Origin of the sequence: Croceitalea dokdonensis DOKDO 023, from assembly GCF_001306415.1 — a bacterium.
Classification (GTDB): Bacteria; Bacteroidota; Bacteroidia; order Flavobacteriales; family Flavobacteriaceae; genus Croceitalea; species Croceitalea dokdonensis.
Map to the genome: position 1 here is coordinate 691,492 of NZ_LDJX01000002.1, position 80,933 is coordinate 772,424.

Annotated in this window: 74 protein-coding genes; 36 read left to right on the forward strand and 38 right to left on the reverse strand. The window is 42.0% G+C overall.

Features of this window, described 5'->3' with window-relative positions; all coding sequences use genetic code 11:
* The first annotated feature begins 19 nt into the window (after positions 1-19).
* A complete protein-coding gene (locus I595_RS06605) occupies positions 20-901 on the forward strand; it encodes an OmpA family protein (protein ID WP_245628238.1) in 882 nt (293 codons plus the stop codon).
* A gap of 27 nt (positions 902-928) precedes the next feature.
* Positions 929-1,483: a hypothetical protein gene (locus tag I595_RS06610; protein ID WP_054558579.1), complete on the forward strand. Its 555-nt coding sequence runs from the start codon at positions 929-931 to the stop codon at positions 1,481-1,483.
* 79 nt (positions 1,484-1,562) lie between these two features.
* Here I595_RS06610 and I595_RS06615 read toward each other — a convergent pair whose 3' ends face one another.
* Both I595_RS06615 and I595_RS06620 read right to left on the reverse strand, forming a co-directional pair.
* Positions 1,563-2,558, reverse strand: coding sequence for an acyl-ACP desaturase (locus tag I595_RS06615; RefSeq protein ID WP_054558580.1), 996 nt, complete (start codon positions 2,556-2,558; stop codon positions 1,563-1,565).
* A 19-nt stretch (positions 2,559-2,577) separates the two neighbouring features.
* Positions 2,578-3,309: a metallophosphoesterase family protein gene (locus I595_RS06620; protein ID WP_054558581.1), complete on the reverse strand. Its 732-nt coding sequence runs from the start codon at positions 3,307-3,309 to the stop codon at positions 2,578-2,580.
* 130 nt (positions 3,310-3,439) lie between these two features.
* Between I595_RS06620 and I595_RS06625 the strand changes: the two genes are divergently transcribed.
* Both I595_RS06625 and I595_RS06630 read left to right on the forward strand, forming a co-directional pair.
* On the forward strand, positions 3,440-4,387 hold the full coding sequence (locus I595_RS06625) for a carbohydrate kinase family protein (protein ID WP_054558582.1): 948 nt from the start codon (positions 3,440-3,442) through the stop codon (positions 4,385-4,387).
* Positions 4,384-6,309, forward strand: coding sequence for an amylosucrase (locus tag I595_RS06630; protein WP_054558583.1), 1,926 nt, complete (start codon positions 4,384-4,386; stop codon positions 6,307-6,309). Before I595_RS06625 ends, I595_RS06630 begins: the two co-directional genes overlap by 4 nt.
* Here I595_RS06630 and I595_RS06635 read toward each other — a convergent pair.
* Genes I595_RS06635 through I595_RS06645 form a run of 3 tightly spaced genes read right to left on the reverse strand, consistent with a single transcriptional unit; the run spans position 6,306 to position 9,077 of the window.
* Positions 6,306-7,442, reverse strand: coding sequence for an ATP-binding protein (locus I595_RS06635; protein ID WP_054558584.1), 1,137 nt, complete (start codon positions 7,440-7,442; stop codon positions 6,306-6,308). The genes I595_RS06630 and I595_RS06635 overlap by 4 nt on opposite strands.
* Positions 7,439-8,194, reverse strand: a complete 756-nt coding sequence (locus tag I595_RS06640) for an SDR family NAD(P)-dependent oxidoreductase (protein WP_054558585.1) — start codon at positions 8,192-8,194, stop codon at positions 7,439-7,441. Before I595_RS06640 ends, I595_RS06635 begins: the two co-directional genes overlap by 4 nt.
* 10 nt (positions 8,195-8,204) lie before the next feature.
* Positions 8,205-9,077 (reverse strand): aldo/keto reductase, encoded by an 873-nt coding sequence (locus tag I595_RS06645; RefSeq protein WP_054558586.1) that lies wholly within the window; start codon positions 9,075-9,077, stop codon positions 8,205-8,207.
* Positions 9,078-9,234: 157 nt separating this feature from the next.
* On the opposite strand from I595_RS06645, the gene I595_RS06650 reads away from it, so the two are divergent.
* The 17 genes from I595_RS06650 to I595_RS06730 all read left to right on the forward strand — a co-directional run bounded on the left by I595_RS06650 (position 9,235) and on the right by I595_RS06730 (position 28,141).
* A complete protein-coding gene (locus I595_RS06650) occupies positions 9,235-10,236 on the forward strand; it encodes an AAA family ATPase (protein ID WP_054558714.1) in 1,002 nt (333 codons plus the stop codon).
* Positions 10,237-10,365: 129 nt separating this feature from the next.
* Positions 10,366-11,232, forward strand: a complete 867-nt coding sequence (locus tag I595_RS06655) for a DUF58 domain-containing protein (RefSeq protein ID WP_054558587.1) — start codon at positions 10,366-10,368, stop codon at positions 11,230-11,232.
* A complete protein-coding gene (locus I595_RS06660) occupies positions 11,232-12,890 on the forward strand; it encodes a BatD family protein (protein WP_245628239.1) in 1,659 nt (552 codons plus the stop codon). Before I595_RS06655 ends, I595_RS06660 begins: the two co-directional genes overlap by 1 nt.
* Positions 12,890-13,888 (forward strand): vWA domain-containing protein, encoded by a 999-nt coding sequence (locus tag I595_RS06665; protein WP_054558589.1) that lies wholly within the window; start codon positions 12,890-12,892, stop codon positions 13,886-13,888. Before I595_RS06660 ends, I595_RS06665 begins: the two co-directional genes overlap by 1 nt.
* Before the next feature lie 4 nt (positions 13,889-13,892).
* Positions 13,893-14,939: a VWA domain-containing protein gene (locus I595_RS06670; RefSeq protein WP_054558590.1), complete on the forward strand. Its 1,047-nt coding sequence runs from the start codon at positions 13,893-13,895 to the stop codon at positions 14,937-14,939.
* Positions 14,920-15,810: a tetratricopeptide repeat protein gene (locus I595_RS06675; RefSeq protein ID WP_054558591.1), complete on the forward strand. Its 891-nt coding sequence runs from the start codon at positions 14,920-14,922 to the stop codon at positions 15,808-15,810. The genes I595_RS06670 and I595_RS06675 overlap by 20 nt, the downstream gene beginning before the upstream one ends.
* The gene (locus tag I595_RS06680) at positions 15,810-17,594 is read left to right on the forward strand and encodes a BatD family protein (RefSeq protein ID WP_054558592.1); all 1,785 of its coding nucleotides are present in this window, start codon (positions 15,810-15,812) and stop codon (positions 17,592-17,594) included. The genes I595_RS06675 and I595_RS06680 overlap by 1 nt, the downstream gene beginning before the upstream one ends.
* Positions 17,591-18,352 carry a tetratricopeptide repeat protein gene (locus I595_RS06685; protein WP_054558593.1) on the forward strand — a complete coding sequence of 254 codons (762 nt, stop codon included), beginning with the start codon at positions 17,591-17,593 and terminating at the stop codon, positions 18,350-18,352. Before I595_RS06680 ends, I595_RS06685 begins: the two co-directional genes overlap by 4 nt.
* A gap of 75 nt (positions 18,353-18,427) precedes the next feature.
* Positions 18,428-19,063 carry a carbonic anhydrase gene (locus I595_RS06690; protein WP_054558715.1) on the forward strand — a complete coding sequence of 212 codons (636 nt, stop codon included), beginning with the start codon at positions 18,428-18,430 and terminating at the stop codon, positions 19,061-19,063.
* Positions 19,064-19,075: 12 nt separating this feature from the next.
* Positions 19,076-20,941, forward strand: coding sequence for a SulP family inorganic anion transporter (locus tag I595_RS06695; protein ID WP_054558594.1), 1,866 nt, complete (start codon positions 19,076-19,078; stop codon positions 20,939-20,941).
* Positions 20,942-21,017: 76 nt separating this feature from the next.
* Positions 21,018-22,037 carry a phenylalanine--tRNA ligase subunit alpha gene (gene pheS / locus I595_RS06700; RefSeq protein WP_054558595.1) on the forward strand — a complete coding sequence of 340 codons (1,020 nt, stop codon included), beginning with the start codon at positions 21,018-21,020 and terminating at the stop codon, positions 22,035-22,037.
* Between the two features lie 206 nt (positions 22,038-22,243).
* On the forward strand, positions 22,244-22,930 hold the full coding sequence (locus tag I595_RS06705; RefSeq protein WP_054558596.1) for a carbonic anhydrase family protein: 687 nt from the start codon (positions 22,244-22,246) through the stop codon (positions 22,928-22,930).
* A gap of 80 nt (positions 22,931-23,010) precedes the next feature.
* Entirely contained in the window at positions 23,011-24,660 is a 1,650-nt protein-coding gene (locus tag I595_RS06710; RefSeq protein ID WP_054558597.1) for a SulP family inorganic anion transporter, read from the forward strand.
* A gap of 20 nt (positions 24,661-24,680) precedes the next feature.
* Positions 24,681-25,076 carry a hypothetical protein gene (locus I595_RS06715; protein WP_054558598.1) on the forward strand — a complete coding sequence of 132 codons (396 nt, stop codon included), beginning with the start codon at positions 24,681-24,683 and terminating at the stop codon, positions 25,074-25,076.
* Between the two features lie 17 nt (positions 25,077-25,093).
* A complete protein-coding gene (locus tag I595_RS06720; RefSeq protein ID WP_054558599.1) occupies positions 25,094-25,546 on the forward strand; it encodes a hypothetical protein in 453 nt (150 codons plus the stop codon).
* Positions 25,547-25,815: 269 nt separating this feature from the next.
* Positions 25,816-27,009 (forward strand): pyridoxal phosphate-dependent aminotransferase, encoded by a 1,194-nt coding sequence (locus I595_RS06725; RefSeq protein ID WP_054558600.1) that lies wholly within the window; start codon positions 25,816-25,818, stop codon positions 27,007-27,009.
* Between the two features lie 58 nt (positions 27,010-27,067).
* Positions 27,068-28,141 (forward strand): AEC family transporter, encoded by a 1,074-nt coding sequence (locus tag I595_RS06730; protein WP_157449665.1) that lies wholly within the window; start codon positions 27,068-27,070, stop codon positions 28,139-28,141.
* 296 nt (positions 28,142-28,437) lie between these two features.
* On the opposite strand, the gene I595_RS06740 is transcribed toward I595_RS06730, so the two are convergent.
* Positions 28,438-28,917: a CYTH domain-containing protein gene (locus I595_RS06740; RefSeq protein WP_054558602.1), complete on the reverse strand. Its 480-nt coding sequence runs from the start codon at positions 28,915-28,917 to the stop codon at positions 28,438-28,440.
* Positions 28,918-28,944: 27 nt separating this feature from the next.
* Here I595_RS06740 and dinB point away from each other — a divergent pair, with 27 nt between their 5' ends.
* Entirely contained in the window at positions 28,945-30,045 is a 1,101-nt protein-coding gene (dinB, locus tag I595_RS06745; RefSeq protein ID WP_054558603.1) for a DNA polymerase IV, read from the forward strand.
* A 2-nt stretch (positions 30,046-30,047) separates the two neighbouring features.
* Here dinB and I595_RS06750 read toward each other — a convergent pair whose 3' ends face one another.
* The gene (locus tag I595_RS06750; protein WP_054558604.1) at positions 30,048-30,500 is read right to left on the reverse strand and encodes a COG2426 family protein; all 453 of its coding nucleotides are present in this window, start codon (positions 30,498-30,500) and stop codon (positions 30,048-30,050) included.
* A 156-nt stretch (positions 30,501-30,656) separates the two neighbouring features.
* Here I595_RS06750 and I595_RS06755 point away from each other — a divergent pair, with 156 nt between their 5' ends.
* Positions 30,657-31,244 (forward strand): TetR/AcrR family transcriptional regulator, encoded by a 588-nt coding sequence (locus I595_RS06755; protein WP_054558605.1) that lies wholly within the window; start codon positions 30,657-30,659, stop codon positions 31,242-31,244.
* A gap of 54 nt (positions 31,245-31,298) precedes the next feature.
* On the opposite strand, the gene I595_RS06760 is transcribed toward I595_RS06755, so the two are convergent.
* The 4 genes from I595_RS06760 to I595_RS06770 form a co-directional block, all read right to left on the reverse strand.
* Positions 31,299-31,706 (reverse strand): plastocyanin/azurin family copper-binding protein, encoded by a 408-nt coding sequence (locus I595_RS06760; RefSeq protein ID WP_054558606.1) that lies wholly within the window; start codon positions 31,704-31,706, stop codon positions 31,299-31,301.
* A 33-nt stretch (positions 31,707-31,739) separates the two neighbouring features.
* Positions 31,740-32,288, reverse strand: coding sequence for a carboxymuconolactone decarboxylase family protein (locus I595_RS06765; protein WP_054558607.1), 549 nt, complete (start codon positions 32,286-32,288; stop codon positions 31,740-31,742).
* Between the two features lie 20 nt (positions 32,289-32,308).
* Complete coding sequence (locus I595_RS17340; protein WP_157449666.1) at positions 32,309-32,467, reverse strand: hypothetical protein; 159 nt, start codon at positions 32,465-32,467, stop codon at positions 32,309-32,311.
* 102 nt (positions 32,468-32,569) lie between these two features.
* Positions 32,570-33,406 carry a helix-turn-helix domain-containing protein gene (locus tag I595_RS06770; RefSeq protein ID WP_054558608.1) on the reverse strand — a complete coding sequence of 279 codons (837 nt, stop codon included), beginning with the start codon at positions 33,404-33,406 and terminating at the stop codon, positions 32,570-32,572.
* Positions 33,407-33,566: 160 nt separating this feature from the next.
* On the opposite strand from I595_RS06770, the gene I595_RS06775 reads away from it, so the two are divergent.
* The gene (locus I595_RS06775; RefSeq protein ID WP_172675913.1) at positions 33,567-34,079 is read left to right on the forward strand and encodes a PAS domain-containing protein; all 513 of its coding nucleotides are present in this window, start codon (positions 33,567-33,569) and stop codon (positions 34,077-34,079) included.
* A 2-nt stretch (positions 34,080-34,081) separates the two neighbouring features.
* Here I595_RS06775 and pyk read toward each other — a convergent pair whose 3' ends face one another.
* The 5 genes from pyk to I595_RS06800 all read right to left on the reverse strand — a co-directional run bounded on the left by pyk (position 34,082) and on the right by I595_RS06800 (position 38,527).
* Positions 34,082-35,524: a pyruvate kinase gene (gene pyk, locus I595_RS06780; protein WP_054558610.1), complete on the reverse strand. Its 1,443-nt coding sequence runs from the start codon at positions 35,522-35,524 to the stop codon at positions 34,082-34,084.
* Between the two features lies 1 nt (position 35,525).
* Positions 35,526-35,987 (reverse strand): IPExxxVDY family protein, encoded by a 462-nt coding sequence (locus I595_RS06785; protein ID WP_054558611.1) that lies wholly within the window; start codon positions 35,985-35,987, stop codon positions 35,526-35,528.
* 112 nt (positions 35,988-36,099) lie between these two features.
* Entirely contained in the window at positions 36,100-36,837 is a 738-nt protein-coding gene (gene rnc / locus I595_RS06790; RefSeq protein ID WP_054558612.1) for a ribonuclease III, read from the reverse strand.
* 12 nt (positions 36,838-36,849) lie between these two features.
* Positions 36,850-38,100, reverse strand: coding sequence for a beta-ketoacyl-ACP synthase II (fabF, locus tag I595_RS06795; protein WP_054558613.1), 1,251 nt, complete (start codon positions 38,098-38,100; stop codon positions 36,850-36,852).
* 193 nt (positions 38,101-38,293) lie between these two features.
* The gene (locus tag I595_RS06800) at positions 38,294-38,527 is read right to left on the reverse strand and encodes an acyl carrier protein (RefSeq protein ID WP_047247024.1); all 234 of its coding nucleotides are present in this window, start codon (positions 38,525-38,527) and stop codon (positions 38,294-38,296) included.
* Positions 38,528-38,684: 157 nt separating this feature from the next.
* Between I595_RS06800 and purN the strand changes: the two genes are divergently transcribed.
* Genes purN through I595_RS06820 form a run of 4 tightly spaced genes read left to right on the forward strand, consistent with a single transcriptional unit; the run spans position 38,685 to position 42,790 of the window.
* Positions 38,685-39,257: a phosphoribosylglycinamide formyltransferase gene (gene purN / locus I595_RS06805; RefSeq protein ID WP_054558614.1), complete on the forward strand. Its 573-nt coding sequence runs from the start codon at positions 38,685-38,687 to the stop codon at positions 39,255-39,257.
* Positions 39,250-39,885, forward strand: coding sequence for a ribonuclease H1 domain-containing protein (locus I595_RS06810; protein ID WP_054558615.1), 636 nt, complete (start codon positions 39,250-39,252; stop codon positions 39,883-39,885). The genes purN and I595_RS06810 overlap by 8 nt, the downstream gene beginning before the upstream one ends.
* 38 nt (positions 39,886-39,923) lie before the next feature.
* On the forward strand, positions 39,924-40,850 hold the full coding sequence (locus I595_RS06815; RefSeq protein WP_054558616.1) for a PfkB family carbohydrate kinase: 927 nt from the start codon (positions 39,924-39,926) through the stop codon (positions 40,848-40,850).
* 41 nt (positions 40,851-40,891) lie between these two features.
* Complete coding sequence (locus I595_RS06820; protein WP_054558617.1) at positions 40,892-42,790, forward strand: amidophosphoribosyltransferase; 1,899 nt, start codon at positions 40,892-40,894, stop codon at positions 42,788-42,790.
* 820 nt (positions 42,791-43,610) lie between these two features.
* On the opposite strand, the gene I595_RS06830 is transcribed toward I595_RS06820, so the two are convergent.
* Positions 43,611-44,219, reverse strand: coding sequence for a superoxide dismutase (locus I595_RS06830; RefSeq protein ID WP_054558619.1), 609 nt, complete (start codon positions 44,217-44,219; stop codon positions 43,611-43,613).
* 114 nt (positions 44,220-44,333) lie between these two features.
* On the opposite strand from I595_RS06830, the gene I595_RS06835 reads away from it, so the two are divergent.
* From I595_RS06835 to I595_RS06850, 4 genes are all read left to right on the forward strand, one after another.
* The gene (locus I595_RS06835) at positions 44,334-47,435 is read left to right on the forward strand and encodes a UvrD-helicase domain-containing protein (protein WP_054558620.1); all 3,102 of its coding nucleotides are present in this window, start codon (positions 44,334-44,336) and stop codon (positions 47,433-47,435) included.
* 2 nt (positions 47,436-47,437) lie between these two features.
* Positions 47,438-48,631 carry a glycine C-acetyltransferase gene (kbl, locus tag I595_RS06840; RefSeq protein ID WP_054558621.1) on the forward strand — a complete coding sequence of 398 codons (1,194 nt, stop codon included), beginning with the start codon at positions 47,438-47,440 and terminating at the stop codon, positions 48,629-48,631.
* A gap of 112 nt (positions 48,632-48,743) precedes the next feature.
* The gene (locus I595_RS06845; protein WP_054558622.1) at positions 48,744-50,102 is read left to right on the forward strand and encodes an OmpA family protein; all 1,359 of its coding nucleotides are present in this window, start codon (positions 48,744-48,746) and stop codon (positions 50,100-50,102) included.
* 61 nt (positions 50,103-50,163) lie between these two features.
* A complete protein-coding gene (locus tag I595_RS06850; RefSeq protein WP_054558623.1) occupies positions 50,164-52,914 on the forward strand; it encodes a PD-(D/E)XK nuclease family protein in 2,751 nt (916 codons plus the stop codon).
* Here the strand turns inward: I595_RS06850 and I595_RS06855 are convergent, their stop codons facing one another.
* Entirely contained in the window at positions 52,915-53,625 is a 711-nt protein-coding gene (locus I595_RS06855) for an SDR family oxidoreductase (RefSeq protein WP_054558717.1), read from the reverse strand.
* A 90-nt stretch (positions 53,626-53,715) separates the two neighbouring features.
* Here I595_RS06855 and I595_RS06860 point away from each other — a divergent pair, with 90 nt between their 5' ends.
* Positions 53,716-54,783: a mevalonate kinase family protein gene (locus I595_RS06860; RefSeq protein WP_054558624.1), complete on the forward strand. Its 1,068-nt coding sequence runs from the start codon at positions 53,716-53,718 to the stop codon at positions 54,781-54,783.
* A gap of 3 nt (positions 54,784-54,786) precedes the next feature.
* The gene (locus tag I595_RS06865) at positions 54,787-55,659 is read left to right on the forward strand and encodes a sugar phosphate nucleotidyltransferase (RefSeq protein WP_054558625.1); all 873 of its coding nucleotides are present in this window, start codon (positions 54,787-54,789) and stop codon (positions 55,657-55,659) included.
* A 121-nt stretch (positions 55,660-55,780) separates the two neighbouring features.
* On the opposite strand, the gene I595_RS06870 is transcribed toward I595_RS06865, so the two are convergent.
* A complete protein-coding gene (locus tag I595_RS06870) occupies positions 55,781-56,551 on the reverse strand; it encodes a hypothetical protein (RefSeq protein ID WP_157449667.1) in 771 nt (256 codons plus the stop codon).
* Positions 56,552-56,678: 127 nt separating this feature from the next.
* Between I595_RS06870 and I595_RS06875 the strand changes: the two genes are divergently transcribed.
* Complete coding sequence (locus I595_RS06875; RefSeq protein ID WP_054558627.1) at positions 56,679-56,978, forward strand: hypothetical protein; 300 nt, start codon at positions 56,679-56,681, stop codon at positions 56,976-56,978.
* A gap of 38 nt (positions 56,979-57,016) precedes the next feature.
* Here I595_RS06875 and I595_RS06880 read toward each other — a convergent pair whose 3' ends face one another.
* From I595_RS06880 to I595_RS06965, 19 genes are all read right to left on the reverse strand, one after another.
* Positions 57,017-58,069 (reverse strand): mandelate racemase/muconate lactonizing enzyme family protein, encoded by a 1,053-nt coding sequence (locus I595_RS06880; protein WP_054558628.1) that lies wholly within the window; start codon positions 58,067-58,069, stop codon positions 57,017-57,019.
* A complete protein-coding gene (locus I595_RS17100) occupies positions 58,069-58,860 on the reverse strand; it encodes a creatininase family protein (RefSeq protein ID WP_083467509.1) in 792 nt (263 codons plus the stop codon). Before I595_RS17100 ends, I595_RS06880 begins: the two co-directional genes overlap by 1 nt.
* Positions 58,844-60,367 (reverse strand): hypothetical protein, encoded by a 1,524-nt coding sequence (locus tag I595_RS06885; protein WP_083467510.1) that lies wholly within the window; start codon positions 60,365-60,367, stop codon positions 58,844-58,846. Before I595_RS06885 ends, I595_RS17100 begins: the two co-directional genes overlap by 17 nt.
* Positions 60,368-61,441, reverse strand: coding sequence for an N-acetyltransferase DgcN family protein (locus I595_RS06890; protein WP_054558629.1), 1,074 nt, complete (start codon positions 61,439-61,441; stop codon positions 60,368-60,370).
* A gap of 91 nt (positions 61,442-61,532) precedes the next feature.
* Positions 61,533-62,594 (reverse strand): pyridoxal-phosphate dependent enzyme, encoded by a 1,062-nt coding sequence (locus I595_RS06895; protein ID WP_054558630.1) that lies wholly within the window; start codon positions 62,592-62,594, stop codon positions 61,533-61,535.
* A gap of 71 nt (positions 62,595-62,665) precedes the next feature.
* Positions 62,666-63,493, reverse strand: coding sequence for a GIN domain-containing protein (locus tag I595_RS06900; protein WP_054558631.1), 828 nt, complete (start codon positions 63,491-63,493; stop codon positions 62,666-62,668).
* Between the two features lie 61 nt (positions 63,494-63,554).
* Positions 63,555-63,728: a hypothetical protein gene (locus tag I595_RS17345; RefSeq protein ID WP_157449668.1), complete on the reverse strand. Its 174-nt coding sequence runs from the start codon at positions 63,726-63,728 to the stop codon at positions 63,555-63,557.
* Entirely contained in the window at positions 63,728-64,366 is a 639-nt protein-coding gene (locus tag I595_RS06905; protein WP_245628240.1) for an RNA polymerase sigma factor, read from the reverse strand. Before I595_RS06905 ends, I595_RS17345 begins: the two co-directional genes overlap by 1 nt.
* A 60-nt stretch (positions 64,367-64,426) precedes the next feature.
* Positions 64,427-64,600 (reverse strand): helix-turn-helix transcriptional regulator, encoded by a 174-nt coding sequence (locus I595_RS06910; protein ID WP_245628241.1) that lies wholly within the window; start codon positions 64,598-64,600, stop codon positions 64,427-64,429.
* A 517-nt stretch (positions 64,601-65,117) separates the two neighbouring features.
* A complete protein-coding gene (locus tag I595_RS06915; protein WP_054558634.1) occupies positions 65,118-66,431 on the reverse strand; it encodes a dicarboxylate/amino acid:cation symporter in 1,314 nt (437 codons plus the stop codon).
* A 92-nt stretch (positions 66,432-66,523) separates the two neighbouring features.
* On the reverse strand, positions 66,524-68,380 hold the full coding sequence (locus I595_RS06920; RefSeq protein ID WP_157449669.1) for a M1 family metallopeptidase: 1,857 nt from the start codon (positions 68,378-68,380) through the stop codon (positions 66,524-66,526).
* Between the two features lie 95 nt (positions 68,381-68,475).
* Complete coding sequence (locus I595_RS06925) at positions 68,476-69,405, reverse strand: M43 family zinc metalloprotease (protein WP_054558636.1); 930 nt, start codon at positions 69,403-69,405, stop codon at positions 68,476-68,478.
* A gap of 2 nt (positions 69,406-69,407) precedes the next feature.
* Positions 69,408-70,262 carry a hypothetical protein gene (locus I595_RS06930; protein ID WP_054558637.1) on the reverse strand — a complete coding sequence of 285 codons (855 nt, stop codon included), beginning with the start codon at positions 70,260-70,262 and terminating at the stop codon, positions 69,408-69,410.
* Position 70,263: 1 nt separating this feature from the next.
* Positions 70,264-71,964, reverse strand: coding sequence for a hypothetical protein (locus I595_RS06935; RefSeq protein ID WP_054558638.1), 1,701 nt, complete (start codon positions 71,962-71,964; stop codon positions 70,264-70,266).
* A 44-nt stretch (positions 71,965-72,008) separates the two neighbouring features.
* A complete protein-coding gene (locus I595_RS06940) occupies positions 72,009-73,184 on the reverse strand; it encodes a CREC-EF hand family protein (protein WP_157449670.1) in 1,176 nt (391 codons plus the stop codon).
* 22 nt (positions 73,185-73,206) lie between these two features.
* Entirely contained in the window at positions 73,207-74,616 is a 1,410-nt protein-coding gene (locus I595_RS06945; RefSeq protein ID WP_054558640.1) for a RagB/SusD family nutrient uptake outer membrane protein, read from the reverse strand.
* A gap of 11 nt (positions 74,617-74,627) precedes the next feature.
* The gene (locus I595_RS06950; RefSeq protein ID WP_083467511.1) at positions 74,628-77,906 is read right to left on the reverse strand and encodes a SusC/RagA family TonB-linked outer membrane protein; all 3,279 of its coding nucleotides are present in this window, start codon (positions 77,904-77,906) and stop codon (positions 74,628-74,630) included.
* Between the two features lie 360 nt (positions 77,907-78,266).
* Positions 78,267-78,695, reverse strand: a complete 429-nt coding sequence (locus I595_RS06960; protein WP_054558643.1) for a RidA family protein — start codon at positions 78,693-78,695, stop codon at positions 78,267-78,269.
* Positions 78,696-79,919, reverse strand: coding sequence for a pyridoxal phosphate-dependent aminotransferase (locus I595_RS06965; RefSeq protein WP_217997184.1), 1,224 nt, complete (start codon positions 79,917-79,919; stop codon positions 78,696-78,698).
* Positions 79,920-80,034: 115 nt separating this feature from the next.
* Between I595_RS06965 and I595_RS06970 the strand changes: the two genes are divergently transcribed.
* Positions 80,035-80,451: an Lrp/AsnC family transcriptional regulator gene (locus I595_RS06970; protein WP_054558644.1), complete on the forward strand. Its 417-nt coding sequence runs from the start codon at positions 80,035-80,037 to the stop codon at positions 80,449-80,451.
* The last annotated feature ends 482 nt before the right edge of the window (positions 80,452-80,933 follow it).

Consider the following 80,933-nt stretch of genomic DNA (forward strand, 5'->3'; position numbering starts at 1 on the left):
CTTTCCATACCTCTTAGGTATGATTATTACGATTGCAACGGGCACTTTTCTTTATTTTTCCCTTTGTAGCGACTGTCAATTGGCCGCTGCGGAACCGGAAAAGGTGATAGAGGAAGACGCAGTGGTGGCAACCCCAGATCCAACTTCTTTTCCGTTTGCGGTAGCGGATGGGGATTTTGAACTTAACGTAAATGACAATTTTAATTTTGACTTGTCTAACTACGGAATTTTGGTGCCTTTAACGGAAAACCTTAAAGGCGGTATCAGCAACTTGGTCAACTTTTTAAAAGAAAACCAAACTAAAGTCATTAACATTACAGGCTTGTACAGGAGCGATGAGGAAAATCCCTCGGCATTTCCAAATCTTGGCCTTGCACGGGCCACAGCAGTTAAAAATTATTTGGTGGAACAAGGCATATCGTCTGCACAAACCAACACCTTTGGTAAATTGATGGAAAATCTGATTCCTGATGGGAATACACTTCGTGGCCCCGTTACTTTTAACCTCTCCGAAGGAGCCAATGTGGAAAACGAGGACCTAAAGGCCTTATACGATGAGATTAAAGCCAACCCGTTGGTGCTTTATTTTAATACCGGTGAGGCGGCCATTAACCTTAGTCTAGAGCAACGCCAGAAAGTGGCCAAAATAGCACGCTATTTGGATAAAGTTCCGGATGCAGGCTGTGACGTTATTGGGCATACGGATAATACGGGAAGCCGTGCCACCAACCTTGCCCTGGGCAAAGAACGAGCAGATTTTGCCAAATCCTACCTGGTTAGAAACGGCATTACAGCAGAGAAAATCAATTCCCTTTCAAAAGGTCCAGATGCCCCAATTGCATCCAATGGCACGGAGGAAGGCCGTTCTAAAAATAGGCGTACCGTCATTACTTTACATTAACAATACTAACTTTTAAAAACAGAAAAAATGAATTTTGATAATATTTGGTGCTGGTTAATTCCACTATTGGTTGGAGCTATTTGTGGGCTTTTGGGATATTTATGGGGCAAAGGTCAACGCAAAGAAGTTGACGTAATTGACAATTCTGCGGAATTAAAAGCATTGTCCGATAAAAACGCAAAATTACAGGCAGATTTAGATGCATGTAATGCCAGTCTTAAAGCAAAACCAGTTGCTGCACCATCAGTTGCCTCCCCACTCGCAGCGGGAGCCGCTGCACTTGCATTTGATGCCAACGCGGCCAAAGCTGTATTTGGCAAGAAAATTAAGCAAGATGATCTTAAAATTGTAGAAGGCATAGGGCCTAAAATAGAACAGCTGTTTAATGCGGAGGGCATCAACACTTGGTTGGAACTGTCCAATACGGCGGTGTCCAAATGTCAAGAAATCTTGGATAAGGGCGGAAAGCGCTATCAGGTACACGATCCAGGTTCTTGGCCCTTACAGGCTAAAATGGCTTACAAGGGAGAATGGAAACAATTGGCAAAGTGGCAAGATGAGCATAAGGGCGGTAAACTTTAAACTACCGTTTAATACCAATTAGTAGCAAAAAAACCCGGTCTATACCGGGTTTTTTCATTAAGAATACCAATAGCTGACACTACATCATCCCGTTGGCCTCTACCCATTTAAATTGATATTGGTCATTACCAAACTGCATCCGCTCAGAAATGCGTTGTAATCTGGCGGGTAACTTCATGAGATAGTCCCTGGCTTTCTCCGCCTGGTCGTTTAGTTGCCTTAGGTTGCCCAAATCCCAATAGGCATTCAACTTTTCCAGAATATCAATATAGTCCTGGGCCGTATATACTCCCAATCTCTGGGCGCAGTTGGAAAACAGCTCAAATGCCGTTCCTATTTCCCCGCCGGACTCCCTTAAAAAATGTGCAGGCATGACAATTTTCTTTTTCATCATATCGGCAAAGGCCAATACCATTCCGTTTGGATCTTGTCCTAAAATGGTCTTTACAAATTCCCTGTAGGCCAAATGGTGGCGCATCTCATCCCCTGCGATAATAGTGCACATTTTGCCCAAAAGCGTATTTCCTTTTTTCTTGGCCATTTGTCCTACCCTTTTATGGGAAATATTGGTAGCTAATTCCTGAAAAGTGGTATACACAAAGTTCTTGTAGGGATCTCTATCCGTACCAATATCAAAGCCATCCGCTATTAAGTGTTGAGTGGTAATCTCTATCTCGCGCATGTTCACCCTTCCAGAAAGGTACAGGTATTTGTTGAGCACATCGCCATGCCTATTTTCCTCCGCGGTCCAGGCACGCACCCATTTAGACCATCCGTTGTCTTGTCCGGAATGTTGATCAATCCCCTCCACATCCATTAACCAACTCTCATAGGTTGGCAATGCTTCTTCCGTAATGGTATCTGCCACCAAGGTGACCCAAAAATCATAGCCCAATTCCTTGGCTTCCTCCCTTAGCTGTGTAATTTCATCAAAAAAACCGTCTCCCTCTGGATTTGGCAAAAAATCCGTAGGCTGCCATATTTTTTCTATGGGCACCAAAAACTCTTCCATGAACCCCTGTACTTTAGGTTCTATGGCCTGCATAACTTCCAATCGTATGTTCTTTATAGACATATACTTATTTTAGATTTTATCAAATTTCATTTCTTCCTTTTTCGCTGGGATAAAAACCTTGTACGGCATCACTTTGCCAGTACGTTTTTGTATCAACGTCCATTAGGGTTATCGGGCCTTTAAAAGCGGCACCGGTATCTACGTTCCAGACATTGGCAGCATTGGCAGGTGCTGCGAACCCTGTTTTGGAAATAGGCGTATGGCCTATAAATATTTCTTTGTAATGTAACAATCTTTTTGGATAATTGGCGTCACCTGGTTTTAACTTAGGGTCTAGTGCCTTTACCAGTTCCCATAGGGTTCTGTCCCAATAGAACATTTTATCAAAATACTCAAACTCAATACCTTTTAGATTGGTGTATCCGGCGTGAAGGTACAACCTATTATCTCCATCAATGTATGTATTCTGTAAGTTGGCGAAAAAATCTAAATGAGGTTGCCACCTCTCCTTCCCAGCATTGAGGTAAGATGTCTTGGTTGCCGCACCACCGTGCATGAGCCAAGTACTGTTGTCTTCTGCGGTTAACATCCAGTTCCTGCAAAGCTCATCATGGTTGCCCCTGATAAAGGTGCATTTGTGTGTTTTGTTCAACGCTACTAAAAAGTCTACCGTTTCAAAGGCATCACTCCAAGAGTCCACATAGTCCCCCAAAAAGATAAGATGGTCCTCAGGAGTTACCTCCGCTCTTTCCAATACCTGTCTTAAGGCTTTTAGACCACTATGCACATCACCGACCACCAATCTTCTCATCTTTTTTTATCCTAAAATTACAGAGAAAAATACCTTTTTAGGACCAAAGCTAGTTTTACAACAGTATTTATGCGGAAAGTTTTTTGATAAGCGTACAAATTGTATTTACCTTGTCTAAAAATAAGTAATCATGACTCGTGTATTTTGCGTTGGGGAGCTTCTTATTGATTTTGTTGCTGAACATCAGGGCAGCGATCTTTCCAAAGCAACAACGTTCACAAAAAAAGCTGGCGGAGCACCTGCCAATGTGGCCTGTGCCGTTGCTAAGCTGGGAGGGAAAAGTAACTTTATTGGCTGTATCGGCAATGATCCATTTGGTACTTTCCTACTGGATGTCTTAAAAAAAGAGGGGGTAGACGTAAGCCTATCGCAACGCGCCAAAACATTTACTACCCTTGCCTTTGTTTCCATTGGAGAAGATGGGGAGCGTGACTTTGTCTTTAGCCGAGGGGCAGATAAAAAACTAAAGTATGACCCTGCCATCAAAAAACTTTTTGACCGAAACATGGTGCATTTTGGGGCTGCCACCGCACTTTTGGGAGGCGGACTGGAAGAAGCCTATAGCCATTACCTTTTTGACGCCCTTACCAAAGAAACCTTTATCAGTTTTGACCCCAATTATAGGGCGGACCTCTGGAGGGAAAACGAAGCAGAGTTTATTAAAAAATGCATGCCATTTATAGAAAAATCCCATCTGTGTAAATTTAGTTTGGAAGAAGCCCAGCTTTTGTCCGGGAAAGAAGATTTAAATGAAGCCTGTGTCTATTTCCATGAAATGGGAGCAAAAATCATTACCGTTACCTTAGGGAAAGAAGGCACCTATGTGAGTACGGAGGGCCTAAGAGCGACTGTGCCCAGTGTAAAGGTGAGCCCAGTGGATACCACGGGAGCCGGAGATGCCTTTATTGGGTGCCTCCTGCATCAAATTTCGGAATTGGCCAATTTCCAATCCGTTTTTGAGGATAGGGAGCTCTTGCGTTCCATGGTGCTAAAAGCAAACAAGGCAGGGGCCATAACCACAACCAAATACGGGGCTATTGTAGCCTTACCAACCCCAGAACAACTGGAAACAGCATGAACCAAGCCGCCCTGCATAAATTAATGGCCAATGCCACAGGAGAAAAGGACCTAAAAGCACTGTTTCAGCAACGTTTGGGCACCAATCTTACCCTAATAAAAGACCTTTTTTTTAACAGCTATCCCCAAACGGGGGAGCAAGGCTTACAACGCCTTTTAGATACGCTACGGCATCTTTTTGAACAACGCCCAGAAGCTTTAAAAAAAGAGGATATAACACGTTTGCAGCAAGGCAATTGGTACCAATCCCAAAATATGGTAGGCATGCAACTCTATGTAGACCATTTTAACAAAAACTTAAAAGGGCTACGGGAAAAACTAGGCTATATGGAAGACCTAGGCGTAAATTTTGTTCACCTTATGCCAATAACCACAAGGCCAAAGGGCGAAAATGATGGTGGGTACGCGGTAAATAGCTATACGGAAATAGACCCTAGATACGGCACCTTAAAAGACCTGAAGGACCTTAGCTCAGCACTAAAGGAAAAGGGGATGTTCCTGATGCTGGATTTTGTGGTGAACCATACCTCAGACGAACACCAATGGGCACAAAAAGCCAAAAAGGGAGAAACCGCTTATCAAGATTATTATTACACGTATGGGGATAGAACCGTCCCCGATGCTTTTGAAAACACCCTGCCAGAGGTATTTCCCAGTACCTCGCCGGGCAACTTTACCTACATTCCAGAAATGGAGAAATGGGTAATGACGGTCTTTAACTCCTATCAGTGGGACTTAAATTATACCAACCTTGAGGTATTTCTGCACATGTTGGGCAATTTAACGGCACTTTCCAATTTGGGGGTAGACGTTATCCGGTTTGATGCCTTGGCATTTTTATGGAAAAAAATGGGGACCATTTCACAAAACCTGCCAGAAGCCCATAACATTATTGCCTTGTTTAGAATGTGCCTGCAGGTAATTGCCCCGGGCACTATTTTATTGGCAGAAGCCATTGTGGCACCAACCGATATTCTTAAATATTTTGGGGAGGGCGCAGTGGAAGGCAATGAATGTGAGGTGGCCTATAACGCCTCCCTAATGGCCTTGTTATGGAATTCCATTGCTACAAAAAAGACCGCACTGTTGTACAAAAGCCTGACCAACGTTCCCACAAAGCCCAAAGATGCCACCTGGATCAATTACATAAGGTGCCATGATGATATTGGGTTGGGACTGGATGACCGTTTTATCCAAGAATTGGGTTGGAACCCGCAGGGGCATCGAAAATTTCTTTTGGATTACTACTGCCAAAGAACAGACTGGTCCCCGTCCAAAGGAATGCTGTTTATGTACAACCCAAAAACAGGGGACGGCAGAATTACCGGCAGCGCCGCGTCTTTGTTAGGTTTGGAAAAAGGCTTGGAAACCCAAGACACAGCACTGATAGACCAATCCATCTCCAAAATTTTACTGTTACATGGCATTATTCTCTCCTATGGTGGAATTCCAATGCTGTATTCTGGGGATGAAATTGGCACCTTAAACGACTATAGCTTTTTAACGGATGCTACCAAAAAAGACGACAACCGTTGGCTCAACCGGCCACATTTGGACTGGGGCATCGTGGCATCACTTCAGAAAAAAAACAGTATTCCCGCCAAAATTTACAACGGGATAAAACACATGATTTCCTTGCGCAAGCAACATCCTATTTTTGCAGACCATAACAACGTAGAGCTGCACCATACAGGAAACGAACATATTTTGGTATTTGAACGCACTGGCCAAGGTAAAAATGGGATATTGGTACTAGGGAATTTTAATGATAGGGCACAGGTCATCAACGGAAGCTGGATTTCCAATTTAGGGTATCTACATCACCAAGCCTACCGTGATATGTTATCGGGAAAAACCATAAAACTAAACAGTGGTTTCTTGGAAATTATGCCGTATCAATTGCTTTGGCTCCAGAAAAGTTAGCTATACCTTACCTTTCTTATGACCCTAAGCGCATCCTTTAAAGCTTGATAGGTAGTGTAAGCCGATGTTTTGAGAATTTTTCTGGCATTTTCCATTTGTGTTTTGGCCTCTTCAAAACCGTTGAGGTAACAAATAAGATAGGAGTCTGGCAAATTATGTAGGTCCATTAACTCAGCAGGTGAAAGGCGGATTCCAAGCTTCAATTTTTGCAATATCGCATTGTTTGCGTTCATGACATGGAAAAGCACCTTTCTGTCATAATTGGGGGGTTCAAAAACCAGTTGGCTATCAATGCTGTAATTTCCATTGTCCGAGAAGCGAATGGTAACCTCTTCCAAAGGATAATAGTGCTCCTGACCACCAAGGCCCAAGTGCACAAACTCCAAAATGGTGAAGGAATCCTCATCAAAACTGAGGGTCACCTCATCCAAGGCGGAATAGAATAACTTCACTTGTTCATTGATAAGTTCTATATCTACCCTGGAGTAATAGGACTGTTGTTTCACTTTCTTTTCCAGGCCCGCCCAACAGAGCACAAATTGTTCTTTGAACACTAGATAATTACTGCTGAGGTCTGGATGGCGGTGGTTTAAAAAATCAATAACACCATCTAAGGTCAATTCTATATTGTTACGGGCATGTTGCTCTATGGTAGCCACTTCGGCAGAGTTAATGTCCTTTAGCACCACATCAAAAGCTTTTGGCAGGCTAATGCTTCCCTCCCTAAAAAACACGGCCCCACCGTAATATTTCCAGATGTTTTTTCTAAGGGAGCACACTTTTCCATTACTGGTAATGGTCACCAAACCTACCACCTTGCCCTCGGGCAAATGGGGAAAGGGAATATTCTCGTAGGTGATTTTGGGCGGGTTGTCCAAATAGGCGTTGACCAGATTTTGAATCTTACTGTCATCAAAAAAGTCCACTCCAACAATGGTGTTGTCCTCATCTTCCACACCGATCACTATATACCCATTATTGTTTGGGTTGCTATTGGCCAGTGCACAAACGTGCTTTAGAAACTTGGCTTTCCCTTCTTTCTCCCCAATGGAAATAAAACGCTTCTTGTCATAAAAACTGTTCTCATCATTATGGGCAAGCAAATTTTTGACCAATAAGCGTTTGTTGATCATAGGTCCTTTTTCACTATGGTGGATGATGCTTGTGCGGTTGACATCACTACCAAGTCCGCTATATTTACATGATAGGGCCTGCTGACCACAAAATGGACAATATCCGCAACATCCTCTGGTTTTAGCGGTTGATAGCCTTGATATACCTTATCTGCCTTATCCGTATCTCCCTTAAACCTAACCTCACTGAACTCCGTTTGCACCAAGCCTGGGTTAATGGCACCTACCCTAATGCCGTGGGCATTAAGATCTATCCTCATTCCCTGGTTAATGGCATCTACCGCAAATTTACTGGCGCAGTATACATTGCCCCTTGGATATACCTCTTTACCCGCGGTGGAGCCTATATTGATGATATGCCCTGTCTTTCTTTCCACCATTTGCGGCAATACCGCTTTGGAAACATATAGTAGTCCTTTTACGTTAATGTCCAGCATGGCGTCCCAATCATCCAAACTGCCGTCCTGAATAAGATCAAGGCCATGGGCATTCCCGGCGTTATTGACCAAAATATCGATGGTTTGGAATTCCTTGGGCAATCCTGCAATCTTTTCTTGTACGGCATCCCTTTCCCGGACGTCAAAATTTAAGGGATGTACCTGGGTAAATTCCCCCAATTCCCTTTGTAAGGCATCCAGACGTTCCTGTCTACGGCCACAGAGGATCAAACGAAATCCGTTACGGCCCAACTTTTGGGCAATTGCTTTTCCTATTCCACTCGTGGCGCCGGTAATCAATACTGTTTTTGACATTCTCTATTATTTAAGGTGCTTCATGGCCTTGACTTGCCTGTAAAAGCAAAAACCAATCTTGTACTTGCAATGTAATGTTCACCGCCTGCAAGGCTGCGGCAATGCGCTTTTTGTTTGTTGTACCGATCACAGGGTGTACCGCTGCCGGATGCTTTAGCACAAAAGCCAATAACAGCTGGTTTTCATCCGCATCATACTTGGGTTTTAGCGTATCCAAAACAGTCTGGATGCGTTGGTTCTGGGTATTGTTTTCCCGAAAAAAACCGCCCAATGGGCTCCAGGCCATTGCCGTTCTATCGTTCTGGATACAATCATCAAAAGTACCGTCGTACATGGGATCACAATGGGTTAGTGAAAATTCTACTTGGTTGGCAGCTATGGACTGTGCTGTTTCTAACATGCCCATTTGTGATGGAGAGACATTGGATACCCCAAACTGTTTAATTTTACCCGCTGCCAATAACCGTTGTGTAGCCTCTGCAATTTCATCTGGGTGCATTAACGGACTAGGCCTGTGCAATAACAAGAGATCAATATAATCCGTTTTTAGCTTTTGAAGCGACTGTTCTGCACACTTTAGAATGTAAGCTGCATCATATTGATAATGCTTTACCCGATTACCGCTCCTGCTGGTCATCTGAATCCCAAATTTGGTGACCAACTGTATGGATTCCCTTGCTATCCCCGTTGCCTTAAATGCCTTACCAAACTCTTGTTCCGTGGTATAATCCCCATAGATATCTGCATGATCAAAGGTGGTAATTCCCTGTTCCAAGGAGAACGTAATAAGGTCTGCCATTTGTGCAGTGGAAAATTGCTTTCCCCATTGGCCCCATGTCATGGTGCCAGCAATAATTTTTGAATATGGGCCAGTGTTTTTCATAAGGGTTGAAAATAGAAAAATAATCCCTTAAAACCTTCACAAAACTGGTGGTTTCAGACTTTTTTTAACCATAAATTAACAGGCAAATTTTAAATTAATTTTCATTTTGCAAGGTGTTAAAAACCTAAACAACAAATACGGTAATTCCATAGCTCTTATGAACGAAAATACTACGGTTGACATTAGTGCGGTAAATGAAAAAATAGCGCAGGAAAGTGCCTTTATAGATTTACTGGTTCTAGAAATGAACAAAGCCATTGTGGGCCAGAACCATATGATAGAACGTTTGTTGATTGGTCTACTGGGCAAGGGACATATACTATTGGAGGGTGTTCCCGGGCTCGCAAAAACACTTGCCATTAACACCTTGGCCAAAGCGGTTAAAGGCAGTTTTAGTAGAATACAATTTACTCCAGACCTACTTCCCGCAGATGTGGTAGGTACCATGATATACAACATCAAGGAAAATGACTTTTCCATAAAGAAGGGTCCCATATTTGCCAATTTTGTCTTGGCAGACGAGATTAACCGTGCCCCCGCCAAGGTGCAGTCCGCCCTACTGGAGGCCATGCAGGAAAAACAGGTGACCATTGGGGACGAAACCTTTCCGTTAAAACCTCCATTTTTGGTGATGGCCACCCAAAACCCGGTGGAACAAGAAGGAACCTACCCCTTGCCAGAGGCACAGGTAGACCGTTTTATGCTCAAGACGGTGATTGACTACCCCAAGCTCAACGAAGAACAACTGATCATTCGCCAAAACCTAAATGGGGGCGGTGCCCCTATAAAAGCCGTGGTATCCGTGAAACAAATCCTTAGTGCGCAAGAAACGGTTAAGGAGGTCTACATGGACGAAAAGATAGAAAAATACATCCTGGACATCATTTTTGCCACCCGCTATCCAGAGAAGTACAATCTGGGAGATTTAAAACCCTTGATAAGTTTTGGGGCATCCCCTAGGGGAAGTATCAATTTGGCCAACGCTTCCAAATGTTTCGCATTCATCAAAAGAAGGGGCTATGTTATCCCCGAAGACGTGAGGGCAGTGGTCCATGATGTGCTTAGGCATCGTATTGGAATTACCTACGAAGCGGAGGCAGAAAACATCACTTCAGAAGATATTATCAATAAAATCATCAACGAGGTAGAAGTGCCTTAATTAAGGATGCCTAAAATGGGAAGTCATGTGCCGGCGGTTCATTTCCCTATCAAACCAAACTATTGTGGAACACCATCAAACCAATAGAAAGAACTAACTGGTTATCCCACTACGGGGGCTAAGTGGCCTATGGATACTAAAGAATTACTGAAGAAAGTACGGAAGATAGAGATCAAGACAAGGCGTTTGTCCGATCATGTCTTTGGTGGTGAATACCATTCTACCTTCAAGGGACGCGGGATGACCTTTAGTGAGGTGAGGCAATACCAATTTGGTGATGACGTCAGGGCCATTGACTGGAACGTTACCGCCAGGTATAATGAACCCTTTGTAAAGGTGTTTGAAGAGGAACGGGAACTAACCATGATGCTCATGGTAGACGTAAGTGGCTCAGAATATTTTGGAACCACCCAGCAATTCAAAAAATCGGTCATCACGGAAATATCGGCCACCTTGGCCTTCTCTGCCATGCAAAACAATGACAAGGTAGGACTAATCCTGTTCTCCAATGAAGTAGAGCTCTTTATCCCTCCTAAAAAAGGCAAAAGCCATGTGTTGCGTATTATCAGGGAGCTTATAGAATTCCAACCTAAAAACCATCAGACCAACATAGCGGAAGCCCTTAAATTCTTGCGTAATGTAATGAAGAAAAAAGCCATCGTCTTTGTGCTGTCGGATTTTATGTGTGACGATTATGACAACACCATACGTGTAGCCGGCAACAAGCACGATGTAACGGGGATTAGGGTCTATGACCCAAAAGAGGAAGAAATTCCCAACCTAGGCATCATTCAAGTAGAGGATAACGAAACAGGAAAGTTACAGCTGGTCAATACCGCCTCTAAAAAGGTGCGCAAGGCGTACAGGAATTATTATATGGACCGGGTCAACTATTTTAAGGATGCCTTTGCAAAATCTGGAAGCGGGGTAATTGATTGCCGCGTGGACGAAAGCTACGTTAAAAAGCTTTTGGGCTATTTTAAACGAAGGGGATGATGGAAAAAGAAGTACGATTGATCGGCCAAAAAACGGGCAAGGCAAAAGCAGTGGCCTTGTTTTTAAGCGTTCTGTGCATAAGCTTCATTGGCTGGTCACAGGAATCCGCGAAGGTTCTGGCCCAGATAGATACCGCTTCCATCAGGATTGGGGAACAGATCAAGTACAAGATAACGGTAGAAACAGATTCCCTTAACATTGTTTATTTCCCAGAGGACCAAACCTTTTCACCGCTAGAGATGGTGGAAGCCCTTAGTATTGACACCACTAAAAACAAAGACCGTATCACCCTGCAACGCATCTATGCGCTCACCCAGTTTGATAGTGGTGCCTACACCATACCACCACAGCGTATTGCCATAAATGAGCAACCATTTTTTACGGATTCCTTCCAAATTAAGGTAGCCAATGTAGTGGTGGATACCACCAAACAAAAAATGTTTGATATAAAGCCTTTGATCCAAGTGGAGCGCAGCAACACCAAACTATGGCAAACGCTGCTTTGGATACTCTTGGGACTTATGGTTATAGGTGGTTTGGTTTGGTGGTTCTTTTTAAGGAAAAAAGAGCTCACCGAGGAGGAAAAAGTGGCCTTACTACCCCCTTACGATCGGGCGTTGTTACAATTAAAGGAACTGGAAAATTCGCGCTATCTCATACAAGATGAGTACAAAGCCTATTATTCAGAGCTTACGGGCATTGTCCGTTCCTATTTAGACGAAGATGTACATATTTCTGCCCTGGAGAGCACCACCGATCAATTGATAGAACGGTTAGAACTGCTCAAGGACGCTGGGGAACTCAACATAGAAGATGATACCATTAGCCAATTTAAACAGGTACTGCAAACGGCAGATTTGGTAAAATTTGCCAAATCCAAACCCCCAACCAACAAAGCGGAACAAGACCGCGCCATCATAGAAAACATTGTTGTAAAGACAAAAGAAGCACTGCCGGAGCCAGATGCGGAAGAACTCCTCCAAAATGAGGCCTACTTGGAAGAGCTAGCCAAAAAGAAACAGCGCAAGCGCATTATAATTGCGGCAGCTTCATTGCTAGGGGTTTTGCTTGTGGCAAGCGCAGCGGCTATTGCCTCTTATGGATTTAAACAAGTAAAGGATACCGTGTTGGGCCACCCTACCAAAGAACTTTTGGAAGGGGAATGGGTAGAGAGCACCTACGGTTTTCCGCCAATTGGCATAGAAACCCCTAAAGTCTTGTTACGCCAAGAAGTGGAACTCCCTGCTGAGATTAAGGAGCAGATTAAGGATATTCATGTTTTTGGGTACCAAAGTACCGTTGGCCTCTTTACCGTATTGGCCACCAGCACCACTTTTGTGGAGGCGGCAGAACCAGATTTTGATAAGCCCATTGAAGAATTACTGCGCAGCTTTGAGCAGCAGGGGGCCAAAAACATCATCACCAAACAGGAGGAATTTAATACCCAGGCCGGGGTCAAAGGAATAAAAACTTTTGGTAGCGGAAAGTTTAAAATCCCATCTTCCGACGAGTTGGTCAAAGGCAAGTATGCGATTTTAAGCTTTGGCGGAAAGGGATTTATGCAACAAATTGTAATTATCTGGCTAGATGATGATACGTATGCGGAACAAATTGTTGAACGTGTATTGGCCTCGGTCGATGTAAAAACCCAAGCCTAATGTTTGATAGTATAGAATTTGCAAATCCGCAATTGTTTTGGCTGTTCCTTTTGCTGCCACTAGCTATCCTATGGTACGTTTTTACCAAACGCAAGGAAATGGCCTCCCTTAAAATGTCCACGGTAAAAGGATTTTCTACGAGCTCTTGGCTTCCCAAGATGAAACCATTGTTGTTTGCCCTGCGTTTACTGGCGCTCTCCGCAATCATCACGGCACTGGCAAGGCCCCAGACCAAAGATGTTTCCACACGTACAAAGACCACAAAGGGGATAGACATTGTCATGGCCATTGATGTCTCTTCCAGTATGCTGGCCCGGGATTTAAAACCCAATAGGCTGGCAGCCTTAAAAGAGGTGGCAGCGGATTTTATCAAAGAGCGGCCCACAGACCGTATTGGGCTTGTGGCCTACGCCGGGGAAAGTTACACCAAAACGCCCATCACCAGCGATAAATCCATTGTCCTTAGCGCACTGCGCGATATCACCTATGGCCAATTGGAAGATGGTACGGCCATTGGCATGGGCCTGGCAACATCCGTAAACCGTTTAAAGGAAAGCAAGGCCATTAGTAAAATTATCATTCTGTTAACGGATGGTGTCAATAATTCTGGGTTTATTGAACCCCAAACCGCTGCAGATTTGGCCATTGAATATGGGATTAAAACCTACACCATTGGGCTTGGCACCAACGGTAACGCGCTAACCCCCATATCCTACAAGCGGGATGGCACCTTTCAGTACGGTATGCGCCAAGTAGAAATTGATGAGAAGCTGTTAAAGAACATCGCGGAGCTTACAGGTGGCCAATATTTTAGGGCCACGGACAATGACAAATTGGAGGAGATCTATGAGGAAATCAATAAGTTGGAGAAAACGGAAATTGAAGAATTTAAATATACCCGCTTTGATGAAAAATTCCGACCGTTGATTTTTTTGGCCTTGGGGCTCTTGGTGCTGGAATGGTTGTTACGAACATTGATATTTAAAAGTTTTATTTAGAAAGATGGTTCAGTTCGATGAAAAAATATACTTCTACCTGCTGGGGATACTTCCTGTGGTCTTGTTGTTTTTTCTCGTATTGCATATCTGGAAAAAGAAAAAACAAAAGGAATTTGCGGAAGCAAATTTATTAAAGCGGTTGGCGCCCAATAAGTCTAATTTTAAATCTACCTTAAAACTGTTGTTCCTGCTCGGAGGTCTAAGCTTCCTTATCCTTGGGTTGGTAAACCCTAAAATTGGAACCAAACTGGAAACCGTTAAACGGGAAGGGGTGGACATTGTTTTTGCCGTGGATGTTTCCAAGAGTATGCTGGCAGAGGACATTGCCCCCAATAGGATAGAAAAAGCAAAACGGCTGGTCTCGGAAATCATCAACCAATTGGCAAGTGACCGGATTGGTATCATTGCCTATGCGGGCCAGGCGTATCCCCAATTGCCCATTACCACGGACTATGGAGCCGCAAAAATGTTTTTGCAGGGCATGAACACCAATATGCTGTCCTCACAAGGTACCGCCATTAATTCCGCCATTGAGTTGGCCACCACCTATTTTAATGATGATGAACAGACCAATAGAGTGCTATTTATCATTTCTGATGGCGAGGACCATTCTGAACAAAACACCTTGGCTGCGGTAGAGGAGGCCATTGAAAACGGCATTAAGGTGTACACTATAGGTGTTGGAAAACCAAAGGGCGCACCAATACCCATAAAACGGAACGGTGTGGTAGAGAGCTTTAAAAAAGATGCGCAAGGCGAAGTAGTCATCACAAAATTAAATGAGGGTATTCTGGCAACCATCGCAGAAGAAGGCAATGGACAATATATCAACGGGTCCAATACAGAAGCTGCAGTAGAATATATTAAGGAAGAGCTAAACAAGATGGACAAAAAGGAATTTGAGGCCAAGCAATTTGCTGAATACAAAGACCAATTTCAATGGTTTTTGGGGATTGGCCTTTTGTTTTTGTTTTTAGATGTTTTTATTTTAGATAGAAAGACCCAGTGGTTGAAGAAGTTAAATCTTTTTAATGAACAAGACCATGCGTAATCTTATTGTACTAGTTTGTTGCCTCATCTTCACAACGGCAAGGGCACAAAAAGATGTGGAAACTGCGGAAAAAATCGCGGAAAAAGCCTTAAAGGAATCCAAAAACCTTACCTATGAGGCCAATGAGGACCTGATGCAGAATGATTTTATACATGCCGAGGGTGAGTACCGTAAGGCCATATCCAAAAGTGGGGCCAATGCCGTAGCCCCTTATAATCTTGGTAGGGCGTACTACAACCGGGAAAGTTACACAGAAGCTTTTGGACGCTTTAAACAGGCTGGTGAAAAAGCGGCAGAAAAGCCCGTAAAGCACAAAGCGTTTCACAATATGGGCAACGTCTTCATGAAAAACAAAGAATACGCCAAAGCCGTTGAAGCATATAAACAATCCTTGAGAAACAATCCCAATGACGATGAGACCCGGTATAACCTGGCCCTTGCAAAGGAGTTGTTAAAAAATGAACAGGACCAACAGCAAAACGACGAAAATAAAGACGATAAGCAAGATCAAGACCAAAAAGACAACAAAGAAAAAAACCAAGACCAAAACCAAGAGGGGGATAACGAAAAAGATAAAGAGGGCGATCAGGACGATAAGGAAAATAAAGACCAGGGTGACCAAGGGGGTGAAGGAAAGGAAAAACCTGAGGAAAACAAGGAAGGAGAGGGAGATGAGAAAAAAGAGCAGAAGAAAAAGCCCAATGAGGGCAATACGGAAGACCAAAAAAAGAAACCTAGACCCAACCAGCTGTCCAAACAACAAATACAGAACCTCTTAGAGGCCATGCAGAATGAAGAAAAGAAGGTTCAGGAAAAGATGGAGGCCAAAAAAGTAAAAGGAGCTAAAATCAAAAATGAAAAAGATTGGTGATGGTTGCTATAAACAGGTTTAATTTTAATTTTCTGCTTCCCTTACTGCTTTGCGGAAGTTGCCTGCTGGCACAAGACGCCCAAGAGGTTACGTTTGAGGTAAAGCTCAGCAAAGAAACCCTTGGGGTGAATGAAAGGCTTAGGGTAGAATTTGCCATGAACAAGGACGGTGACAATTTTAACCCCCCAGATTTTAATGGCTTTCAAGTGGTCATGGGTCCGTCGCAGTCCATTGCTTCTTCTTGGATAAACGGCAAACGCACCTATTCAAAATCCTATAGCTATATCCTAAAGCCAAAATCACAGGGCACTTACACCTTAGGACAGGCCACCATAGAAATAGATGGGAATACGTACAAAACCCTTCAGAAAAAAATAACGGTTACACAAGCGGTAGATAATCCAAATGCGCCCAAGACCGCCGATGATGTCGCCGATGAAAACCTACATTTGGTGGCAGAGGTTTCCAAAGGCAATCCCTACCTTAACGAGGCGGTTACCGTGGTATATAAATTGTACATCAGCCCAGATATTTCCGTGACAAACTTTAGGCCCGTGGACAGTCCTAAGTACAATAATTTCTGGAGCCAAGACATCCCCGTCACCAAATACAATACCGTAAATAGCACCTATCAAGGCAAAGCCTACAGAAGTGTGATATTAAAGCGAGTGGTATTGTACCCCCAAAAATCGGGCAAGCTGGATATTGAGCCGCTGTCCTTGGAAATCTATGTGGATGTCCCCACCAACCGAAGGGATTTCTTTGGGGGCAGGATTTACACCCAGGCCAGCAAAACAGTATCTGCGGGCAGCCGTACCCTGAATGTAAAACCGCTGCCCGAAGCCGGTAAACCTGAGGACTTTGGGGGCGCGGTAGGAGAATTTGATTTTTCCGTGACAACCACCAAAACAGCGCTCAATGCATCAGAATCACTACAAGCAAAGGTTGAAGTTTCCGGTAAGGGAAATTTAAAATTGTTCCAACTACCAGAACCAGAACTGCCCAGCGCACTGGAAGTCTATGAACCAGAATTTGATGAAAAGGTGCGCACTACCTTATCTGGCATGCAGGGTAAAGTGGCCAATAACTATACCATTGTACCATCGTACCGCGGAAAATATCCAATACCAAGTATTTCCTTTAGTTACTTTAACCCTAAGACCCAAAAATACGTCTCCTTAAACTCAGAAGAAATCGTAGTGGACGTGATGGAGGGACCTGAAAGTGAATCCAACGGGGCCAATGTAATTGCAGGCAACCAAAAAATAGCAGTGCCAACGGGCAAACAGTTCCATTTTATAAAGACCAACCCCAACCTGAGCAATAGGGTTGCCAATCATTTCTTTGGGTCCACCAAATTCTACGGTCTGCTATTTAGCCCTTTATTGCTTATACCGTTGATTGTGGTGTACCGCAAAAAACGTCTAAAGGACGATCAAGATGTAGAGGGCATGCGTCTTAAAAAAGCCAATAGACTTGCCAGGAAATACCTTTCCACGGCTAAAAAGGCCCTTGGCAATGAGGACCAATTTTACGTAGCCTTGGAAAAAGCCCTGCACAACTACCTAAAAGCAAAAATAAAGATAGAAACCGCAGATTTTAGCAAGGACAAAATCATTGGGCTGTTACAAGACAAAAAAGTGGAAAGTGCCACAACCGATCAATTTATAGCCTTGTTGAAGAATTGTGAAATGGCACGATACAGTCCGTTCACCAATGTCCAAATGCAACAGGACTACGACAAAGCAAGTGAGGTCATTTCAAAAATGGATAAACAGCTATGAAAACTCTTTATATCCTAGGGTTATTGCTTTTGGCAAACGTGCCGTTGTTTGCACAGAACAACACGCTTTTTGAGCGTGCTACGGAGGCCTATAATGCAGGTGAGTTCAACAAAGCCATAGAATTTTACGATACTATTTTAAGCAATGGACAACACTCTGCCGCACTTTATTTTAACCTTGGCAATGCCTACTATAAACTTGGGGAAATAGGGCCAAGTATTTATTATTATGAAAAGGCACTTTTATTAAACCCATCAGATGCTGAAATAAAAAACAATCTGTCCTATGCCAATAATATGCGCCTTGATGCCATCGAGGCGATGCCAAAAACCGCTTTTGCCCGCTTTTATGAGGCAACGATACAACAACTTTCCTTTGATGGTTGGGCCTACCTTGCCGTGGCCATGATATTTTTGTTTGTGGCATGCTATGTAAGCTATTACCTTATCAATTCTTCCACCTACAAAAGAATAACCTTTATCACCAGTTTATTTGCTATGGGTTTGTGCGCTGCCAGTATTTTATTTGCGTATCTACAATATGAAAAATACCAAGCCAACAACCCCGCTATCATATTCTCTAGGGAGGTTACCATTACCTCTGAACCCAATGGGGATAGTGAACGTATTTTTGCGTTGCACGAAGGCACCAAGGTAAATGTTGAGGAAAGCTTTGAGGATTGGAGAAAAATTAAAATAGCGGATGGCCAAACAGGTTGGTTGCCCGCAGACGCGATTAGGCTTTTGAAGGATTTTTGATTCCTTCCCCATCTTCACTTATGGTACGGCTTGAGATTGGTGGAAACTTTGCTATCTTACGCCAAAGGAAATGCCATGTTGCATTACAGCGAGATTCTTGAAAAAAACCGGAAGTGGGCGGCCGAAAAATTACGGCACAACCCTGCTTATTTTGATGAAATGGCAAAAGGGCAACATCCCCGTATCCTCTGGTTGGGCTGCGCAGATAGCCGCGTACCGGCCTCAGAAATCATTGGGGCAGAACCTGGTGACGTTTTTACCCATAGAAATATCGCCAATATGGCCATCCATACAGACATTAATATGCTGAGTGTGTTGGAGTATGCCGTGAACAACTTACAGGTGCGTCATATCATTGTTTGTGGCCACTATGGATGTGGTGGCGTTAAGGCAGCGATGCAACACAGCACCGTAGGCTTTTTGGGCAAGTGGATAAGACATATCAAAGACATTTATTCTAAATATAAAGACGAGGTCAATGCAATCGAAAACGAGAATGCCCGTTGGGATAGGTTGGTAGAACTAAACGTAGTGGAACAAGTAACAGATTTGGCAAAAACCTCCATTGTACAATCAGCCTGGGAAAACGGACAATTTTTGGAAATCCATGGTTGGGTATATGACATTAAAACAGGGCTTGCCAAAGACCTGGACCTGTGCATGGGCGATAATTCCCAATTGGACGATATCTATCAAATACACCCGGATTAACCACATATTCCTATGTCCCAATTTTTTAGACACTTTCGCGGCGACCTTTTTGGGGGAATAACCGCCGGTATTGTTGCCCTGCCCTTGGCACTTGCCTTTGGAGTAAGTTCTGGACTTGGTCCCAGTGCGGGGCTCTATGGCGCAATCTTCATTAGTATATTTGCTGCGCTCTTTGGTGGGACTCCTACACAAATCTCTGGACCTACCGCACCCATGACGGCGGTAAGCATGGTAGTTATTGCCACTATTCTTGCCTTGCACGATGGAGATGTGCAAAAGGCGCTTCCTTATATTCTAGGTGTCTTTCTATTGGCCGGTCTCATGCAGATTGGTCTCGGTATCCTAAAATTGGGGGTTTATATTAAATATATTCCCTACCCCGTGGTATCCGGTTTTATGACGGCCATTGGCATTATTATTCTGGTTACCCAATTACTTCCAGCGGTAGGCTATTATCCCAAAGAAGATGCTGCCTTTGTACAGCAGTTTATGTTGGAGGCAGAAGAAATTATTTTGGAAAATATTTTACGTGAGGAGGCCGGGGAGGGCATTTTGGTCATCGAGGATTTTGAAGAGACCCTAAAAAGGGCCCATGACATTACAGCGGCAGATAAGCTTAAGGAGGCAGAGGCACTAGCTGCAAAACAGGCTTCTGGCGTATTGGGCACCCTAAAGGTATTACCTAAGGCACTGGGCCAAATTATATGGCTGGAACTTGCCCTTGCCCTTGCCACAATTCTGATTATTTATGGGTTTAAAAAAATCACCACCGCCATTCCCGGTAGTCTGGCTGCACTTATTTTGGTCTCTGGTATGGCTTATCTATTTGGGCTAGATTACAGAACCATAGAAAAAATCCCGGAAGGCTTGCCCGTATTTCAATCTACGATTTTTACGGCATTTGACGTTAATGAGCTTATGCCTTATCTATTCACGGCCTTTACCCTAGCGGTACTTGGTGCCATAGATTCCTTGCTCACCTCTGTAGTGGCAGATAATATGACCCGTACCAAGCATCAACCTAACAAAGAATTGATTGGCCAAGGCATTGGCAACAGCATTGCTGCCCTCTTTGGTGGAATTCCCGGTGCGGGTGCCACCATACGCACGGTAGTAAACATTAAGTCCGGTGGAAAAACAAGATTATCCGGAATCGTTGCTGGGATTTTGCTCCTCATGGTCCTTTTGGCCCTTGGGCCCATAGCGTCCCAAATTCCTGCTGCCGTGCTCGCAGGCATCCTAATTACGGTAGGCATAAATGTGATGGACTATCGGGGTCTCAAAGCTATCCCTTTTTTGCCCAGGGATACCAAAATAGGTCCCTTTAGCATTAGTTCTGAGGTGGTCATTATGTTGGTAGTCGTGACCTTGGCTTCCTTTTGGAATTTGGTCTATGCCGTTGGCATTGGTTTGATCATTGCGTGCATCATGTTTATGAAAATCATTGGGGAATTGACTACCCGAAGGTCTGCGGTTAAAGTATTGGACGACAAATCATGGATGTTAAATACGCCTTTTCCCGTTGCACTTAAACATAAAGTTTTTGTCAAACACTTAAAAGGGCCCTTGTTTTTTGGATCCACCAATGAGTTTCAAAAATTAACGGAACAACTGCCCAACTCTGCCTCCGTTTTGATTATCAGACTAGGTCAAATGCAGTACATGGACCAATCTGGGCTGTACGCCATGGAAGAAGTACTGCTCCAGCTCAAAACCCAAAAAATTACGGTACTGTTGGTCAATGTTTTGGAGCAGCCAAAATATATGATGGCAAAAGCCAGGATTATCCCCAAAACCATCCCTGAGTCCCATATTTTTCCCAATTTTAGTAGTTGCCTGTTTTGGATGGGTAAAAATTTAACCAGTGAAAACCCTTAACTTTAAAACATAAGCTTCCCTGTCACCCATTTCAGGGCAATTCCTTAAATTTGACCGCCTGAAAGCCACCTAAAAAATGATTGATACCTTAAAACAACATCTTGCGGAAGTGGAAGCCTTCACCACAGATTCTAAAGACGCCGTGGAAGCCTTCCGCATCAAATATCTTGGTAAAAAAGGATTGTTGACGGACTTTTTTGCTGAATTCAAAAACATCCCCAACGAGCAGAAGAAGGAGTTTGGACAGGTAATCAACCAACTAAAAAACCTAGCAACGGAAAAAGTCAGTTCATTAAAGGCACAGTTAGAACAACAGACTGCCAAAACAGGTCAGTTTGGAGACATGACCCGCCCCGGGGCTCCTATAGAAATTGGGGTAAGGCATCCTATTTCCATTGTAAAGAACCAAATCATAGATATATTCTCTAGAATAGGATTTAATGTTTCTGAAGGGCCAGAAATTGAGGATGATTGGCATAATTTTACTGCATTGAACTTGCCAGAATACCATCCGGCTCGGGACATGCAGGACACCTTTTTTATCCAAACCAATCCAGATATACTCTTACGTACCCACACCTCTTCCGTGCAAGTAAGGTATATGGAAGAGCACCAACCGCCCATCCGTACCATTTCTCCTGGCAGGGTATACCGCAATGAGGCCATTTCTGCCCGGTCCCATTGCTTCTTTCACCAAGTGGAAGGGCTGTACATAGATAAGGATGTGTCCTTTGCTGACCTAAAGCAAACGCTGCAGTTCTTTACCAATGAGATGTTTGGAAAATCTAAAATTAGGCTTAGGCCTTCCTATTTTCCGTTCACGGAACCCAGTGCAGAAGTTGATGTCTACTGGGGACTGGAAACAGAGACAGATTATAAGATGACCAAGGGCACCGGCTGGTTGGAAATTATGGGATGCGGTATGGTAGACCCTAATGTACTTAAAAACTGCGGTATTGACCCGGAAGAATACTCGGGCTTTGCCTTTGGTATGGGTATAGACCGTATCGCCTTGTTATTGCACCAGATATCTGACATCCGTTTATTGAGCGAAAACGATATCCGGTTTTTGGAGCAGTTTAAAAGTGCACTGTAAGCCATTTTTAGCAAGGAAATCCTGTTTTTCTTGATATCATCACACAAAAACAAAGGTTGTATTCCCTTTTTTTCTTTGGCAACGGTTTCCCTATCAGCTAGATAAGCCAAGATTTAAGACAAATATAACAATTCCGTTCAAGGCTTATTCTTGTTAAACACCTCGGAGTGTTTAACTTTAGACACACTTAATTAAACACTAGACAGATGGAAAAAATAAAAAAAGTCATTATCCTTGATGAAAATGACGCAACAGTAGAAGTAAAGCCCCTTATAGAAACGGTTCTCACCGCAGAGCAGCAGGCGGCATTGACACCGGACAGTGTTATTGAAAGCCTTAAAGCGGGCAATGAACGATATATTTCCAATGATTTGACGGCCAGAGATCACACGGAACAAATCCGAAAAGCGACCAATGGACAATTTCCAAAAGCCGTGGTGCTCTCTTGCTTAGACAGCCGTGTTCCCGTGGAGGATGTTTTTGATAAAGGTATTGGGGATTTATTTGTTGGGCGCGTAGCTGGTAATTTTGTGAATGAAGACATGTTGGGCAGTATGGAATTTGGCTGCAAAGTGGCAGGATCCAAAGTAATTATGGTTTTGGGCCACGAACATTGCGGGGCTGTAAAAGCAGCCGTAGATGATGTAAAACTTGGGAATATTACCGCCATGCTAAGTAAAATTCGCCCTGTGGTGGAGGCAAGTGACTATGAGGGTGACCGCACATCAAAAAACGCTGAGTTTGTGCACCTAGTGTGTATCAACAACGTTTTAAATACTATGGAACAAATCCGTGAACACAGTCCTATCCTTAAAGAAATGGAAGATAATGGCGAGATCAAAATCGTTGGTGGTGTTTATGATATGGATACGGGCAAAGTAGATTTTCTATAAGAAACACCTTAATTTACCTTTGCTTTAAACACTGCGGTTCTTGCACATTAATTTTTAGTAACCAACTAAAACTTGTTTCTATGGCTTTTTATGATACTAAATATTTAAAGGGTGATATCACTGGTGGCCTTGTTGCCGGGGTGGTTGCACTGCCTTTGGCCCTTGCCTTTGGGGTACAATCTGGTTTGGGCGCAATTGCGGGGCTGTATGGCGCCATTGCGGTGGGTATTCTGGCCGCAATTTTTGGTGGCACCACCACACAGGCAAGCGGGCCAACAGGGCCAATGACCGTGGTTTCCGCCGCTTTGGTGGCCAGTGCCATTGAAGTTGCGGGCAGCCTCCAAGATGCCATGGGAATTATTTTATTAAGCTTTTTGCTCGGTGGGGCATTGCAGATAATTTTTGGCCTGATCAATATTGCGGGTTACATCAAATATTTCCCATACCCGGTTATATCTGGCTTTATGAGCGGTGTAGGTCTCATTATCGTCATTTTACAGATTGCCCCTTTCGTAGGGTTAGATTCAGCCAAATCCACCTTAAAAGTAATGGCAGATTTACCTCGTTTATTTACTGATTTTAATTGGCAGGCCTTAGTTTTAGGAGGAATGACGGTATTGATTTATTACCTGTTTCCAAAAATCACCAAAGCGGTCCCCAGTGCGTTGGTGGCACTCATAGCAGTTTCCATATTTGCCTATTTCATAGGATGGAACGTGCCCATCATTGGTGAAATTCCGTCAGGATTGCCCTCTTTACAACTAGAAGGTCTTTTTAGTATTGATAGTAGTGCTTATTTTTTGGTATTGGAATATGGTATGGTATTGGCCGTTCTGGGCTCCATAGATTCTTTGCTCACCTCGGTGATTGCGGATAATATGACCAAGACCAAACACAATAGTAATCGCGAGCTGATCGGGCAAGGTATAGGCAATATGGCTGCGGCGCTTATTGGTGGAATTCCGGGAGCTGGGGCAACAAAGGGTACCGTGGTCAATATCAATTCTGGCGGCCGTACTAGATTGTCAGGGGCGTTGCACGGTACTTTTCTTTTGGCCGTATTGTTGGGACTAAGTAGCTTGGCCGCCTATATTCCGTTGGCCGTTTTAGCGGGAATATTGATTCCTATTGGGTTTAAAATTGTGGATATTAAAGGATTAAAACACTTAAAGGTGGTGCCTAGGGCAGATGCCATTGTATTGATCATTGTATTGCTTTGGACCACCTTTGGAAGTTTGATACAAGCCGTTGGTATAGGTGTTACCTTGGCCGCATTACTCTTTATGAAACGTGCCAGTGATATTGGAGAAAAGGGAATGCAAGTGGGTACCTTGGCCGGTTTTGATGGTGAAAAACCATGGGAAGATGAAACGGAGTTCTATGACAAGTTCAAGGACCAAATCTATATCAAACATTTGTACGGGCCTTTGTTTTTTGGGTTTACCTCACACTTTCAGGAACAGGTAAAGAATGTGGGAAAAGAAATTAAGGTCTTGCTTATAAGAATGGACCGCGTTCCTTATATTGATCAATCGGGAATTTATGCGTTGGAAAATGCTATTTTAGATCTAACGCTTAACGGCATAAAAGTAGTAATTACCGGTTTGCAAGAGCAACCTAAAGATTTATTGGTTGATATTGATATTATCCCTGATCTTGTCCCAGAGTCACAAGTATTTTTATCTGTAGACGAGAGTTTTGATTGGGTATCCAAAGAACTGAAAAGTTAGGTTTTATTAAACCATAGCCTGTGAAAAAGGACATTGATATTCCCATAGCCAAAGAGGTTTATATTGCCATTGTCCAAGAATGGAACAAGGAATACCTGGACAAAAGCTGGAACGCCTATATCATTAACAACAGAACAACGCCCATTGAAATGGCGCTTGTAGTTTCCAAAGGGTATGATGGTGACCGTAAAACCTCAACCATGCGCTATGCATTTGGAGTGGTAAAAGCCAAAGGGTATGAAAAGATTGAAATGGTCACCGAGGATGTCCTTGGTTTAAACAATGAGTTTTTTGTCACTTACTATGCGGACGGTAAGCTCTATGAAAAGCGCTTTACATTCGCCAAAAATACTGTGAATACGGCAAACGCTATAAAAATTCCGTTATTGGAGCTCAACGGTGTTTTTGCCAACTAAATTAATTGCCTAAACTAATGACAAGGCGTTCTCTTTTTGCAGTTATCCTAGTGGTTCTTGGTGCTTGCCAAGATAAAGACGATGCTACGGACTGCGCCCTGGTAGATTGCGCTTTTCAGTCCTTCACGATTAAATTGTTAGGCCCAGAAGGGAATAACCTCATTACCAATGGCACCTATGACCCCAAAGACATTACGGTCACAAAAAATGGGAAGCTCCTTTTTACCGGTTCCTCTTCCATGGACCGCATAACGTTTGAAATTCAGGGCAAAGTAGGACTGAACACTTATGAAATTCAACTTAGTCCAACGGAAACCGATACTTTGGTACTGTCATTATCTGGTGAAAATATAAGAAAAGGGTGCTGCGGTTTTGACTTCCCTATCGATTCCGTTTTATACAATGGTACAACGCCGGAGACCATAACGGAGGGTGATGTTTATTTTATGACCCTTACCGTATTTAAATGAATTTCTGGGGATGGCCCAATCACCACCTTCACCAAGGCTATCTGCCATATGATGCGCAAGTGCGCCATTCCGCTAACAACTGGTAAAACTTCAAAAAACCAAAGAATTATGCTAGGGTTTTAACATTTTAGCTTAGAATACCTTAATAGTGGCCCTTTAAATCTGTTATATTGTTAATTTAACCCTTTGATTTTTATGGCATTACCATAGGATTTTAAAGAGCTCCCCTGTAATTTTAGAACTAATGCTAAATCAAAAAAACAACTCCTATGGAATCGACAAAAATAAACAGAAGGGATTGGCTTAAAAGAGGCCTTCTCACCGCCGGTGGGATGATGGCCGCACCTTACGCCAGTTTTGCAGAAAGTACGGCTGCGCCCGTCATGCTAGATGTTCAAGGTAATGCAGTATACAGTCCTTTTTTTAAAGAGTACCTTATTGACGGGCTCAGGGAATTCCCGGTATTGGCTGCAAAACTGAATGCCAATGAAAACCCCTATGGCCCCTCGCCAATGGCATTAAAAGCGCTAAAAAATTCCGCTTCTGGTGGCAATAGGTATGCTTGGAAAGAACTTTTTGAGCTTGTGGACAAAATAGCGGACTTTGAAGGGGTGGAATCAAAAAATATCATGATGGGGCCAGGCTCCTCAGACCTTTTGGAAAAAACGGCCATGGTGCTATTTATGAACGGCGGAAACGTGGTTTCCGCAGACCCGGCCTATATGTCGCTCATTCGTGTGGCAGAAGCCGCAGGGGGTACATGGAAGCCTGTTCCTTTAAAGAAGGATTGGTCCCATGACCTAGATGCCATGGAACAGGCCATTGATGCCGACACCAAATTGGTCTATATCTGTAATCCCAATAATCCAACAGGAACAATTACGGACAGCAAAAAACTCTTGGATTTTTGTTCACGGGTGTCCGAAAAAGTACCGGTGTTTGTTGATGAAGCCTATCTGTGGTTCTTGGAAGATGGAGCAAAGCATAGTATGGTTTCTTTGGTCAATGAAGGCAAGGATGTCATCATTGCCAGAACATTCTCTAAAATTCATGGCATGGCAGGTCTTAGGGTTGGGTACGCGGTAGCACAGGAAACCACATTGGACAAACTTCAAAAGATTACCCGTGCAGGAATGGGTATCTCTTACCCTTCTGTATTTGCTGCCATAGGTGCCATGGACGATACGGATTTTTTAGAAAGTTCCCGAACAAAAAATGCAGCATGCCGTGAATATGTATATCAAGAATTGACCAAAATGGGCATCCCGTACGTGCCTTCCGCTACCAGCTTTATGATTTTCCCCATTGAAATGGAGGGCAAAGACTTTCTTCAGAAAATGACAGACCAAAAAGTAGGGGTCCGTGCCTTTGAGTTTATGGGCAAAAAATGGTGCCGCGTTAGCATGGGCACCATGGATGAAATGAAGTTGTTCACCGCAGCACTTTCCAAAGTCCTTGCATAAGATGATGGAAATAGGCTTTGAAAAGACGTTGGTTTTTTTGGTTTTCATCCTTCTTGGCATGGTTTTGAAAGTAAAATTCAAATCTCCGCAAGAAGTCAACGGTATCAAAAAAATAATTCTAAACCTTGCCCTTCCAGCGACTATTTTTATCGCCTTATTGGGCATCCAAATAGAAATAAGTCTTTTGCTTTTGCCTCTAATGGCATTGGCATTGAACCTTTTCCTTTTTTTGGTTACCCCATTATTACTCCCGCTGGTGGGTGTAAACAAAAACACCCCTACATACAGAACAGCAAGATTATTAATTCCGTCATTGGCGCCTGGGCTTTCCTGCTTTCCATTTGTACTTGAATTTCTGGGGGAGGCCTACGTGGCCAAAGCAGCCATGGCAGACTTGGGCAATAAGGTTTTTGTGCTCATTGTCCTTTATTTAGTGGCCATGCATTGGTATTATGCCAGAAACCAAGAAAAGCAGACAGGCGGTAGGGCTAAATTAATGTCCTTGCTCAAAACCCTGGTTACGGAGCCGGTGAATATTTTCATTGGTTTGGCCCTGCTTCTCCTACTTTTAGGATTCCATATGGAGTCATTGCCTTTTGTTCTAAGCAATACGTTGTCCAAATTGAGCCTTATGATGACGCCATTGGTACTCTTGTTTATAGGGATGGCCGTAAAAATCAAAAAACATCAATTTGTACAGATACTTTCCTTATTGCTATTGCGTGCAGGTTTCGTATTCTTAATTACAGCTGTTACAGTTTTAATCTCTGGCCTATCCGTACAAAATGACGTTCTACTTCTGCTCTCATTTGGTTTGAGTGCCTGCAGTTTTTGGCCTTTTGCCCACTTATCTTTAGTAGACGGATGGGAACTGGAAAAGAAAGCAAAAACTTTTGACAGCAACTATGCCGTTGCCATTTTAGCGCTCTCCTTGCCACTTTCCACCATTTTGATATTGGCCGTTTTAAATAGTGGTAGCGTACTAAACTCATGGACAACTATTTTAATGGTGGGTTTACTTCTACTATTGCTTGGCACTTTTGTGCCCTTGCTCAAGTTCCTTTCAAAAAAGATTTTAAAAATGGGGCTTTCCACCAACAAAATGGAATCAGCGACAACGGAAAGGGTTTAATTCCATGATGGTGATGGGTACCAACTGTTTATGGATAATTTTACACCCCATTAAGCAACGGAACCAAAGCTTACACTATTTAGATGTAGGTAAGGGAACTCATGATTCTGGTAATATTCAAAAAAGAGGTTTTAGTAATGTTGTCGCCGAAAGCAAAAGTTTAAGCAATTCCCAACCGGAAAAATATGCTGAAAAATGACATGACGACACCGTTCAGTTTTTCAAAAAAAAAAATGAGGAATAAACCTTTTAGATGGGCTTTATTGTTTTAAGCGTAATACTAGAAATTGTTGATTTTAGGGGTTCCATTGGTTAAAAGGTGTTTGGCTTAATTGTGAATTATAATACTTAATTTGTCCGGTCACTTCTGCCCCTAGCCAACTCGGTTTTTCAAAGGGTTCATCCTCATGTTGGAGTTCCACTTCCGCAATCACCAAGCCTTTGTTATCCCCCAAAAATTCGTCCACCTCAAAAACATGCCCTCCAAAGCAAACCGCATAGCGGTATTTTTCCAAAATTCCAGGTTCGCATAGATCCATCAAATGGGTCGCCTCTGCCAAGGAAATCTCTTTCTCCCACTCAAAACGTGTGGTTCCAGAGGCATTCCCCTTTCCTTTAATGGTAAGGTATCCTTTATCAGCCTTTATCCTTACCCGTACGGTACGGTCGGGGTGGGTGTTTAAAAACCCTTGTACAATTCTAGTTTTAGCGGTAGCGTCCAGTTTATAGGCCTCGGACGTCACCAAAAACTTCCGTTCAATTTCTAGATGCTCCATCCATCTAAATATAGCCTAAATTTGAATATGCCTTTTAGTTTTCCACTCAGAAAGATAATTCATGTAGACATGGATGCCTTTTATGCGTCCGTGGAACAACATGACCATCCAGAATTACGGGGCAAGCCTGTGGCCGTTGGGGGAGGCTCAAAAAGAGGGGTAGTTACCGCTGCAAGCTACGAAGCCAGAAAATTTGGGGTACGCAGTGCCATGAGCGGCATTATTGCACAGCGTAATTGCCCAGAGCTTATTTTTGTAAAACCACGATTTGACCGTTACAAGGAAATTTCGCAACAAGTAAGGAACGTTTTTTTTGAGTTTACTGATTTAGTGGAACCCTTATCCCTGGATGAGGCCTATTTAGATGTGACGGAAAACAAAAAAGGAAATCCATCAGCAACGCTCATCGCTCAGGAAATACGCAAAAAAATACTGGTTAAAACGGGACTAACGGCCTCTGCGGGAATATCAATAAATAAATTTATTGCCAAAGTTGCAAGCGATTATAACAAACCCAACGGGCAAAAAACGGTAAACCCAGAAGAGGTCATCCCATTCTTGGAAGCATTGGACATCAGAAAATTTTATGGTGTAGGTAAGGTTACCGCAGAAAAAATGTATCAGTTGGGCATCTTTACGGGGCTAGATCTAAAATCCAAATCCTTGGAATTTTTACAAACCCATTTTGGTAAAAGTGGGCGTTATTATTTTGATGTGGTGAGGGGTATTCATTTGAGCCCTGTAAAACCACATCGAACACCAAAATCTGTGGGTGCGGAACGGACGTTCAGCGAAAACTTAAGCAGTGAGGTCTTTATGTTGGAACGCTTGGAGCATATTGCCCATGAACTGGAACGTAGACTGCTCAAAAATAAGGTGGCAGGCAAAACGATAACTTTAAAGATAAAATACAGTGATTTTACCCTACATACCAGAAGCAAGACCCTACCCTATTTTGTAGCTAGTAAAGAATTGATTTTAGAAACCGCAAAAGAGCTGTTGTACCAGCAAGAACTGGAAAATTCCGTGCGCCTTTTAGGTATTTCCCTTGCCAATCTCAATACGGAGAAAAGAAAAAAATTAGTAGATGACGCCCCTGTTTTGGTGCAGTTAAAATTTGACCTTTAGGACTAAATGGCTTTTAATGACACGGTAACCGTCCAAATGATCAATGATGAGAAAAATATGCCAACCGCATTGGCCATAAAAGCTTTCTTTCTTTCTATCCCAAAAAGGTAGGCCGCTATGCTCCCCGCATAAACACCGGTACCCGGCAAAGGAATCATAACAAAAATGGCCAACCCAAAAAAACCAAATCTTTTAATTTTGTCACCGGTGCCCAGTTTGGCCCTTTTGGCTACCCAAACTGCCGCTTTTTTATAAGGCCTCCATTTAATCAGTCCTTTATTGACATGGTCCAAAAAGAAAAACATGATGGGAAAGACCAAGAGATTTGCCAGAAAACAGGTGATAAAAACCAAATAACTGTTCACCCCTTGCGCTATCCCATAGGGTATGCCCACCTTAGATTCCCCAAATGGGGAAAGGCTCCAAAGAATGGCTGTTATTAAGTCTAATATCACACGAATCTTTTTGCTAAACTACGTTTGAAAACAACGTGGCACAGCCAAGAAAACGCTAAAAGTTCACAAATTATTTTTAATGCCCCAACTATTTTTAAAATAGATGAAAACCATCTTTATCTTTGGCAGACAGACCGGTCTTAACTATATTTGGTTATGGCAAAAACCAAGGTTAAAACACGTATTTTGGACGTAGCGGCCAAGCTCTTTTACACCAATGGATACAATGCTACGGGCATTAATGAAATTATTGCAAAAGCTGAGATCGCCAAAGCTACGCTTTACCATCATTTTAAATCCAAAGAAGCTATTTGCCTTGCCTATTTAGAGCAAAGGCACAGCACCTTTATAAAGGGGCTAAAGGTGTATGTAAAAGAAAGACCCACGGGACGTTTGCAACTACTGGCCATTTTTGACTATTTGCGTGAAATGTATAGAAATGACGAATTTTTTGGATGCTGGGCCATAAAGACATTTTGTGAATTGCCACAGGACAATACTCAAATTGTTGCACTCATTCAAAAACAGAAAAAAGAACTGCTTTTCTTTTTAGGTGAGGTGGTTGGTGAAAATCTAAAAAACCTATCCATTGCAGAAACGGAAAAAATCTCTGGTGGCCTATATATGCTCTATGAAAGTGCCATTACGGAAAGCCATTTACACAAGGATGATTGGCCCATACATTTGGCAAGAAGCATTGCACCTTCCCTGTATGGCAATGCCATTGAAAAAACAAAAACCTGAAAGCAACCCAAAAGGGTGCTTTCAGGCTAATTAAACCTTTAGAACTACTCCTACTTACTTTACGATAAGTAGATTATCGGTACTAGTGGGGTTAAGCGGACAAAAATACACATACTCCCCTTTTGTTAAGGTTGTTGGTTGGGAAGTCTCACTTTTGTCAGTTCCCACTGGTGCCGTGACATAAGCGGTTTTTATGTGGTTTTCTGGCTTGCTTAAATCGTCCCCTTTGCGGACCAAAACAAATCCAACATTATGATCCACCCCGTTATTGGCAACCTCAAAAATATAGGTGCCCGCATTTACCGTGACGGACTTTTGGGTAAACTCCCCGGCAGTTTGTTCCAAGGAAATTATGTTAACCTGGTCAGCGGCAGCCATCATGGCGTCTTTCTTCATCGTTTGTGCATTGGTGTAAAGCACCGTTGTTAATGTCATTGCAATTAATGTGATTACTTTTTTCATGATTTCTGTTGTTATGTATTATTACATTATGGGTTATACAATAGCGTTTTCTAATGGTTGTACTACCGGAAAATCCACGGGTACGTCCGTAGTCCGGTGCAAATAGTTAGAGATGGTCTTATCCCCAACTAGAACAATGGTGTCCACAAGGTTTTCCTTAGTCCATCCTTGGGCAAAGAAATTTTCCAAAACCGCCGCATCGGTTTTACCGCGTTTCTCCGTAATATTCTTTGCAAGTTTGGCCAATGCGTCCAGTTTGCTGTCAAATGAAGCCCCACCAGCTCTTAGCTCCACTATCTGTTGGTCATTAAACCCATTCATCTTGCCTATGGCCGTATGGGCAGATAAACAGTAAATACATTGGTTAACCTCGCTCACGGCCAGGTTGACCACCTCTTTTTGCTTGGCGCTCAACGAGGTTTTGGCATTGGCAAGATTAAGATAATTACCAAGTGCGTTCTCTGAATGTGCATAAGTGGCATATAGGTTAGGTACAAACCCAACGGCATTCTCTAGGGTATCAAAAATTGCTTGGTTGTTGCTGCTTACTTCTTCTCTTTTGGGTACGTTAATTGTGCTCATGTCTTACTTATTTTAATTAATTATGAATTTGTGATAAACGGTTTCTCTGCATCACAATAAAAATCATGATGGTGCTTCTGTTCACAATGTTGTGTTGCGGAGAAGATTTTAAGGTCTGTATGATAAGGACCCCTAAAGATTTCAATAAGGTTGAAAATTGATTTTTCTGCTATGTTCATGTGGTATTGTTTTTAATTACACAGCAAAAATGGCACAATAGTTCTCGCAGGTGTTAGGCCTTACTTCCCGACTACTTGCAGATATTTCCCTAACGTACGTTTTTAAATGGATTCTCGGTACTGGGAGGGTGATTTGGTGGTCATTTTTTTAAAAAAACGACTAAAATGGGCAGGGTCATTAAACCCAAGTTCAAAAGCAATTTCCTGATTTTGCTTATCCGTAAAATGTATGAGGCGTTTGGCCTCAAGTACCAAACGCTCCAATATGATTTTTTGTGGGGATTTTTGATTATAAATGGCAAAAAGATTGGATAAGGTCTTAGGTGATTTAAACAGGAGCTCTGCATAATCAGCCACTTTTCGTTTTTCTTTATAGTGCATATCCACTAAATAATTGAACTTACGTATGACCTCTATTTGGGCATTGTCCAACTTTTTTACCTCTAGCTGCTCTTTGGCCAAACGGGTGGCAAGGATAATAAATCGCTTCAGCAACATTTGTAGCATATCTCCCTGTATGGTATCAGGTGTCCCAAATTCCTCTAAAAAAATATCATACAACAGGTTAAATCTTTGTAAGTTCTTATCCTGTAAGCTTACGACCGGAAGATGCTGGGTGCCAAAAAAAAGGATACCATTACAGGATACCTCACTATCATGGTCAACGATACAATAAAATTCCCTGTTAAATAAAATTGCGGTGATGGGCAAATTTGTGCTTTTAAAAGAAACGTGCTGTAAATAAGTGGTTGTTATAATTTGATTGGGAAGCAAGGAGGCGTGCACGTTGTCAATAACTATGTCCAAGGGGGCCTTGTTCCTGTTCCATAAAAATTTAATTGTGGAATCAACCAAGGGAAAGTGTTCCTCGTCCTCTTTAAAATTATCCGAAATACCAAAAAGCGAACCTAATGTAGCGTCGTAAAACTTGAATCTCATACCCAAAAATATTCCATTTTCCCTGTATTGGTTGGTTTATTCTGTTTATTCTTACAGGAGATAAGTCATGATTTTGTCAAAAACTTTTCAACAGAAATGTTAAGGCTTGTTATAAATTTCAGTACCATGTTTTCTTTTCATAGTATTGAACATGGAAGAAATGAAGCATTACGACAAAGCGGCTAATAAATTTTATGCCAATTTAAATATAACGGAGTTGCCTTTGGCGGGCTGGGACGTATTTTCAAAATTCTTTTCCAAGGTGTGTGAAAGCCTACAAGATATTAATATATTAAAGGGTATTTCACATGAGCAGGCCTGGCAAACAGTGGTTCCCTTTGAAAAGGAAGTGTTAAAAAAGAAGCATATTATTGTAGTGACCGATGCCAAGTTAAATATTGTTCATGCTACCCAAAATATATATGATATGAATGGGTACAGACCAGAGGAAATTGTGGGTCAAAAGCCTAAGATATTCCAAGGTGAAAAAACCTGTAAACACACCGCCCAGAGAATCTCTAAAGCAGTGAGAGAGCTTGAGTCCTTTGAGGCCACGATTTTGAATTACAGAAAGGATGGCTCTACCTATAATTGTTGGATAAAAGGTACTCCTATCTACAATAGAAAGGGTAAGGTAGTCAATTTTATTGCTTTTGAGCGGGAAGTTGCCTAATCTTAAAAATTACAGGTTTCTATTTCCGTTACCCTAAGTGTGTTCACCATTCCCTTCTCTTTTATGGGCATGGCTGCCAAACTAATTAACATATCCCCCACATCAAGAAATCCTTTCTTACAGGCTATTTGGTTTACATCATCTATGGTCTCATCCGTGGAAACGTAGCGATCGTAATAAAAGGCCTTTACCCCCCAAAGTAAGTTTAATTGTGTAAGGATACGTTTGTTTGATGTGAACACCAAGATATGGGCACTAGGCCTCCAAGCAGAAATTTGAAAAGCCGTGTAACCACTGTTGGTTAGGGTGGATATTGCTTTTGCCTGAATTTCATTGGCCATTAAAGCGGCATGATAACAAACGGATTTTGTGATATATCTCTTTGTTTTAATGTGGGGTGGTGTTTGCGGTACGTTAATTAAGGTAGAACCTTCAACACTACTTAGAATACTGGTCATTTTTTCAATCACCTCTACAGGGTAGTTTCCTACGGATGTTTCACCGGAAAGCATCACGGCATCCGCACCATCCATCACGGAGTTGGCCACATCATTTACCTCTGCCCTGGTTGGGGTAAGACTGGTAATCATCGTTTCCATCATTTGGGTTGCGATGATTACGGGTATCCTTGCTTTTTTTGCCCTAAGTACCAGTTGCTTCTGTATCAAGGGAACCTCTTGGGCAGGCACCTCAACACCCAAGTCGCCCCTAGCCACCATTAGTCCATCACAATAGGCAACAATCTTATCAATATTCTCTACGGCCTCCGGTTTCTCAATCTTTGCAATGATGGGAATTTTGTGCTCTGAGTGTTCCTTTATCAGGTTTTGTAGGTCTATTAAGTCTTGGCTAAAACGCACAAAAGACAAGGCAATCCAGTCCACATCCTGACCAATGGCAAAAATGGCATCCTCAATGTCCTTTTCCGTTAAGGCCGGTAAGGAAATATTGGTATTTGGCAGGTTTACCCCTTTTTTTGACTTTAAGGGCCCTCCTTGTATCACCTTGGCCCTGACTTCGTTCTCCCCATTGGTCTCCACAACCTCAAACATTAGCTTTCCATCATCCAATAGAATACGCTCGCCAGCCTTTACATCCCTAGGAAATTGTTCGTAGTTCATGTAAACCCGTTCTGCGCTACCCTCAAAAGGTTTGCCCGTTGCAAAGGTTATTTCATCACCTGGTGCAACTACCACCTCACCACCCATAACACCAACGCGTAATTTAGGTCCTTGAAGATCAGCTAGGATGGCGGTGTTTACATCCAACTCATTGTTGAGTTCACGTATTAACCCAATGCGCTCTGCAACATCATCATAACTGGCATGGGAAAAGTTGATCCTGAATACATCTACCCCGGCCAACATCATTTTTCTTAATACTTCTTTCTTACTTGTGGCCGGCCCTAGGGTGGCTACAATTTTCGTCTTCTTCTTCGTTGGCATATTAGAAAATTAAATTTTTTTTTGACTTTAAACTATTGGCTTCCATCTGCTGTGCGGTAGCTACTTTGTCAATGGAATTTAATGCGGCTACCAAGGTAGGAAGCACACTTTGGTCTTCCGATTCTATCTTTAAAAAATAATCAAAAAGCTTTCTTTCCTTCACCAGATAATGGGTGCGTTCCCCGGAAACTTCTGAAAACAGGTCTGTTGGCTGTAATGTCTGTTCCTTTTTGGCAACATTGGCTACCAGCGCATAGTACCTATCGTACAACGTATCATTCCACTCAAAAATTGGGAAATCCAACCCATTGAACGATAAATCCATTTCCGCCCTTGTTAACCGCAAGCCTGCCGCTTTATTTATATGGTATGCCAAGCTATAACCCTTGAGATTACAACGAATTGCCACAAGCATGAAATCATGGTCGTAAAGCGATACGGCTATTTTATGCGTTGTTACCATCAAATTTTGCGAATTGTAAATATAATTGTAATCCCCAAATTAGCCTAGCTAATTACTTGGATTAGCGTTTTTATCCTTCACGAAAACGTTGTAGTTTTTCCTCAACCCTGATTTAAGAGTCTTCCATGTGGCGTTGCAATGCAAAATAGGCTCGTTTGGAAGCCTTTTCTTCCGCTTTCTTCTTGGACGTTGCCCGTGCCTTTGCCAAGATACGCTCACCAATAGTCAGCTTTACCGCAAAGTGTTTTAGGGCATCGTTGCCGGTGTCTTCATAAACATCATAGCAAAAGGTCTTTTTTTGCTTTTGGCACCACTCTATGACCAAGCTTTTGTAACTGATTACCTTACCTTCCAACTGTTCAATATCCACGTATGGCTCTATTACTTTTTCATGGATAAATTTTTCGCAATACTTATAACCCCTATCCAGATAAATGGCACCGACCAAAGCTTCAAAAACATTGCCGTGGATGTTTTCGCCAAAATGGGATTTAGGAATTCTGCTTTCTACATGTTTTAGCAAATCTAAGTCTTTACCAAGGGCGTTTAGATGCTTTCTGCTTACAATTTTAGAACGCATTTTGGTTAGGTAGCCCTCATCCCCCGCTGGTACCGCTTTGTAAAGATGCTTTGAGATGATGGTACCCAACATGGCGTCACCCAGGAACTCTAAGCGCTCATAATTCATGGGATTGCCCTCCGTATCCCGCTTATTGACGGAACGGTGCAAGAATGCCTTTTTATACACTTTAAGGTCTTTTGGCTTAAACCCCAAAATTGATTTCATTCCCAAAAAAAAATCCCCATCCGATTTCGGATGGGAATTAAATATTTTAGGAGAGAATTTCATTTACGCCCGTTTCTAGTTTATTTTTTTAAAGACTACACAGGCATTATGTCCGCCAAACCCAAAGGTATTACTCATCGCTACATTGACCTCTCTTGCTTGGGCCTTGTTCAAGGTAAGGTTCAATGACGGATCAATGTTTTCATCTACCGTGGTATGGTTAATAGTTGGCGGAACCAGACTGTGCTGCATGGCCAAAATAGAGGCTATGGCCTCTATGGCACCAGCTGCGCCCAATAAATGGCCGGTCATTGATTTTGTTGAATTGATATTGATATTGGGGGCGTGGTCCCCAAAAACCTTGGAGATGGCCTTTAATTCCGCAACATCTCCCAGGGGGGTAGACGTTCCATGGGTATTGATCGCATCTACGTCTTCCGGTTTTAATCCTGCATTTTCCAAGCAGTTTTCCATCACCTTAACCACACCGATGCCTTCCGGGTGTGGTGCCGTCATGTGATAGGCGTCACTGGAGAGACCGCCACCAACCACTTCTGCATATATCTTTGCGCCCCTGGCCTTTGCATGATCATACTCTTCCAATATCAAGGCTCCCGCACCTTCCCCCAAAACAAAACCATCTCGGGTGGCATCAAAGGGTCTGGAGGCCGTCTCCGGGCTTTCATTTCTGGTAGACAGTGCGTGCATGGCATTGAACCCACCCATACCTGCTATGGTAACCGCTGCCTCACTACCACCGGTAACCACAACGTTACAGTGTCCCAAACGAATATAGTTCAAAGCATCTATCATGGCATTGGCAGAGGATGCACAGGCAGAAACCGTGGTATAATTGGGACCCATAAAACCATGTTTAATAGAAATATTTCCCGGCGCAATATCGGCGATCATCTTAGGAATAAAGAAAGGGTTAAAGCGTGGTGTCCCGTCACCAGCGGCAAAGTTCATCACCTCATTTTGAAAAGTTTCCAAACCGCCAATACCTGCTCCCCATACAACGCCTACTTTAAATTTGTCCACTTTGTCCAAGTCTAGCCCGGAATCTGCAATGGCTTCATCAGAAGATACCAGCGCATACTGTGCAAAACGATCTAATTTTCTTGCTTCTTTCCTATCAAAAAAATTAAGGGGGTCAAAATCCTTAAGTTCGCAGGCAAATTTGGTCTTGAACTTATCAGTATCGTAGTATGTAATTGGGGCAGAACCACTTTTACCGTTTTTAAGGCCCTCCCAATAGGATTGTAAATTGTTCCCTATAGGTGTTAAAGCGCCTAGACCAGTTACGACAACACGTTTTAATTGCATAGAATTCCTATTTTAACCTACTTGCTCAAAAAAAAATTCGAGATTTAATCCTTTACAACACCCAGGTTGTAATCGTCTTAAATACTTTACGGGCATTTGCCAAAGTGGTTTACCCAATGAATTTAAAAAAAATTATCCATGCGGAGCGCTTACCACATGGATAATTAATAATCTTTCCTAAGATAACATAAAATTACTTTGCTTCTTCTATATAGCTGATTGCCTGACCTACAGTAGCAATATTTTCTGCTTGGTCATCAGGAATTTGAATATCAAATTCTTTCTCGAACTCCATGATGAGTTCTACAGTGTCCAGTGAATCTGCACCTAAATCGTTGGTAAAACTGGCTTCAGAAACAACTTCATTTTCATCTACACCTAATTTATCAACGATGATAGCTTTAACTCTTGATGCAATGTCTGACATAATAATATCGGTTTTTAAAATTTAATCTCGGCAAAAATATAAAACTTTGGATTAATTACACTATTTGTCGATAAAATGTGCTGTAAATAACGGTTTTATCTGTAGAGCCCCTATCTTAGTTGCCGTTGATTAAGGTGTAAAAATTCCTAAGCATCCCATGAAAAAAATTATCATTTTAGCCTCTGGTTCCGGTTCCAACGCCGAGAATATCATCACCCATTTCAAACATAATCCCAATATTACCATAGCTGCCGTTTTAACCAATAAAAAAACTGCTGGCGTCCTGGAACGCTGTCAGCGTTTAAAGGTACCTACATTAGTATTTGACAGGGAGGCTTTTTACCATTCAACCTTGGTTCTTGACGTTATTGCCTCACAGGAACCGGCACTTATTGTATTGGCCGGCTTTTTGTGGAAAATCCCTCAAAGTTTTATCGATAGGTTTCCAAACCAAATAATTAACATCCACCCAGCGCTATTGCCCAAATATGGAGGAAAGGGCATGTACGGGCACCATGTGCACAAGGCCGTAAAAGATCATGCAGAAACAGAAACGGGCATTACCATACACTATGTTAATGAACACTATGATGAAGGAGCGATCATTAAGCAGGAAAACGTAGCGGTTTTACCATCGGACAGTGTGGATGACATTGCCAAAAAAGTACATCAGCTAGAGCAGGCACATTTTCCTAAAGTCATTCATAACTTATTGGTTTCCCATGGGTAAGAAGCAAAAATTTTATGTGGTTTGGAAAGGTAAACACCCAGGCATTTTTGAAACTTGGGATGATTGCAAAGCGCAAATAGAGGGATTTAAAGGAGCGGAGTACAAATCTTTTGCCACATTCAAAGAGGCAAAAAAGGCTTTCAACAGCAATTATTTGGAATTTAAGGGCAAAACAAAGGAAAGGCCTACCCTAACACCAGAAGAATTATTGAAAATTGGGGAACCCAATATGCACAGCATTGCCGTTGACGCAGCCTCAAGTGGCAACCCGGGGGTCATGGAATATCAGGGAGTGGACACCAAAACCAAAAAAAAACTTTTTAAACAAGGCCCCTTTAAAGAAGGTACTAATAATATTGGGGAATTTTTGGCGCTGGTTCATGGTCTTGCTTTTTTAAAACAGCACAAAAGCGATCGAATCATTTATTCAGATTCCAGGATTGCCATTGGCTGGGTACACAAAAAAAAATGTAAGACCAAACTACAGCCAAACGCCAATAACAAGGATGTTTTTGATTTGATCCAAAGAGCGGAGAAGTGGCTAAAATCCAACCGTTTTAATACCCCAATCGTTAAGTGGGAGACCAAGGCATGGGGTGAAATTCCAGCGGACTTTGGGAGAAAATAGTTGGGTAAATAAAAGTATATTTGCAGCAAAATTAGGTGATGGGTAAACTTCTTATCGTTGGCACAGTAGCTTTTGACGCTATTGAATCCCCTTTTGGCAAAACGGACAAAATATTGGGCGGTGCTGGCACCTTTATTGGTTTGGCGGCGTCTAAATTTGAGGTGGACCTTGGTCTGGTTTCTGTGGTAGGTGATGATTTTCCGCAGGCGTACCTAGATATATTGACCAATAAAAACATCAATATAGACGGGGTAGAAATCGTTAAGGGCGGAAAAACCTTTTTCTGGAGTGGCAGGTACCACAACGATATGAATACCAGGGACACCTTGGTAACCGAGCTAAATACTTTGGCAGACTTTAATCCTAAAGTGCCAGATGCCTATGCAGACGCAGAAATTGTGATGTTGGGTAATTTACATCCTGGCATTCAACTTAGTGTTATCCATCAAATGAAAAAACGACCAAAGCTCATCATTTTGGACACCATGAACTTTTGGATGGATAACAGCCTGGAAGAATTACTGACCGTCATCAAGGAAATTGATGTCATTACCATAAATGATGAAGAGGCGCGGCAGCTCACCAATGAGTATTCCTTGGTAAAAGCTGCTGAAAAAATACACCGTATGGGGCCTAAATATGTGGTCATCAAAAAAGGGGAGCATGGTGCATTGCTGTTTCATGACAAGCATATTTTCTTTGCCCCTGCACTTCCATTGGAAGAGGTGTTTGACCCAACCGGTGCGGGGGACACCTTTGCAGGTGGCTTTGCGGGATATTTGGCAGCAACGGCACATATTTCTTTTGAAAATATGAAGAATGCCGTGATACATGGGTCCAATCTGGCATCGTTCTGTGTAGAAAAGTTTGGGACCGAGCGCATGCAAACGGTTAGCCAACAAGAAATTGAAAAAAGACTGCATCAATTTAAGACATTGACGCAATTTAATATTGAGTTACCATAACCTTACGCCCTGTGTTCAGGGCTTTTTTATTCGTACAAACTATGAGCGATGCCATAAAACATGAATGTGGAATCTCATTGATTCGATTATTAAAACCGTTGGAGTATTACAAAGAGAAGTACGGCACCGCATTCTATGGGGTAAACAAAATGTACCTCATGATGGAAAAACAACACAATCGCGGTCAGGATGGTGCCGGGTTTGCCAGTATAAAATTGGACATGCAGCCCGGAGAAAGATATATGAGCCGTGTCCGTTCATGCCAGCAACAACCCATACAGGATATTTTTAAGCAAATAAATGACCGTATCAATGCTGCCATCGCGGATGCCCCGCAGCTATGGGACGATGTTGCTAGACAGAAAAAAGAAATTCCCTACATAGGTGAGCTGCTCCTTGGTCATGTACGTTACGGAACCTTTGGAAAAAACAGTATTGAAAGTGTCCACCCTTTTCTTAGGCAAAACAACTGGATGCACCGCAACCTTATTGTGGCAGGAAATTTTAATATGACCAATGTAGATGAACTCTTTGGGAATTTGATTGAGCTGGGCCAGCATCCCAAGGAAATGGCAGATACCATAACGGTGATGGAAAAGATTGGTCACTTTTTGGATGATGCCGTTGCCAAAATCTACAAACAGATTAAAAAAGAAGGTTTCAATAAACGCGAGGCCTCACCCATTATAGCAGAACGGCTAAATGTGGCCAAGGTGCTCAGAAAAGCAGCTAAAAATTGGGACGGCGGATATGCCATGGGCGGACTCTTAGGTCACGGCGATGCTTTTTTATTAAGAGATCCTGCAGGCATTAGGCCCAGTTACTATTACAAGGATGATGAAATTGTAGTGGTGGCATCAGAACGGCCAGTGATTCAGACCGTATTCAATGTTGCCTATGAAGAGGTTAAGGAACTGGACCCGGGCAAGGCCATTATCATCAAAAAAAATGGCAAAGTTTCCTTTGAGGAAATACTAAGTCCAACCGAAAGAAAGGCATGTTCTTTTGAACGCATCTATTTTTCCCGTGGCAGTGATAAAGAAATTTACAAAGAGCGCAAAATGCTGGGGAAACTTGTTTTTCCTGAAATTCTTAGGGCGATAGACAACGACATTGAAAATGCGGTATTCTCCTATATCCCCAACACTGCGGAAACCTCCTTTCTGGGAATGGTTAGGGAAGCGCAAAATTATTTGAACCGTAAAAAAGAAGACCAGATATTGGCATTGGGGCCTAAGATTACCAAAGAAGAACTTCACCGCATCCTAGACGTGAGGCCCAGAATTGAAAAAGTGGCCATTAAAGATGCCAAACTACGGACGTTCATTACACAAGACAATAGTAGGGACGACCTAGTGGCCCATGTTTATGATATTTCCTACGGTTCTGTTAAACCAGAAGATAACCTTGTCATCATAGATGATAGTATTGTACGGGGAACCACTTTAAAAAAGAGTATTTTGAGAATGCTGGATCGCCTCAACCCTAAAAAAATTGTGGTTGTTTCCTCTGCGCCCCAAATTAGATACCCGGATTGTTATGGTATTGATATGGCAAAACTAGAAGACTTTGTTGCTTTTAAAGCAGCATTGGCACTACACAAAGAAAGGGGAACGGAAAAAGATATCGAAAAAATTTACAACAAATGTCTGGGCCAAGTAAAATCCAAGGATAAAGATGTAATCAATTATGTGAAAGAATTCTATGCGCCGTTCACAGCTATTGAAATTTCAAAAAAAATAGGCGAAATCCTAAGTCCACCGGATATTGGTGCCGAAGTGGAAATCATATACCAAACCATAGAAAATTTACATATGGCTTGCCCACACAATTTAGGGGACTGGTATTTTACCGGCAACTATCCTACCCCAGGTGGGAATAAGGTGGTCAATAGGGCTTTTATTAATTTCTTTGAAGGAAAAAATCAAAGGGCATATTAAACCATAAAACGACAAAATATTGCGCTTTATCGATGTTTTTAACACTTAAGCGGTTTTTTAACAAGTTGATGGTTACTCAAACTATATTCGGACCATACCATAGCATAAGTAGGTTAAGTTCATGGTAAGATTTGGGGCAAAAAAGGTGGAGACTTCTCCACCTTTTTTATTTTAACCTTCTTTTTCCCTTCCAAAGAATGGTCACAAGAAACCAAAAGGTAACATTAGATTATCCGCTGGACGGATAAGAATCCACCCAATAATCCGAACATGGATAGCGCTGCCCAGATAAAATTCTTCACAGTTGTGGTATTTAACTACTTAGGTGCTTTTTAAATATCCAGAGGCACATGTAAAAAATTGTAGGAAATCATTGTAGGTTACATGGGTATAAAAATACATTGTTACCATTTACCGCTTTTAATGGGGTTTTATCTAAAACTGCAACTGCCTACACCAGCTTTGCCATACATTTGGAGAACCATAGCATAAGTAGGTTAAGTTCATGGTAAGATTTGGGGAAGAAGGCGGACTATGTCCGCCTTCTTTATGTTTGAAAACCAACACTTTATCGATGAAATGCACATTTTTGGATTTTGCCTCCTCCTCTTCCAAACAAAATAAATGTTAAAATTTCTTTGTTATTTGCCACAATACCAGTAATTTAGTTTTGCCATAGCATAAGTAGGTTAAGTTTATGGTAAGATTTGGGACGAAAAGGGTAAGTTAATTCTTACCCTTTTCTATTTTCAGATATTTTAGAAATTAGGACAAAAAAAATGCGGCAAAAGCCGCATTTGTTCTTTGGGTTTATTGACCCTTATTTATGGGCAGCAAAGTGCTTGCTAACCTTATCCCAATTGATGACATTAAAGAACGCGCCAACATAATCAGGTCTTCTATTTTGGTAGTTTAAATAGTAAGCGTGCTCCCAAACGTCCAAACCTAAAATTGGTGCACCTTCACAACCAACGCCTGGCATAATGGGATTGTCTTGATTAGGGGTGGAACAAACCTCTAACTTTCCGCCTTTGTGCACGCACAACCAAGCCCATCCGGAACCAAACCTTGACCCCGCGGCAGCACTGAACTTTTCTTTGAATGCATCAAAAGAACCAAAGGAAGCATTTATGGCCTCTGCCAATTCTCCGGTTGGGTTTCCTCCGCCATCTGCGGACATCACCTCCCAAAATAAGGCATGGTTATAAAAACCACCTCCATTGTTTCTCACCGCGCCATTGGACATATCCAAATTGGAAAGAATATCAACAATATCCTTACCTTCCAACGCTGTGCCCTCAATAGCTGCGTTAAGTTTGGTCGTGTATCCATTATGATGCTTTGTATGGTGAATTTCCATGGTTCTTGCATCTATATGTGGTTCCAATGCGTCATAGGCATAGGGTAATTTAGGCAATTCAAAAGCCATATTATTTTGTTTTAAAGGTTAATAATAACATTAAACAAAAATACTTATTTAACATATAAAATCGTAAAAAGATATGTTAACAGAATTGTAAGAATGCGTACTTTGCAGTAAAAGATGTTGGGCGGTTCAAGTTTTCAGATTTACAATGCTTCTGCGGGTTCTGGTAAGACTTACCAGCTCACCAAAAATTACCTAAAGATCATTTTGGGGTCCTCTTCATTTACCCCTTTTAGACAAATTTTGGCCCTTACCTTTACCAACAAAGCGGTTGCTGAAATGAAACAACGGATTTTAGATAGTTTGTTTACCTTTTCACAAACCACCGACACACCATCTTCCTTGTTTAACGAAGTTTCCAATGATTTAAACCTGGCCCCAAATGAACTACAAGAAAAAGCAAAACGGTTGCTAAAAGTGCTGCTGCACAATTATTCGTATTTTGAGGTATCTACCATTGACAAATTCAACCATAAACTAATAAGAACCTTTGCCCATGACCTTAAGCTAGAACAAAACTTTGAGGTGGAACTGGACCAAGACCTCCTGCTCAACCAAAGTGTTAATAGGGTATTGAGCAAGGCTGGCAAGGATGCACAGCTTACCAAAGCCCTTCTGGATTTTTCCCTGGAAAAGATAGACAATTTTAATAGTTGGAATATTACCCGCGACCTTGTGGACATAGGGAAAATCCTTTTTCAGGAAAATCATGCCCAGGCATTGGACGAACTTGGGGACAAAAAGATTTCCGAGTTTACCACAGCAAAAAACGCTGTTAAAAAACGAATGGAGGCCTATGGAAACCGCATGGTAGAATGCGCCAATGCATCCTTGGAATTAATGACCGCCAACCAGCTTGTCCCTGCGGACTTTTACCAGTCTTGGTTCCCCAATTTTTTGCAAAAAGTGGCGGCCAAGGATTTTGACATAAACTTTAAGGCCAAATGGAAACAAGATTTAGAAAACGCCACCCTGTACACCAAAACCACCAAAGATGCCATTAAACAAACCATTGATGGTTTACGATCAAGCTTTGTTGCAAACTTCAATAGTTTAAAAGATGCTTTTACCCATTACACTTTCTTGGCAAAGGCCTACAGGAGTTTTCTGCCCTTGACCTTGATCAATGAACTCCGATATGAACTAAAACAATTACAAAAGGAGGAAAACCTGTTGAGCATATCAGAATTCAATGCCATCATTTCCAAAGAAATTAAAAATCAACCCATCCCCTTTATCTATGAGCGTCTGGGCGAAAAATACCGTCATTATTTTATAGACGAGTTTCAAGATACCTCCATAAAACAATGGCAAAACCTGGTGCCACTGATCGCGAATGCCTTAGAGGGAGAGGATGAACAGCGGCAAAAAGGGTCATTAATGTTGGTAGGCGACGTAAAACAAGCCATTTACAGGTGGCGGGGTGGGGAGGCGCTTCAATTTTTAGAGTTGTCCAACGGAAGGCAGCAGCCCTTTATGGTTGCCCCTGACTTTTTTAGGCTCAACCACAACTGGCGCAGTTACAGCACTATTGTTTTATTCAACAATTCATTCTTCACCCATATTGCAAACAAACTGGGAAACAGTGAATACCAAGAGCTCTACAAACTCGGCAACCAACAATTGCCCAACCCAAAGCAGGGTGGTATGGTCCATGTACAATTCCTGGAAGAGGATAAGCAGGCAGAAACACATCCCCATTGTTTGGAGACCCTAAAACAGATACAAAAGTTGATAGCCCATGGAGCTGCCTTTACGGATATTTGTGTATTGGTACGTGACAACAAAAAGGCCCTGCTGCTGGCAGACTATCTAAGCCAAGAGCATATTCCCGTGGTATCCTCAGAGGCCTTACTTTTAAAAAGTAGTCCAGAGGTGAATTTTATCATCCACCTTTGCTATTATCTAACAGGGACCGACAAGCAATACCATGCTTTTGCCATGTTGGAGTTCTTAAACGGTTCTAGTAGCTTAAATCATGATGACATCGTAAAAAAACTCCATTCTTTTGAGGGGTATCTCCAAGAAAACTATCAGGTTGACACCAATCAGCTTAAATGGCAGGGGATGCTAGATGTTGCGGAGCTGGCCATTAAACGGTTTAAACTCGCAGAAGAATCCAATGCTTTCCTTAATTTTTTTGTGGACAGTATTTTTGACTTCAATAAAAAACAGCAGGGCTCTGTAGCTAGTTTTTTAGATTATTGGGAGCTTAAAAAAGATAAACTTGCCATTGCCGCTCCAGAAAAGACCAATGCCGTACAGCTCATGACCGTGCACAAATCCAAAGGTTTGGAATTTCCTTTTGTCATTTCTCCATTTGCCGACACCATAATCAACGATGCCAAGAAAGCGGATAACATATGGGTGCCAGTGAATGCTGATACATTTCAGGGATTTAATTCCATCATGATGAAAGCAAATGAGAGCATCGCTGAATATTCACCTGAGGTAGATGCCGCCTACACAAAAGAGACTCATGCCTCAGAACTGGACGATTTCAATGTTTTGTACGTGGCTATGACCAGGGCTGTACAAGGGCTTTTTGTAATTTGCAATACCCCTAAAAAAGCAAGCTTCAGCTACGCCTCACTACTATCGGACTACGTAGGGCAACAGCCCAATTTTAACGCTGAGCAGGGCTGTTTTATCCTAGGTGACCTGCCCAAGGGAACAACGCAGGCCCCTTTTCAAGACGCTACCATGGGTATACCTTATATATATACCACCAAGACCAAGTATAGTTTTAGACATATTTCCGCGGTAGCAGTTGACCCCGATGCAATGCAGACTGAAGCTGCCCAACGAGGCGAAATACTCCACGCAGCACTTGCAAAAATAACGGACATAACCAACGTGAAACTGGCTGTGGATTGGTTAAACGCACAAAAGCAGCTTACGGAGGCAGAAAAAACCTTTTTTAAAAAACAAGTAGACCAAGTGATTTACAACAAAACGCTGGCACCTTACTTTTCAGAAAGCGCGGTGGTTTGGAACGAAAAGGATATCATTTCCCCGTCTGGAAAAATATACCGGCCAGACCGGGTGGTTTTCTTGGATGAAAAAGCTACGGTCATCGATTACAAAACAGGGACGGTATCCCAAAAACATGAAGAACAGATAACCTCATATGCCCAAATTTTAGGACAAATGGGGCATATTGTAGAAAAAAGTATTATTGTTTATATTGATAAAGAGATTAAAACAACAGTGATTTAACTATGTACGGAAAACTTAAAGAACATCTACAGGCAGAACTTGCGAGTATAGAAGAGGCAGGATTATTTAAAAAGGAGCGCATCATCACTTCGCCCCAAGATGCCGTAATAAAAATAAGTACGGGTGAGGAAGTCATTAATTTTTGTGCCAACAACTATCTTGGGCTCTCTTCCCATCCAGAGGTCATTAAGGCTGCTAAGGATACTTTGGACTCGCATGGTTTTGGCATGTCTTCCGTCCGTTTTATCTGCGGAACGCAGGATATCCATAAGGAGCTGGAAGCCAAGATTGCAGATTTTTATCAAACCGAGGATACCATATTATACGCTGCGGCCTTTGATGCCAATGGTGGTGTGTTTGAGCCATTGTTGACTCATGAAGATGCCATTATATCAGATTCTCTAAACCATGCCTCTATCATAGACGGGGTAAGGCTTTGCAAGGCCAAGCGTTACCGCTATGCCAATAATGACATTGCAGACTTGGAACAACAACTAAAACAAGCCAATGAGGATGGAGCGCGTTTTAAGATCATCGTTACGGATGGGGTCTTTTCCATGGACGGAAAACTCGCCCCCCTGGACAACATTTGTGATTTGGCAGAAACTTATGACGCCTTGGTCATGATAGATGAATGCCATGCGACGGGTTTCATAGGCGAAACGGGCCGTGGCACCTTGGAAGAGATGGGGGTCATGGGTAGAATTGACATCATTACCGGAACCTTGGGCAAGGCACTGGGCGGCGCCATGGGCGGATATACCACCGGAAAAAAGGAAATCATAGAAATCCTAAGGCAACGATCAAGGCCGTATCTGTTTTCCAACTCTCTTGCCCCTACCATTGTTGGGGCATCCATCAAGGTTTTTGAAATGCTAAAATCCGATACAAGCCTGCGGGACAAACTGCACGAGAATACCAGATATTTTAAAGATGGGATGACCAAAGCGGGCTTTGATATCATTGAGGGGGAATCTGCCATTGTTCCCGTAATGCTTTACGACGCAAAACTATCCCAACAAATGGCAGATATGTTGTTGGAGAAGGGCATCTACGTCATTGGTTTTTTCTATCCGGTAGTACCCAAAGAAAAGGCCAGAATACGAGTACAACTCTCCGCAGCACATACCAAGGAACATTTGGATAAGGCCATAGCAGCTTTTATTGACGTTGGACAGACCCTAAAAATCGTTTAACTGTTTTAAAAAATCCATGAAATACACAGAAAAAAAAAGAAAATTGATTTTGTTAATAATTCTTAACAACTTACATTTGCAGCTGATAAACACTTAAACAAAAAATTTTAACATGAAACATCTTAGCAAAATTTTAGTTGTTGCATTAATGGTGTTAGGCTTTAACAACCTACAAGCACAAGACGAAAACAATCCTTGGCAGTTTGGTTTTGGTGTAAATGCAATTGACGTTTACCCAACTAACGACGCATCGGCTTCTTACCCAACCGGGGCATTGTTTGATGAGTATTTTAATGCGAACGACCACTGGAACATTATCCCTTCTATCTCATACGTGAGTGTATCTAAATACATTGGGGATGGTTTCTCTGTAGGTGCAAGAGGTTCTTTAAACCGTATATCTAAATTAGGGGACGTAGCTGTTGATGATTTATCGCACTACGCAATAGATGGTACCATCAAATACAACATCCTTAAAAGCACCAAACTTGATCCTTTTGTTGAGATAGGTGGTGGTTATACTTGGGTTGATGAAATTGGTGCCGGTACCGTTAACGGTGGCCTTGGTTTAAACTACTGGTTTAATGATAACATTGGTTTCACTGTCCAAACACAGTACAAGCACGCTTTTGAAGATTATGGAGTAAAACATTTTCAGCACTTAGCAGGTCTTAGCATCAAATTTGGTGGTACGGATACTGACGGTGACGGCATCTACGATAAAGACGATGCGTGTCCAGAGGTTGCTGGTCTTGAGGCCTTTAACGGTTGTCCAGATTCTGACGGTGATGGTATAGAGGATGGAAAAGATAGCTGTCCTGACCAAGCTGGTTCTAAAGAAATGAACGGTTGTCCTGATGCTGATGGTGACGGAATTGCTGACAAAGATGATGCTTGTCCAAATGAGGCTGGTACAGCTGCACTAGCCGGTTGTCCTGATGCTGACGGTGACGGTGTTGCTGACAAAGACGATGAATGTCCTAACGAAGCAGGTCCTGCTGAAAACAAAGGATGCCCTTGGCCAGATGCTGATGGTGACAGTGTTCTTGACAAAGATGACCAGTGTCCACAAGTTGCTGGAACTGTAGCCAACAACGGTTGTCCTGAAGTAACTGAAGAAGTTCAAAAGCAATTAAATGATTATGCTAGAACTATCTTATTTGATACTGGTAAAACATCCATCAAAGCAGAATCTACAGGTGTCATGGTGGATATCATCCAAATCTTGAATGAGTACCCAACCGCTAAATTCACTGTGGAAGGCCATACAGATAGCGTAGGTAGTGCTAAACTTAACCAATCACTTTCTGAGAAAAGAGCTAACGCCGTTAGGGACTTCTTGGTAGAAAAGGGAATTGGTGCAGATAGGTTGTCTGCCATAGGATATGGTGAAGAAAAGCCAATCGCTACCAACAATACCAGAGCTGGTAGAACACAAAACAGAAGGGTTGAAATCAACTTAGTGAAATAAGTTTAAGTATTTATATCAATAAAAGCCCCGACCAAGTCGGGGCTTTTCTTTTTTATACCCGATGCAAAGTTTTTTATCCCAAGTAGCCAAGCACCTTATTCAAAACCATCCCCAGTTAGATGGTCTTGTGCTTGTATTACCTAGCAATAGGGCCGCAACGTTCTTGAGCAATGCCTTATCCAAGGCCATTAGCAAACCTATGCTGCTTCCAAGACTGCTAAGTATTGAAACTTTTATTACGGAACTTTCTGCCCTACAACCCACCACGCCCCATGAACTGCCCATTCACCTATATGACGCCTACCTTAGTTTAAACCCAGAGCCTGCGGCCAAATACTTGGAGTTTTTAAGTTGGGGACAAACGCTCCTTAATGATTTTGATGAAATAGACCGTTACCTCACACCGCACAACCAATTATTCGACTACCTGACTGCGGCCGATGAAATTAAATCTTGGTACTTAAAGCCAAAAAACCAAACCCCTTTGGTACAGCAGCATTTTAATTTTCTTAGGGAGCTAAAAGGGCTTTACCATACCTTGGAACAAAAACTGGATAAAGATAACCTAGGATACCAAGGAAAACGGTACCGCCAAGCTGTGGCTAACCTCCCGACTTATCTGGAGGACAACCCCAGACTCCATTATGGATTTATTGGATTCAATGCCTTCAATACGGCAGAGGAAACCATCGTAAAGAAACTATTGGAAGCCGGGACCATTACCTTGTACTGGGATTTGGACCCCTATTTTAAGCCCGATGGAATACACGATGCCAATTATTTTATCAAAAACCACACTAAAAAATGGGACACCGCTACCGCTGCCCACTGGTTCTCCGCAGATGATTCCTATCTATCGGAAAAAAACATACAAATAACAGGTGTGCCAAAAAATAGCAGTCAAGCCAATTATGTTGGTTCCCTGTTGCACCAACTTTCGGAGGAGATTGCCGCGGCTCCCGTTGCCCTTGTCCTTTCTGATGAATCCCTATTGCCATTGGTTCTGCATGCCATTCCAAAAACCGTGGAGAATATTAATGTAACCATGGGCTATCCTTTGGGCAATACAGAAAGTTTTCAACTAATCCATCAACTACTTGCCCTGTGCAGCAGAAGCTCCCGTTTGGCCTTCACCCGTCAGGAGATGCAAACCTTATTTTCCAACCCCTTTTTCCAATCTTACGTCAACCAACGGAATGCATCTGGTAGTGCATATATTTTAAATAGAATACAACAACAAAACTATAGCAGTTTAACCCGCCAGCAACTTGCGGATTTATTGCCCAATTCCTTGGAGGCACTGCGGCTCTTTATAGTCGAGCAAATACCAAAAACAGCCTCGTTCATTGGCCTTTTAAAAAACCTCATCACGCATTTGGGCCCAAAGTTTAAGGCTGATGGGAATACCTTGGAAGTACAGGCCCTGCAAACCATTACAACCATTCTTGACACCTTCCAGGATATTACAGAGAAAAAGAATTACCTACAACTATTGGCCAACAGCGAACCCCTTTTCCATGCGCTATGTAAGAACAAGTCTCTTGATCTTAAGGGAAACCCCTTTAAAGGGCTACAGATCATGGGAATGCTGGAAACCCGTTGTTTGGATTTTGAAACCGTCATTATTATGTCCGTCAATGAGGGTATCCTCCCCGCCGGGAAAACTCAGAATTCCTTTATACCACTTGATGCTAAAATTGAATTTGGACTGCCTACCTATAAGGAGAAGGATGCGGTCTACACCTATCACTTTTACCGGTTGCTCCAACGTGCCAGACAGATATTCATTACCTACAATACAGAGACAGATGTGCTAGAGGGTGGGGAAAAGAGCAGACTTATTGCCCAGCTCCTTACCGATGAAAACATCAATCCCTACATTACCCATACCATATCTTCCCCAGACATACCGATTACCCCAACAAGCATGGTGCACGTTCAAAAAACGGAAGGCTTGATTACTGCCCTTACGGAATTATGTGAAAGTGGTCTGTCCCCCACCTCCCTCAGCACTTATATTGAAGACCCTTACGCCTTTTACAAAAGGTATATCCTTAACATTGATGAACCACAGCCGGTAACCAATACCATTGCCCCAAACTTGTTCGGCACCATTATTCATGATACTTTGGAAGAACTGTATGCCCCTTTTTTAAACAAACGTTTAACCGCCGACCAACTTAAAAAAACCAAAGAGGACGTAAACCGGGTCGTTCAAAAACAATTTGCCAAAACCTACTCGGACAGTTCCATAGACCACGGACAAAATTTAATTGTGTACCAAGTCCTTGTAAGATATATTCAAAACCAACTAGATTATGAAATACAACAGTGCCAAAAACATGACATAGTACTTCTTGGCCTGGAACAGAAACTTGAGGCGTTCTTAAAGGTTCCTGGATTGGATAAAACCATAAAAATTAAAGGAAAACTAGACCGTGTGGATAGATACGATGGCCATATTAGAATTTTGGATTATAAAACGGGTAACGTTCTTTCTTCCAATGTCCTGATCAGTTCCTTTGAGGAGGTAGTTACCCAAAAACAAAAAAACAAAGCGTTCCAACTTCTCTGCTATGCCCTCATGTACTCTAAAACAATGGGAAATCAACCCCTTTTGGCCGGTATCATTCCAATAAAAAATATGGGGAACGGTATTCTCCAATTTGCCCTAAAAACTTCTGGAAAACCTTCCAATAGAAACCCCATTATTGACCAACAGGTTCTGGACCAATTTGAAGAAGCCCTAATTGGTCTCATTAGGGGTATGTTTAATTCCAAGGAGAACCTTATAGCATCGGCGGATACGTAGTTATTTTAAATCCGGTCTGGTTGGTCTCACTTCTATTTTGCTGGGCAGTGTTCTTGGATGCATCAGTAGTAAATCGATCACCAACTTGCCAATATCCTCTGGTTGTATTTTCCAAGCGTCCTTTTCCGATGGCTCATTGCCATTAAAATAGGTAGCTACGGAACCGGGCATGATCGTGGTTACCTTAATTCCATATTTGCGCAAATCCAACATCGCCGCCTGCGTAAAGCCAACCACCCCAAATTTTGTGGCATTATACCCAGCGCCACTAGCAAAAAAGTTGGTTCCCGCCAAGCTGGCCAGGGTCATATAGTACCCTTTAGAGGCCTTTAAGGCTTCCATGGCAGCCTTTAGGGTATAAAAGGCCCCTGTTAGGTTGGTTTGGACCATTTGGTTCCAGTCTTCCACCTCCATCTGGTCCACTGGTGCAAAATGCCCTACGCCCGCATTGGCCAATACAACATCCAGCTTTCCCCAAGTATCTATGATTTTATTTACAGCCGTTACTTCGTTTTGGAAGTTGGTGACATTAGATGTAATGCCCAAAACTGAACCCTTGTTTCCCAAACGCTCCACTGCCTTCCCAACGGCATCCTGGTTTCTTCCACTTATGGCAACTTTCATCCCCATTTGCAGTAAGGATTGTGCTACCCCATAACCAATTCCCTTAGTCCCGCCCGTGATATAGGCCACTTTTCCTTTTATATCCATATCAAATCGTTTAAAACCAAAAATAATATGCCTTAACCCTAAAAAAATCTTAATTTCCAAATATTATTGTATTCGATTTACGTTATCCCAATGATTCACATTAAAGCACCGGCACGGGTTTGTCTATTTGGTGACCACCAAGATTATTTAGGATTGCCCATTATTGCATGTGCCATTGATAGGCATATAACCCTTAATGCCCATCCCAACGAGGCCTCAGAACTCTGTATCCGTTTTTTGGACATTGACCAGAAGAGACAGATTCCCGTTCCCTATCTCTTCCATAATTACCATCCAGAAGATACGTTGCTAGCTGCTTTAAAAGTATTGCAGAGATACAACTGCGCTCCGGACAAGGGCTATGATATCACCATCAGTGGGAACATTCCCATTAACGCCGGTCTCTCAAGTTCCTCCGCTTTGGTCATATGTTGGGTCGCCTTCCTTCTAAAAGCTTTTGGTGGGCCTTTGCAGTATAATCAAGAATTTATTGCCAAAATAGCTTATGAGGCAGAGGTAGTGGAGCAAAATAGCCCTGGCGGTAAAATGGACCAATACAGCATTGCATTGGGCAATATCATCTATTTGGAAACTACTGGTAACAACGCCTACCGTACCTTTCCCCACAAATTGCCGGGATTGGTGATTGGCGAATCTGGCATTCCCAAAAATACCTTGGGCCTATTGGCGGAAAAACGCCAAATGGCCCTTGAAGCGCTCGAATTTCTTAAACAGGATGCTATTCTTTTTGATGTAAGAAAGGTTGATGCGGCATCCATCAGCAGCTATCTGGATGCATTGCCACGTAAATTAAGGCCCTATTTTAACGCTGCCGTGGGAAACTACCTTGTTACCCAAAAAGCGCTTTTGGAAATGGAAAAGAACGAATTGGACTTACCAACTATTGGCAAATTAATGACAGAACACCACACTTTTTTGGAAAGGGATTTAAAAATTACCGTACCTAAAATTGATGCGATGATACGCGCGGCACTCCAATACGGTGCCTATGGTGCCAAAATTGTAGGCTCTGGTGGTGGTGGGTGCATGGTTGCGCTGGTTCCCCAAGGGAAGGAAAATGCCATTATTGAACATCTTAAAAATTTGGGAGCTACCGATGCCTATACGGTGGCAGTCTCAAATGGTATAACCCTATAGACCATGGTCAAACATCTTATTATCCTAGCAGGAGGTGCATCTTCCAGGATGAAGCAAAACACACTGGAAACCTCTTTGTCCAAAGACACCCTTAAACAAGCCAATACCCGAAACAAGGGATTGATTGAAATAGGGGAGCAAAACGTTCCCTTCCTTCATTATCTGTTATACCACGTAAAAAAAGCTGGATTTGCGTCCGTTTACATTGTGATTGGCGAAACGGACACCCTTTTCCAAGAAGTATACGGGAACAAGGATCAAAACAACACCTTTAAAGGGCTACGTGTTTCTTTTGTAAGGCAATATATCCCAAACGGAAGAGCCAAGCCTTATGGGACCGCAGATGCGGTCTTTCAGGCCTTGGAACAGTACCCACATTTGCAGACCTCTACCTTTGTGGTGTGCAACTGTGACAATCTTTACTCCCTGCAAGCATTCAAAAACCTCAGGGAAACGCAAGCGCAAAACGCCTTAATGGGCTATGACAGGGACAACTTACAATATCCTTTGGAGCGCATTGCAAGGTTTGCCTTAATGAAGATGGATAATCACGGTTTTCTGCTGGATATAGTAGAAAAACCGTCTCCCATAGAGACGGATCATTTTTATGACGCCGCAGGAAAGCTCAGGGTTAGCATGAACATTTTTAAGTTTGACGGGCAATTATTCTACCCTTTTCTAAGGGACTGCCTCGTGCATCCAGAACGTAACGAAAAAGAACTTCCTACGGCATTATTGAATATGGTGGGAGAACATCCAAAAAGTGTAAAGGTAATTCCGATAGCGGAGCATGTCATTGATTTAACCAGTAAGGACGATATTTTAAATGTTGATGCCTATTTAAAAACGCAATTTCCGCATGGGTTGGATTGGTAATGCCTTAAGCTGTTTATGCTGAAGCTTTTTCCAGGTTAAGCGTATTCCCATAGCGCAAATCACGCCCTAAACCAGCTCAGGTAATATGAGCAAGGGACACTACTTTCAAAAGCAATTTTTTTTACCACATCTCCCTGTATAAGCTTTTGAAAAAATTATAACGGTGGTTGACTATGGCCGTGAGGTCTGGGTTTGTTGTTTTGGCAAATTGCGAAAGGGACAGGGCCTCTTCTTTTTGTTTCCCCAAAATCTCAAAAGTGATGGGGCTACCATAAAAAATATCCTTTAAAAGACTTTTGTTTATTCGTTGAAATTCACTCATCTGCTCGTCAGGCTCAAATTGAGCCACCACAATCTTTGATTTCCAAATCTTGGCCAGTTCTATGAAAAGTCCAAGCTCCCTTCTTTTAAAGGCCCTTTTGAAATTGGTTGAAAATAGGATGCGAGTAGGTTTTCTGAAAGTGTTTTCCTTTGGGACTACCAAAATGGGAACGCCTTTTACCTTTTTAAGGACATTGAGCACAAAACGACCCATGAACACTTCATGGATTGCCATTGTCCATTTAGTCTGCATGATGATGGCATCTATTTTTTCAGCCACCAAAATTTTGTTCATTTCTCCTGGCAAAGTGATGGGCGTGGTACCTATTGTAAATTTATGGTCAGATTTTCTATTGTTGTGAATAAACCTCATTAATAGCTGTTCCATTATCACCTTATTACCCTCAGCAGAATCCGTTGGCCTAACCTGCGCACCTTTTGAGTTTATAGCACCTTCCAAAATACCAACAATATGAAAGTGGGCAGGCGAGTTCTGAAACAATAGCCTAGAGTAAGAAACGGAACACCATGTGTTCTCCACAGGATTGATGGGTATCATTAGCTTTTTCAAAATGTGCTCATTTGAAGTTGCTTTGCCTAGAATAAATGTATTCAATTAGGTCATTACTTTTTTAAAAATATGATGTGACCCCAAGTAGTTTTGGTGTATCAATAACATAACCCATTTGAATTAAGAAATGAAAACACTTTTAATTGCTTTGAGCACAATTTTGGCCGTAGCTACCACACAGGAGGTGGAAACAATCACTGCAACCTTTAATGGCTACGAGGATGGTATCTTTTATTTTGAGGATAGCGAAGGTTACAATTTGGAATTTGAACAGATTGATGATAAGGCCTTGCAAAAATTTGACTTGGTTTCAGAAGACTTCAACGGAAAAACATTTAAGATTTCCTATACTTCGGAAACAGATTTGGACGAGGAGGGCGAGGAAATTTCAATAAGTAAAATCGTAGATTTAAAATTGATCAAGTAGGACCAAAAAAGGCACTTAAAACGTGCCTTTTTTAATGCCTATACCCCAAGCCCGTTTTTAAGGTTGGGATACATTGTCCCATTTCTGATAACAACCATTCCAGCAAAAGGGTCCTGTATAAAATCAAGGTGTCCATCTAAATCTGCATAGCCAATGTTAGGGCGCGATAGGGCAAAATGCAGCCCAGCGGATATTCCCAAACCGCACTCATCCAAACAGCCTACCATTACTTGTAGGCCTGCTGCTTTGGCCACGGAATTGATATGCATACCTTCGCGGATACCCCCAACCTTCATCAACTTAATATTGACCATGTTGATCTGTTCCTTTCTTGCCAATTCATAAACGTCATCCAAGGTTTTAATGCTTTCGTCAGCCATAACGGGCAACGCTACAGCTTTGGAAATGGCCCCCAATAATTTGGCCTTGTCCACGGCGCTAGGCTGTTCAAAGATTTCAATATTGGCATTTTTGGTTTCCTTAAAAAATTTTATGGCACGCTCAAGATCATAGCCTTGGTTGGCATCAAAACGTAATTTAATATTTGGGTGGACTTCAAAAATTTTATTGACCTTTTCAATATCCTCGTCAACGCTTAGACCACCCTTTAGTTTTAAGACGGTAAAGCCTTGCCCCACAAAATCCGAAGCCTTTTTAAGGGTGTCTTCCAAAGGTAAAATGCCAATGGTTATACTGGTAGGAATAAAAGTGCGGTAGCCCCCTAAAAATTGGTATAATGGCACCCCCATTTTCTTTGCGGCAATATCCAAAAGGGCCATATCCACCATGGCCAACGCAGAAGATTTCTTATTAAACAATACGGCCAATTCTTGTAGCAGTCTAGAAGTGTCCAGAGGGTTTTTATCCCTTAAAAAAGGGATGATAATTCCTTTGATATTGTTCTCTACCTCCGCAAAAGACTCTTGTGTAACTTCTTGGTCCGGAGCGGCACAACCGTAGCCTACAATATTGGTGTCCGTCTCTATTTTCAATATAAAATTAACTGCCCTATCCACGGTCTCATAAGCAATGGTGTACGGTTCCGTAAGCTTTAGGTCTAAGCGCTCATAACTAACATGGGTTATTTTCATTAGTACCGTTTTTGATAAAGGTCTTCCAAAGGGGTGTTTTTAATGGATTCCACAAAGTGGACCATGTTCTTGATCATAACGTCCCAAAGTCTTTTCCCTTTGTCCGCGGTTGCCTTGGTGGCATCTCCCATAACGCCACTCTCCGAAATTTTACTGGTGCGCACGTACCAACTAACGCCACGTTTGTTGTCAAAGTCCAGAAAATTGCTCCCAAAGGATAGGGTGGCATCCACAGCTTTGTCCATTTGGACCAATTCTGGCCGTAATGCCAAACTGGTACTTGTCTCAATTTCACCGGCATGGGCGTCATTTGGGGTAGCTATCATAGCGCTAACATCTACATCACTGGTCTCTCCTGTGTCCACACAGACAAATATTTTGGCGTCCCGATTAATCATTTGGGCGGCATAACTTAAGGTGGGTGCATTATCCCCATGGCCATTAAGGATAATGATTTTCTTCACCCCATTTTTAGCCAAGCTCATCCCAAGATCGTACACAAATTTTGATAGGGCTTCATTGGTTACGCTCAATGTTCCTTTAAAATCTTCATGATGATATGAAACCCCAAACGGAATTGCAGGCAACACCAAAGGCTTAGGTTCTTGGCAGGCTTTGGCAACTTCAAAGGCCATATACTTGGCGTCGTAATAATCAATATCTACCGGAAGGTGTGGGCCGTGCTGTTCTATTGCACCACAGGGCAAGATTACCGTATCAACAGTTTTAAGGTATGCTTCAATCTCTGGCCATGTCTTTAACGCCCAGAGAAAACTATATTTTTTTGTCATTTTTTTGTTTTAAAGGATAATAGGCTGCTTCAAAAGCTAAATCTTCAAATGCTATGTCGTGCCATTTCTTGTCTTTTTGTTTTGAAATACCGACTGAATATTGGTTCGATATTTCCATTAGTTTTTTGCGGATATGTTTTGGTATATCTTCCAACTTGCTGCGTTCATTGTCAAACCGTAGCTTCATAATTTGCGGATGGGGCTTTGCCAATCTTTGGGTATGTGCGTTCTTCGGAAGTTTTCCCTTTGCTACCAACAAATGGTATAAATGTGCGACATCACTGCCAATTTGTTTCACACTTTGTTCACTCAGATTTTTTAAAGCTTGTGCTATTTGTACGTCACTATAGCCACAACGTTTGGGGTCTTCATCCAAAGCGGTCAACATACCCACGATGCGACGGCATTTTTCACACTTCCCACAAGGTAACATCCTTCTGTTTTCTTCATGCGCTGCATGACAGGACACTTGTTGTCTTTGCAGCTCTGGATAGCGTTTGACCAACACTTTTAGAATCAAAAGTTCTGAAAGGCTACGAAGAATGGAATACTGATTCATGTTCCATCCTTTTTTATGATAATAGCGGGTTAAAGCATTGTCAAAATATTTGCTTTGGTCGTACAGCGCATGGTAATGGCTGATTCCATTGCAATTGCCCTTTACCGTGGTATCAAATTCGTTTCCAATCAAAATATTGCCAAGCCGTCTCTTTCTTGCTATGGGCAGTACCCCGAACAAGAAAACGGCCACGGTCCAAAGACGGATGGGATATATATCTGCCCTGATATTTTGAAAATTTTCTTTAATGAAGGGCATTTGTCTCACCATCCAATTAAAAATACGGTCACTGTTGCACCAAGGTTTTGCGGTATTTGGCTCTATTTCTTTAAAATGGTTGTGTGCGTTAACCGCAGTAAACCAATGCCGCCCACTTTCGTTAATGAACACGGGATGGGCCACTCCAATCTCATTGATAATCCCGTAGGTCAATAAACTGTCCTTACCGCCGCTGCTCAAGATAGCGTATTCATTATCCAGGGTTGTTGCATTTTCCTTTTGTACTTCCAGATTTGAAAACGGATACCCATCAAAAATGACCTCCGCTGCCGTATATCGTTCCTTCTTTTCAACCTCTAAAGCATCAAAAGGAGGTTTCAAAAATTGATTTTTGGACAGAAATTTGTGCACCAAGATTTCTCTTGAGGTATTTTCCAGCATATCCAACAAAAAACGTTGGTCCGTTGCATCAAACAAACCTTCAAAAACCATCCTTTTACAAAACATGCCATAGTTTAAGGCCACCTGGGATACCATCATGGAAGCAAGATTTACATCTGCCGGTTCTTTTTTGTTGAAGTAAGGTTGGTCATAACTATAGATCAACTCCTTGGCGACGACATTGCCGTTGGCATGGGTCAACGAATAGGTTGCCCTTACCCGCTTGGGCTCTATTATGAGCTGGTGAACCTTTAGTTCCTTAAACACCACCAAATCTGACTGTGTCATTTATTTGATATGTTTTTTTAACAGTGCGATTAAGGGTTCTGCTCCAAACTTAAGGACGTCAAAGGCGGGGATGCCCGTTTCCTTTTCCAAAGCCTCGCAAGCAGGTAAAATTTCGTCATCGGTCATGTTCTCGTGGTTTACGGTAATGGCAATGACCTTTTTTCCAGAGATAACCTCAATGGCCTGCACCTGTTGGTTGATGGGATGCATGGGGTATCCCGGAAAACCATCATATTCCAAGCGCTTTGGAGCATGCTGCAAAATGACAAAATCTGGTCTCCCGGCAGCCAAAATCTCAAAACCTCCGGGGTAGGCCGGGTTCATTAAACTGCCCTGACCTTCTATGATGATGACATCTGGTTGTTCATTTTTATAGGCACTTACCACGGCATGTTCAATTTCTCCGGAAACAAAATCGTTAATACAGCTATCCATGACCATGCTGTATTTGGCACCCTGCATCCATGCCGTTTGGCCGGTCCCGATCATTTCTGCCTTTACGCCAGCTTTTCTAAAGGCATGGACCAATATCCAGGCCGTGGTACGTTTGCCCAAGGCGGAATCCGTTCCCAAAACTGCCAATTTTAAACAATCTACCTTTTCAATTTCCCCCGTAAAAAAATGCAGTTGGTCCCGATCTGGGGTTTTTCTGATGTCCCTAATGGTACAGCCGTTATCAAATGCCAATTGGACCAAGATCTTGTCATTGGTCAAAAAATCATGCAAGCCACTATCTACGTTCCAGCCCATCTCAAGGGCATTTTTTATGGTTTCTTTAGCGACTTTGGGTAGTCGCCCTCCATCAGGGGCTAAACCAATGACCAAATATTTTGGATGGATGCCTGCATTGTTCAACTTCTTCACCGCCTCAGAAAAACTCCTAAAAATGAGGATCTGGTTTGGCTTTCCGTCCAGCACTTCCCCCGCATCCATTCCTGTGTAATTACTGTCTATGACCCCAACCACTTCATATCTTTCCGTAAAACGTACCAGTCCGTGGGCAGTTTTTCCGTTAGGTGTATTAAACGCACCCTCGCAATAGACAAGGGCTTTTCCATCGATTGATTTTTTCATTTGATTAAAAATTTTAGCCTACCACGCATAGGCCATTAAAAATTTGTGATTTGTTGGACCACTCCATACCATGGTACTCTTCTGGATTTGTTTAATTTTTTGCAGTGACCACCGCCACATAGCGATCGGGTTCAAAGTTTTGTTTGGCATCCAGCTCTAATAAGGCAATAAGGCCTGCGGTGGACGCCGGTAAAATACGCATCCCCTCTTTTTTTAGTAGCAGGCTGGTCATGCGCCTCATTTTCTGGTCACTGATATTATAGGCTTCCCCATTAGACTGCCTAAGGGCATAGAGGGCCTCATCCCCATCAAAACTATGCCAGTTTATCAAAGGCTCATTGTACTTTGTTTCCCTGATTTTCTCTGGCAAAAGATCTTGGCACTGGTCCAAGCCCAAGGTAAACGATTGGATAATGGGGTTCTTTCGGGTCGAGCTTGCGGCTATCATTTTAGGAATGCGAAAAATCTTTCCCCTTTTATATAAACCTGCAAATCCGCGATAGATGCCTGCCAATAAGGTACCATTGGATACGGGCACCGCGCAATATTTAGGGGCATCACCCAATTCATCAACAATTTCGTGGGCTATCTGTGCATAGGTCTGAATCTGTAGTGCGGTATTCGCTCCGCCAGGATTGGCGTCATACCATTCATTGGTCTTGGCCAAAACACTACTCTCCTGTACTACTTTTTCATAGTCGCCATGTAATAACAAAATTTCCGCCCCTAGGGATTCCATTTCTTGGCCACGTTCTGTGTGGTACGTTTTTGGAATTGCGATAATGCATCGTAGACCCGCCAAATTTGCGGCCAAGGCCACGGCCACCCCATAATTGCCACAGGTGGCCAAACAGATGGTGTCAAAACCCCTTCTTAAGGCATCATAGACTTGGGCAAAGGCAATACGGTCTTTTTGGGTTCCGGTAGGGTTATCCCCCTCATATTTGATGTATAGCTGTCTGATATCAAATTCCCGTTCCAAGGATTTTGCCCGGGTAAGCGCAGTATCGCCAATCTCTATATTGATGATGTCCTCGTAAGATTCCAACCGATCCACCAACGGTTTGGAACCATCCTTTACAAAATCGCTCAGTGCCTTACTTTCGGACGAGACTTTGGTTTCGGCGTTTTTTACGCCATCTTTAAGAATCATAGGTTTTACGAAGTGAAACTAAAAGTTAAGGGGAATTCCCCAATAAAGATGCATTCCTATTCTAGACTGATCTATTTCTTTATGATTTTTGCCTTATCATCCAATTGGTGTAGCGCTATTTCAGGGTTGCCATATACATAAATGGTACTCTTCCCCTTTGCATTTACCCCTAGGTTTTGAGCGGCGCGCACATAGACATCAGCGGTATTCCCTGAGGCCAGTTCGGCAGTTTTTGCACGCATGTTGCGGGCATTTAATTTAGATGCCCTAGCTATGGTGTAATCTGCTGTGGTAGCATCCCCCTCTACGTCCAATTCTGCCGCATCCTTTAGGCCAACCGTTATGGTATTGGTATTGAGCGTTCCTTTTAAATTGCTTTTGTCATTAAGGAAGACCCTGGATGATTTGGCTATGGCAGAAAATGTTCCTGTCGCATTTTGGTTTAGTTCAATGTCCAACCCATCTGTGACCATCTCCATTTCAAATGTAGAACGGTCAAACCCCATAATGGAAATCTGATCCGATGTAAAACGCCCCTCGCCAATTACTTTGGCATCATCCTTTATCATTAATTCCTGAAGTTGCACCACGGTAAGATGGATAGCTAACTTTTTGCTCTTGGTAATTTGATTGGTGGTGAATATTTTAAGGGTGCCCTCAAAAACGTCAAAACGGATGCTATTGTGAAGATTGGCATCGGCATTAAGGCTATAACCATTGGATGTTCCTTGGGAGATAGTGACCTGCAGTCCGTCCGCTACCTCAACCTTGGTAAAGTCTTGATGAATTTCCTTAAGGAGTAAAACAACGTTTTTGTCTCCCTCAATTTTAGGTTTTTTTGAAGCCGAAATTGACAAGGTCATTGCCATGGTCAACAATAAGCTAATATTCTTTTTCATTTGATATATCCTTTTATAGTATTGATACACCACAAATAAAAAAGGTCACCGTTTTACCTAGTCAATGTTCTTTTAATTTAAAAAAATTGACCAAGGCACCATAAAGCTTGGTGTTGAAGATGCCTGAAAGGGCTTTGCCCCTTTTTATGTCCTCTATTTTTGATATGATATCCTCCTTGGTTTCCATAGGAGGTTCTTTTACAGTTTCTATTTTCTTAAAAATATTTTTAGCCATTATACTATGGAATTGTAGGTTTTGATCACTTTTAACTTAGCTCGGTTCAATCGCATTTTAACGGCACTTTCACGGACACCCAATAAAGCCTCAATTTCTTTTATGGGTGTATCATCTTGGTATTTTAACAATAACAAGGCCTTGTCCTCCGGTGCTATCTTATCTAGGGCAAGTTTTAATTTTTCTGAATCCAAACCATTCATTTCTTCAATGTCCACGTCCTCGTCTGCCGCTTCTTCCTTTAGTTTTTTATCCAGTTTCTTGTCGTCACTACCAGACTTTTTCCTGTCCCGGGTGACGTAATTGGTACAAAGATTATAGGTCACCACGTACAACCACGTAGAAAATGCCGCTTTATCTGGGTTATAACTTTTAAGTTTTAAATAGGCCCGCAAAAATACATCCTGCACCAGATCTTTGGCCTCGTCGGGGTTTTTGACAAAACTGTAGCATTTATTGTATACCTTAAGGGAGTACCTTTCGTACAAATATCCATACAGGATGGGCTCGCCGTCTTGCACAATTATTCTAATGAGTTCTTCATCCGTTAGGTCTTTATGGGAACGGTTATTATTTGGTTCTTTATTTGGCATACTACTTCTAATGCGTTCCCTAAAAGTAACAAAGAAAACGTACATGTCTTTGGCCTTTTTTTGGTGTTAGGTATTTAGGAATTATGGTTGATGTCCGTTCTGCAACTACAAACGGAAGATTTTCACCCATTCGATAAAAATCAATTTCCTATTGGGTTTGGGTTCCGGAATGTTGCCTGCAGCGGTGAATTTGTAAAGGTAACTTCTAGATATGCTTGTATAGTCACAGGTTTCATCAAAGGTGAGTACCTCTTTATTGGCAATCAACAGTCTATCCAAACGGTCTAGCCTTTTGCGTATTAAAATAGTGTCCGTTTTGTTTCTTTTTAGGGATTTGAAATGAACAAAAGTGCTTTGTATTCTTTTGGAGAATTCTTAGGATAAAGTTAATAGAGGGGAAATGGCAAAGCTCGTTTACTGACAGTTTATTTTTTACAAAATATTGCTATCCAATTACTCATGCCAAACCAATAAAAATAGAAGCAAATAAATACGGATCATTTTATTTGGTTTCAAAACATATCGAACCGTACCATTGTAAAAATGTAAAAAACCAAGGATTTTAGAATTATGAACAATTGAAATTAATATGATGGACTACCAAGGAAATGGAAAGGATTATACAGATTGGAAGATAAATGCAATCCGATATTTTGAAGGCTTTATCACCAATACACAATTATATACTATCCTTCATGACAAATGTCCTAATAGTACTATCATAATTTATGTAAACTTCATTTCTTGTAGTTCACTTTAGGTTCATTACATGGATTTCATCACTTATCCTATATTACTACAATTGGTTGTCCGAATTTTTAATCTTAGGTTTTCCAAATTTCCCCACAGATTTGGCCACTAAGATAGCAACCATGGAATCTCCTGTTACGTTTACCACCGTGCGGCACATATCTAACGGGCGGTCTACCGCAAAAATCAAAGCGAGGCCAATAGCCAACTTATCGGCAGGAAAACCGATAGCCTCCAAAACAATGACCAACATTACCATACCGGCACCTGGCACGGCAGCGGAACCTATGGAGGCCAATAATGCGGTAAATACAATGGTCAATTGATCAGGAAAAGTCAAATCAAATGCCAAAGCTTGAGAAATAAATACTGCAGCCACTCCTTGGTACAAACTAGTTCCGTCCATATTTACCGTGGCCCCTACCGGCAAAACAAAGCTAGAAACCTCCGCATCTACTCCAATATGCTCTTCCACACGTTCCATAGTTACAGGAAGTGTTGCAGCGCTGGAACTTGTAGAAAACGCCAATAACTGAGCGGGGCTGATTTTAATTAAAAACTTCAACGGATGGTAACCCGTAAAAAAAGAAATTATAACACAGTAAAATAAGACCATTAAAAGCAGTCCCAAAAGAACTACCCCTGCATATTTTAAAAGGGCCAATAATAAATCGGGGTCGCTGGAGGAAACAACAACACTTGCCAATAGCGCAAAAACCGCAACGGGTGCGGTGAGCATAATTAAATCGACCATTTTTAGAACTACATCGTTTAAAGAGTTAAAAAACTTCTTTAATGGTTTTGCCCTTTTTTGGCCCACCAACAACATGGAAATTCCTAGAAATATGGTAAAAAAAATGACTTGTAACATCAGGCTATTATCACTCATAGCATATACAGCATTGTCAGGGACCATTTCCTCTAAAAACTGTAAAGGGCCGCGCTCCTTTTGCATAGACGCCTCTGCCAATTTTGATGTAACTCCGCTGTCACCGGAATAGGTGTCTACCAATTTTGATATTGTATCCGCCGGAATAGCCACGCCAGGTTGGATTACATTTACCAATACCAGACCAATAGTAATGGCAACTAAGGTAGTACCCATATAAATTGCCATAGTACGTAAACCAATACTTCTAAACTTGGAAATATCCTTTAAATCTGAAACACCTTTCACCAAAGACGCTAATATTAAAGGTATCGCAATCAGCTTTAAAAGCTTTACAAAGATAGTGCCAAGTGGCCGAATCCAATCTGCAACAAACTGCTCTCCCCAGTCTAGTTGGTTCATTGCAAAACCAAATAGCACACCGGCAATCATTCCTATTAAAATCTGCCAATGTAACTCTAGTTTTTTCATGTTTTGCTTGGAGTCGGAGTGTAATATGAATCGAAGTAGGCCCAATATGTTGGACACGTTACTAACCTTATTTATTTCTGCTTATAAAGCGATTATTTTTCCAATACTACACTGTTGTTATCCTCATCTACATCAGGGAAGGCATCGGTAATAAGCTTCACAGAAATTAAATTGTCTACATCAGGAATTTGTATTTTATTATTTTTATCTCCCGATACCCATATTTCGGGTGATTTTCTTAAGGTTTTAATCCTATTGTTCGCATAGTTTAATTGTATAACTACTGGTACTGGGAAGCCACCTACATTTTCAAGTACCAGATGGTCTTCTTCCACTGTTTTTACCGCTACATCTGCATAGCCGTAACCAAACACCCATTTATTCCAAAACCAATTTAAATTTTGACCACTGACATCATTGAACGTGAACATAAAATCATAGGGGGTAGGATGCCTATTTGCCCATCTTGATAGATATTCTTTTAAACATTTTTTAAACAGCTCTTTCCCCAACAAACTTTCCAAGGCCATATACATAAAAGCAGGTTTGCGGTATGATTGCTGAAAATGCATATTTCTTACCACCATGTAGTTTGATGGACTGAACAATGGTGTTTCCCCTTGTTGGCCAGCACTTCTCTCGTAACTGCGAATGGTACGTTTCAATTCATAATTTTCGAACTCCGTGCCACGATACAAGTGTTGTCCGAATTTGATGGTCAAGAACGTTGCCCAACCTTCTTCCATCCAAGAGTATTTAACCTCATTTATACCCACCCAGTGTGGTAGGTAGGTATGGGCCAATTCATGAAAGGTCATGTGGTTGTTACTGATCTGCCGTTTAGAAAACCCATTGTTGGCCATCATGGGGAATTCCATACCATCAAATTCTGGAACGCCAATAAATGTGGTAAAATTGGAATAGGGGTAAGTTACTCCCGGTAAATCCTTGGATAAAAAATGAAGTCCTTTTTCTTGAACCGTCAATAAATCATTAAGATATGGCTCATCCTTGACATCATAGACAATGTTTGAGGCGATAGGCTTTTTCCCGAGCTGGACCGTATTTGCTACCCATTTAAAATTGTTGGATACCCCAAAGCCAAAATCCCGTACATTTTTGGCATGGTACACCCATGTGGTTTTGGCCTTGGATATTGGGTTTTTACTCCCGTCCAGAACTACCAGTTTATCCGTACTGGTTTTTATGTTACGATAGGCCAATAGTTCTTGTGGGTTCAATACTTCCTCGGCATTTTCTAGATTGCCCGTAGCAAAAATATAGTTGCCCTTTGGAACCATTATTTTTACTTTATAATCTGCAAAATCGGTATAACACTCTTGTGCTCCGGTATACTCATTTTTATCCCAGCCGTCTATATCATCATACACCGCTATCTGCGGGTACCAATAGCCAAAATAGGCACTTTCCTTGTCGTAAGCCCCAATTTTGTTCACGTAGACCGATGGCATTTCCGTCTCCCATTCCATAAACAGCTCGGTTGTTTTATTTGGTAAAATTGGAGTGGTTAGCTCTAGGGTGATAAAGGTGGAACTACGCTCTACGGTAATCCTATTTTCCTCTTTTGACTGTTTGGTAGCGTGCGCCAGATTGCTGACAGCGGTATTTTTATCTAAGGCCACCTGCTCGCTATTGACCTTTAGGTTGGTAATGATCATGCCGTCCGTTAAATTCGTTAAGGGCATTTCATTGGCGCGTACCGCACCCTTCTTATAATGGTTTGCATACTGTCTTATGACAATTTGATCCAAACTATCAGGACTGTTGTTGTGATACGTTATGGTCTGTTTTCCCTTCAATTTCCAAGTACCGGGAAATACTTCGGCATTAATATCGTAACTGCTAAAATTCTGCCAGTACTTTGTTCCGGGCGTACCGTCCAAGGAGCGGCTGTTTAGCCTATATGCCTTCTGGAATTCCAGAGGCATGTAGAGATGTTCTTGACCATATATGGCCAAGGATAACAAAATTGTAACAAGTATGCTTAGGTTTTTCAAATGACAGGAAATGGTTTACTTACGGTTCAAGGTTCAATTAAATACGCTCTTTCATTCTCCAAGACCGAAATCATTTTTTCTATTTGCTGTGGTGAGAACCTTCTTCTGCATAAGTTTCCAGCCTCGTCCGTACCGGCCCATTGTGTCATAAAATTTAAGGTATCTGGATTGTAGCGGTCGCCATTGGCATCAGTTTCTGTACCTACATAATCACAAGTTGGTTCTGCTATGTTACTGTCATTTAGGTCTGGAGAAGCAGGGGTATCACAGATTTTATCCCCTGCCACCTCACAATTAGACCCGTCAACTAACTCAACATTTCCATCCGCATCCCTAAAATCATCATCTGTATGGTAAAGACCCAAATAATGACCTATTTCATGTGTAGGAGTTGCGGTATTTTCAATTTCAAATGCTGATGCACTTAATTTTAAGTTGTTTCCCTCATCAGGAAACAAGGCCGTAGCGCCTAGGGTTCCCGTTATTACACCATTTTCCCTATTGCCAAGTTCAAAAAAGTAAAAAATGTTCAAGGCTGTATCGTCCTCAAAACTTCTAAGTACCCTGTTTTCCCTAAAATCATCCTGTTTAACAAATTGCTCGTTCCATTGGGTATTGTCTACAAATTGAATGCTCTTGGTGAAGAACTCTACCTCTGCGGATTCAAAATTTGAATTTATATCTTGCATAACTTTGGCTATCCGTTCTTCGTCTACTGCCGGGTTGCCCCCTTGGTCCGTTCTAGAAATATGGTGTACTACCGCTATTCTTAGAAATCCAGGAGTAGGTTCGTCCATATCGCCGGTACCCATATCATCATCCCCGGTGGCATCAGGTTCCATTTCTTCCTGCGATTCTTCCTCAAAATCCCTGATTACTGGACCATTGTTACTGCTGCAAGCGGTAAGCATAAGTATTAGAATACCCATTACCGGATATAGTTTAATTATTTTCATTTCTACGTTTTAGAATTGTTTTCTTCAAATAGCTTTTTTAGAAATTTAAGTCGGTTCGGAATATTTGTCCTTACCCAGTCCTCCACATTCTTATTCAAACGTCCAGGATAATATATCATGGCATAGGCAAAAATGGCGGATTCCGCCAAATCCTCCTTTTCAGGTTTGCTTTGGGCATACTCTGTAATAAATGTTACATCCTTTTCCTGCGCCTGTTTCCATTCCTTACTTTTTGCGTGTGCCAAATCAAAGGCAACATGCACCGTTTCATGAAAAACCGTTTCTTCCAAGTCATTTGTACTGATACGCGCGTCCATATTCTCTGAATACAGTACAAAAAAACCGCCAGCATCCTCGGCAAACGCATTGGAATCCCCTTTGTGCAGTATTACATGTGAAAGTTTATTTCTCATATAAAGCGGTAATTTGCCTAGTCTGCCACTAAGTTTTTGGGCATACTCCTTAGCAGCATTACTGGTGCCAAAACTACTGTGTGCCCAAATTTCTACTGGATTACCTGCAGTAAAATTGGCTTTGAAGATAAAAGCGCCATTATCCATAAGGTCCCCGGTATCACTACCAGGCATTTCCCTAGTGCCCCGCTTTAAATAATCAAGATTTTTGAAGGCGTCCGGGTCCTGTTCTGTTATAAAATCAATATCCGTTGCCGTAATTGAAGTTCTGTAGAGTGGCTTGTTGGTTTCTTTAAGCTCGCTTATGGTCTCTTTCAAGGGATTACTGTTAGCAGCGGTATTTGCCTCTTGTCCCCGCTCTTTACAATTAGTGGTCACCAAAATAATGAGCAGAACCATCAAGGCGCGCTTTACTAGTATTTCCGTGCTGTTAATACTACTCATATTATAATGATTCAAAGAATACCGATCCGGTAGTCTGGTTGCCCCCAGCATCTGTCAACGTATATTCGGATAGTTCTATAAAACCTTCGGCAGGGGAGTAACTACCAAAAGCGGTAAAGGTGTATTCTGTATCCGTTCCATCTACTGTACAGGTAAATGATGCGTTTTCAATAATAATCTCTGCACCATCCTCTTCTGCACCTAAGAACACCTCAATCTCTACAGTATTGCCACAACCCAAGTTCAGAAAATCACCGGACAGTAAAAAATCCCCACAGCCTTCGCCAGCCGTAAAACTGGCATTGCCGAAACGTTCGGTTCCATTTGTATTTACAATGGTATTGTAGGTACCCTCAAAGCTATTCTGGGCGCAATCATCACCTTCTTCATCTTCGCCCCCATCTTCACCGTTGCCGTTGGAAAATTCAAAAAAGATTTCACCATTGGAGGTGTTTCCATTAGAATCGCTCAAGGTAAATTCGTTAAGCTGTAAAAAGCCCTCCGCTGGGGAATATTCACCAAAAGCATTAAAGGTATATTCTATGTTTTCCCCACTTTCCAAAGTACAGGTAAAGCTTGCATCTTCTATAATTATCTCTGAACCATCTTCCTCTGCCCCAAGAAAAACATTGATTTCAAAATCGTTGCCACAACCTAAATTCAAAAAGTCCCCAGAAAGCACAAAATCATTACAACCGTCCTCTTGTTGTGTCAATAGCGCATTTCCAAAATCTTCGTTGCCGTCTATGGTAATGATGGTATTGTATTCCCCTTCAAAAGAATCCAGAGTACATTCCTCTTCCTCATCTCCTTCGTCATCCAAACTCCTAATATTCAGCGTGCCCTCAATTTCCCCATCGGGAGTGGTCATGATATAATTCAACTCCAACCTACCTAATTCCCCTTGGTAGGTTCCGTTTCCTGAGACGGTAAATTGAGTGGTTTCCGTACCATCCTCGGAAAGGCATTCATAGGTGGTAAGGTCTACTGTAATGGTTCCTTCGGAGGAGTCAGTATCATTAGGTGTAAATAGAAATGGAATAGCTACATCATCATTGAAACAGCCTTGGTTAAAAATACCTCCGCCATTAAAAACATAGACGCCGCAATCCGTTCCTATTTCCCCAAGGGTAATCCCCTCACCATTAATGGAATCTATAGTTCTAAGTTCTCCCAGAAAATTAGACTGGTCAAAATTTAGGTTACATGCTAAATAGGGGTCGGTTCCATTGATAAATTCATCTATGTTTGAAACAAGGTCCCCGTCACAATCCGCAGCGCCCCAAAGTTCATTTTCTGAATTAAATGCCAAATAACCAGGTTCCTGCAAAGGAACACAAGGGTCATTAGGTTCTGGGTCCATAAAGTCCGCCACGCCGTCCCCATCAGCATCCTGCATGTTTTCATCCAAGTAGGGATTTCTTCTTTTATCCTCAAACTCGGCTCCGTTGGTTACGCCGTCACCGTCACAATCTGCTCCCGCCCAACTGGCATTAAATACATTAAATCCTGTATAGGCCATCTGCTGTAAAGGTAGACAAGGGTCATTGGGAGCCTCATCGGCACTATCCAATACTCCATCTCCATCCGTATCTTTTGCCTCGCTCAAAAAACGCTCTGCGTCCTCTTCACAAGAAGTGGTCATTATGAGCATAGAGGTCATGGCCAATAACAGCAAGCCCAGTCTAGATAAATTAGTCATATTCCTATTTTTTTATAATTCAAAAATGTTTATCCTGCCCATTGTTAATCTAATGGCCTGATAATCAATGTTCCAGATATGGTCTCGTTTTCTTCAGTGGTAATGGTATACGTAAGTTCAACAGTACTGGCACTACCGCTATACGTTCCAAAACCTTCTACCGTAAAGTTTGTGGAAGTTGTTCCATCCTCTGAAAGACAGGAATAAGTTGTAGCGTTGACAGTAACCGTTCCATTAGAGGAATCGGGAGCGTTGGGTTCAAAGAAGAATGGAATCTGCACATCCTCGTTAAAACAGCCTTGGTTGAATATACTGCCTCCGGTAAAAATAAAGGTTCCACATTCTTCACCAATTACACCTATGGTTACTCCTTCTCCATTGTTGCTATCTACAGTCCTTAATTCCATTTCAAAGTTTTCCAACTCAAAATTTAAAATCTCATTACAAGGAAGGTCCGGTTGTGGGTATGGTGAATCCCCGTTAGCGAGCTCATCTGCGTTGGGAATACCATCGCCATCACAATCTGCAGTTGCCCAAATTTCATTTTCAGAATCAAACCCTACGTAGCCTTGAAATTGTTCTGGAATACAGGGGTTGTTGGGATCAACATCTTCATCATCCCTTACACCATCACCATCTGCATCTCCAATTAAAGATTCATTTAGATAGGGGTTTGTATCATTACTAAACTCATCAAAATTGGAAATCCCATCGCTATCGCAGTCTGCCGCACGCCATGCGGTATTGAAAGGATTAAAACCCGTATAAGAGACATCTTGTAAAGGGAGACAGGGGTCGTCCGGGGCACTGTCATTACTGTTTTCAATACCATCGCCGTCTGGGTCGTTTAAATTTCTTAGGATGGTCACCTTAGAAATTTGGAAGCTATTTTGCTTTCGTACCTCTACTTCAAGATTTACCTCATTAACACCCGGCGAATTGAATACCTCTGGATTTGAAACAATAATTTCGCCAAACCGTATGCCAAGGGTCACACTATTTTGAGGGGTCTGGGAAATAAGGGAATATGTTACCTCGCCCTCACTGGAATTACCCCTCAGGAAACCAAGGGTGTCCAACTCTTGAACCACCACTGGGGCATTAATGGTAAAATCTTCTGTGCTAACCAATACATTGGCAGCACCACTATCCGTATCGTCACAGGAAAGATAAATGAAGAGGCCAAAAACTACGGCCATTATTTTGTATGTTGTTTTCATAGTTTTAAAAATTTCGCGTTCGCTAGTCTCTTGGGTTTTGCTCTATTTCCGGATTGGCGTTAATATAGTTCTGAGCTATGGGAAAGGCCCAATTAAGACTGTTAGGTGCAATAGTCACCGTTTCACCCCTAAAGGAACGGGTTACGGTAATCTTTTCCTCATCAAATCTGTTATAGCGCTTAATATCAAAAGTTCGCAGCGTACTTGGTGCTTTTTCCCGTCTAATCTCATCTTTTACAAAAGCCAAAAGCTCGGCTTCGTCGGTAATTTGCACCGGAGTATAGGTCCCAGTTTCAAATCGATTTTCCCTAAGGGTGTTCAGGGCATCATTAGCCGCTTGTATGTTACCAAGTCTTGCATTACATTCTGCCAACATCAAATATAGATCAGACGTGGTAAGGGACACATTGGAGTTGTCGTTGGTTCTATGGGCCACAAGTACAGGATCGTCTATTTCTGCAAAAAAATAGGTTCTTGCATCTGCAAACCATCGCCTTCTTAAATCGGTTTCGTCATAAAGTGCGATGAACTCTGGATCAGCAACAACGGTAAAACCACCAGAATCCTTGAACCATAGCAGTTGCGGGTCTTCTACCGCCAAAGGATATACCAAGACGTTGGCGTCCCTTGGATCTTCTTGATCCAGATTGATGTTTCTTAATGTATTCTTTATCTGAAGTGCGTTGTTTACGGCGTTCAAAGCCTCTTCATACCTGCCTTGATATAGCAACACACGGGCAAGAAAGGCTAGAGCACCCACCTTGGAAGGCCTAAAACTTAGGTTTGCAGGTTGTGTATCCGGGAGGGCGTCCAAATTCTCCGTAATGTCCGTAAGGATCAAATCATAGACTTCTGCCACCGAAGCCCTAGTGAGATCCAAGCCTTCCAGCTCAATTCCCTCCCTAATAGGAACGCCTAGATCCGTATTGGCATTAGCCGGATCATAATGCACACTGTAGATATTGACCAAATTAAAGTAGGCAAATGCACGATGTAGGCTTGCATCTGCCCTTAGCTCCGCAATTTCCTCTGGACTTGCATCGATTACCCGTTCCAGCCCATCCAATACCACATTGGCTACATAAATCTGATTGTAATAACGTATCCAAGTATTATCATCTCCATTCTCCGTTGATATCTGATCTCTAAAAAAATAAACATTGAGCTGTTCCGGACTTATTCCAAAACTGGTAACTACTTGCTCTGAAATCCTGTAATTGTCACTAGCCAGAATGTTAAAGTCATGATGGCCACCAAAACCTTGGGTAAAGTTTACGTTTGGGTCTGGTTCTACCTGATCTAGGAGCGCTCTAAAATCTTCAATTTTTGAAGGTATAACCTGCCCTTTTGGCTCAAATTCCAAGAAGTTTTCCCTAGTACACCCAATCAACAAAATGGACAGTACTAATGCTATAATTGCTGAAGTTCTCATAAACTGCTTCTTTAAAAGGTTGTAGTAAGGTTAAGACTGAAAGTTGGGGGGATGGGTATTAAGGGGCTAAAAGGATCGACATCCCATTTATTGAAGTTCCAAACCTTTAAATTATCGGCTTGCAGGCTAACACTAAAGTTTGTCATAGATAATTTATCCACGAGTTCCTTAGGGAATTGATACGTAAAATTTACCTGTTGTAATCTTATATTAGTGGCATCATCTGTGTTTCTGTCAGATTCATCCAAATACAGATATAGTGGGGTTGACGTTTCCTGTGGAGACGTTACCCGGGGTACATCGGTCAATAGTTCATCGCCTGGCTGTTGCCACCTGCTGACAAAGTCACGAGGCACATTGGTTGGGAAGAACCGCGGATCATAATTTTGACTGAACCTGAACCTGTTGCCACCAGAATAGGTAGTAAGCACCCTTAATGAAAAGTTTTTATAGGTAAAGGTATTGGTAAGGGAGCCTGTTCTATTTGGCGACCTAGATCCTTCATTTCTCAATGCTTCAACAGCACCAATATCACCACCAACCTCAACTATTTCATTGTTTTCATTAAAAAAAGAAGGGTTGCCGTTTCTGTCTAGTCCAGCGTACCTAAAACTAAAAAAGGTGTCTACCGGTTCCCCTACCACAAAAGCGTTTGCATCTGTTTGGGTAAAGAGAAATATTTCGCCAGGATTACTCTCATCAACACTGGTAATACGGTTCTCATTTTGACTGTAGAGAATTCTCATATCGTACCTAAAATCCGCCTTATCCACAACAATTAGCCCCAAGTCTACATCAAAACCCCTGTTAAACAGCTCAGCCACATTTAAGAAAGATGATTCTAGCCCCAACGTTGGGCTAATGTTACGCCGGGCCAATAAATCTTCACTTTGCCTGTCATAATACTCTACATTACCATAAATTCTGCCATTGGCCATAGAAAAATCCAGACCCAAATTCAAGATCTTTGTTTTTTCCAAGCGTAAGGTTGGGTTGGGCGGATTGGCAATGGTGAGGTAATTGTTTAAAAAGCTTCCTTGATCGCGTCCTTGTCTTGCTACCAAGAACGGAGATGTGTTCCGATCTACGTTACCGCCAGAACCATAGGTCCCCCTCAAATTCAGATTTTGAAAAAAGCCCGAATTAAAAAAGTCCTCATTGGTCAAATTCCATTTTAGGCCCACGGAAAAAAGAGGGATGTTCCTAAACTCATCAGAAGCGCCAAATAGATTGGTGTCATCCAACCGCATACTCCCGGAGATGGTATATCTACTATCATAACTATAAGCGGCATTACCATAGTAGGACAAGAACCTGTTTTCATTGAAAAGTACGGTAGACCCCGGGTTAATTAAATTTTGTCCATCAAAAATAGGACTGGCGTATCGGGTATTAAAGTTAGGTTGGTTAAAAATCAAACTTTGATCATCATAGCCAAATTTGCGATCACTGTTAAATTCTGTTATTTGTTTTCTCACCTCATATCCAGCTATTGCATTGATATTGTGTTGGCCATCATTCAAGCTTTTTTCATAATTTACCTGTGCCCTAAAGGTATTGTCCAGCGAACTTCTGGAATCGGTATCCAAAATAGAACCTACGGGCACCGGATTTTCAATAACTTGGCCATTCTCATCTACCTGAGAGAAAAAATTGACTTGATTTCTTGTAAAAAAGGTGTTTTCATTAAAAAGCTCCCTGCCAAGATTGGTATTGTACAAATACTGATAACTAAGGTCTACATTAAGTCCATCAGCAATTTTATAGTTTAATCCGGTCTGAATACGAATGTCCGTAATGGTTGAGGTATCTTCGTTATTGTCCGATTCCTGTTTTAGGTTAAACGTCCATGGGTAAGGATATCCCCTGCGTTGCGCCAATTCTGAACTTTCAATGTTGACACCGCCTAACATGGGCAGATAATTGCCGTTATCATCAACAATCCGTTCAAAAATGGGAAAGTTAAAAAGGTAATCTATTGGCCCCGTACCTATTCCGTTCTCATCCTTGGTATGTGAAATATTGGAAGAAAACCTGGCTTGTAGCTTATCCGTTAATTTGTAATTTGCCGTAACGTTCAATATGTACTGATCTGATCTATCATTTACAATTTCACCCCTGTTTTGATTGTAAACTAGGGAAGAATTAATATTGTACTTCTCACCTCCGGCGGAGATTCCAAGGTTATATTGGTTCCAAATACGTTGTCTCATAAAGAGCCTGGAGTATTCTTCCCGCCCATCATTGTTTCTTAGGGCATTGATTCTGGCATCTGCCGTGGCAATATCGATATCACCTCGCTGAAGGCGCAGCATGGTTTCCCTTACGGAATTCGTTTGAAATAATGAAAATTGATCTAATTCACCACCGAAGAGGTCACGCTCCTGCGAAAATTCACCAAAATTGAACAGCTCCAATTGATAGTCTACTTGGTCGCTAGGGTCCGCAAAGGGCGCGCTAAAAATATCTCTTTTTAAGGTTACGGCAGAATTCACGGAAAGACTTACGGATAACTTTTCCTTGTCCGTACCTTTTTTAGTGGTAATCAAAATAACCCCATTTGCGGCACGTATTCCCCATATAGAGGTTGCGGCTGCATCTTTTAGGATGGTTATGGTCTCCACATCGTTTGGATTGATCGTACCAAACCCACCAGGAATGGCAAAACCATCCACAACGACCAAAGGCTCCGTGGTAGCATTTATGGAACTACGTCCCCTAATGACCAGGCCTATGTTGTTCTTTTCTTGAATGAAGGGGTCAAATTGTACCCCTGGTGCCTCCCCAATAATTTTTGAAATAATATTCTGATCAATCTTTCGCTCTAGTATATCGGTATCAATGGTAGCGATAGATCCGGTGGCGCGCTCTTTACTGATTTTTTGATACCCAGTAGAAACAACGTCAACACCGGACAATTCAAAACTTGACGTAACCATCACCACATCATAGGAAGTTCTCTCATCCACGGTTATCTCCACATCCTCAAAACCAATAAAAGAAAATTGTAATACATCTCCAGGTTTGGCCGGAATACTATAATTGCCATCAAAATCACTTGTTACCCCACGGGTGCTGCCCTTTATGATAATGCTTACACCCAATAATGGAACCCCAGTTTCATCTGTTACCACCCCTTGAACATTTTGTTGCGCGCCTTCACCATGCCGTAACAAATTGGCCAAGTCTGCTTTGTTTGCCTCTGTTCCCAAACCGTATAAAGAAAATTTACCACAAAAGAGCAACACTATAAAAGGTGTTGCCAAAAAATACCGGAGATTACTTTTCATAATAGTATTATTCGTTTATTGCTTTTTATTTTTCAACCAAGGACGTCTTTAGACCAAGATATTTGGTTGGTACGCGACCTTGGCCCACATCGGATCCAGTTGAAACAATACCATAGATTTCCGTCAATCTACAAAGACTAAAAGCTTTAATTTTTACTCTAAATTTAGTTGGAAATCAAAGGAATTGAAAGGTTAAAGCATGTCTATATAGCTCTTTTTTCGCTGAAACATTTTTTTTATCCACTTAAAAAAGTGGAATCCACGATTACAGGAAAATCATTTTTACATGAACTGTTGCCCATTATAGTGGGCTTGGCCTTTTCCATGCTGCGGGATACAAAAAAACATAATCCTATATCATCATTTAACTGATGCTACCATGGTAATTTCTACAGCTGCATTAGAGGGTAAAGTAGCAACGCCTATTGCGGCTCTTGTACCTATGCACTGGATGCCCAATTGCCCCTTTAAAAAGTTTGAGGCATAATCAGCCACTTGGGCGTGCTTTTCAAAACCTTGTTCTGCGTTTAGGTAAACATTGAGCTGCAATATCACATCAATATGTTCATGGCCCTGCAGACAACCGTTGGCTGCGGATAGTGCGTTCGTAGTTGCCAATACCACCGCATTTTTATAGGTCTCTATTGGAGTATCCAACAAAATTTTTCCCTTAAACTGTAAAATGCCTCCTTTTCTTGGGGTCATACCCGCAGTATAAATAATAGTACCATGCCTTACTGCTGGCTTATAATTTCCCTGTGGTATAACCTTACCTTCAATACTGTCCATTTATTTCTTGTAGATTTCAACCATTTTTACAATCCGATGTGCCGCCCCAACCGCAGCACTGTGGTCCTGTGAAAAGTTTAACCGTATACTATTGGTGAATTGGGGTGCAAATTCAGTTCCTGGCGTAACAATGACCTTGGCTTGAAATCTCAATAGGCGCGTAAATGTCCCTAAATCCACTACAAGTTTTGGTAGCTTGGGGAAAAGATAACTGCCCGCCTGTGGCGTAGCGGTTGGTAAATCTGCATTCCTAAATATCCTTAAAAGGTCATCCCGTATAGCCTCATGATCTGCTATCCTTTTCTCCATCCAACCGGAGGGCTCTGCAAACCACGTATTTAACGCGGCTTGATTGTAACCCGCAGCACGTAAAGACACAATGGCCTGCAACCTTTCCATTCGTTCTATTATTGCCGCTGTCCCAAATGCCACGCCCAAACGGAAACCACTTAGGGATTCTGTTTTTGAAGGACCCATAATCGTAATCAAGTTTTTGGGAGGCGTTGCACAAGAGCGCAGATGCGTATACTCCTCTCCACTATATAACATACGGGAATATAATTGATCTACTATTACGGTAGTATTGTATGCGGTAGCCAAAGAGGCAATGGCCTTAATCGTCTTGGAAGAATATACGTACCCTGTGGGATTATTGGGGGTTGAAAATACCAAAACCTCGGTACCCTGGTTAAAAGCCATCTCAAGTGCGTTTAGGTCAATCCCGTTTGTAGCGGTCTGGCCTTGGTAACGCAAAGGAATGGGCATAAGCTTTCCGCCAAAAAAACTGACTAGTTTTCTATTGGCAAAATAATCTGGCTCTACCACGGCGACCTTAGTGCCTGAGGTCACTGTTGCCCCGAGGGCCAAAAAGAGGGCTCCTTGGGTTCCTGGGGTAATGATCAATTCATTTTCCGCGGATAATGCGGCACCCGTAAATTTTTCTAGGCGACCAGCGAGGTTTTTTCTTATCTGGGCATCACCACGATACTCCGTATAGGCTTGTTCCCCGCCAACGGCATAACCATTTTGCCAAGCTTCCAAAGCACCGGGTGTTGGCTCAAATGCATTTACGTCACCGTGGGAAAAATCAACGGGAATACCATCAAGCATTTCTCCACGGACCAATGTTTTTAAATCTCCCGTGCTTTGCCGCACTTCTTGTCCTGGCGCATTTTCTGCCTCAAGAGTTTTGAACTTTCTGTCCAAGGTATCCATGTTGCTCATAAGTCAATATTGTGCTTCAAAAATAAGTGGTGTTATAGCTATAATAAAACTGATTCTATTGTTAAGTCGTAATTTATTCGTGGAAAAAATGTTTATTTTGTAAATAAACTATCGAATGGTTGACGATATTGACAAGAAAATCCTGCAAGAGCTAAAGGACAATGCCCGTATTTCCTTTGCAAACCTGGCCCGGGAAATTAATCTATCTCCCTCAGCGGTGCGGGAAAGAGTCCAAAAAATGGAAGACCTGGGCGTCATTCAAAACTACGTTGTCCAAACAGACAACAAAATGCTTGGCTATGATTTAGAAGCATTTATCCTTATTAAAGTATTTCCCGGAAAACTAAAGCATGTTATACAAAGCATAACTGAATTCCCAGAAATTACAGAGGCACATCGCATCACTGGAAATCAGAATATACATTTAAAAGTTTTAATTAAAGATCAAATACATCTTCAGAAACTATTGGATCAGTTAATGGATTTTGGTGATACAAATACTTTTTTGATTTTAACACGCATTGGGGATTAAGTATTTTCTATGTTGTGAATTTAGATTATGGCAATTAATATACTATTGCTAATGGAAATCATAGTTAAAACAAGCGGTAGATTAAAAGAAGACCATCATTAGTAAGGAACAAAGCAAGACTTTTTTTAATTAAACGTATGGATTCAACTTTTGCAACACTCCAATTTTAAAACTGGGAAGGAAGTTGTAGGGTATTAAGTCAGTGTTTTTTTGATGGAACTAGCCTTAAATAGTAAAGAAGTGTCAAGATTTATGCTGGTTTTACCAACTAACACCAAACTCTATTTAAATCTGTTTTGCATGCAAATTGCGTGCAAATGAAAAAAGCTTTAAAAGTCAATAAGTCTTTAAGCCATGTAAAAATTATAAGAACATATCGCCCCAAAGCTTCGGGGAACTGGTAGCCTTTTACGCAGCTCAAATTTCAAATTTGGCATCCGCAAAAAACAAAAAAGCCTCCACATCTGTGAAGGCCTATGATT

Bases quoted from the DNA above. Each gene is read 5' to 3' on its own strand.
- I595_RS06605 (WP_245628238.1), top strand. From the start codon at position 20: ATGATTATTACGATTGCAACGGGCACTTTTCTTTATTTTTCCCTTTGT.
- I595_RS06610 (WP_054558579.1), top strand. From the start codon at position 929: ATGAATTTTGATAATATTTGGTGCTGGTTAATTCCACTATTGGTTGGA.
- I595_RS06615 (WP_054558580.1), bottom strand. From the start codon at position 2,558: ATGTCTATAAAGAACATACGATTGGAAGTTATGCAGGCCATAGAACCT.
- I595_RS06620 (WP_054558581.1), bottom strand. From the start codon at position 3,309: ATGAGAAGATTGGTGGTCGGTGATGTGCATAGTGGTCTAAAAGCCTTA.
- I595_RS06625 (WP_054558582.1), top strand. From the start codon at position 3,440: ATGACTCGTGTATTTTGCGTTGGGGAGCTTCTTATTGATTTTGTTGCT.
- I595_RS06630 (WP_054558583.1), top strand. From the start codon at position 4,384: ATGAACCAAGCCGCCCTGCATAAATTAATGGCCAATGCCACAGGAGAA.
- I595_RS06635 (WP_054558584.1), bottom strand. From the start codon at position 7,442: ATGATCAACAAACGCTTATTGGTCAAAAATTTGCTTGCCCATAATGAT.
- I595_RS06640 (WP_054558585.1), bottom strand. From the start codon at position 8,194: ATGTCAAAAACAGTATTGATTACCGGCGCCACGAGTGGAATAGGAAAA.
- I595_RS06645 (WP_054558586.1), bottom strand. From the start codon at position 9,077: ATGAAAAACACTGGCCCATATTCAAAAATTATTGCTGGCACCATGACA.
- I595_RS06650 (WP_054558714.1), top strand. From the start codon at position 9,235: ATGAACGAAAATACTACGGTTGACATTAGTGCGGTAAATGAAAAAATA.
- I595_RS06655 (WP_054558587.1), top strand. From the start codon at position 10,366: ATGGATACTAAAGAATTACTGAAGAAAGTACGGAAGATAGAGATCAAG.
- I595_RS06660 (WP_245628239.1), top strand. From the start codon at position 11,232: ATGGAAAAAGAAGTACGATTGATCGGCCAAAAAACGGGCAAGGCAAAA.
- I595_RS06665 (WP_054558589.1), top strand. From the start codon at position 12,890: ATGTTTGATAGTATAGAATTTGCAAATCCGCAATTGTTTTGGCTGTTC.
- I595_RS06670 (WP_054558590.1), top strand. From the start codon at position 13,893: ATGGTTCAGTTCGATGAAAAAATATACTTCTACCTGCTGGGGATACTT.
- I595_RS06675 (WP_054558591.1), top strand. From the start codon at position 14,920: ATGAACAAGACCATGCGTAATCTTATTGTACTAGTTTGTTGCCTCATC.
- I595_RS06680 (WP_054558592.1), top strand. From the start codon at position 15,810: ATGGTTGCTATAAACAGGTTTAATTTTAATTTTCTGCTTCCCTTACTG.
- I595_RS06685 (WP_054558593.1), top strand. From the start codon at position 17,591: ATGAAAACTCTTTATATCCTAGGGTTATTGCTTTTGGCAAACGTGCCG.
- I595_RS06690 (WP_054558715.1), top strand. From the start codon at position 18,428: ATGTTGCATTACAGCGAGATTCTTGAAAAAAACCGGAAGTGGGCGGCC.
- I595_RS06695 (WP_054558594.1), top strand. From the start codon at position 19,076: ATGTCCCAATTTTTTAGACACTTTCGCGGCGACCTTTTTGGGGGAATA.
- pheS (WP_054558595.1), top strand. From the start codon at position 21,018: ATGATTGATACCTTAAAACAACATCTTGCGGAAGTGGAAGCCTTCACC.
- I595_RS06705 (WP_054558596.1), top strand. From the start codon at position 22,244: ATGGAAAAAATAAAAAAAGTCATTATCCTTGATGAAAATGACGCAACA.
- I595_RS06710 (WP_054558597.1), top strand. From the start codon at position 23,011: ATGGCTTTTTATGATACTAAATATTTAAAGGGTGATATCACTGGTGGC.
- I595_RS06720 (WP_054558599.1), top strand. From the start codon at position 25,094: ATGACAAGGCGTTCTCTTTTTGCAGTTATCCTAGTGGTTCTTGGTGCT.
- I595_RS06725 (WP_054558600.1), top strand. From the start codon at position 25,816: ATGGAATCGACAAAAATAAACAGAAGGGATTGGCTTAAAAGAGGCCTT.
- I595_RS06730 (WP_157449665.1), top strand. From the start codon at position 27,068: ATGGTTTTGAAAGTAAAATTCAAATCTCCGCAAGAAGTCAACGGTATC.
- I595_RS06740 (WP_054558602.1), bottom strand. From the start codon at position 28,917: ATGGAGCATCTAGAAATTGAACGGAAGTTTTTGGTGACGTCCGAGGCC.
- dinB (WP_054558603.1), top strand. From the start codon at position 28,945: ATGCCTTTTAGTTTTCCACTCAGAAAGATAATTCATGTAGACATGGAT.
- I595_RS06755 (WP_054558605.1), top strand. From the start codon at position 30,657: ATGGCAAAAACCAAGGTTAAAACACGTATTTTGGACGTAGCGGCCAAG.
- I595_RS06760 (WP_054558606.1), bottom strand. From the start codon at position 31,706: ATGAAAAAAGTAATCACATTAATTGCAATGACATTAACAACGGTGCTT.
- I595_RS06765 (WP_054558607.1), bottom strand. From the start codon at position 32,288: ATGAGCACAATTAACGTACCCAAAAGAGAAGAAGTAAGCAGCAACAAC.
- I595_RS17340 (WP_157449666.1), bottom strand. From the start codon at position 32,467: ATGAACATAGCAGAAAAATCAATTTTCAACCTTATTGAAATCTTTAGG.
- I595_RS06770 (WP_054558608.1), bottom strand. From the start codon at position 33,406: ATGAGATTCAAGTTTTACGACGCTACATTAGGTTCGCTTTTTGGTATT.
- I595_RS06775 (WP_172675913.1), top strand. From the start codon at position 33,567: ATGAAGCATTACGACAAAGCGGCTAATAAATTTTATGCCAATTTAAAT.
- pyk (WP_054558610.1), bottom strand. From the start codon at position 35,524: ATGCCAACGAAGAAGAAGACGAAAATTGTAGCCACCCTAGGGCCGGCC.
- I595_RS06785 (WP_054558611.1), bottom strand. From the start codon at position 35,987: ATGGTAACAACGCATAAAATAGCCGTATCGCTTTACGACCATGATTTC.
- rnc (WP_054558612.1), bottom strand. From the start codon at position 36,837: ATGAAATTCTCTCCTAAAATATTTAATTCCCATCCGAAATCGGATGGG.
- fabF (WP_054558613.1), bottom strand. From the start codon at position 38,100: ATGCAATTAAAACGTGTTGTCGTAACTGGTCTAGGCGCTTTAACACCT.
- I595_RS06800 (WP_047247024.1), bottom strand. From the start codon at position 38,527: ATGTCAGACATTGCATCAAGAGTTAAAGCTATCATCGTTGATAAATTA.
- purN (WP_054558614.1), top strand. From the start codon at position 38,685: ATGAAAAAAATTATCATTTTAGCCTCTGGTTCCGGTTCCAACGCCGAG.
- I595_RS06810 (WP_054558615.1), top strand. From the start codon at position 39,250: ATGGGTAAGAAGCAAAAATTTTATGTGGTTTGGAAAGGTAAACACCCA.
- I595_RS06815 (WP_054558616.1), top strand. From the start codon at position 39,924: ATGGGTAAACTTCTTATCGTTGGCACAGTAGCTTTTGACGCTATTGAA.
- I595_RS06820 (WP_054558617.1), top strand. From the start codon at position 40,892: ATGAGCGATGCCATAAAACATGAATGTGGAATCTCATTGATTCGATTA.
- I595_RS06830 (WP_054558619.1), bottom strand. From the start codon at position 44,219: ATGGCTTTTGAATTGCCTAAATTACCCTATGCCTATGACGCATTGGAA.
- I595_RS06835 (WP_054558620.1), top strand. From the start codon at position 44,334: ATGTTGGGCGGTTCAAGTTTTCAGATTTACAATGCTTCTGCGGGTTCT.
- kbl (WP_054558621.1), top strand. From the start codon at position 47,438: ATGTACGGAAAACTTAAAGAACATCTACAGGCAGAACTTGCGAGTATA.
- I595_RS06845 (WP_054558622.1), top strand. From the start codon at position 48,744: ATGAAACATCTTAGCAAAATTTTAGTTGTTGCATTAATGGTGTTAGGC.
- I595_RS06850 (WP_054558623.1), top strand. From the start codon at position 50,164: ATGCAAAGTTTTTTATCCCAAGTAGCCAAGCACCTTATTCAAAACCAT.
- I595_RS06855 (WP_054558717.1), bottom strand. From the start codon at position 53,625: ATGGATATAAAAGGAAAAGTGGCCTATATCACGGGCGGGACTAAGGGA.
- I595_RS06860 (WP_054558624.1), top strand. From the start codon at position 53,716: ATGATTCACATTAAAGCACCGGCACGGGTTTGTCTATTTGGTGACCAC.
- I595_RS06865 (WP_054558625.1), top strand. From the start codon at position 54,787: ATGGTCAAACATCTTATTATCCTAGCAGGAGGTGCATCTTCCAGGATG.
- I595_RS06875 (WP_054558627.1), top strand. From the start codon at position 56,679: ATGAAAACACTTTTAATTGCTTTGAGCACAATTTTGGCCGTAGCTACC.
- I595_RS06880 (WP_054558628.1), bottom strand. From the start codon at position 58,069: ATGAAAATAACCCATGTTAGTTATGAGCGCTTAGACCTAAAGCTTACG.
- I595_RS17100 (WP_083467509.1), bottom strand. From the start codon at position 58,860: ATGACAAAAAAATATAGTTTTCTCTGGGCGTTAAAGACATGGCCAGAG.
- I595_RS06885 (WP_083467510.1), bottom strand. From the start codon at position 60,367: ATGACACAGTCAGATTTGGTGGTGTTTAAGGAACTAAAGGTTCACCAG.
- I595_RS06890 (WP_054558629.1), bottom strand. From the start codon at position 61,441: ATGAAAAAATCAATCGATGGAAAAGCCCTTGTCTATTGCGAGGGTGCG.
- I595_RS06895 (WP_054558630.1), bottom strand. From the start codon at position 62,594: ATGATTCTTAAAGATGGCGTAAAAAACGCCGAAACCAAAGTCTCGTCC.
- I595_RS06900 (WP_054558631.1), bottom strand. From the start codon at position 63,493: ATGAAAAAGAATATTAGCTTATTGTTGACCATGGCAATGACCTTGTCA.
- I595_RS17345 (WP_157449668.1), bottom strand. From the start codon at position 63,728: ATGGCTAAAAATATTTTTAAGAAAATAGAAACTGTAAAAGAACCTCCT.
- I595_RS06905 (WP_245628240.1), bottom strand. From the start codon at position 64,366: ATGTACGTTTTCTTTGTTACTTTTAGGGAACGCATTAGAAGTAGTATG.
- I595_RS06915 (WP_054558634.1), bottom strand. From the start codon at position 66,431: ATGAAAAAACTAGAGTTACATTGGCAGATTTTAATAGGAATGATTGCC.
- I595_RS06920 (WP_157449669.1), bottom strand. From the start codon at position 68,380: ATGCCTCTGGAATTCCAGAAGGCATATAGGCTAAACAGCCGCTCCTTG.
- I595_RS06925 (WP_054558636.1), bottom strand. From the start codon at position 69,405: ATGAAAATAATTAAACTATATCCGGTAATGGGTATTCTAATACTTATG.
- I595_RS06930 (WP_054558637.1), bottom strand. From the start codon at position 70,262: ATGAGTAGTATTAACAGCACGGAAATACTAGTAAAGCGCGCCTTGATG.
- I595_RS06935 (WP_054558638.1), bottom strand. From the start codon at position 71,964: ATGACTAATTTATCTAGACTGGGCTTGCTGTTATTGGCCATGACCTCT.
- I595_RS06940 (WP_157449670.1), bottom strand. From the start codon at position 73,184: ATGAAAACAACATACAAAATAATGGCCGTAGTTTTTGGCCTCTTCATT.
- I595_RS06945 (WP_054558640.1), bottom strand. From the start codon at position 74,616: ATGAGAACTTCAGCAATTATAGCATTAGTACTGTCCATTTTGTTGATT.
- I595_RS06950 (WP_083467511.1), bottom strand. From the start codon at position 77,906: ATGAAAAGTAATCTCCGGTATTTTTTGGCAACACCTTTTATAGTGTTG.
- I595_RS06960 (WP_054558643.1), bottom strand. From the start codon at position 78,695: ATGGACAGTATTGAAGGTAAGGTTATACCACAGGGAAATTATAAGCCA.
- I595_RS06965 (WP_217997184.1), bottom strand. From the start codon at position 79,919: ATGAGCAACATGGATACCTTGGACAGAAAGTTCAAAACTCTTGAGGCA.
- I595_RS06970 (WP_054558644.1), top strand. From the start codon at position 80,035: ATGGTTGACGATATTGACAAGAAAATCCTGCAAGAGCTAAAGGACAAT.